Source organism: Hyphomicrobium sp. MC1 (genome assembly GCF_000253295.1).
Lineage (GTDB): Bacteria > Pseudomonadota > Alphaproteobacteria > Rhizobiales > Hyphomicrobiaceae > Hyphomicrobium_B.
Map to the genome: position 1 here is coordinate 2,036,452 of NC_015717.1, position 113,194 is coordinate 2,149,645.

The following is a 113,194-nucleotide window of genomic DNA, read 5'->3' on the forward strand; positions in this document are numbered from 1 at the left end:
GCTGTTCAGCCTGCCGCATGAGCGCTTCGCCTTTAGCGTCTTTGAAATCGATGATGTTGGTCATCTCTAATTCCTTGCAATCAATATCAATGGGCATCACTTACGGGCTCAGCCTTGCGTCTTAGGATGAATGTTCGCGGCGCTTGGACCAGCTTAAGACGCACCCGAAGCTGCCTTCCGTCTTTGCTGCTGCCGTGACTTTCGTAAGTTTCACGTTCGCGGATGATGTTGGAAGACTTCCGCACGACGCTGCGAACAGCGTTTAAGCGGCTTCTGGTCAAAGGCTGATCGGGATACACGCGCGCGGCCAACTCCTCGATTGTCATCGGCGCGCTCGATTGTTGAAGAATGGCAGCGATTGCCCGCTGCACTTTGCCTTGTCCTTTGCTCATTAGGCGGCACCATCGTCATCGTGATCTTTGCAGCGAGCCTCTATCTCTCGCCAGGGAGAGCTATAGCGTCGTGCGAGATCGAGAATGCTGGCTCCCGGATGCTCGGTTTGTTGTCGATAAATTTCGGCGAGTTGAGCGCCCGATATTCCTGCCTTTTCCGTAAGTTCGGAAACCGAGCGCAGCTGATAAATCGGGTTCCTTTCATCGATGGTCATTAACAATCTCCATATTGATTGGGCGTAATATCAATCTAATCAGTTGACTATCGAGTGTCGATAGTCGGAATATCGAGATTGCAAATATCGTTAAGCGAGGAGTGGGTGGCCGTGTCTTATCCTAGTGACAGGCTCAAGAAGGTGCTTCTGCGTATCCCTGAGGATATGCACGCGGCGCTTGAGAAATCGCGCAAAGATAGCGGGCGCTCATCGTTGACAGCGGAAGTACTTGCTAGACTTGCGAGCACGTTTCCGGACGAAGAAAACTGGCAAGCGATTGCTCAAAATTCACCGGCGATGCAGCTTGAAAAACGCGTGCACTCGCTGGAAACGAGAGTGTCTGAACTTGAAGCCGTCTTGTCTCCCCAGCATTTGGAGAACATGCCCGAAAGGCCGAGCGCTTCGACGCTCATGGTGGAACAAATTCGAAAACGCTTGAAGACTTGATGGGCCGCTGAGAAACCACCCTCGTTGCTTACCGTCGGTCGAACAAAGAAAACAAAACCCCGCGATTGCAGTCGCGGGGTTTGATATCACACGCCGCGTAACCGGCGCTGAAAGCAGTTTGCACGATTGCTATTTAGCAGTTCCGACTCGCGGCCACAACAAGAGTGGACGCAATGTCGTTAGTCGCATCTGGTTACAATCTTGAAGACCCTGCCGAGTTTAAAGCGTGGTGTGTGCACTATCCAAAAGCAGCGAAACTATTGGCGTCAATCATCCGAAGCTGGCAGCGCTCTAAGGCGAAACTTCGGGATGATCCACACACATGGGCAGCATACCCGCTTCGAACGTGGTGTAAATGGACTGGCCTCAAACTGCGAACCTTGGAGCGGTATCTCGCATTTTTGGAGGTTCACGGCCTCATTCGGCGCGAACGTGGGCCGTTCGCCGGAAACACACTTCATGTGTTCATCCGTCCCACAAGGCGTGCGTTGGCGCATCATCAGTTGAATAAAGCGAGCAAACCGAACGCGAGCATTACATCGCCCAAGCCTCACGATGTCAGCAATGTGGTCGATTACGTTGCTATATGGCAGAACGCCATGATCAAAAATGGGCACCTAAAATACTGTGTTCTTACGAAGACGGAGCGCCATCTGCTTAAAGAAGCGGTCGCCAGCATGCCGCCTGAACACATCACCGGTATTATAGAAACAGGGCTTCAACACTGGACGTGGTTTGTGAAGTACATCGAAACGCACACAGAAGAATTCAATCTCGCGTCCACGCCCTCCACCAAATCCTTTGCGAAGCACGTCAACCACTTCACAAGCTGCTATTTGGCCGAATTGGAGGTAGTGCAAAAGCCTAAACTCAAGCCCAGGCCGACCGTACTGAAGCAAGCACCCAAGCCCGAATACACCGACGAATACCTTGACGCGTTGGAGGATGGATAAACACGCTTATTTTGCCAAGCATTCCGCCATTTAGGGACCAATTGGCAACATCTTCGGCGGTAGGTGTGGCGGGCTAATTGGCGGAATGGATGGCGGACTCTAATCACTTCTCTTCTCTTCACTCACTTCTCGGTTCTCAAAGGTTACGCTCACATAAGTTCGCGGTCCCCTTTGTTATTACTCAAGTGAAGTGCTCGCTTACGCTCGCGTCGTGATCCGGGAGAGTAGAATAGGTACAGAGGTTCTTATCCGGGATAAGAGTCACGTAGAAGAAGTCCCCGCGTAAGTTATGCCCATTGGAATTGATTGCAAAACTCACGACGGACGTTTGCGGTTAGTAACCAACCGTCTCCATAATTTCTACGTTGATAGCCAACGCACCTTTGTAACCGATAGTGGTCATATTCTTTCGCGCCCGACGCATAACCAGGCTCTCGGCCTCTTTGACTGAGTCGGCCTTCACCATGCAGTTGAATTTGCCTCGTGACTCCGTTCCGAAATCGTGGGTCTCGGTCACGGTGTATGTTGCGTAGTAGAAGTTCATTGTTGTTCCCCGTTTGCAGGCCGGACCTCCCGGCGTTGAAGTAGGTCGTATTTTTATTCGGAAGGATCGTCCAGACCGAGCGCGATCCGCTGTTCGGAGCGCTTTCGGGGGTGGGTCGCAGACGAACCACCTAAACAGTCTATTGTTGCCCTCCGGCTCTTTGTGCGCAAATTGGATAGCCACGGAACAACAGAAGTTCGTGGCTTGTGGGCATACTTCAGAAAATCTTCGGCGCATCCGAACGCCGCGCGATAGACACCAACGCGGATTGGTCCGACCTCGTTGTCGGCACCACTACGTCTGCCGGAGTCTTTGTCGGTCCTAATTCGGCAACGCGTTCAACCGTTGTCCGGTCATGCGTCACGCTCATCAGCGGCGTTCTGGCTACGCTCCCCCTTGAGCTATTCGAAATTGCCGCCAACGACGAACGTCGAGTCAGCAAAGACCATCCTGCAACGCTGCTTACGTCGAAATTCGCGAACGGCTGGACACCTGCCGCGAAGCTCATCGAGCAAGTGACCGTCGATGCCTTGCTCACCGGGGCTGGTTTCATCTTCATCAACCGCGTCGGCGGCGTGCCGCGTGAACTGATCCGGCTCACACCGGGCATGGTGCAGGTCAACCAAGACCCCTTCACTCTCGAACCTCAGTACCGGATTACCGGGCAGAAGCCGCGAGACCTCGCCCGTACTGACATCATCCACATTCAGTGCCCGGCCTCGATCAGCGTCAAAGGCGACTCGCCGGTCAATCAGTGCCGCGAAGCCATCGGCATTGCTCTTACGATTGAAGGCCACGTCGGCCGTTTGTTCGGCAATGGAGGCCGTCCGTCTGGCGTCCTGAAATTCCCGAACAAGCTCGGGGCCGACACGGCATCTCGCATCAAGGTAAGCTGGCAGTCGGCACATGGCGGCGAAAATAGCGGCAACACTGCTGTGCTCGAAGAAGGCGGCGAGTTTCAGCCGCTGGCGTTCTCGTCAACCGATGCTCAAACCTTGGAGCTTTGGGAGCGCTCGGCACTTGAAATCTGCCGTATTTTCGGCGTTCCGCCGTCTCTCGTTTTCGAATTAGGAAGGGCGACTTGGGGCAATGCGTCAGCGATGGCTGATGCATTCCTCCGGTTCTGCCTTTCCCGTTGGTTGCAGGTCTGGACTTCCGAACTCGCCCTGAAGCTTCTATCGCCGGGCGAACAGTCCAACCACTACTTCGCGTTCGACACGGATCAGCTTCTAGCCGCTAATCTTGCGGCGCGTGCCGACGCCTATCAGAAGCTCATCGCGTCGCGCGTCTTGTCGCCGAACGAGTGCCGGAGGCGCGAAGACCTGCCGCCTTACGACGGCGGGGACTCCTACGAAAACCCCAATACGACATCGGTAACGATCCATGGAGGCACGTCACCCGTCTCGCGTGGCAATCCGGCGGGAGGTGCAGATGGCGAGTGATGCCACCACCTTCCGCACCTTCTTTGGCGACCGAGAACGCGTCCTGAAGTTGAACCCGAACCTCGCCATGGAATTGGAACGGGCGACCGGCACCGGCATCAGCACTCTCAGCAAGAGAGTCTTCGGCGCGCAATTTTACTACCGCGACCTAACCGAGACGATCCGGCTTGGCCTGATTGGCGGCGGCGAGACACCGGAACGCGCGGCCGAACTGATCCGAACCTACGTCACCGACCGCCCATTAAGCGAAGTCGTCCCGCTCGCGGCGGGCGTGCTTAGCGCGCTGATGCTCGGCTCCAAACCCGACGAGGCAACGCCCGATGACGCATAAGTTATGCCCATTGAAATCAATTGCACGCCTAGAAAAACGCGAGTCGCCGACCGCAGCGCGCAAGCCGACCGAACGGCGCGACCTTGAAACACGCTTTCTTGCCACAACGGACCAAGGAGTCTTCGAAGGTCACGCCAGTATCTTTGGCGTTCAAGATAGCTACGGCGATGTGATCAAGCGCGGGGCCTTCAAGGCGTGTCTGAAGGCATTCGAGTCTGCTGGCCGGATGCCGTTGATGCTTTACAGCCACGACCCGTCGCGGCCTGTCGGCGTTTGGGAACAGATCGCCGAAGACGAAAAAGGGCTTCACGTCCAAGGTCGTTTGCTTCGCGACATCCCCGACGGTGACCTCGCCTACAAGCTCCTGATGGGCAAAGCCCTTGACGGTCTCTCGATAGGCTTTCGCGTTGTCGATGCGAGCCGGGACACGTCTGGCGTCCGCACCATCAGTCAAATCGACCTCGTTGAAATTTCGCTCGTGTCTCTGCCCGCCATGCCGGGTGCACGCATCGAACAGGTCCGTTCTTCCGCACGAACACCATCCGGTCACGCGACTGCCGTGGCTGACCTCATCACCGCCTGCAAGGCGGCATCGCAGTCATTCAACAACCCGAGGAAGTGAAACAATGCTTCGCGACTATGAAATCCGGTCGGAGCCGCCGATTGAAACTCGGCAGGAAGGCGACGACCAAAACCAGATCGCGGCGGCCACGGCTGCCGTGAATGAGCTTCGCACTGCACAGCAGACGTTCAACACGAATATCGAAGCCCGCATCACGGACGAACTTCGCGGCGTTACTGACCGTCTGACGGCCATCGAAACCCGCGCCAATCGTCCCGGTACTCAGCAGGCTTCCGAACAGCAGGCCGAACAGGTCCGCGCCGCCCTTGCGAGCTACATGCGTACCGGCAACGACGCTGAGCTTCGCTCGGCAGCGGCGACCGACAACAACCCCGACGGCGGTTACTTCGTTCTGCCGAACATCGACACGACCATTCGCAATTTGCTTGTTGACATCTCTCCGATGCGGGGGCTGGCGGAAGTCGTCACCATCGGCAGCGGGAACACGTATCAGCGTCCATACGGCACGAATAACCGGGGCGCTCAGAAGGTCGTCGAACGTGATGACCGTCCGCAAGACACCGCACGGCCCGGCGTCATCTGGCGCAATTACGGCGTTGGCGAATACTACGCTGCACCGATGTCTACCCGGCAGCTTCTTGACGATGCTTCAACCGACATCGCGGGGTGGCTGATTAACAACGCCACGTTGGACTTTGCCCTTTCTGAAGGCGAAGACTTCCTCAATGGCGACGGCGCAAATGGTTTTGCCAGAGGCCTTCTGACCTACGGCACGACGGCGCAGAAAGACTTCACCCGTGCGGACGGCAAGCATCAGCACATCGCAGCCGGGGCCACAAACCCGACCGACGATCAGCTTAACAAAGCTCTCGTCACGTTGATGATGACCTTGCGTAAGCCGTATCGCGGCAACGCTCGCTGGCTGTTCAACACCACGACGGCTATCCGCATCCGGCAGCTTCAGGACGCCAACAAGCGTTTCCTGTGGGCACCGACCGGCAACTTGCTTGAAGGCGAGCAGAGCAACTTGCTCGGCTTTCCCGTCGAGATCGATGAGAACATGCCCGACATTGGCGACGGCGCAACACCGATTGCGTTCGGCGACTTTAAGCTGGGGTATCTCGTTCTTGATCGCTCAGGCATCCGGCTCAACCGAGACGAGATTTCTCAAAAAGGCCGCGTGATATTCGATGTCTACAAGCGCACGGGCGGCGGCGTAGGCGACTTCAACGCAATCAAGTTTCTAAAAATCAGCAACTCGTAATCGGAGGCAGCACCCTCATGCCTAATAAAGACACATATCACGAGAGCGCCGTTGCTGCCTCGCTGGCACCGCAGGTCTTCACTGCGACGACCAACGGCAGCGGCATCAGCGTTCTCGGCTTTAAGAGCGCGCTTCTCATCGTCAACACCGGAGCAATCGCGGGTGACGGCGACTTCACTGCGAGCGTCCAGGAGTCGGATGATGACTCTGCTTACACCGACGTGGCGGCAACCGACTTGCTCGGCACGCTTCCCGAAACTCTCGATGGAAGCGCCAGCTATCGCGTCGGCTACATCGGCAAGCGCAAGTTTGCTCGCGCCGTCATCACCAAAAATTCGGGCACTAGCATCGCGGCGAACGCTTCGTTCGTCTTGCAGGGTCCGGCAATCGCGCCGCTCGCGTAACGCGGCAGGAAGGATCACAATCCAATGTCTGAAAGTTTTCTCCAAACTACGGCCAAGTCGAAACTCTACATCGGCCCGGCCAACAATCTCATCAATACGCTTGATGAGTTCGAAGCGATCACGGAATGGACGGAAGTCACCGGCCTCATCGACCTCGGCAAGTGGGGTTACGAAGGCAACGAGATCACGCAAGGCTTCATTGATGACGCCTACGTGCATCGTCTGAAGGGCAATCTCGATAACGGCAAGATTGACCTCGTTGTCGGCCGTAATCCCTTCGATGCCGGTCAAAACATCCTGCGCGATGCGGTGCAGAGCAATTGGAACAAGTATCCCGTCAAAGTGGTCTTGAACGACCAGCCGACGGACACCGGCACGCCGTCGGTCTTTTATTTCAAAGGCGTTCCGCTCTCGGCGCAGAACGACTTCGGCGAAGTCAACAACGTCGTCAAAACCACGTTCTCTATCGGCGTTGACGGTCAATTGTTCGAAGTTCCGGCTGACGTAACGATTGTGTTCGATCCGGCTGGCGCTGCGCTGACGGCGGCTGTCCAGGGCGATCCCTACTCCGAAACCATCGCAGTCTCAGGCGGCGTCGGTGCGCCGAGCTTTGCCCTCAAGGACGGCGATGCACTCCCTGCTGGTCTCAGCCTTGCAGCATCGACGGGCGTCATTTCCGGAACCCCGACGGCAACCGGCGTTTCGACCTTCACGGTGAAGGTGACTTACGACGGCTTCGGCGAAGATGAACACGATTACGGCATCACCGTTACGGCGTCGTAAGGGCGGATCATGAAAAGTTTGGCAAAGAGCATCGAAATTGAGCTTGGCGCGGAGGTTCTCCTGCTTCGCCCCAGCTTGCGCCATGCTCTCAGCCTTGAGTGCCGTCCTGGAGGTGGCTTTCCAGGGCTCCTTTCTGACCTTCAGGACGGCTCTCTCAACGCAGCAGTTGAAGTCATCAAACCGCACTATTGCCCGCGACATCTCCCGTCGTTGGTTTTCGACAAGCTCAACGAGTTGCAGTCTCCACTCACCCAATACGTGATTGCATTAACCGGCATCGATCCCGATACGAAGCCAAGCGAAGGCGGCAAAACCCTCAGCTTCCGCGAGCATCTTCTGAACCTCTACAAAATCGGGACCGGCTGGCTTGGTTGGACTCCCGATGTGACCTTGGATGCCACGCCATCAGAAATCATGCTCGCCTATGACGGCCGCATCGAATTGCTCAAAGCCGTCTTCGGCACAAGTGATGCTGAAACCGCCGAGCCCGACGGCAAAGAGCTAGACGCAAAACTGAAGGCAGCTTTCGGGACATTCAAAACGATCAAAGCAAAGCCAAAGCACAAGCGCGGGCGGGCTTCGGCATGATCATAAATCCACACCCCAACATTCCGCATCCGATAGCTGGACCGTTTTCTAATGCGTTCCAAGTGCCGGTGCTCGATCTGATGTCCGGCATCGACATTGAACTTCCCTTCGTTAGCTCCGCCCTACAGGTTGTCGGTAGCGGGATGCTTACCCTCAAATTCCTAGGCGGCTCTCCCGGCTCTGAAGCCGGTCCTGAAGTTTTGACCTCTCTAGTTGGCGACGGCAGCGCACTTATTCCGTTTCGGGTGACGAAGTTCATCACATCGTATGTGCCAGACGGCGCGTTCGTATACGCCGACGTTGAAGACCCTGTTGCGTTTGTTCAGCAAGGTTTGCTTTTCAGTTCGATCATTAGTCTTTGGTGACACCATGAACCAACCAGTATGGGCATCAATCATCGAAGACATGATGAAAGAAGCGGGAATTTCGCAGCGTGAACTCGCAAAGCGTTCCGGCGTTTGCCGCACGGCGCTTCGTCGAATGCTGATGGGCGGAGACCCTGCGATGTCCGTGCTCGAAAGAGTATTGGACTGCCTCGGTTACGACATCGACGCAATCCCACGTCCAGACCCAGTGTCATTGCAATCAATTGAAAACGGGGCTGAACGATGCCCGTAAAACCACCCTATATCGCAAGCTGCGGCTGCATCATTCACGATGGCAAGCCTTGTGTGCATCAACGCAAGCGCGCGGCCGAACGCAAATCGCGTTTCGATACAAAACGGCCGTCGGCGGCAGCACGCGGCTACGACGGCAAATGGCAGAAAGCCCGCGCCGCCTACCTGAAGGCACACCCGATCTGTGCTCGTTGCAATGAACCCGCGACGGTCGTCGATCACATCGTTGCGCACAAGGGCAGCGAATTTCTGTTCTGGCATCAAGCCAATTGGATGCAGCTATGCCAGCACCATCACAACTCCTGGAAGCAGTCTCAGGAGAAACGCCGTGCCTGAGACAGCGGAACAAATGGCGGCACGGCTTGGCGTCAGTGTCTTCGCGGCTAGAAGCTACTTAGAAGATAAGGTTCGCATCGAGCGAGAGCATCAAAGGACATCGTGCAAAGGCGCTCAGGCTGTAGCAGCTTTGAAGGGCTCGCGCGTCAAGCCCCCCGCAAAGCGTAGGCCTCGCGGCGGCAGCAAATGCCGCCTGTTTTACGAATACAAAGGCCAAACCCTACCGCTAGCCAGATGGGCCGAACGCTATGGGATCAAGTACATGACCCTTAGAAGGCGCATTGCATGTGGCGCGACTATTGAGACGGCACTCACGACGCCGCTGATGAAAGGTCGGAGGCGTGTCGATGCCTAAAGCAAAACTCTACTCTCATGCCGGGAGGACACAAACCGCAGCGCAGTGGGCGAATGAACTCGGCATCCTCGTTACAGCGTTTCGCAACCGTATCTATCGCGATCCCTCGACCGCATTCTCAAAGACGAAGCTCGCTCGCGGCAAGCCTCGTGCATTTGTGAAGTCCCCGACGCACTACACATGCAATGGCGAAACGCACACCATTAGTGAGTGGGCAAAGCTCACCGGGCTTAGCGTATGCACAGTTAGAGAGCGCATTAAGAAGGGCACGCCACTTGATAGGCCGAAAGGCTGGAAACCGTCCCAAGACCATAAGCCGATGCGTCCATTCAAACGGCCGTACTTCAGTTTGAGCAATGGCGGCTTCCTCAAAGCACCGCCGACACCCGTCGCCCTTAACACCGTCGCCATCGAAGACCGGGGGGTAGGTCAAAACTTTTCGACGCGCCCAAAGACCGGCCGCCCCAGTGACGCGCGTGATTTTCAACCCAAAAGCAACAGCGCGAGTGACAGATGAGCACCATTTCACTTGAAGACGTGAAGGCGCACATGAACGTCACCATCGATGATGATGATGCGCTGATCCAATCGAAGATCGACGCCGCTGAAGAATGGGTCGGCAACTACACCGGCAAAGCTCTCAGCCGCTATGAAAGCGACACGCCGTCGGCTTCCGTTCCTGAGAGTCTTAAGGAAGCTGTCCGGCAGCTTGTCGCGTGGCTCTACCAGAACCGGGAAGCATCCATCGCGACGCAGAACATCACCATCATCTTGGAGTCATCGCCGGGGCTGTTCGACCTCATGCGCCCACATCGAGAATGGGTGTTCTGATGGCCGACGACATTGCCAGTCTCAAGAAAAAGATCGCGGCAATCCCGCCGTCAGTCCGGGCGGCAGCAGTCGCTGCCTTAGACAAGGACGCCGACGAACTCGTTTCGTCGATGAGGGCGCTTTCTCCCGTCCGGTCCGGCAAGCTTCGCGAGAGCATCCACAAGGAGCCCGGCTCAACTGAACTGCAAGTCAAAGTCGTTGCAGGCGGTCAACTCACGACGAAGGAAGTCCGAGAGGGCTCCGGGAAACCCTACGATTACGCGAAGGGTGTTGAGTGGGGCACGCATGAGATGGCCGCCGAGCCATACTTCTTCCCCGCATACCGGCTGCTGAAAAAGCGTCTTCGTAGCCGTGTGAAGCGCGCTATCACGAAAGCAGCGAAGGAGGCTTGGCGTGCTTGAGCCCTCGCTTGACCTGCAAAAGGCATTGCGGCTTCGCTTGATCGCGACAGCCGCCGTCACAAATCTTGTTCCTGCGACTTCGATACTCGATACGAACGCACGGCCGGAGCAAATGCCCTGCATCCGCATCGGCACCGGACAAGCCTTGCAGGATGATGGCATCGCTCGCAATCGCTGGCATGTTTATATGGACTTGCACATCTTCGCGAATGAAGTCGGCCTCGCAGCCGTCAAAGAGATCGCCGGGGCCATCAGTCAAGCGCTCCGCAATCGCTTTTTCGAGCTTGATAGCCATTACTGCGGCGACGTTTACACCTCCGGCGCTCGTTACATGCGCGATCCCGACGGCGTTCATTCGCACGCCATCGTCAGCATTGAAGCCCGACTCATCGAGGTGGCGGCATGACAGTGCAAGCGGGCAAACTCGATCATGTTCTGGAAATCCAACGCGTCACCACGACTGTTAGCGACGTCGGGCAGCCCGTCGATGACTGGGCGACGATTGCGACCGTTCGAGCTGAACGTCTTCGCGCATCCTTCGATGAACGTCAGAAGGATTGGGGCGACAGCAGCCAAGCCACGGTGACTTGGTGCATCCGTTGGATCGACGATCTTCGGTTGGGCGACCGCATTCTGCTTAATGGTATTCCGCACGACATCAAGGGGATTGAGCCGGTTGGACGGCGCAAGGAATTGCTCGTCACCACGCTCTATATGAAATGAAGAAGCCGACGAAGACCAAGAAACCGAAGAACCCCTTCCCCGACATCCCCGATCCATTGGGCTACGGACAGCGGGCGGTCGATTATCTTCGTACGCTTAAGCATCCCAAATCGCCGCTCAAGGACAAGGCTTTTCAGCTTGATCCTTGGCAGGAAGAAATCGTCCGCAAGATTTATGGCCCGCGTGACGCCGACGGCCGACGCATTGTCCGAAATGTCATCATGCTGCTGCCGCGCGGCAACCGGAAGACCAGCCTAGGCGCAGCCTTGACGTTGCTTCACACCGACGGACCCGAAGCTGTCTCCGGCGGCGAAGTCATCCTCGCAGCCGGTGATCAGAAGCAAGCCAAGATCGCCTTTCGAGAGATAGAAGGCATCATTCGCGCGGGCGACAAGGGTCTTTGGAAGAAAGGATACGCGGGCAAGCAGGCAGGCCAAGACACGCATCTAATTCGCCTTAAGGAATACCGAAATCAAATTCAGTTCCCCAACGAAAGCTTCGTTGAGGCGATTAGCTCCGATGCCGGTACGCAGCACGGGCGCACGCCGACCTTCGCACTCGTTGACGAAATTCATGCTTGGAAGAAGGCCGATCTTTGGGAAGTCATCCGCACCGGCTTGGTCAAGGTGCCGGGCAGTCTATGTGTCGTCATTACGACGGCTGGACGCGGGCAAGAGAATGTCGCCTATAAGGTGATCAACTATGCCCGCAAGGTCGCGCGAGGCGAGATTGACGATCCGCATACGCTGCCAATCTTGTTCGAGACTTCGCCCGATGCCGATTGGCAAGACGAAAACGTGTGGCACGCCGCCAATCCCGGCCTGAAGCACGGTTATCCCGATCTTCCCGGACTTCGCCAGCTTGCCCGTGAAGCTGCGCAGCGTCCGGCAGACCGCGAAGCATTCCGGCAGTTGCATCTCAATGTCTGGCTCGGTCATTCGTCCGATCCGTTCGTTGAAATGTCGATTTGGGACGAAGGCAATTCGCCAGTCGATCTATCAAAGCTCCGAAATGAGCCCTGTTGGCTTGCGGTCGATCTTTCGAGCACGAGCGACTTGACCGTCATTGTCGCCGTCTGGCGCGACGGCGAAGGCTATATCGCGCATCCATGGTTTTTCTGTCCGCGAGACAACATTCAGCGGAAAGCGGACATCGACGGTGTTCCATATCCTCTTTGGGCCGATGAGGGTTTTATCGAGCCGACGGCCGGAAACACCATCGACTTCAACCACGTCGAAGACACCATCCGGCGCATCTGCCGTGACTTCGATGTGCACGAGATCGCCTTCGATCCGCACATGGCTCACAACATGATGCAGAGCCTCTTGGACGACGGCTTGCCTTGCGTCGCCTTCCGTCAAGGCTGGGTCAGCATGGCTCCGGCCGTCAAAGAGCTTGAGCGAGCAATTCTAGCACGACAGCTTCAGCACGGCGGCCATCCCGTTCTTCGGCATCACATCGATTGTGTCGCCGTCCATGCCGATAGCGCGGGCAACCGGCTGTTTCACAAAGGCCGGAGCCGAGACCGCATCGACGGCGCGGTTGCACTCGCCATGGCCGTCGCGCGCGCCAGCGCCGGCTCTGACTCTCGCTCCGTTTATGATGACGTATCCGCAAGACCGGAAGGCTTGCTTGTGTTCTAGGTGATGACCGATGGCAGACGACGAAGCACGCCTCTTAGTCTCGCTCGAAGCGCGGCTCAATCAGTTTGAAAAGGCTTTCAATCGCGCCAGTCAGGTCGCGGATCGAAGCTGGCAACGTGTCGAACGGCGGACGAAAGAAGCCGGAAATCGGCTCGAACAGTCTTTGATGGCATCGACCGCCAACATCAATGCGATGCTCGGCAGCATCGGCGTCGGCCTTTCTGTCCGAGAAATTACGCAGATCGTGGATCGCTGGACCCGCTTCACGAACCAGCTTCGCGTGGCCGGTAAGGAAGGCGATGCACTGATCGCCACTCAGGACAAGCTGTTCAACATTGCGCAGAAGTATGGCGTCTCGCTTGAAGCCATCGGCACCCTGTATGGTCGCAATGCGGCAGCGGCGAAGGAACTTGGCCTCACGCAATCGGATCAGCTTAAGATCGTCGAGGCGACAAGCGCCGCATTAAAGGTCAGCGGGCAGTCATCGGAGCAAGCGGCCGGAGCGCTGTTGCAGCTTTCTCAGATGCTCGGCGGCACGGTTGTTCAGTCTCAGGAATACAATTCCCTCTTGGACGGCGCGCGGCCGTTGTTGCAGGCGGTCGCCAACGGGTCCGACAAATGGAAGGGTTCCGTCGCCGCTCTCACGCAGGACGTTAAAGCGGGAACCGTCAGCGTCGAAGAATTTGTGCAGGCCATGCTGAAGGGCTCTGGCGGCGTCATCGACCAAGCCGCCAAAGCGAATGTGACGTTCTCGAACTCGCTGACGGTTCTGAGCAACGCGCTTGATCGCTATTTGGGGCGCTTGGCAGAGTCGGACTCGATCACGTCGAAGTTTGGCGACGGCATCACGTTCATTGCCGAGCACATTTCATCCTTCGGTGATGGTGCAGCGGCGGCGGCTGCCATCTTGCTCAGTCAGTATGTCCCGTCGCTCGCTCGTGCGGCAATCGCTCAGACTGCGATGCTCGCGACCAATCCCTTCGCGTTGCTCGCCATTGCAGTCGGCGGAGCGGCTATAGCAATAAACGAGTTTGGTGACGAAATCATTCCCATACAGGGCGAACTCGCAAACCTGAAGGATTACGGCGGCGCGGCTTGGGATGAACTCAAGGACGGAGCGAAGATCGCCGCAAGAGCCATTGGCGACGCCTTCAACGACGCCGTACAGTTTATCGCTCAGGCGTTATCCGGTTCCAATGTCTCGATGGCGGACCTTGGGGAATTTGCCAAGCTGACGGCCAACGTCGTCATAAATTCTTTCCATCTGATCTACGACACAACGCTGGCGACCTTCACAAAGCTGCCGTCCGCCGTTGCCGAACTCATCGTCAATGCCGTCAACGGCATGATCGCCCGTGTTGAGCAAGCGCTGAACTTCGTCATCAGCGGCGTTGATGCAGCGGTCGAAGCCATCAATTCAGTCGGCGGAAAGGTCGGCGTCGAATTTAGCACCATCGGCAACGTTGATCTTGGCCGTATCAAGAACAACTTTGCGGGTGCCGGTAAAGCGGCAGGTGAAGCGTATATTCAGGCGCTTCGTGATGCTGGCAAAGATCGCGTCGGCGCAGCGATAGAATACCTGCACAAACGCGCCCTTGAACGAGCCCGCATCCGCATTGCCGAAGCCAACAAGCCGAAAGCAGAGGAAGACGACGCCCCCGGCTCCCCGACCAACCGGCCTGCCGCCAAGGTGCAACTCAACGAGTTTGAAAGGGCCGTCCGGCGCGTTCAAGAAAACATTGCGACCATGCGCGCGGAAACCCAAGCACGCATGAACGCCACGGGCTCGGTCGAAGAACAAGAAGCCGCCGTTGAGCGTGCGAGGGTGCAGCAAGAGCTATTGAATGCAGCACAACGGGCGGGCGTCGAAATCAACGACGACGTAAAGAGCAAGATCGCCTCCCTTGCCGATGCCTACAAGCTTGCCAGCGAACAGGCAAAAGAGCTTGCGAAGTCTCAGCAAGAAGCCGCCCAGCGCGCCAACGAACTTGAAAGCGCAGGCGAAGACGCCATGAAAGGCTTCGTCAAAGACCTGGCGCATGGCAAGTCGGCATCCGAGGCATTGCGTTCGGCGCTCGCGAAGCTCGGCGACAAGATGCTCGATCTGGCGTTGGACCAGATGTTCAATGGCGTCTTCAAGGGCGTCGGCAGCGCATTCTTCCCGGCGAACAGCGGCAACCAGAACATTCTCGGCGGCGGCAGCCTTGCCTCGTTGTTTGGCGGCTCATCCGGCTCGATGAATGTTCAAGCTGGCGTCGTGAACGTCGGCGGGGCCTCGCTTCCGAGTCAATTGTCGCCCGGTGCCGGATCAGTACCTTCCCCCGCAACGGTGTCTGCACCGACATCCGTGACGACCGGATCGCTGCCGCCGCAGACGCCCGAACCGTTGCAATCAATTGCAAAATCAGCGCCGACGCAGGCCGTCACTGAAACCGCCACGAAAGCTGCCGAGACGGCATTGCCGAATTTCGCGGCATCGCCAGCATTCAAGGCGGCAACCGAAGCGACGGCCGAAAAAGTTGTGCCAACAATCGCAAAGCAGCCCGACTTTGCGTCGAAGTTCGATCAGTCGAAGGTTTTTGGCCAAACAGGCCACGGGCAGAGCTTGACGAAGGTCTATGCTCCCGACGGCACGACGGCCATGGTTGATCAAAAGTACGCAGATCGCTTCCAAGGCTTGATCGGCGACCTACATCAGCGCGGCTACACGAACTTCAAGCTCAATGAAGGCGGCGGCTTCGTTGACCGCAACATGCGCGGCACTAACAAACTTTCCGAGCACGCCAAGGGCGACGCTCTCGACATCAATCCGCGCAATAATCCGTTTTTGACGCATAAGACAGACTTGCCACCCGACATTTCCGACATGGCAAAGGCGCGCGGCCTCAAATGGGGCGGCGATTGGAAGACACGCACCGACCCGATGCACTTTCAGGTCGATAAGTCCGTGAGCAACGAGCAAATCGCGGCGCTTCAGCAACAACAGCAAGCCGAGAGACTTCTGCAACAGCAGACGGTGCAAGCCAACGCGGCTCTGAAGACAATGCCGCCGTCATTGCAAGGCATGCAGACTGGCACTCAGGGCCTCGATGGCACATTGTCGTCGATGACTTCGACGCTTGCTCAAGGGCAGCCTGCCGCCAGCGGCTTTGCCTCGTCGATCCAATCCGTGCTCGCAAGCCTGAGCGCCAAGCCCGGAGGTGCAGGCGGCGGCATCGGTTTTCTCGGCGGTTTACTCGGCTTTGCCGACGGCGGCCATGTTCGCGGACCCGGCACCTCTACTTCGGACAGTATCCCCGCGATGCTGAGCGACGGCGAATTTGTCGTGAATAGCAAGGCAGCGTCGAAGCACGGCAAGCTTCTGGCGATGATCAACGACGGCAAGGTGCCGAAGTTCGCGACAGGCGGTCCGGTCGCGTTCGGCTACAACAACAGCCCGAGCTATACGACCAACATCAACGTCACTGCGCACGGCGGCGGCAACGGATTAGCCGACCAGATTGCTCAGAAGGTTGCTCGTGCCAGCAAGTCCAGCCAACCGCCGCCTGACACATTCCGCATGAGCGAGGCGCAACGGCTTACAAGGGCGGGCATCGCCACGAGGCACGCAGCGCAGAGGAATGGCTGATCGAAAAATTTCTTGACTTCAATCGACTCAGTTATGATTGCCGCCGACTTTTTGGAGCAGTCATAATGGAAGATTTTTCTAATCCGTTGACTATCGCAATTCTTACAATGATTGCGAGTGGCTTGGTCTTTGTAGCGTACAATCACCCTAAGCAATTTGCTGTTTTCTTCTGGAGTTATTTTGCGCTCTACACCGTTGCAATCGTAGCCGTCTTCATTCTCCAACGCTATGACGCAATCATCTTGTCGAGAATAAATCATTCCTGGCTGAGCGAGGCGGAGAAGGCTCAGGTGATTAGAATTGTTAAAGGACCACCCCCGGACAGAGAGGACAAGTTTTGGGCGGCCCTCATTGAGTATGGCAGCGTTTATATCGGCCTCTTAGGTTGTTTGCCGGTGCTCGGCTTGACCGCCGATAACAAGACTAACGGAAATCGGCAGAGAAGGGATTATTGAAATTTGCGCCGCTTAAAGGCGAGTACATCGCTGGGGGTGAGTTTGAACCATTCGCCGTTCGCACGCTTATCTGCAAATCGACGATGCCAGTAAGCCTCTATGCCAGCCGGATCGTCCGTTGTGATGGCGTGAACCAATATTGTTGCGTCTGGTAACGCAACTCGGATTTCTCTTATTCGTCGCTCGATCTCATCGCTCCGACCAATTTTGTAGTTCGAGCCGGATTGCAGCAGGTATACTGAACCCAGAACTTCTCTGGAACGATCCGGCTTTTCTGGGATCGATGCCGGGAGCATGAGAGCAACATCGGAATACCCAGACCGTTCATTCGTCCAAATGCGTAGCGCTTCGATCAATTCCGTTTTTGGTGAGAAGGCATTTTGTATGGTGCTTGGCGACGGGAAGTCCGGATGCGTACGGCGATATAATCGTAGTTCGCCTTCGGTCGGCAGTTTCCCAAAATGGCGGCAAGCGAGCGCCACCAAGTTTAGCATGGTATCGCGATCAAATTTGCCTTGTCGTTCGTTGGGCTGGAACCCAGCTTCCGCTACAGCATCGCCCCAACGGGCCCAATAGACTCCGTACCAGTCTCCAAGGCGAATGCCGGTTTCAGCCTCGAATGATTGCCGCCCTGGGGGCGTTCCATCGTTGGCTTTTGTCAGTCGCTGAATTTCCGAGATTATTCGTTCGCGCATAGCCAACGCTGTAAATGCGACAATCCATGCTCGCAAGCACTTGGCGCTCGCGACTGCTAAATTTTGGCGAATTGGTGTCAAGTTTTGCTGACAGCCACCTGCCGACTCACCTACGGTAAAGGCTGGGGCACTGCCTTCAAAGTGATCTTTCTGTTCAACCGCTCTGGGCGGGATGACGCGACGCTACAGGGCGTCGGTAACAGAGGACCACTAAAATGAAGATCGTATTGTCCCGACTGAGGGAAAAAAGTGTTCATGTGCGGGCCTATACCCGCTTTAGGTTCGGACGGACTGAGAATGTTTGTTCACACTGGCGGAGTTGGCCACAGCAGCTTCTGCTGCCGCTGTGACCATTTTTTCTCTTTGTTCCACTAACTAGGCTGACGGTCTAATCGCCATCATCCTAGCGGCGGTCGGTGTTAGCGCGCCGGCCGCCATTTAGTTCTCATCATGCAACATCATCGGCGCACCTATCGGCACTCCCGCTGACGACTGCAATCCAATTCTGCCGTTAGGACTTGGAAACGCTCAAGCTCACAATCGAACTGATTTGCGTTTAAGAGCGGTTAATCCCGCTGCTATCCCGTTTCATCGCTTCCCCCTAGACGATGGTCGGTTGTTTCCGACTCAAGTTCTTGTAGCAAAGAATGCTACCGAAACTTGCTCGCTACAACCCCTTCGATAGTGCGGCAAGACGCTTGCACAAAACGTGCGACTGCGCATTCGCGTACCGGCTAGCCAATCGGAAAAATCCCCTTTGAGTCTCGATGCCGGGTTATGTGCTGCTAGCCAAAATAAGCTGCTGAAAACTCATTAAGAGGGCAGAACTGGCGGGCCCACCACATTTTTTGCGCGCAGCCGTCACACCGCCCCTGCGCGTGATGGTTTCGGTTCGAGGTTCTCCTCTCACCTCGACCAATTACGCGTCTGCTGAATTTCCCTTCTGATGCATCTGTCAGCACCCCCATCGACGGAGCGCGCGGATGATCGCACGGCTCCGTCGTTTAAGTGGTGGAGAGCTGACGTTGTGCGTCAGTAGTCGATGACGCCGTCCAAAGCGTAGTGCTTGATGGTCTTGCGATTCTTGATCAGCTCATCGATCGACGGCTCGCTCTTCAGGGCGCGTTCGATCGCCAGCTTCATAGCCTTGTAGTTCGTATTGTAGAGATCTTTCTTGTCGAGTTCGGCGTGCTCGGCGCAGCGCGGGTCCAGCCAGATCGTCACGACGATGCAGATCTCATCGACGATCGCCTTCGGAATAATTCCCTCAGCGACACTATCGACGACCGCATCAGCGATCGCGGCCTGCACGACACCGCCGAGCAGTTCGACATACTCGCCGGAGGCGATTGTCACCTTCGTCGTCATCATGGTGGCCGGACGCGCCATTTGGTTGAGATCGCGTATTGCGAAAAACCGGGTGTGGCCGACGCTCTGACCCATCATGCTGGCGAATGCATGCCCCACCGGGCCGTTGACCGAACCGATCAGCACCTCGGGCATAGCATCAGTGTACTGACCCGGAGCTGCGAGTACAGTCGCCTCACCGGCCTTGAAAATAATATCGCTCATGCAGTCCTCTCTTGATGGTTCCATTTCAGCCTGCGATCGGTGGACTGGATCAGCCTCAGACGATGCGCCCGGTCACCGCTTTCTTAGCTTGCAACCAACCGGCCGCCACGAAGAAAATCGAACAATAGAGTTGCGCCGCACCGACACCTCATGGTGTCACGCTCAGTTCAGCGCGGGCGGCAGATGCTGAGCGGCCGTGGTTTCAATTGGTCTGCACGGCTGGCGATTAATCTGATCGTTAATTTAAAACAATCATCACTTCGAATTGGAATACGGCGGAATAATCGCCGATCTTTCTGACAGCGCAGGTGTCATCTCTCACGGTTGGTGCTCACTCCAATGGCCATTTTGGGACTTTTCGACATGCCCCGTTCCAGCAACGCAGTTTTGGGCCTCGTAGCGGTGCTCATCGCTCTATCGACATCGCAGATGTGCCGCGCCGACAGCGCGGCGCCTGCGCCAACCAAGGACCATCAAACGCCTTGGGTCGTACCGGACATCGACAAGCTGCCGGATAATGATTGGGGCCGCACCGTACGTTATGGTCGCGATCTCATCGCCAAAACATCCTCGCTAATCGGCCCCGAAGTCAAAGATCCGGCGCACCGTTTCGCCGGCAACAACCTCAATTGCCAAAGCTGCCATATCAATGCCGGCACTAAGCAGTTCGGATTGGCACTGGTCGGCGTTTATGCCGATTTTCCGAATTATCGAAAGCGGTCGGGCAGCGTCGGCTCGATGGAAGATCGCATTCAAGGCTGTATGCAGCGCAGCATGAACGGCAAAGCTCTTCCCGAGGACGGACCGGAAATGATCGCCATGCTCTCCTATCTGAGGTTTTTGTCAGATGGCATTCCGGTTGGCGCAAAAACGTTCGGGCGCGGCACCGGCGCTATGCCCGAACTCAATCGCGCCGCCGATCCCGTCCGCGGCAAGACGATCTACGCGAACATGTGCGCCGCTTGTCACGGCGCCGACGGCCTGGGCCAGCGCGTCGGCAAAGTCGGCGATGCAAAGGGCTATATCTTCCCGCCGCTCTGGGGGCCTGACAGCTACAACGACGGCGCCGGCATGGACAGGCTGATCGACGCCGCCAACTTCATTCACAACAATATGCCGGCGGGTACGACGTGGAAAAATCCAACGCTGAAGCCTGAGGATGCGTGGGACGTCGCCGCCTACATCGACACGCAACCTCGGCCGCAAAAAGCGCATCTCGGTCGCGACTTCCCGAACCGGCTGCAGAAGCCTATCGACACGCCATATGGGCCTTATGCGGACGATCTGCCGGAGAGCGAGCACAAGCTTGGGCCGTTCGGGCCGATCATCGACGCCGACAAAAAGCTCAAGGACGACGCGAAGCACTAGCTCCCCCAGCCCTTCGGCGCGTTCGCGCTCCGAGTGGCCTCACATGAAGACCCGGAGTTGAAAATGACCATGACCGGCAGACGACAGGCGTTACAGGCATTCGGCCTGGCGCTAGCTGCGGCCTCAGTCGGAGGCTTCACACGCGAAGCCGACGCCGCTGCAGCCCATGACATTCCAGCGGGCGCGTCGGCTCTCGCAGACCTCACCGACAGGCTCGCCAAAACACCGCGCCGCCGTGACTTCAAAACCGTGCCGATGATTCTCGATCATTCCGATCAATGGGATGACGAGGCTCTGAAGGAAGTCCTCGCCTACAAGCCCGTCACCAAGCAGGCCTGGGACGTGACGGACATCGCAGGCCCTTGGCTCAATGTGATGCGCAATTCCATCAATGCGCAGATCTGGTCATTCAAGCATCCGGATTTTCTGGTCGTTTCAGCAACGCACGGCTCGGCGCATTACGCGCTCTACGATCAGGCGATGTGGGACAAATATCAGTTTGCGAAGATCGTCGGCAAAGGCTTCGAGAAGAATACACTGATCGTCGATAAGCCTGCAGCGTCCGCCAATCCTGCCGACTATGAAAGCCCGACGGGCGTGTTCTCCCCGCTGAACAACTCGATCCCGGCCCTGCAAAGGCGCGGCGCCGTTTTCATGTCGTGCCACAACGCCATCTGGGAGCAGGCGACCAAGCTGCACGAAAAAGGCGTCAATCCCGACAAGCTTGAAGTCGATGCGCTCGCAGCCGAGCTAACGAACCATCTGATCCCCGGCGTGGTTCTGATTCCCGGCGCCGTCGCGACACTTCCTGAACTGCAGCAGGCGGGGTTCCACTATGCGCGCTAATTCCATCGTTAAAGCGGTTTTCGGCGCGGCCATCGCCGGAACAGTGACTCTGGGAGCAATTTCAGCACAGAGCGCCGAGCAAAACGCGCCGAATATTTTCCCGCCTTGGCAGCACGGCTTCAACAACGACGCGACCGACCGCGGCTTCGAATTCACCGTACCGCAGGTCGATAACCTTGCTGATTTCCACGGCAGCGTCACCGATCCCAAGCTCGTGCTCTACGTCGGCGGCAACTACTTCTTCGCCATGGCGCCACTGGTGGATGAGTTCGAGAAAGCGCATCCGGAATTCAAAGGCCGGATCTATTGGGAGACGCTGCCGCCGGGGCTTCTCGTGCATCAAATCAAGGCGCACGGCGTCGTAACCTCGGGAAACATGACGTGGACTGCAAAACCGGATGCGTATTTCGCCGGACTTGTTGCCGTCAAGCGGCTCGTCGATGACGGCACGCTGGCGGGTCCTCCGGTTCCTTACGTCAAGAACACGCTGACGATCATGGTCCCCAAGGACAATCCTGGACACGTCTCTGGGCTTGCGGATCTCGGCCGGGCCGGCCTGCGTATTGCAATGCCGAACCCGGAATTCGAGGGCGTGGCGCGGCAGATCAAGGCGTCTCTGAAAAAAGCTGGCGGCGAGGCGCTCGAAAAGGAAGTCTACGAAACGAAGGTCGCCGACGGCGGCACGATTTTAACGCACATCCATCACCGGCAGACGCCACTGTTCCTGATGCAGGGTCACGTCGATGCCGGAGTGACGTGGCTGTCGGAAGCGATGTTCCAGGAGCAGGTCGGAAACCCGATTACGAACGTCGTCATTCCGGCGGATCAGAACACAACTGCGACTTACGCCGGAGCGATGGTCAAGGGCGCCGCCCACCCGGAAGCGGCCAAGATGTGGCTCGACTTTATCCACTCACCTTCAGCACTGAAGATTTTCGAAAAGTACGGCTTCACGCCTGCTTGAGCGGAGGCATTGAGCGTCAGGACATTGAAGGCAGTGCGCTTAAAACCGCGCACTGCCTTTGACGCTGATGCTGCTGAGGCTCGTATCTTCGGCGTAATGGCCGTCGTACTGCAGGCTCAGCGTTGCGCCGTGCATATTGATGAGATCAACGCCAGCGCTCACATCCGCAAAGAGTGTATCGAGCTTGGTGGCCGTCGTGAAGCCAGCAACGTCTGGCGCGTCGGCAAAATTGGCGCTGAGAAGAAACTGATCCGTGTCCTGCCACGTCAGACCGGCCCTTACGAACGGACGGATCGTTACGAAATCGTGGACGTTCTTCTCGCTGCCGAATTCGATGCCCGGCGACACGCTGACAACCGTATCGCTTTTTCCAGCAACCGCCAGCGCCGCTCCGCTGCCGTCATTTTCCGTGAAGCCATTGAGCGAGACATTGGTGATCGCTGCATCGACCAGCGGCTTCACATAATAGTTGTCGTGTTGGAAAGAATAGCCAGCGTGCAACTGGCCCGACACGTAGTTGATATCGTTTTTGGAATGCGCCGCGCTGCTGAAGTCACCGAACAGCATGGTACGGTCGGTGTCATAAGTGCTCCAGCCGCCCGTAACGCCCGCTGCAAACAGCCACTGGCCAGGATTGTATTTGATGATGCCGCCGACGTTGGCGCGGTCGCCTTCGCTCGTTGCGACACCGCTCGAAAGGGAAACGCTATCGTAGCCGGCAGCGAAACCGAGCCGCCAATCCGGCGCGAGTGCAATCTGACCGCCTGCAGAGAACGAGCCCGTCGTCGCATGCGCGCCGATGTCTTCGGATGTGCGGTCGAAATCGGAGAAGCGCGCACGGGCACGGACCCACAGACACTGGCCTTCGCGCGCGATTGACACGCCCTGCTGCCCGGCGACCTTGCAGCTCATCAGATCGTTGGCGAACTGCTGGCTGCCGTAGAGCGTTTCGATCAGGCCGTAGTTATAGATCTCAGGCGACAATTGATTGAGGGCGACGGCCAGCGATTGCTGATCCGGCGCGCTCGCCAATGCATCGGTAACCGCCGGAACTGCACCCGCTTCCATCGCCGAATTGATAGAGGTGACGATGGCGGTCTGATTGCGGTTGAGGGATGCGAAAGACAGCGCATCCGGTCCGAGGTAGATCAGACTCACATCGTCGATGGCGAATTCGTAACCACTAATGGCTACAGCGTCGAACAACACCTGAACTGAACCGGCATTCAGTTTCACCACTGACGTCGCGCTTTCCATCGTCGTGTTGGTGATGTCCGATTTTGTGAAGACCGTAATACCGTCAACCTTGGCTGTCAGTGCCCACGTCTGGCCCGCCTGGACCGCATAATAGAACTGGAACTGGTATTTGCCGCTTTTGGTCAGGGAGACATCCTGCGTGAGGACGCCGCCACCGCTCCAAGGATTGGCGAAATAGCTGCCGCTGTGAGCCCGGATACCATCCTGGCCGTCAGGCCAAATATCGACGAGGCCGCTTTCGACCACCCATGGAGAAGGAACCATATACGGTGGAGACGCGAGGTCTTCGAAGCCTGGGTTTTGGATGAGGTTCTGCGCAGAAGCAGTCGCGGGCAGCATTGCCAGCGTGAGGAAGGGCACAACTGCGGCAGCGGGGAGTGACAGGGACCGCGGCAGGCGCGGCGTCCGAGAGAAAGAGGCGCCACTTGTCCGATCTGCCATCTGCGTCATCATTCCAATTTCGGTATTCCAATTGTCGGGCGCATCGACGTCCAGACGCTCCTGACCTATGTTCAGTTAGCCGATTCGGCACATTGCTCTAAGGCTCGGTGCGGGAGACTGTGGATTATTGAGTCTTTGGTGCATGTTCGCCACGCAAGCCCATAGAAGATTTGGATAAATACAATCCGCCCACGCCCATTTGATACCTCAACAAATCGGCCGTATTTGCCTTCCAGAAGCGGCTCCGAAACGTCGGCGATGGCTCGCGCGTTTCGGTTTGGGCAAACAGCGGCAATCCGCTTTAAGGAGACGGCACCCGCCGCCTGATGGACACGCAATCCTCGCAAACCGAACCGCAAACGCTTTGGCGCCATTCGCCGCTGCAGTACTTCCTGTGGGGGCGCGGTTTTTCGAAATTCGCTTCGCAGATTTTGACCGTTGCGGTCGGCTGGCAGGTCTATGCGCTGACGAGCAGCGCATTCGACCTCGGCATGGTCGGCCTCGTGCAGTTCCTGCCGACGGCCATTCTGGTGTTCGTGGCCGGGCACGCTTCCGACCGGTACGACCGCAAGCGCGTCATTCAGCTTTGCCAGATCGTCGAGGCGACGGCGGCGGTTTTTCTGGCTTGGGGCAGCTACCAGGGCTGGATTACGGTGCCGCAGATCTTCGTGGCTGTCGCCGTGTTCGGCGTCGCGGGCGCATTCGAAAGTCCAGCGACGGCGGCGCTGCTTCCGGGCGTTGCGCCGAACGGCTTACTGCAGAAGGCGACGGCGCTCTCGACCGGCGTTTTTCAGTTCGCGGCGATCAGCGGCCCCGCAATCGGCGGCCTCGCCTATGGCATTTCGCCTGCCGTGCCTTACGTCATCATGACCGTGTTCTGGATTGTTGCGTCAGTGCTTAATGGCGCCATCGTACTCGACCGGCCGGTCGCGCCGCGCGAATCGCCGACCGCCGGCGCGCTGTTTGCTGGGGCGCATTTCGTCAGAAACAATCCGGCGATCCTTGGCACGATCTCGCTCGATCTCTTCGCGGTGTTACTGGGCGGCGCGTCGGCATTGCTGCCGATTTATGCGCGCGACATCCTGCACACCGGACCGTGGGGCCTCGGCATGCTGCGCGGTGCGCAGGCCGTCGGCGCATTAATGATGACCGGCATTCTGGCGCACTATGCGATTACAAAGCACGTCGGTATGCGCATGTTCCAAGCTGTGATCGTGTTCGGGATTGCGACCGTCGTGTTCGCGCTTTCGAAGGAGGTTTGGCTATCGGTTCTCGCCCTCGCCGTGATGGGTGCGGCCGATACGATCAGCGTCGTCATTCGCGTGTCGCTGGTGCAGCTGGCAACACCCGACGACATGCGCGGGCGCGTGGGTGCGGTAAACTTCCTGTTCATCAACGCCTCGAACCAGCTGGGTGAATTCGAGAGCGGAATGACGGCGGCTTTGCTCGGCGCGGTCCCCGCGGCCGTTCTCGGCGGGCTCGGTACGATTGCGGTGGCGCTGGTCTGGATGAAGCTCTTTCCCGTGCTGCGCAACCTGCAGCGCCTGGAATGACGGTCAATCAGTTTTCGAGACAATCACGCGAGATCTGGTCGATGGTGCGAACACCCGCAAGCGCCATCGTGACATCGAGTTCCTTGGCGATGAGATCAATAGCTTTGGTCACACCTGTTTCGCCTGCCGCGCAAAGCCCATAAAGATAGCTGCGGCCCAGCCAACATGCGCGAGCACCAAGAGCGAGGGCGCGGAACACGTCCTGGCCGGAGCGAATGCCGCCATCGAAATGCACTTCCACGTCGTCGCCGACGGCATCGATGATGCGCGGCAACATCGAGATCGACGAGGCCGCGCCATCGAGCTGGCGGCCACCGTGGTTGGAAACGACGATCGCCGACGCACCGCTTTTGACGGCCATCCGCGCATCGTCGGCGTCCATGATGCTTTTGATGATGAGCTTGCCGGGCCATTGCTCACGAATCCAGGCGACGTCGTCCCACGACAGCGCTTGGTCGAACTGGCTGTTGATCCAGTCCATGTAGGAGAGAAGATTTTCGGTGCCGGGAATGCGCCCGGCGACGTTGCCGAAGGTCTTGCGCTTGCCCATCAGCACGTTCGCGATCCAGGCGGGTTTCGACGCGATGCGACCAATCGTGCTGAGCTTGATGCGTGGTGGAACGGTCATGCCGCTGCGCACGTCGCGATGACGTTGGCCGAGCACCTGAAGATCGACCGTCAAAACCAATGCGCTGCAATTCGCCTTACGCGCACGCGCAATGAGATCGGCGACGAAGCCGCGATCCTTCATGAAGTAGAGCTGAAACCAGAACGGCTTCGACACGGCTTCGGCCACGTCTTCAATGGAGCAGATCGAGAGCGTGCTCAGCGTGTAGGGAATACCAGCCTTCTCGGCGGCCCGTGCCGCAGCGATCTCGCCGTCACGATAGGCCATGCCGCTGAGGCCAACCGGCCCCAACACGAGCGGCAAAGGCTGCGTCTCACCGAGCACCGTCTGGATTTGATTGCGATTGGCAGCGCCCGCCAAGACGCGCTGGCGGATCTTGATGTTCTGAAGATCGCGAAGATTAGCGGCGAGCGTCGTTTCGGAATACGAGCCCGATTCGTAATAACCCATGAAGTCGCTCGGAACGCGCTGGTGCGCCAAGCGCCGGAGATCGTCGATGCAGGCAACCGATCGCAAAATCGCGGAACCAGACCGGAGCACGTCAGCAACTCACGAGGAATAGCGGCGTCAGCATTCGGCTTCGCTGACGGAGATGACGACGCCGGAATGTACCGACTTAAGCTGACGGACATCATCAAGCGCTTCCGCCCAGACATTGCAGGGTCCGGCTAAACGGATTTCACCGCGTGTCCGCGATAGCGGCGTTGGACCGAAGCCGATAGAAATTGCGTCGCCTTCCGGCCAAAAAACAATGTCACCGGCTTTGACGGTGACACGGGCATCAGGCTCGGCTGCTGAACTGACCGGAGCGTCGAAATAGATTTCGCCGCCCCAAGTCCGCGCCGCAGACTCGATGGGCAGTGCGGCCCATATCCGTTCGGCGGTGGGCGTGTCGAGCAGCCTTGCGCGAATGGCAACACTCCCGGCCCGGATCACGATCTTTCGCATACCGCACAAATCCCGATCAGCGCTTCGCGACCGGGACGAGAATACGGCCGCAATGGGGAAGTCTCTCATCGAGAACCGTCGCCATCAAGCTTTTTACGGGTCTCGAAAGCGAACATAATGTCCTGCGCGCATGAAAATCGCGCAGGATTTGCCGTTTGCGCAGCGCAATGTGGTTATTGCGATTGCGAAAGACGGCCGCGCCTGACGTCATTTGGCAACGGCCGAATTGCAATGCGATCACTTCGGCGCGGGTCCGAACACCAGCGAGGTGTTCAAGCCGCCGAACGCGAGCGAGTTCGACATCGTATAGCCGAGCTTCATTTCGCGGCCGACGTTCGGGATATAGTCGAGATCGCAGCCTTCGCCGGGCTCATCGAGACCAATAGTCGGCGGCGCCCAGTTTTCGCGCATCGCCATGATCGTCGCGACGGCTTCGATACCGCCGCCCGCACCGAGCGGATGGCCGTGCATCGACTTCGTCGACGAAATGGCGAGCTTGTAGGCGTAATCGCCGAAGACGTTCTTGATCGCCTTCGTCTCGTTGAGATCGTTGTCGGCGGTCGCTGTGCCGTGCGCGTTCAGATAGTCAATCTGCTCGGGCGTGATGCCGGCATCTGCGAGCGCATCCTTCATGGCAACGCTCGGGCCTTCGACGGTCGGCTTCACCATGTCCTGGCTGTCGGACGCCATGCCATAGCCGCAGAGTTCGGCGAGGATCGTCGCGCCGCGGGCCTGGGCATGTTCGAGGCTTTCGAGCACGAGAACGCCCGCGCCATCGGCGAGAACCGTACCGTTACGCTTCTTCGCGAACGGGAAGCAGCCTTCGGGGGAGAGCACGTGCAGCGCCTGCCAGGCTTTCATCGTGCCGTAGTTGATGACGGATTCCGATGCTCCGACGAGTGCGACGTCGACCATGCCGTCACGAATGTAATCGCGACCGATGCCGATCGCGTGCGTCGCCGTCGAGCAGGCCGAGCAGGTTGCGAATGTCGGACCTTTGACGCCGAATTCGATGCCAACGTGGGCCGCAGCCGACGAACCGATGATACGCAGAAGCGTCAGCGGATGCGTTGCGCGCTTGTTATGAATGAAGAGATCGCGATAGGCGGTCTCAAACGTCGTCAGACCGCCGGCGCCCGAACCGATGATGCACGCCGCGCGATACGGATCGACGAGCGGCATTTCGAGGCCTGCCATCTTCACGGCTTCATCCGCAGCAGCGGCGGCGAACCAGGAATAGCGGTCAGCGAGGGTGATGATCCGGTCGCGCTTGAAGTGCTTCAGGCGCTGCTTGGGATCGAATCCTTTGATCTGAGCGGCGATCAGAATTTTGAGATCGTCGACTGGAAAGCCTTCCAGTTCACTGACACCCGATTTGCCGGCCTTAATGCCAGCCCAGAAATCGGGAACGTTCTGCCCGATCGGAGTTACGACTCCGAGACCCGTGACGACGACACGGCGTCCCGGCTTACTATTCGACATCATCAATCTTTCTTGCCTAGCGAATGCGCGGAAACCCCCGGTAGGGGGTTCCGGCCTTCACATATTTAATTTCGACAGAAGATCGCTCGCGGCCATCAAGCCTTGGCTGCGGAAGCCTGCTTTTCGGCAATCAACGACTTCACGCGATCAACGACTGAGCCGACAGTCTTGAACGCTTCGACTTCTTCATTGGCGTTGTATGGGATCTCAATCCCGAAGCCATCTTCAATGTCGAAAACGATCATAGCAAGATCAAGTGACTCGATCTTGAGATCTGTAAGCTGGGTGTCGAGCGAGATATCGTCGCGCGGCTCCTTCATATGCTTCTTGAGGATTTCAATAACCTTAGTCGCGACTTCGTCCATCGGCCTCTCCCACCCTCGCAATCCCTGCGACGGGCCAGTTTTGCTTGGCATCTACTAAATCAAGAGCCCTTGATCAGCAAGCGGGGGGGTCACTTATCCTTAAACAACCGCGAAGTCTAGGTACGGACCGTCGCGCTTGCCCCCTCGTCGCCGACCTCGACCGCTCGCTGCCTCATCGACAGGTGTTTACATGAGCGATCAAGCGCTAGCGTTGGCCGCCGAAAATTGTCTAATATTCGCGCGTCCCTTGCTGGTTACTGCACGGTTTAAGACATCTTCAGCGAAGGTCAACGCGATCCGGATAAAATAAAATCGAGTGACCGGACAGACCATGACAGCAGAAGCCACCTCACCTGTGTCCCAGATGTCGCCCCGGTGGGTCGATCATTACCCGGCAGGCATCGATTGGCGCATGCCAATCCCCAAGGGGACCGTGCCCGGACTGCTGGACGAGGCTGCTGCCCGCTATCCGCAAAACCCCGCTATCGGCTTTCTGGGCCGCTCCACGTCCTATTCGGATCTAGCGGCCGAGGTCGACCGTGTGGCTGCCGGCTTGCAACGGATCGGAGTAAAACGGGGCACCAAAGTCGGGCTTTTTCTGCCAAATACCCCGACTTTTATTGTGTATTATTTTGGGATACTCAAAGCGGGTGGAACCGTCGTCAACTTCAATCCTCTTTATACTGTCGAAGAGCTGACGTTCCAGGCCAGGGACAGCGAGACGGAGATCATGGTTACCCATGATCTGGCTCTGCTGTTCACCAAGATCGAGGCTTTGCTGCAGGCGAGCGTCATTTCGCGCGCCGTCGTCGTGCCGTTCGCCAGCGTGCTTTCGCCGCTGAAATCTGTGCTGTTCCGGATTTTCAAGCGCAAGGACATCGCCAACGTCACACGCTCGCCAAGTGCGGCGCGGGTGGTCGATGGCCTCGAGCTGGCCGCGACGCGAACTCCGTTTTCGTCGGTTGCCATCGATCCCGACAATGATATCGCCGTTCTGCAGTACACCGGCGGCACGACCGGCACGCCCAAGGGCGCCATGCTCACGCACGCCAACATCGTCGCCAATACGAAGCAGGTCGTGGCCTGGGGCACGGTCCTGAAGCCCGGCGAGGAGTGCGTGCTGGGCGCCCTGCCGCTGTTTCACGTGTTCGCCATGACGGTCGTCATGACGGTCGGCATCGAGCTGGCAGCGAAAATCGTGCTCATTCCCCGCTTCCAGCTGATCGAGACGCTGAAGCTGATCAACAGCGAAAAGCCGACGATGATGCCAGTCGTGCCGACGATTCTGACGGCGATGCTCAATTTCGAGCACATCAAATCGTACAATCTTTCGTCGCTCAAATTCTGCCTTTCGGGCGGCGCACCGCTGCCGCTTGAGACGAAACTCAAATTCGAGGCGATGGCGGCCGGCTCGACAAAGGTCGTGGAAGGCTACGGGCTTTCCGAGACGTCGCCGGTCCTGACGGCCAATCCGCTGGACGGCGAGCCGGTTTCGGGCTCCATCGGCATGCCGCTTCCAGGCACCATGATTTCGCTGCGAAGTCTGGATGACCCGACGAAAGAGGTTGCGCAGGGCGAGCGCGGCGAACTTTGCGCCAAAGGGCCGCAGGTCATGAAGGGCTACTGGAAGCGCCCGGAGGAAACCGCGAAGCAGTTCGTCGGCGACTTTTTGCGAACCGGCGACGTCGCGGTGATGGACGAGAACGGCTATTTCGCCATCGTCGACCGCATCAAGGATCTCATCATCTGCTCGGGCTTCAACGTTTATCCGCGGCGCGTGGAGGAGGCGATTTATGCGCACCCGGCCGTCGAAGAAGTGACCGTCATCGGCGTTCCCGACCCCTACCGCGGCGAAGCGCCGAAGGCGTTCGTCAAATTGAAGGCCGGTATGACGGCGACGGCACCGGAGATGCTCGAATTCCTGAAAGCCAAAATCTCGAAGATCGAAATGCCAGCGGCTATTGAGTTCCGCGACAGCCTGCCGAAGACCATGATCGGCAAGCTGTCCAAGAAAGAGTTGACCGCCGAGGAAGCCCAGCGCGGCAAATCGGCATGACGGTCAAAACCGCTCCGCTCGCGCGCCCCGAAGCGCCCCAACGCGAGAAGCCGCGCGATGCCACGGCCTATTCGATTTCGGCGCTGGCGAAGGAATTCGGAATCACGACGCGCACCATCCGCTTTTACGAGAGCCGCGGCTTGATCTCACCGCAGCGGATCGGCACGACGCGGAAATATTCCAAGCGCGACCGGGCGCGGCTTATTCTTATCCTGCGCGGTCGAAACCTCGGGTTCACTGTTGAAGACGTCAGCGAATATCTGTCGCTTTACGATTCCGATCCTGCGCAATTGGCGCAGACGCGATTGCTGCTCGACAAGGTGACGGCCGCGATCGACGATCTTGAGACAAAACGGCGCGACATCGAGCGGTCGCTGGCCGATCTCAACGAAATCCGCGCGCGTTGCGATGCGCACCTGAAAGCGCGCGAGCGTTAGATTCTCGTTGTCGCGGGTGGCCTGGTTTAGGCCGATGATGCATTCCGACGCTCGTGCGGATGCCCGATGGATTGGTTGCGGAGCTACCGAGCCCGCGGCGCTAGCGATAAAGGTCCGCACGGGTTGGCGGGAGCATGGGCGTGCGTTTCGCTGACTTCGACGCGAGCGTCTGGAACAGCCGCAGCGTGCCGCGCGAAAACGCGAGGCTGACGCCTGCGAGATACGCGACCCAGATACGATACTTCTCTTCACCCACGTACTGAATCGCCTGGTCCTTGTTTTCCGTCAGGCGCTCGCACCAGAGCTGGCACGTGCGCGCGTAATGCAGCCGCCAGCCTTCGACGTCGTGCACTTCGAAGCCCGCGCGCTCCATGGCGGAGATCGAGTGGCCGATGTCGTCCAGTTCGCCGCCGGGAAAGATGTATTTGGCGATGGCCTTCTTCTCCGGTCGCATGCGACCTTTGAAGAAGCCCGGCTTGTGCTTCGGCGCACGGCGCGAAATGGCATGATTGAGGAACAGGCCGTCGTCGCTCAAAAGCGAGCGCACCTTCTGCATATACGTCGGGATGTTCTTAAGTCCGATATGCTCGTACATGCCGATGGAGGCGATCTTGTCGAACTTGCCGGTCAGCTTCGAATAGTCCGACAGTTCGAACGTCACGCGGTCGGCAATGCCGAGACGCTTGGCCTTGTCACGTGCGAACGCAAGCTGCTCTTCCGAAAGCGTCACGCCATGTGCGGTGACGCCGAAGTTCTGCACGGCATGACACAGCAGGCCACCCCAGCCCGCGCCGATGTCGAGCATTCTGTCGCCGGGCTTCAGACGCAGCTTCCGGCAGATCATCTCCAGCTTGTCGTGCTGGGCCTGTGCGATGTCGTTCGACCAATCCGTATAGTAGGCGCACGAGTAGACCATCTCGGGATCGAGAAAGAGCGCGTAGAAATCGTTCGACAGGTCGTAGTGAAATTGAATGTAGGCCTTGTTGTCGGCGGTCTTGCGGTTCTTGCCGGTAATTTCGCCCTCAAAGCCGTGTGCGTCACGTGCCTCCGATGGTTTCGCGAACAGGAACGGCGAGAGTTTCAGTGCGAGGCTCGCGATCTCGCCGGGCTTCAGCTTCACGCCCTTGCGGCCGTCCTGTAGGCCCTTGCCGAAATCGACGAGCGTGCCGCCGGAAAAGTCGATGCCCTTCTCGACGTATTGGCGAATGATGGAATCGAGCGATGGGCGGCGCAGGATCGCGCCGATCACGCCAGGGTCGCGGATCGAGATTTCGAAGTTCGATTGCGGCGCTTTGCTGAGCGGCAGGCGCGTGCCGTCCCACAGCCGCACCCAGCCATCGACGTCCAGACGCTCCGCCAGACTGCGAACGAGCGCGCGCGCCGCTTCGAGTTGCCTATCGTCTTTCGCGCCCATACGTCCCTTCCCTCGCCGCCAGTAACCGCGAGGGACATAGCGCATCGGGGCGCGAGAGTCTTCCCGACTCGTCCTGTTCAGGGCCTCAGGCGGCCTGAGCCTCGATGGTCATTGGGGATTCCATGATCGCCGTCACGCCCATGCCGCCAGCCGTGCAGACCGAAATGAGCCCGCGGCCGCCTTTGGTCGACAACAGCTTAGCGAGGTTGGCCACGATCCGGGCGCCGGTCGCGGCGAACGGGTGGCCAAATGCGAGCGACGAACCTTTGACGTTGAGCTTCGAGCGGTCGATCGAGCCGAGCGGCGCGTCCTTGCCCATATGCTGCTTGCAGTAAACGGGATCTTCCCACGCCTTCAGCGTGCACAGCACCTGCGCGGCGAAGGCTTCGTGCAGTTCGTAGAAGTCGAAATCTTGAAGTGTGAGGCCTGCCCGGTCGAGCATCTTCGAGACCGCAATGGTCGGCGCCATGAGCAGGCCGTCGCCGCCGACGAAATTATTCGCGACATGCTGCCCGTAGGTGATGTAGGCCTGGATCGGCAGATTGCGCGCTTTCGCCCATTCTTCGGACGCGAGCAGAACGCTTGCCGCGCCGTCTGTCAGCGGTGTCGAGTTACCGGCCGTCAGCGTGCCGCGATCCGATTTCTCGAAGGCGTTTTTCAGCGATGCGAGCTTTTCGAGTGTGATGTCCGGGCGCAGGTTATTGTCGCGATAGACGCCCGCGAAGGGAATGACGAGGTCATCCATGTAGCCTTCGTCGTAGGCGGCGGCGCCCTTCCGGTGGCTTTCGAACGCGAGCTGATCCTGGTCGGCGCGCGGAATATGCCATTCCTGCGCCATCAGTTCGCAATGCTGACCCATCGACAAGCCCGTACGGGGCTCGGAGACGGCGGGTGGCTGCGGCGCAAGCTCGGCAGGCGCCAGGCCTTTGAAGGCCTTGAGCTTGTCCATTGCCGACTTACCCTGCTGGGCTTCGATGAGGCGTTTGGAAAATTTCTTCGTGAAGACGATCGGTGCGTCCGACGTCGTGTCGGAGCCGACGGAAATAGCGCTTTCGATTTCGCCGGTTGCGATCTTGGCCGCCGACATCAGCGCCGATTGCAGCGACGTTCCGCACGCCTGGATCAGCGTGACGCCAGGTGTCGAAGGAGCGAGCTTAGTCGAGAGCACCGCTTCGCGCGCGAGGTTGAAATCCTTCGAGTGCGTGACGACCGCGCCGCCGACGACTTCGTCGATGTGCTGGCCCTTGAGGCCATAGCGGTCGACCAATCCGTTCAATGCGCCCGCCATCATGTCGAGGTTCGACTGGTCGGCGTAAAACGTGTTCGAACGGCAGAACGGAATGCGAGTACCGCCGATCACCGCAACGCGCCGAAGTTCTCTTGCCATCAGTGTCTCCGTCAATCCCCCTCCCCTCGACGGGGAGGGGTTAGAGGTGGGGTGATAATTTTCGCGATGAATGAGGTATCGCGGTTCGTCGGGTACCCCCACCCCAGCCCCCCTCCCCGCAAGTGGGAGGGGTCAAGTGGGGAAATTCGTTACTCAGCAGCGGCGGCTTGCGTCGCGGGCGACGGGCTTTTTGCGGCGAGGTTTTTCTTGTAGTGCAGCGGGCCGCCGCGGAAGGGCGCGAAGCCGGTGCCGAAAATCATGCCGGCATCGACGAGATCGGCGCTTTCGACCACGCCCTCGTCAAGCGACTTCTGGGCTTCGTCGATCATCGGCGCGACGAGTTCGCGGCCCAACGCGTCGAGTTCGGCTTTGGTGTATTTCTTGTCGGATTTGACGGGTTTGCCGTCCTTCCAGACGTAGAAGCCCTCGCCCGTTTTTTTGCCGAGACGGCCGGACGCCACGAGGCGATCGAGGCGCGAGCCTTCGCTCGACTGGCCAAGAATTTTCGCGACATGGGCGCAGATATCGAGGCCGACGTTATCGGCCAACTCAATCGGTCCCATCGGCATGCCGAAGGTGCGTGCGGCTTCGTCGATCTTCTCCTTGTCCTCGCCCTGCTCCAGTCGCGTCATCGCGGCGAACATGTACGGCGTCAGCACCTTGTTGACGAGGAAGCCCGGCACGTCTTTCGTTATCAGCGGGAACTTGTCGATGGCTGTGACGAAGGCTGCGCCCTTCTTCACTTCATCGTCGCGCGTATTCGTTCCGCGCACGACTTCGACCAGCGGCATTTGCGCGACAGGCGAGAAGAAGTGCAGGCCGATGAGGCGGCCGGGATCTTTGAGAGGCGCGGCGATGTCTTCGAGCTTCAGCGACGACGTGTTCGTTGCGAGCACGGCGCCCGGCTTGATCCTGGTTTGGAGATCGGCAAACAGCTTCTGCTTGATGTCGAGCCGCTCGATGATGGCTTCGATGATCACGTCGGCGTGGGCGACGCCCTTGCCTTCCGGATCGGCAATAAGGCGAGCCTTGGCGGCGTCGCGCGTCGCCTTGGTCTTGAACTTCTTTGCAAACAGCTTGCCCTGCGCCTTGATACCCTTTTCGAGCTGATCCGGCGAAATATCCTGCAGCGTCACTTCCATGCCGGAAGCGACGCAAACGCCTGCAATGTCTGCGCCCATCGTGCCCGCGCCGATAACGTGGACGCGGCTCGGACGCCACTTCAGGCCGCGCGGGGCCTGGCCTTTCAGAAGTTCGGTCAGGCGGAAGACACGGCGAAGGTTTTTCGATGTGTCCGACATCATCAGCGGCGCGAAGGCTTTCGTTTCTTCGCGCTTCATGGTCTGGAGGTCGCCGCCGTATTTTTCGAACAGGTCGATCAGGCGGAACGGCGCGGGATAGTGATCCTCGCGGACTTTCTTTGCCGTCTCCTGACGCATCTTGCCGGCGAGGAAGCCGCGCGCCGGCCATTTCGCCAGCAGCGCCTTCGCAGCGCCCGCGGATTTCGACTTACGGTTTTGAAGAACGGCCTTGCGTGCCGCCCAGTGCAATTCACCGGGGCTGCCAACAAGCTGATCGAGGAAGCCCTGCGCCTTCGCGACGGTCGCGCGGATCATGCCGCCCGTCAGCATCGCCTGCATCGCGGCCATCGGGCCGGCTTGCTTGATCGACCGCGCCGTGCCGTTGAAGCCGGGGAAGATGCCGAGCTTCACTTCAGGGAAGCCGACGCGAGTTGCATCATCGCGGGTGGCGATGCGGTAGTGGCAGGCGAGGATCAGTTCCAGGCCGCCGCCGACGCAAACGCCGTGGATCGCGGCGACAACTGGGACAGGCAGCTTCTCGATGCGCTCAAACAGTTCGTTGACGGGCTTCAACGCCGAGATCACGTCCTGCTCGCTGGTGAAGGTTTCGAACTCGCGGATGTCGGCGCCGACGACGAAGCCGCGATCCTTGCCCGACATGATGACGAGGCCGCGGATTTTCTTGGACACGGCATCGGCTTCAGCCCGCGTGATGATCGTCGCCAGTTCTTCGATCGGACGGCGGCCGAGCGAATTCATGCTTTCGCCTTCGCGATCGAAAATGGCCCAGGCAATGTCCTCGCCGTCGCCCCAGTAACGCCAGTCCTTGAGATCGAGAATGCTCGGCTCAGCCGCAAATTCCGTCATCGTTCGTCCCCTCAACACAAATAGGATGCGGTAGCGGTCATTCCGCTGCCAGGCTCTCGGCGCCACGAACGTTGTGGCCGAGCGTCACGTAATTCGGTTTTACTTCCGCCGGATCGAAATGATCGACCGCGATGACACGCGCGACAAGCCGTTCGACCTCGCGAAGCTGTTCGGCTTCCGTCTCGGTGATCACAGTCTTGGCGACCGCTTCGGCAAACCAGTCGTTGCCATGATAGCGGCGCACGACGCCGTCGCGGATGGCTTTTTCGAGCTTTTTCTCGATAGGCTCGGCGGCGATCACCTTTTCCAGTGTCACTTCCAGGATACCGGTGGGGTCGTTGACGTCCTTCGAGACGTAGATATCGCGCGTCAGGCGATCGCGGACTTCGCCCGGCTGCAGGGCATGGCGCGCAACCCGATGCCCCAGCGTATCGGAGGCGGGCTTACGACGGCGGCCGAGCGGGAAGACGACAGCGCGCATCAGCGGCCGCGCCCAGCGAACCGGGAAATTGTCGATCACGCCGCTCATGGCTTCCTGGAAGCGATGGAGCGCATTTTCGGCGGCCAGCTGGACGACCAACTCGTCACCTTCCGGACGGCCGTCGTCTTCGTAGCGCTTCAAAGTGGCGGACAGCAGGTAAAGCTCGGAGAGCGCGTCGGCCATGCGGCCGGTGATCTTCTGCTTGATCTTCAGACCGCCGCCCAGAAGCGCGACCGTCAGATCCGCGACGAAGGCATAGGAGCGGCTGGCGCGGCCAAGCTGGCGATACCAGTCGGACATGCGCAGCGCGTGATCCGGCGCCTTTACGAAAGCGCCGCCGGTGACGTTGTGCACGAACGCGCCCGTCGCGTTCGATAGCGAAAAGGCGATGTGATTGTTGAAGGCGTTTTCGAAATCGTCGAGCCCACGTTTCTTGTCGGGGTTCTGGGCCGCCTGCACTTCCTTATAGAGATACGGGTGCGAGCGCAGCGCGCCTTGCGCAAAGGTGATGAGCGTACGCGTGAGAATGTTCGCGCCTTCGACGGTGATGCCGACCGGCACCATCTGGTATGCCGATTGCAGATAGTTCGCGGGGCCGTCGCAGATACCGCGGCCACCGTGAATATCCATCGCGTCGTTGACGGCGCGGCGGAGCTTCTCCGTCGTCTGATATTTCATCATCGCGGAGATGACCGACGGCTTCTCGCCGCGTGAGACCATCGCGGCCGTCATGGCGCGACCGGCCTCATTGACGTAAGCCGTCTCGATCATGCGGACGAGCGCTTCCTCGATGCCTTCCATGCGCGAAACAGGAAGCCCAAACTGCTTGCGGATACGGGCATAAGCCGACGTCACGCGCAGCATCATCTTGGCGCCGGCGGTGCCCGACGACGGCAGCGAAATGGCGCGTCCGGCCGACAGGCATTCCATCAGCATACGCCAGCCGTTGCCAGCCATCTTGTCGCCGCCGATGACCCAATCCATCGGGATGAAAACATCGTTGCCCCAGTTGGGGCCGTTCGGGAACGCCGCGCCGGACGGCAGATGGCGGCGGCCAATGTTGATGCCGGGATGATCGGCTGGGATCAGCGCCAGCGTGATGCCGACGTCCTCGCCCTTGCCGAGCAGGTTGTCCTTGTCGAACAGTCGGAATGCGAGACCGACGAGCGTCGCCTTGGGTCCGAGCGTGATGTAGCGCTTGTCCCACGACAGGCGGATGCCGAGTGTCTCCTGGCCTTTGTGAGTGCCGCGCGTGACGTAGCCCACGTCGCGCATGGTGGCGGCATCGGAGCCGGACGTCGGTCCAGTCAGCGAGAAGCACGGCACTTCTTCGCCCTTGGCGAGACGCGGCAAATAATAGTGCTTCTGTTCGTCGGTACCGTATTTTTCGATCAGCTCGCCCGGTCCGAGCGAGTTCGGAACCATGACGATCGTTACGACATCGGGAGAGCGCGACGCGATCTTGCCGAGGATCAGCGATTGCGCCTGCGCCGAGAAGCCGAGGCCGCCGTGCTCTTTCGAGATCAGCATGCCGAGGAAGCCGTTTTTCTTCACAAAGTCCCAGATCTCGTCCGGCACGTCGTGCAACGCGTGGCGCACCTGCCAGTCGTCGATCATGCGGCAGAGGTCTTCGGTCGGGCCGTTGAGGAAAGCGCGCTCTTCGGGCGTTAGCTCGATCGACGGCACGGATTTGAGCTTGTCCCAGTCGGGGGTGCCGGAAAAAAGTTCGGCGTCGAAGCCGACGGTTCCTGCTTCGAGGGCCTGCGCTTCGGTGTCGGAGACGCGCGGCAGAATTTTTCGGATCTGGGCGAAGACCGGCGCGATGATGAGGCTGCGGCGCACGGCCGGGATCGACAGCACGGCCAGCGCCACGAACGGCAGCCACGCGATCCAAGAGACGAGACCGATATGGCCGTCCGTCGCCAGCAGCGTCCAGGCGCCGACGGCGGCCGCCCAGCCCCACAGGGGCGCCCGTACCATTCCCAGCGCCAGAACAGCGGCAAAAGCCACCAGGATCAGAACAATGGGTGCCATTTCCGTGCCTCCCGAACAGGGCTGCCGCTAGGCGATCAGTCTCAGCGCGCCCTATCATCCGTTGACGTATACGTCAACTTGGGTTGCCCGCCGCCAGATGTCCAGCGCGAAGGCTTCCAGGGTCTATTCTGAGCCTAATTAATCACGTTTGTACGGCAGTCGCTAATCTTGCAGATACATAGGCCTTCCCTTCGGCCCGGCCAGATGCTGCGCGATAAAGCTTAAGGATTGCGGAAGTTGGGAAGCGTCACCTGCTGGGACGGTTCATCGAACAGGTCTTCGACGATGGTTTGATACCAGTCGGCGCTTTCCTCGTTCACCTGGCGGCGGAGTTCGGCGTTGTCGTCCGGCTTCGAGATGAAGCCGTCCTTGATCTCCAGGTATGCTTTTCCGTCTTTGGTTGCAGGCACATAGTCGCCGCCGATCTTGGCGCTGTTATCGGGCGCGAGCATTGACCAGCAGGTGTTGCGGTAGCGGCCTGGCGTACGCGGCTTGCCCTGCAGGTCGGCGATCATGTCGTTGACGACGACGCCCGCCTGGCTAACGGCGGAATAGGCTGATTTTGGCATTTCGTTCGCAATTGCAGCATCGCCGAGCACGTAGACATCTTTCGCCTTGGTCGACGTGAAATTCTCCGGATTGACCGGGCACCAGTCGCCCTCGGTCAAGCCGGCGCTCGCAGCGATGGCGCCCGCCTTCTGCGGCGGGATGATATTGGCGAGCGCGGCGCGTTCGGTCCGCCCGGCTTTCGTGGTGACGACGCCTGTCTTCGCATCGACCTTGATGACCGAGAAATCGTCAATCTCGTTGGTCAGATTGATCTCGACGATGTCCTTGTAATACTCGTTGAAGGCTTCCTCGAACACGGCTTGCTTGGAATAGGTTTTCTTGGCATCGAAAAGCACGAGCCGAGCTTTCGGCTTCTTCGTTTTCAGGAAATGCGCGATCATGCAGGCGCGCTCATAAGGCCCCGGCGGACAGCGGTAAGGGTTCTGCGGCACGGCCATGACGACGAGGCCGCCGTCAGGCAGCGCGAGCAGCTTTTCCTTCAGAAGCCACGTCTGCGGGCCGCCCTGCCACGCGTGGGGCATGATTTTGGCGGCTTCCGGCGAATAGCCTTCGATAGCATCCCATTTGAAATCGATGCCCGGCGCGACGACGAGGCGGTCATACGTCAGCGTCGGGCCCTTGGCGAGCGTCACCTTTTTCGCCGTCGTGTCGATGCCCGTCGCGGTGTCGGTCAGAACCGTGATGCCGCGCTTTTTCACGCCCTCATAATCGTGCGTGATGGATTTGAAAGTGCGGAAGCCGCCGAGATACAGGTTCGAATAGAAACAGGTTGTATATTTTACCTTCGGCTCGATCAGCGTGATATCGAGCGTGGCGTCGGCCGATTTGAGGCGATTGGCGACCGCCGCGCCGCCAGGTCCACCGCCGATGACGACGATCTTCGCAGAACCTGCCGCCAACGCGGGACGCGGCAGCTCGGTCAAGGCGGCAACACCGACGCCCGCCGCCAATGCATTGAATTCACGGCGTGTAATACCGGTCATTCCCCGCCCCCAGACTTAATCCGTGTCTTGGCCCGATGCTGGTGCGCTGTCATGCGCCCTCTTTTCGTTCTTAACGGCCGTTTTGACCGAGCTTTGCCACGGGCAGCCGCGCATGTCAGGAAAATAAATCGTAAGGTTGCGCGACCGGTCGGCGAACGCCATTCCTATATATAAAACAGCAATCGCTGCGATGTGAGGCAGGCTCGCGTGCATGACCGGATCGACATTGCCGTCCTGAGCCGCCGGACGTTCCTCATCGCCGGCGTGGCGGCGGCTGGTCTGGCGCCGTTCATCGCGCGCGCGAATGCCGACGCCAGCGCGTCAGACGCATTCGTGCCTAGCCAGGACTTCAAGGACGATTTCGCGCGCATCGTTGGCAATGCGAAGCCAATCGACGGCAAGATCAGCGTCGATCTTCCCGAGACGGCGGACAACGGCAATTTCGTGCCGATTACCATTGTGGTCGACAGCCCGATGACGGAAGCCGATCACGTCAAAGCCATTCACATTCTTTCGACCGCGAACCCGCATGCGCATGTCGCGACGTTCCGTCTGTCGCCAGTAAATGCCGTCGCGCTTGTGCAGAGCCGCATGCGGCTTGCGAAGACGCAGGAGGTGATCGTGCTGGCTGAGCTTTCGAGCGGTGACATGCTGGTGTCGACGACGCGCGTAAAAGTGCTTATCGGCGGCTGCGGGATTTAGGGGAGCGATCGGATGGCTGCCACAGGTCCCCGCATCAAGCTGCCCGATACCATCAAGGCCGGTGATGTCATTGAGGTGAAGACGCTCATCCGCCATATCATGGAAACGGGCAACCGACACGACAAGAACGGCAAGCCGATCCCGCGCGATATCATCAATACGTTCATTGCGAAATTCGACGGCCAACAGGTTTTCCGCGCCGAGTTCGGGCCGGGCATTTCGGCCAATCCGTATCTGGCGTTTCAATTGCGCGTTCCCGGTCCCGGCACGATCGAGATCACCTGGATCGACGACGAAGGCGTTGCGGTCTCGGCGACCGCGCCGGTGACGCTTTCTTGACTGGTGCCCGGCGACCCGCCTGCCGCGCGCGGCCGCCGGGGGTACTGAAATCTTCCGTCATGCCGACGAAGGTCGGCACCCCAGTCGAGCCTCCCCATCCGGCATGCTGCGGTCTGTCTGGATCCCGGCCTTCGCCGGATGACGGTGGGGCTTTTTGCTCACCCGTCATCTGATAAGACGCCCAGTGTGCTCGGGCCTGTTCCGAAGACGACAATCACAAAAGTCGTTCAATTCTTTTTTGCGATGCCCTGTCGGAATGGACGGCAGCCGTTCGTCTTGAAGTGGACGGCGACCGGAAAAAGGCCTTCAGTCGGGGCCACAAAGCGGATCGCCGGACAACGAGAACGGGAGGCGACATGACGAGCGTTCGATTGCTGGTTGGCACGCGGAAAGGGGCATTCGTTCTGACGGCCGATGGCGCGCGCAAGAATTGGGACGTCAGCGGGCCACATTTCGCGGGCTGGGAAATCTACCATCTCAAAGGCTCGCCTGCCGATCCGAACCGCATCTATGCGTCGCAATCGAGCGGCTGGTTCGGACAGCAAATCCAGCGATCCGACGACGGCGGCAAGACGTGGGAAGCCGTCGATAATTCGTTCGCCTACAACGGCGTTCCCGGCACGCACCAATGGTATGACGGGACACCGCATCCGTGGGAGTTCAAGCGGGTCTGGCACATCGAGCCGTCACTCTCCGACCCCGACACGGTTTATGCCGGCGTCGAGGATGCGGCTCTGTTTCAGTCGAAGGATGGCGGCAAATCGTGGGCGGAGCTTTCCGGCCTGCGCGGCCACGGCTCGGGTCCGCATTGGCAGCCCGGTGCGGGCGGCATGTGCCTGCATACCATTCTGCTCGATCCGAAAGATCCGCAGCGCATGTTCATCGCCATCTCGGCGGCGGGCGCGTTTCGAACCGATGACGGCGGCGCGACGTGGCGGCCGATCAATCGAGGCTTGAAATCGGAATTCATGCCCGATCCGACAGCGGAAGTCGGACATTGCGTCCATCGCATCGCCATGCATCCGTCGCGGCCCGAAGTGCTCTATATGCAGAAGCATTGGGACGTGATGCGTTCCGATGATGCGGGCAATTCGTGGCGCGAGGTCAGCGGCAACCTGCCAACTGATTTCGGTTTCGTCATCGATGTTCACGCGCACGAACCCGAGACGATCTACGTGGTGCCTATCAAGAGCGACGCGGAACATTTTCCGGTCGATGGCCAGTTGCAGGTCTGGCGGAGCCGTAAGGGCGGCAATGACTGGGAAGCGCTGACCAACGGTCTGCCGCAGTCCAATTGCTACGTGAACGTGCTGCGCGACGCGATGTGCGTCGATGGGCTTGATCAGTGCGGCGTCTATTTCGGAACGACGGGCGGACAAGTTTACGGTTCTGCCGACGCCGGCGATACGTGGAGCGCCATCGTGCGCGATCTGCCGCCAGTGCTTTCGGTCGAGGTGCAAACGCTAACATGATCCGTGTCGTCCTGCCGTCGCATCTCAAGAAGCACGCCAGCATCAACGGTGAAGTCACGGTTGACGTCGACGCGCCGGTGACGCAGCGGTCGCTGCTCGATGCCTTGGAGAAAACGTATCCGGTGCTGCGCGGTACAATCCGCGATCAGGGCACGCAAAAACGGCGGCCGTTCCTGCGCTTCTTCGCGTGTCAGCGCGATCTCTCGCACGACGCGCCGGATACGCCGCTGCCCGACGACGTCGTGCGCGGCACGCAGCCGTTCCTCATCGTCGGCGCGATTGCGGGGGGATAAGCTTTTTGTCGGTGCGCCGCCTCCCCGCCGGGAGCTGACCGCCGGGCACGGCCGAGTTGCTTCGTTCTTAGCTGACAACCGTCGCCGCGTCGCGACCTCGACACATTCGCGCGGCATGGCGGGGGCGTTCGCAGATGAATTAGGATTCCCCCATGCGCAGAGCACTCCGTATCGTCATCATCACTATCGTGGCGTTCGTTATTTTCTTCGGTCAGCGCTGGTATAGTTACGTAACGAACAAGACGAGCCCGTATGATGAGACGGGCATTCAGATCAACAGCGCACTCCCCACGCCGATCCGCAAATGGGGTTGCGATAAGCTGCACGCGAACTTTCCCAACGCCCTGCCACCCGCGGGATGCCAGGCGGAAGACGGCAAGAGCTGGATGTAGCCTTGTCGCGCGCGCTTTAGGCAGACCGGCAATTCCAAAACATCGCGCCTCGTTTGACTCCGCCGCGCTCAAAGACAAACATACTGTCTTTCCGTTGAATCGCGTCTCGGATTGCGAATCTTAAGCGCCTTGCGATCCCGGCCGCCAACCCGAGGCCGCACGTCATGGCTCCTCCGCGCCCGTCTAAAACCCATATCGGCAAGCACAAACTTCACCCCGAAACATTGATGCTTGGCTACGGTTACGACCCGCTTCTGTCGGAAGGCGCGGTCAAGCCGCCGGTGTTCCTGACCTCGACGTTCGTGTTCAAATCGGCGGAAGAAGGCCGCGATTTCTTTCATTACGTTGCGGGGCGAAAGCAGCCGCCAAAAGGGACGTCGGCGGGCCTCGTCTATTCGCGCTTCAATCATCCCAACAGCGAGATCGTGGAGGAACGCCTCGCGGTCTATGAGGAAGCGGACGCGTGTATCTTGTTCTCGTCGGGAATGTCCGCCATCTCGACCACGGTGCTGACCTTTGCGCGGCCCGGCGACGTGATCGTCCACTCGCAGCCGCTCTATGGTGGGACAGAAACGCTTCTGTCGCGGACGCTTGAACCCTTGGGCATTCGTGCGGTCGGCTTTGCCAATGGCGTGGACGAAGAAAGCGTGCGCGCGGCCGTTGCGCTTGCGCAAACGAAGGGGCGCATTGCGCTCTTCCTGATCGAGACGCCGTCAAATCCGCTGAATACGCTGGTCGATATCGCACTCGTCAAGCGCATTGCGGAGGAAACGTCAAAGCAGCAAGGGCATCGCGCCATTCTCATTTGCGACAACACGCTCCTGGGACCACTATTTCAAAGGCCCTTGGCGCTCGGAGCGGACCTGTCGATCTACTCTCTGACGAAGTACGTCGGTGGCCATTCCGATCTCATTGCCGGAGCCGTATTGGGAAGCACGGACCTAACCCGCCCCGTAAAACTTTTGCGCGGCGCGATCGGAACGCAACTCGATCCGCATTCCTGCTGGATGCTTGGCCGTTCGCTCGAAACGCTGGAACTTCGCATGGAGCGTTCCAACAAAAATGCGACGGCCGTCGCCAAGTTTCTGCGCGATCATCCGGCGGTTACCGAAGTCCACTATCTGGCTTTCCTCGAACCCCGAACGAAGCAGCATCGCGTCTTCAAAACACAATGCAAAGCCGCAGGCTCGACATTCTCATTCGACATTGCCGGCGGCGAGCGCCAGGCCTTTCAGTTTTTGAATCGGCTGGAAATTTTCAAGCTCGCGGTCAGCTTGGGCGGCACGGAATCGCTGGCGTGCCATCCCGCTTCGACGACCCACTCAGGCGTTCCGGCCGACGTTCGCGCAGCCATCGGCGTCTCTGAAGGAACGATCCGGCTTTCAATCGGGATTGAGCATCCTGACGATCTCATTGCCGATCTCACGCAAGCGCTTTCGTCAGTCTAGGTGACAGCGCTTGCAGTGAAGGCCGTCATCCTGCAGCGGCATTGTCGCGCAGGAGTTTGTAGTTGATGCTATCGAGCAGTGCTTCGAAGCTGGCGTCGATGATGTTGGGCGAGACGCCGACGGTGGTCCAGCGCTCGCCGGTTTCCATGTCTAGGCTTTCGACGAGAACGCGCGTGACGGACGCCGTGCCACCGTCACGCGTCTGCGTCAGGATGCGAACCTTGTAATCGACAAGCTCGACGTTCTCGATGTGCTTCTGATAGCGACCCAGGTCGTTGCGCAGCGCCTTGTCGAGCGCGTTCACCGGACCATTCCCCTCGCCGACCGACACCAGCGCTGCGTCGTCGCCTGCAATCGAAACGGTGACCACAGCCTGCGAAACGGTGCCGTTGCCGTTGCGGGCTTTGGAGCGCTCTTCCTTGCGCTCGACCGTTACGCGGAAATTGTCGACCGAGAAATAGCGAGGCACGGTCGCGAGCGCGCGCCGGGCTAGAAGCTCGAACGAGGCTTCGGCGGCCTCATAGGAATAGCCCTGATCCTCGCGCGCCTTCACCTCGTCCAGCAGCGCCTGCACGCGCGTGTCGTCCTTATCGGAGGGCAGGCCGAGGCGTTCAAGCGCCGACGTCAACGACGAGCGCCCGCCTTGCTTCGAGACGAGGATGCGCCGTTCGTTGCCGACGCTCTCGGGCGGAACATGCTCATAGGTCTCTGGTGCTTTCAGAAGCGCAGACGCGTGAATGCCGGCCTTGGTCGCGAAGGCGCTTTCGCCGACATAGGGCGCATGGCGGTTCGGCGCTTCGTTCAAAAGCTCGTCGAGAACACGGCTCGCATGCGTCAGCGTGCGCAGCTTCTCCGGCGTGACGCCGGTTTCGAAGTATTCTGCGAACTCGCTTTTCAGAAGCAACGTCGGAATGATCGACGTCAAGTTGGCATTGCCGCAGCGCTCGCCGAGGCCGTTCAACGTGCCCTGGATCTGACGGCAGCCTGCGCGGACCGCCATCAGCGTGTTGGCGACGGCGTTTTCCGTATCGTTATGCGTGTGGATGCCAAGATGCGAACCCGGCACGTGCTTGGCGACATCGGCGACGATGCGTTCGATCTCATGCGGGAGCGTGCCGCCGTTGGTATCGCACAGCACGACCCAGCGCGCACCGGCATCGTACGCGGTTTTGGCGACGGCGATGGCGTAGTCGCTGTTCGACTTGTAGCCGTCGAAAAAATGCTCGCAGTCGATCATGGCTTCGCGCTGCGTCTCGACGACGGCGCGCACCGATTGATCGACGGCTTCGAGATTTTCCTCGTTCGTGATGCCGAGCGCGACGCGGACCTGATAGTCCGACGATTTGGCGACGAGGCAGATGCTGTCAGCTGCCGACTGCAAGACTGCCTGGAAGCCCGGATCGTTCGAGACCGACCGCCCTGCCCGCTTCGTCATGCCGAACGCGGTGAAGCGCGCTGACTTGAAATTCGGACGGGATGCGAACAGGTCCGTATCTGTTGTGTTGGCGCCGGGATAGCCGCCTTCGATATAATCGATGCCGAGGTCATCGAGCACGCGCATCAGCCGGCGCTTGTCTTCGAGCGAGAAGTCGACGCCCGTCGTCTGCGCGCCGTCACGCAGCGTCGTATCGAAAAGATAAAGGCGTTCCTTGCTCATGACGGTTCGGTCGTTTTCTTCGTTTGGCTCTCGGCGAGCCGCTTTATCATGGTCGTGTTGGAAAGCCACTGATCGTCGCGCGGAACAGAATTGCGCTGCGTCGCGACGTAGCCTCGGCTTTCAAAGAACGGCACGGCCGTGTCGCTTGCGTCGACCGTGACAGCCTCGGTGCCCCTGGCACCTGCGATCTTCTCCAGCGCATCGGCCAGCGCGGTGCCGACCCCCTCGCCTGCGTAGTCGGGATGCACGTAGAGCATGTCGATGGTTTTATTGTCCTTAAGGGACCCGAAACCCAGATATTCACCGTCGAGCTGCACGACGAGCGTCAAGGCTGCCGCCAAGTGGGCACGGAATTCGGCAGCGTCTTCCGCGCTTGCGGCCCAAGCGAGCCTCTGATCTTCGTCATAGTCATCGACCGTCAGCTCGTCGATGGACTGGGCGAAAAGATCGCGCAGCGCCATCGCGTCGGCGGGCAGAAAGGGGCGGAGCGGATATTCGTTGGACATGGCTGCGTCTGAGGGTAAACGTCTGGGCTAAACAAACCGGCGCGGACCGGCGTTAACCGGCCTTCTCTGGTGTCGCCAGGGCTTATGGGATGCTGCGATGGGCCTACCCCCATGCGGGGGCCGATGCAAGCCCCCTGTTGACCTCCTTCGGTGCCATATTTTTCGCTCCTCCCTGAGCCATTACCCTCAGAATAACTAAAAATCGCCGCCGCAATTCCTTTGACGTTGCCCAATCCCTGTCCGAAACTGCCAGTACGGATTAACCGTGCACACAGCGGACCTTTGAACAGACCGACGAATGTCGCTGAACTTCGCAACGGCAAAAGCCATCATCGATGAGGCGCACCGCGCCTGGAGCGCCGGCGATATCGAGGGTGTCCTCCGCACCTATGCCGATGATATATGGTTTCAGCGCAATGCAGTCGACAGCACATCTCCTCCTCTGGTCATCCAGGGCAGGGACGCCATGGGCGTTTTCCTGAGAGACATCAACGCGAAGGCAACCGGCATGGCGGTGGTGGACGCTTTTCAATTTCACGCCGGTATAGGACGAGCGCGCGTCTCCTATTTCCTGAAAGATAGAGAAACGGGACAATGCCACTCCGGCACATATCGTCAGATCGTGATGTTTCGCGGCATGCAGATCTCGCGGATGGAGCAGTTTCATGACGCTGCCCGCCTCACGGCATTTTTCCGGCTGATTGACGGCGTGCCGCAACACGAAGGCCGCTCGTAGATCGCCGTCGGTCGCCGGCGAAAGGCAGGCAAGCTTTGCGGCTCAACCGCCTGCCGAACGGATCAAAGACTTTACCCGCTCGGCGTCTTCGGGTGTCGCGGGGTTGTATACGATCATTCCAAGATCAGGGCGGCAATCGACGGCAAATGCCGAATATTCGAAAGTGACGGTGCCGAGAACCGGATGCCGGAGCTTCTTCATTCCGCCCCCGTAGTTGCGGACATCGTTGTCGCGCCACAGCCGTGCGAAATCCGGGCTCGACTGGCAAAGCTCATCGACCAGTGCGCTCACGCGCGCAGTCGCGCCTATCCGCGCCACGTCCGCCCTGAAAACGCCCACGATGAACCGCGCAACGCTCTCCCAATCGTACTGCACCGAGCGAACGTGAGGATCGCCAAAGACGACGCGCAAGATGTTGCGCTTCTCCGGCGGTAGCTTGCCATAGTCGGTCAGGACGGTTGCGAACGCGCGGTTCCAAGCAACGACATCCCACATCGCGTTTTTGATCATCGCGGGACTGAGCTCGAAAGCGTCGACCACACGCTGCAGGCGCGGCGTGATGCTTTCGTCTTCCTTGATATGCACCTCCGGCGGGCGGCCAAGACCCAGAATGAACAGATGCTCGCGCTCGGCATCCGTCAGCATCAGCGCACGCGCGATACGGTCGAGCACGTCGGCGGATGGCGCACCGCCGCGCCCCTGCTCCAGCCACGTGTACCAAGTGGCGCTGACGTTGGCGCGCTGTGCCACCTCCTCGCGCCTGAGTCCTGGCGTGCGCCTGCGTACCAGCGGCAAGCCGAACGATGCGGGATCGAGCTTCGTCCGGCGATCTCTCAGGTAAGCGCCGAGCGCGCTTTCTTTGGTGTCCGACAAACTCATCGTATTAGTGATTATACCCGTATAAACTCACGTCTTTACCAGCATAGACGCTAGCACGAGATAGCCTCCGACGTAACTGAGGAGGATATCATGCGTGTTTTTGTGACCGGCGCGACGGGCTTTATCGGCTCCGCTGTCGTCGATGAATTGCTTGGCGCCGGACACCAGGTGCTGGGCTTGGCACGCTCCGACACGGGTGCGGCGGCCCTGACGGCGGCGGGCGCCAACGTGCACCGTGGCGACCTGCAAGATCTCGATAGCCTTAAAGACGGTGCTCGCGAGACCGATGGGACAATCCACTGCGCATTCATCCACGATTTCGCGAAATTCGCCGAGAATGGACAGATCGACAAGCGCGCCATCGAAGCGATGGGGGACGCACTCGAAGGCACGAACAAGCCTTTCATCGTCACATCGGGAACGGGACTCGTCGCACCAGGAACGGTCGTCACCGAGGACATGCGGTCCACCAATCCGCATGTTCCCCGCGTCTCGGAGCAGGTCGGGCTGGCTTATGCATCGCGCGGCGTGCGTGCGATGGCAATCCGCCTTCCACAAGTGCATGGCAAGAAAGGCAAGGCCGGTCTGATTTCTTATCTCGTTGAAGCCGCGCGCAAGAAAGGCGTGGCTGCTTATGCCGGCGATGGCAGCGAACGCTGGGCGGCGGCGCACGTTTTGGATGTGGCCCGCGTCTATAAGCTTGCGTTGGAGAAAGGGATGGCGGACGGCGTCTATCATGCCGTCGGCGAGGAAGGCGTGCCGATGTCCCAAACGACGGAGATTATCGCGCACGCCGTCGGCGTCCCCGTGGTCTCGATCAAAAAAGAGGAAGCTGGCGAATATTTCGGTCCGCTCGCGATGTTCGCCGGTCTCGACATGCCGGCATCCAGTGCTTTGACTCAGCAGCGGCTCGGGTGGACGCCCAAAGAGATCGGGCTCATCGCCGACATTGGCCAACCGGGGTATTTCACAGGCTGAGAAAGTTTCTCTTTGTCGTCGGGCGTGCTGAAGACACGCCCCTCGGCCACTCAGCGGGGCCGGTCCGCAAAGCCTTATTCGCCCTTCTGGATCAGCGACAATCGTCGGCCCAATTCGGAGCGACCGTTCGGCTCATCTTCAATTAAGCGCCGCGGGCTTCGAACGGTGCTAACAGTCGTTGTTTCGTTACCTGAAGAGCCTGTTTCAACTTCCGCCGAGTGTTGCGAAGCCGCCTTTTCCGGTACGCTCGAGCCCCCCCGACCGCATGCGAGGTCCCATCCTCAGACGTTCTTTCCGCCATGCGCGTGATCGTAGCGACCAAAGCCTGGATCAGCTCTGCCTCTTGTAGGGCCGTGAAGCTATTTGGCTCGGGATCTGCTGGAACGTTCTCGGGAAACCATTTGCGTGACAGCCGACCGTCGAAATATCGCTTATCGAGTTCTTGCGTAACCTCGCTGAACCTCGCTTTGATCGCGTCAGATTCGTGTTTGCTCAACAGCCGCCCAAGCGGCTCGCCTTCAGGGATAAATTCCGTGACCAGGCCTCGAATGCATTGGGCACGCCGCCAACCGTCTGCGCACTCGCCGAACTTCGGCAGGGCCTCATTAATGTGGCGGAGAACTTCGAGGCGCTGCAAATCGAGTGAGATATTGCGGTCGTCATCGAGCAGCGGATCTCTGATCTCCACGCCGAGTTGCTCGCAGAAATCCCGCCGAATATCGCCGTCTGCCATTTGAGTGCGGTCGTACTCTCGCACGATCAAGTTGCTTCTGCCGAACGCTTCCGCCCATAAATCGAGTGTCTGCAAATGGTTGAAGAAACGAGCCTTAGGCAAAATCTGATCGGCGCTGAATCTGTGATGACTCCCGTTCCGAATGCTCTCGGACCATGACGCCAAAGCCAGCTCCGACGGCTCGCGAGCGTAAAAAACAATCTTGATGTCATCTGTCGGTAGTGCGTCGCGCAGCTTTTGAAGCTGACACAGCCGCGTGATACGCGATGAGAAATGCTCGCACGATAGGATAAGATTGCCGTCCGCCGCGCGTGCGCTTTGCGTTAGATGCGCCAATACCGACGGTAGCATGGGTTGCCGCTTCGCAGAGACGAACTCGACCTCACCGTCAATGAGAGCGCCAGCAACGGGAAAATGCGCATCGTGCTCGAAGCAGATGTCATTTGACGCACAAGGGTAATAGAAGCCCGCTTGTTTCAAAAGCTCGGCATTCCGTGTCAAAAAACGCTGCAGTGTCGTGGAGCCGGTCTTCTCTCCACCGATATGCAAGAAAGCGCGTTTGATCATCGGGCCCCCCAACCATTCAAGGCTGAGGCAGCGAGAGAGCTATGTCAAATGGCCTATGCCTGCCATCCACATTTGGTGGTCAACTCATAGCAACCGTGCATGATCGGCCCGAAGCTATTGACAGTCATCGCGATAGCCAATGTCGATGATTTGATTCGGGTGCAGTCACCTACCGAGCAACTTCCCAGGTGGTTTCGATCTCGCCGGTGTCCTTGTTTTTCACGTCTTTCAGCGTGATGCCCATCGCCGCGAGTTCATCGCGGATACGGTCCGATTCCTTGAAGTCCTTACGCTTGCGGGCTTCGAGGCGCGCCACGATCAGCGGCTCGATGGTCGCCGCGACGGCCTGGGCGCTTTCTGCTGCGCGCACGTCAGCGGCCTTCAAAGATGCCCCGTCGAAACCCAAGAGCCCCAGCGCAGCGCCGAGCCCCTTTACATCATTGGCGGCGGCCAGCCCGTGCAGTTCTGCAATGGCCTTCGGCGTGTTGAGATCGTCTTCGAGCGCTTCCAGAACGGCAGCCGGAATTGCATCGCGATTGCCGGTGTCGATGCCGTCGAGCGCGAACCAACCGGTGAGAATTTTCTGGCTCTCTTCCATGCCCTTCTTCGTCCAGTCGATCGGCTGGCGATAGTGGGTGCGCAGCATATTGAGCCGCAACACTTCGCCCGGCCAGCCGTCATTCAACAGCTCGCGAATGGTGATGAAGTTGCCGAGGCTTTTCGACATCTTCTCGCCTTCGACCTGTAGAAAGCCGTTGTGCATCCAGACGTTCGCCATTACCGGCGTGCCGTGTGCGCATCGCGACTGTGCGATTTCGTTTTCGTGGTGCGGGAACGTCAGGTCGATGCCGCCGCCGTGGATGTCGAATACAGGCCCGAGCAACGCGCCCGACATCGCCGAGCATTCGATATGCCAGCCTGGGCGCCCCGGCGTTTTGATACCGGCGGGCGACGGCCATGCCGGTTCGCCGGGCTTCGACGGCTTCCAGAGCACAAAGTCCATCGGCCCTTTCTTGTAGGGCGCGACCTCGACGCGGGCGCCGGCCTCCATCTCGTCGAGCGAACGGTTCGAGAGGCGGCCGTAGTCCGGCATCGAGGCGACATCGAACAGCACATGATCTTCGGCGACGTAGGCGTGGCCGTTCTTCACCAGTGTCTCGATGATCGAGACCATGTCCTCGCCGCCTTCGGGACGGCGGATGTATTCGGTCGCGCGCGGTTCGTACGTCGGCGGCAAAACGCCGAGTGCGTCGATATCCTTGTGAAACTGATCTTCCGTCGCCTGTGTGACTTTGCGGATTGCCTCATTCAGCGGCAGGTCGGGATAGTCGCGCGCAGCGCGGGCGTTGATCTTGTCGTCGACGTCGGTGATGTTGCGGACGTAGGTCACGTGACCCGGCCCGAAGATATAACGGAGCAGCCGGAACAGCAGGTCGAACACGATGACCGGACGGGCATTGCCGATGTGGGCATAGTCGTAGACCGTCGGGCCGCAGACGTACATACGGACGTTATTTGGATCAATCGGCTCAAAGGCGGCCTTCTGCCGGGTCAACGTGTTGTAAAGTTTCAGCGCCAAAGCCGGACCTCGTCCATCGTCATTCATGATTTCCGCAGTATGCCATAGCTGCACGGCGCGGGGATAAGTCTGCCGCCGGGCCTTATCCGCTCCTTTCCACATCCGTCAAGCTGCTGAAACCGCTTGTAAAACGTGGAATGTCTCAATTGCTCCCAATTGACCCGCTAGCAAATCGCTGCTTAGGGTCCGGAATGCGTGATTTTTGAGCGCCTTCGAGCGTTGCGCGCGCATACCGTCTAGGGGACGTTGGGAGCAGGCGTGAGCCAAGGAAGTCCAATCAACACGACCGTTCGCCGGCTGGCGCTTGCACTTGCCGCCGCGGCAATTGCCTTGCTTTTCGTCTCGGAGGTGGCCTCGGCGCAAAGCTGGTGGCCGTTCGGCGGCGGCGGTGACGACCGTCAGGACGGCGGCGACCGTCCGCCCGTACCGCAGGAGCCTGTCTACCGGGAACCTCCGCCGGCCCCCATGCCTCCGCCGCAAGGGCAGCCTCCTGCCGCGTATCCGTCGGCTCCGCCGCAACCCGGCTATCCGGCCGCCCCGCCCCAGGCCGGCGTTCCCGTGCAGCCCAGCGCGCCGCCGCAATCGTCTGCATCGAGCTATCGCAACCCGATCTGTCTGCAGCTTGAGCAGCGGCTTGTGCAGGAGAACAAGAAAAACGGCCAGTCGCAGGCCGATCTGCCTCGCATCGAAGGCGAAATTCGCCAGCTCGAAACCACCGTCGACCAGACGCAAGCGCGGCTCGATCGTGGCTGCTACGAATACTTCCTGTTCACGAAGTCGCTGAAGAACATCCCGCAGTGTAAGGACCTTGCCCGGCAGGTCGACAATTCGAAGCGGCGGCTCTCCGATCTCGATGCGCAGCGGCAGGATATCCTCGGCTCGTCGGGCCGGTCGTATCAGGACGACATCATCCGCGAACTTGCGCGCAACAACTGCGGCGCAAATTACTCTGCGATGGCCCGGCGCGAAGACGGCAACACCGGCGGCATGTGGGAAGACGAAGAGTCAAGCGGCGGCAATACCTGGAATCCGCGCGCTGCGAACGGTGCGCAGACCTATCGTACGCTGTGCGTCCGTCTATGCGACGGCTTCTATTTCCCGGTGAGCTTCTCGACGCTGCCCAGCCATTTCGATCATGACGCGGACGTCTGCTCGTCGCACTGCGCGGCGCCGTCGGAGCTGTTCTATTATCCCAATCCCGGCGGGACCGTCGAGCAAGCGGTCGCAATGAAAGATCAGGAGCCGTACACGAAGCTCAAGTTCGCGTTCCGGTATCGCAAGGAATACGTCAACGGCTGCTCGTGCAAGGCGGCTGACTATACCCCTGCCGATGGCGACAAGAGGGTTGAAGGCGCCCTGCAGACTCTTCAAGGACAGCACCGGGCCGATGCCGCCGCGCCGCAACAGCCGATGACGACCGGCGCGACATCCGTGCAAACGGAAACGCTACCCGACGCAACCGCCCAACCGCAGACGCAGCCGCAAACCGCTCCGTCCATCGGCGCCGGCGGCTGGCAGACTGAAGCCCAGCCGCAGCAGTAACTTTCGTCATCCTCGGCCGAGCGCGGCCGTAGCCGCGTCGAGAGTCGGGGATGACGATGGCGATCCGCTAAGCTCTCTTACCTTCCAGGCGGGCAAGGACGCGGTCGCGGCCCATCAGCGGCAGCAGGAACTTCAGCTCGGGTCCGGCTTCACGTGCCGTCAGCGCGAGGCGCAGGGGGTGAAAGAGCGCTTTGCCCTTTGCGCCGGTTTTGGCTTTGATCGCGCCGGTCCATTCCGACCAAGTCGCTTCGCTCCACGGCTCAGGCGGCAGCAGCGACGCGCCCGCGACGGTCACTTTCGAATCCTCGATGATCGGATCGATGTCTCCCGCCACAACCGTCCACCAGTCCTGCGTATCGGCGAAGAGTTCGAGGTTGCCGCGCACGGCGTTCCAGAAGTCTTCGCGACCTTCGATGCCGAGCGCGCGCAAGCGATCCGCAACGTCGGCGTAGTCGAGCATGTGCAGCAGCTTGCTGTTGAGCGTCTTCAGTTCGGCGACGTCGAAGCGTCCTGGCGCGGTCGAGATTTTTGCGAAGTCAAGTTTGGCGGCCAGCTCATCGCGCGACTTGAATGGCTCGATCGCATCAGAGGTGCCGACGAGCGCGGCGTGACAGAGCACCGCCATCGGCTCCAGCCCATCGTCGCGGAAGCTTTGCACGGACAGTGCGCCGAGACGTTTCGACAGCGCCTGCCCATCCGCACCGATGAGCAACGAGTGATGGCCGAATTCCGGCGGGGTTGCGCCCATCGCCTCGAAGATCGCCATCTGCACGCCGGTATTCGTCACATGATCTTCGCCGCGCACGATGTGCGTGATGCCGAACGCCACGTCATCGACGACGCTGGTAAAGGTGTAGAGATACGTGCCGTCCTCACGGATCAGCACCGGGTCGGATAGCGAACCAAGATCGACCGTCTGGTCGCCGCGGATCAAGTCGTTCCACGACACGAGCGTGGGCTGCGGCGCGAGACCGCGCTCCTCTTCCGTGTTCGGAAGTCGGAAGCGCCAATGCGGTTTGTCGCCACGACCGATGCGGGTTGCGATTTCGTCGTCGGACAACTTCAACGCTGCACGGTCGTAGATCGGCGGCTTGTGCATCGCGAGCTGGCGCTTGCGGCGGCGGTCCAATTCTTCTTCCGTTTCGAAGCATGGATAGAGCGCGCCACTGGCTTTCAGAGCTTCAGCTGCTTCGTCGTACAGGCCCGTGCGATCCTGCTGTCGCGCGAACTCGTCCCAGTTGAGGCCGAGCCATTTAAGATCATCACAGATCGCTTCCGCATATTCCTGTGTCGAGCGCACGGTGTCGGTATCGTCGAGCCGGAGCAGAAATGTGCCGCCGTACTTTCTGGCGAGAAGCCAATTGAGCACCGCCGTCCGGATGTTGCCGATATGGATGCGGCCCGTGGGGCTCGGAGCAAAGCGGACGCGTGGTTTCATGAAAAGCTCGATTGATGATCGGATTTGCGCGCAACCTAGCGTGCGCACCGTCGAACGCAAGTTCTGTTCGTCGTCCTCGTAAGGCGGCGGCGAGGCGCTTGATTCTTGCCGTCATCCCGGCGCAGGCCGGGATCCAGACAATTTCGACATTGAGCGATTGTCTGGGGTGCCGACCTCCGTCGGCATGACGGAGCGATGGTTTGGCGTCAGGCGCCTTTGGCAACTATTGGAGGTTTTGGGACTGGAGGCGCTTTCTGGTCCGCCTGCATCACATCCTCACGAAATTTGTTCGTGATCGGATAACGGCGATCGCGGCCGAAGTTACGCGAGGAAATCTTGACGCCGGGCGCGGCTTGGCGGCGCTTGTACTCGGCTAGATACAGCAGCCGCTCGATCTTCTTCACCGTCTCGACCGAATGGCCGCGCGCGACGACGTCTGCGAGCGGCATTTCCTTTTCGACGAGGCAATTCAGAATGTCGTCCAGTTCTGCATAAGGCGGCAGCGAATCCTGATCGGTCTGGTTGGCGCGAAGCTCCGCCGTCGGTGCTTTCGTCAAGATGCGCTCTGGGATGACGATGCCCGCCGGTCCTTTCGCTTCTTCCGGCACGTGTGCGTTGCGCCAGTGCGCCAGCTCGTAGACCTCTGTCTTGTAGAGGTCTTTAATCGGATTGAAGCCGCCGTTCATGTCGCCGTAAAGCGTGGCGTAGCCGACGGACATCTCGCTCTTGTTGCCGGTGGTCACGACCATGCCGCCGAACTTGTTCGACACCGCCATCAGGATCGTGCCGCGCACGCGGCTTTGCAGATTTTCTTCGGTGATGTCGGCGTTGGTCCCTGTGAAGAGATCCTTCAGGCTCCAGGTCAAACCGGCGACGGTGGGCTCGATCGAAACTTTGTCGTAGCGAATGCCGAGCGCATTGGCGCAGGCGGCGGCGTCTTCGAGGCTCTCGTCGGAGGTGTACTTCGACGGCAGCATCACGGCGTGAACGCGCTCCGGTCCCAGCGCATCAACGGCTATCGCCGCGACAAGCGCGGAGTCGATGCCGCCAGACAGACCGAGCACGACGCTCGGAAAGCCGTTCTTCTCGACATAATCTTTGAGACCCAGAACGCAGGCGTGGTAAGCGGCGGCTTTGCCTTCGGTGAGCTTCGCGACCTTATCCTTCCGGCAGACCCAGCCCGACGGCGTGCGGGTCCATTCCGTTACGGACACGTCTTCGCGCCAAGCCGGAAGCTGCACGGCAAGGCTGCGGTCGGCATTCAACACGAACGACGCGCCGTCGAACACCAGCTCATCTTGGCCGCCGACCTGATTGAGATAGACGAGCGGCAGGTTGCTTTCGGTGACGCGCGCGACGGCGACATTCATGCGGGCGTCGGGCTTCGGCCAATCGAACGGCGAGCCGTTCGGCGAAACGAGAATTTCTGCGCCCGTCTCGGTCAGCGTCTCGACGACTTCGGTGCTCCAGATGTCTTCGCAGATGGGCACACCGATGCGTACGCCGCGGACATTCAGCGGACCGGGTTGTGGTCCCGGTGCGAACACGCGCTTTTCGTCGAAGACGCCGTAGTTGGGCAGATCGACCTTCAGCGTCGTCGCCTGGATGCGGCCGCCATCGAGCAGCGCGACGGCGTTATGCACCTTTCGGCCTTCGGCCCAGATCGTTCCAATCAGGATGGCGGGTCCATCGGCGCAGGCGGCTGCCAACCATTCGAGCTTGGCTTTCGTCGCCTGCTGAAAGGCGGGTTTCAGAACGAGGTCTTCCGGTGGGTAGCCGTTGAGAAACAGCTCAGAGAAGACGACGACGTCCGCGCCCAGCTCCTTGGCGCGGGCGTGTGCGCGGGCGGCGCGTTCGGCGTTGCCTTGCAAATCCCCGACGACGGGGTCGAGCTGAGCGAGGGCGATCTTAAGCGAAGCGGGTGATGTCATGCCCGCTATTTAGGGCGCGGCGCGACCCAGGTCCAGAACCCCGAAGCCGCTGGCTTAATCGCCGTCTTCTTCGCAGGCGACGGGGAACTCCACGTCTGGGTCCCAGCACATGCCGCCGCCGTCGTTGACGGCGCTGAACGTCGCCGGGCGGCGGTCGGCCGCGATGGCTGCGGTTGCGGATGTCAAAACCGCCAACGCGGCAAAGATATGCAATCCCATGTGAGCAGGCCCTCGACATGAAAACAGCGGCCCTGCCAAGCGGGGCCGCTGTTCAGCATACACACAAACGTCACAAACAAAAGGCCCCGCCGTTAGGCGATGAGCGACTTCGGCTCCAGGTGCGTGTCCGCGTTCCGCTCTTTCTTCAATTGCTCTGCAACGAGGAAAGCCAGCTCTAAGGCCTGGTCGGCATTGAGGCGCGGGTCGCAATGGGTGTGATAGCGGTCCGACAAATCCTGCTCGGAAATCGCCGTCGCGCCACCGGTGCATTCGGTCACGTTCTGGCCGGTCATCTCGACGTGGATGCCGCCCGCGTGCGTACCTTCCGCGCGATGGACCTCGAAGAACGACAGGCTCTCCTTCAGGATGCGGTCGAACGGCCGCGTCTTGTAGCCGGTGACGGCCGAGATTGTGTTGCCGTGCATCGGATCGCACGACCAGACGACCGAGCGGCCCGCCTTCTTCACGGCGCGGATCAGCTTAGGCAGGTGTGTTTCGACCTTGTCGTAGCCGAAGCGGCAGATCAACGTCAGGCGGCCCGGTTCGTCCTTCGGGTTCAGAAGGTCGATCAGGCGCAGCAGGCCGTCCGCATCCATCGACGGGCCGCATTTGAGGCCGATCGGGTTTTTGATGCCGCGGCAGTATTCGACGTGGGCGTGATCCGGCTGGCGCGTGCGGTCGCCGATCCAGATCATGTGGCCGCTCGTGGCGTACCAGTCGCCGCTGGTCGAATCCTTGCGCGTCAATGCCTCTTCGTAGCCTAGAAGCAGCGCCTCATGGCTGGTGTAGAAGCTCGTCGTGCGCAGCTGCGAGGTGTTGTCGGACGTGATTCCGCAGGCGCGCATGAACTGCAGCGTTTCGGCGATGCGATCCGCCAGCTCCTGATAACGGTGGCCCTGCGGGCTATCCTTGACGAAGCCCATGTTCCACTGGTGCACGCGTTCGAGATCGGCATAACCGCCGGTCGCGAAGGCGCGGATCAGGTTCAGCGTCGCCGCCGACTGACGATAGGCTTCGAGCTGGCGATGCGGATCGGGGATGCGCGCTTCGGCCGTGAACTCGGTGCCGTTGATGATGTCGCCGCGATAGCTCGGCAGCTCTTGGCCGTTCTTCTTCTCGGTCGGCGAGGAGCGCGGCTTGGCGAACTGCCCGGCGATGCGGCCGACTTTCGTCACGGGCTCACCGCCCGCGTACGTCAGCACGACGGCCATCTGCAGGAAGACGCGGAAGAAGTCGCGGATGTTGTCGGCGCGATGCTCAACGAAGCTCTCGGCGCAGTCGCCGCCCTGGAGCAGGAAACCACGGCCACCGGCAATTGCAGCAAGCTGCTTCTTCAGCTCACGGGCTTCACCGGCAAAAACGAGCGGCGGGAAGGACGCCAGACGTGCTTCCACGTCGGCGAGGGCCTGGGCGTCCGGGTATTCCGGAACCTGCATGATGGGTTTGCCGCGCCAGGTATCTGGCGACCATTTTTCGGCTTGGGCGTTGGACGCCATCGTCAACTCCTGAAAAGCAGCTATCGGGCCCCGCCCGGAGGCGGTGCCTTCCCCTGCTCTGTGGCATATTATCTCGGGGCGCTTATAGGTGATATCGCCGCCCCGCGCCAGCCCACCTTGGACGGCGTTCCTTGCGATTAAAGCCCGGCTCCCATGCCGCCATCGACGGCCAGTTCCGATCCCGTGCAATATAGGCTGTCGTCGGAGGCAAAAAAGACCGCCGCGCCCGTCATATCCTCCGGGCGGCCGAGGCGGCCCATGGGGGTCTTGTCGATCAGGGCCTGTTTGACGGGCGGCAGCTTCAGCAGGCGGTCCGTAATGGCGGTTTCGACGTAGCCTGGCGCGATCGCGTTAACGCGGATGTTGAACGGCGCGTACTCGACCGCCAGCCCCTTCGTCAGCGCCGTGACGGCACCCTTAGTGGCGGTATAGGCCGCAAGCGGGCGCAGACCGCGGTTCGCCATGATCGACGAGATGTTGATCAGCGACGCGGACTTCGACTTTCGAAGCAGCGGCAGCGCATCACGCGAAATTCTGAGGATGGCGTCGAGGTTCACCTCGCGCAGCTTCGTCCAATCGGAATCGGAGAGCTGGCGGACTTCGCCACGAACGAGGATGCCGGCGTTGTTGACGACGACGTCGACGTAGCCGTGCGCGTTCTCGATGTTGCGGAACAGTGCGGTGATATCCTGGCCTTTCGAGACGTCGACGGCCATCGCCGTCGCGGCGCCGCCGTTGCCCTTGATATCGCGAACGGTTTGCTCGGCGGTCTCGCCGTTGATGTCGGTCACCCAGACGTGCGCTCCTTCGGCAGCGAAGCGATGCGCGATCGCCGCGCCGATGCCGCCGCCGGAGCCCGTTACCATTGCGATCTTTCCGCTGAGCCGCGCCATGTGAACCTCACGTCGTCGATTGGGGGGCCGAACCCATACGGCGGTGCACTCCCCCGATCAAGCCGCCGCTTCGCCAGGGGCCATCCATTTCTCGCGCAAAGTCACAAGTTCTTCTGCGGCCGATGGATGCAAGGCCATGGTTTGATCGAAATCGGATTTTTTTGCGCCCAGGCGCACGGCAATGGCGGCCGTCTGCACGATCTCGGCCGCATCGGGACCCAGGATGTGGACGCCCACGACGCGATCCGTCGCCGCTTCGACGACGAGCTTCATAAGCGTGCGCTCGTCGCGGCCACCAAGGATCGCCTTCATCGTGCGGAAGGCGCCTTTGTAAACATGGACGTCTCCATACTGGCTTTTCGCTTCCTGCTCGGTGAAACCGACAGTACCGATCTCAGGCGTTGTAAAGACCGCGGTGGGGATCGTCGTATAATCGACGAGCGTCGGCTTGTCGCCGAAGACGCTATCGGCGAAGGCGTGGCCTTCGCGAATGGCGACGGGCGTCAAGTTCACGCGATTGGTGACATCGCCGACGGCATAGATCGACGGCACCGTCGTCTGTGAATGGTTGTCGACGACGATTGCGTTCTCGGGGTCCATCTGGACACCGATGGCTTCTAGGCCCAGCCCCCGTGCGTTCGGCGAACGGCCAATCGCGAACAGGATCTGGTCGGCTTCGAGCGTCTCGCCGCCTGTGATCGTGCCTACGAGCCCCGACGCCGTTTTTTCAATCTTGGTGAAGACCTTTTCGTTGATGATGCGGATGCCGCGCGCTTTCATCGTCTCGACGAGGCCGTCACGCAGATCGTCGTCGAAACCGCGCAGGATTTTCTCGCCGCGATAGATCAGCGTGACGTCAGAGCTGAGCCCGTGAAAAATCGATGCAAACTCTGTCGCGATATAGCCGCCGCCAGCGATGACGATGCGGCGCGGAAATTCCTTCAAGTTGAAGACTTCGTTCGAGGTGATGACGTGCTCGATGCCGGGAAGCTTGCGATCGACGTTCGGGTGGCCGCCCGTCGCGATCAATATTGTCTTCGCCGTGATCGTCCGGCCGGACGCTGACAGGCGCACCTGGTTGGGCGACAGGCACATCGCACGTTCGGGAAAAATCTCGACCTTGTATTTGTCGAGCGTCGTACGATACGCGGCTTCGAGACGCGAAATTTCCTTGTCCTTGGCGGCAATCAGCGACGGCCAGTCGAATGTCCTCTCAGGCAGCGTCCAGCCGAAGCCTGCCGCGTCCTTGAATTCGTCGCTAAAGCGGCTGGCATAGACGAGCAGCTTTTTTGGAACACACCCGCGGATCACGCAGGTGCCCCCGACGCGGAATTCCTCGGCAATGGCGACTCGTGCGCCGTGGCTCGACGCAATACGGGCGGCTCTCACGCCGCCCGAACCTGCGCCAATGACGAAAAGGTCGTATTCGAAATCTGACATCGCTTGGCTATGCAGGCTTACTTCTGATCGGTGGGGATGGGCGGCGTCTGCCCGGCTTTGATTTCGTCGGCGATCTTGGCGCTGTATTTCATACCGATCTCCGCGCCCTTCTTCATCAGTTCAGGCGTCTTGGCGATAAACTTTGCACCCGGCCCCGAACGATAAAAGTCGGCAACCGTTTTCATTTCTTCAGCCGTGAACGTCTCGGCGTAGAGATTGGCAAAGTCGGTGATCATCTGGTCTTTATATTCGAGCAGCTTTTTCATGCTCGAATCGAATTGCGCCGAGAGCTTTTTGCCGGCTTCGGAATTGTCGGCGTTGGCGCCTTTGGCGAAGCCGCGCGACATGGCTTCGACCATGCCGTCCATCTGCTTCGTCACGCCGGTGACTTCAAGCAGATCGCGGGCGGCGGCGACGCGGGCCGGATCGGGTGGCGTTGCGGGCGAGTCTTCAGCCAGCGCCGCGGTCGAACAACAGACGAAAAACAGTGCAATTATTCGCAGCCAGCGGCCCATTTTTATTCATCCTCTTCGAAATCGATTTCAATTGCCGAAATGACTTCTACACCCATTGGTCCGGCAATAATGCCGACATCGGCAATGCCAAGGAAAAGACCGTTCTCGACGACGCCGGGAACGAGCTTCAAAGCGTCGTCCAGCGCCTCGGGATCGTCAATCGAACCGAACGCGCAATCGAGAATATGGTTGCCATTGTCGGTTACGAATGCCTTGCCATCCGTACCACGGCGCAACTTGATCTCGCCGTCTAGCCCCAGATCGTCGGCAAGCTTGGCGATCAGACTTTCAGTTGCCGCCAGTCCGAACGGCACGACCTCGACCGGCAGAGGAAACTTGCCGAGCACCTCGACGAGCTTGCTGTTGTCGGCAATGATGATGACTTGGTTCGAAGCCACCGCGACGATCTTTTCCCGGAGGAGCGCGCCGCCGCCGCCCTTGATGAGGCGCAGGTCTTCATCGAGTTCGTCGGCGCCATCGACGGTGAGGTCGAGCGCCGGTGTCTCATCAAGCGTCGTCAACGGAATATCGAGCGCTGCGGCTTGGGCGCGCGTCGCTTCCGACGTCGGAACGCAAACGACCTTGAGGCCGCTTCTCACGCGTGCGCCCAACAGCTCGACGAACTTCGCAGCCGTCGAACCGGTGCCCAGACCGAGCTTCATTCCGTCTTCGACATAGCCGAGCGCCTGCTCGGCCGCCTGCCTCTTCCAATCGTCAGTGCTCATCTTGCCCCCAAAGACCAAAATCGGCTGCTGCTCGCCGGGCCGTGCGCCTTGTCTAGGCTGGCGGTGCGGCGCTTTCAAGCCACGCAAATCTACCAGACATTCGTGACGCCGTGACAGAGCGGACCGAGACGACTACGGTCCAGCGTCGACGGTGGCGTGCGGAATGCGCGCCGCCGACGCCAACCAATGAAAATACGAGGAGATTTCATGCAGGGTTGGACGATCGTCTTCGATCTGGACGGCACCTTGATCGACACGGCGCCGGATCTGGCCGAAGCGACGAATCACGTGCTCTCGACGCTCGGCCTTGAGCGGATCAACGAAATGGAAATTCGCCCCTTCGTCGGCCACGGCGCGCTGGCGATGATCGACGGCGCGGTGAAGGCGCACGGGCGAAAACTTCCCGAACGCGAACTGCACGATCTATTCGAGGTTTTCCTGACCTATTATTCGGCCCACATTGCAGATCGCAGTGTCCCCTACCCGCACATCGTCGCAGCGCTCGACGGGCTGAAAGCCGAAGGCGCGACGCTTGCGGTCTGTACCAACAAGATGGAAGCGCAGGCGCGCGCCGTTCTCGAAGCGCTGAAGCTCGACGGTTATTTCTCGGCTCTAACCGGGCGCGACAGTCTCGGCGCCTACAAGCCCGATCCTCGGCATCTGACCGGCACGATCGCATTGGCCGGCGGACAACCGGGCAAGAGCATCATGATCGGCGATAGCGAAACCGACATCCGGACGGCGAAGGCGGCACAGGTGCCGGTCGTGGCGGTGAGCTTCGGCTACAGCATCGATCCGGTGCTGTCGTTCGGGCCTGACGTCATCATCAACGATTACCGCGAACTGCGTGGGGCGATCGGCAAGCTCGCGGGGATGCCGGTCAGTTCATAACGGCTAGTAGGTTAGAACGCGGCAATCGTCCGACATGATCTCTTCGATGAAATGCGCGGCGCCAATGACGCCGCTGCATTCGGCGATCAGGTCGTCCTTGCGCATGGCGCAGCTATCGAGGCCGGTTGAGAAGCAATGGAAGCGGACGCCTGATGCGTGTGCCTCCTTGATGAAGTCATAGACTGACCGGCACTCGGCCGCCTTGACGTGCACGGCTTCGGCGACGCCGTTGCGCAGAACTTCGGCGGCGCCGCCCGTGCAGACGACCTCGACCTGATAGCCCATCGACGCTGCGACGGAGGCTTGAAAGATCGGCGGGCAGATGGACTCGTCACTGTGCGGACTGGCGTTGGCCAATACGATGATAAGCTTGCGCGTCACGGCTGGCGTCCTGCTCGGAGACACTGCCGCCGAGACTAGGCTGCGACCGGCGTCGGCCGCAACCTTTAACGCGTGTTCAAGCCATCAAACGTCGTGACCGCTAATATAACGGCGGTAAACGAGGATCGTGGCCGGGAGGAACACAAGGTCGGCAACCAGCGACGCAATCAGCGTCACGCCGCAGACGAGGCCGAACAGCCGCAGCGACGGCAGGTCGGAGAAGATCGTCACGCCGAGGCCGAAGGCCAGCACGATCGTCGTCAGGATGATGGCCGGGCCGACCAGAACGCGCGCTCGACGAATGGCAAGCTCGGGCGGGACGCCGGGCTGCTCTTCCATGCGCAGTCGGTTCAGGAAGTGGATCAGCGCATCGACGCCCAGTCCGAAGACCACGATCAGCGCGACGACGGAAGAGAATTCCAAGCCGCCGCCCATGAAGTAGAGCATCGCACCAGCCGTCACGACCGGGAACAGACCGGGCAGCAAGCTGATGAACCCGACGAACACCGAACGGAAGGCAAGCGCCAGCAATACGGCTGCAACGAGCACGCAGAGCGGAATGCTTTCATCAAGCTGCGAGATCATGCGGTAGCTGTTGCGTGCCGCAAGCGCGGGCAAGCCCGTTACCGAGATCTGATATTCGGGATACGCCTTGCGGATCGGATCGAGCGCCTTATCGACCGAATGGACCAGCGGTAGAATCTTGCTGGCGTCAACGTCCGGCAGGCGGCCCGTCACGAGCACGGCTTTCTCGTCCTTGGCGATGAAGCGGCGGACGAGGTGCTCCGGCAGAAGGCCGACGTATTTCTTGATCGTCTCGACGTTGTCCTGGCCGCTTTCGCGCAGCCAGCGACGCAGGCTTTCGAGTGACCAGACGTTGCCGAGGCCCGCGGCTTTCTCAAGCGCCTCGTGAGTCTCTTCGATCACCTTCAGCGTCTTGGGATCGTAGAGGCTGGCGCCGTTCTTCCACTGGATCATGACGTGGAACGGGTTGGCGCCGGTGAGCTTGGAATCGATGCGGCCGGTCGCGGCAATAGCCTGCTCTCGGTCGGGCACCTGATCGGCGAGGCGATAGCGCGGTTCGAGCGCGAGATGCAGCGAGGCAAAGTAGGCAAACAGCGCAAAGGCGATGGCCGTGTAGACGACCGAATGCTTGACGACGCGATCGACAATGCCGCCGACGAAAATGCCGAGCGCGTCCATAAGGCCGTCGGCAGGCGTGTGGTCCTTGGCGAGCGTCTTCTCGTTGCGCACGAACAGCAGCGCCAGGATCGGCAGCACGACGATGACGGCGCAGAACGAGATGCAGACTGCCATAGCGCCTGCTTCGCCGAACGTGCGGATGAGGCCCGACTCCGAGAACAATAATGCCAGGAACGACAGCAACGCCGCGCCATGCGCCAGCACGCACGCGGGACCGACAACGAGGATCGCAAAGCGAACGGCCTGAAGCTTGGTATCGCCTTCGCGCAGCCGGATGCGGAATGCTGACACCATCTGCATACTGTCGGCAAAGCCCATCACCATGATGAGCGGCGTCATGACGTTCAGGAACAGATTGAGCTTGAACCCGAGCCAGCCGAGCAGACCCAGCGACCAGGCCACCGCAATGACCGGCGGCAGCGCGGCAACGAGCATCAGCGATACGCGGCGGAAGAAGATCGCTGCGATCGCGGCGCCGAAGAGAAGGCCGAGGCCGTTATAGACGATCTGGTCACGCTCGACGGCGTTGCGGATCTCAAGCTGCATGACCGGCGCGCCGGCGAGCTTCACCGACAGCCCGACAGGATTAAGATCATCCTTTGCGGTCTTCTCGATTTCGCCGATGACGGCTTTCGCGGATTTCTCTTCGACGACCTTGCGGTCGAGCGCCAGCACCATCAGCGCGAGCTGACCATCGTTCGACAGAAACTTGCCTTTGACGATGTCGTTGGTTTTCAGGGCGTCGACGATTTTACCGAACGCGACCGGATCGTCGGGCAGGTCGTCGGGCACGATCGGCGGCGGGTATCCGCTCGCGTCGGGTTTGCCGCGCGCAGACAGCATCGACACGATGCCGCTGACGCCGTCAATGAGTTGCAGATCGGCGGCGGCGTTACCAAAGGCCGTCAGCCCTTCTTTCGTCAGCAGCCTCTTGCCTTCGACGACGACCAGAACGTCGTATTCGCTCGATGGGAAGCGCTTGTCGATCTCTTCGTAGATCTTGAATTCGGGGGTGTTGGTGCGGAACAGCTCCGACAGGCTGTCGTCGACCCTGAGGCGGGAAATGCCGGCCGCCGCGGCAGCCGTTAGAATGAGAACGATGATTGCCGATATGATCGGCGCCCTGATGCCCAGTAGGCCAATCTTATTCAGGCCCAAAGAAATCAGGTTCGGGCGTTCCGGCTCCGCTGACTGCAAAAAATATCCTCCCCAGCGACTTCGATTTGAGAAGTCGCCACCAGCGCCCCCCGGCGTCGTTCGTCTTTGCCGGGAGACATGGCACTATGACGGTGTTCGACGCAAGGTCCACTTGGCCTCACGTCCCAAGGGAAATGCCCGAAATTCAAGGGTGCAATGCGATACTTGGCAACTTTGGCGAGAGAGAAGCGATGCACCCACGCAGCGAATCATGGCGGTACGTCGAGTTTCTCTTGCAACGGCCCGGCAGTGTATGTGACAGCGTCGGCGCCGCCGAACGATCCGGCGAGATCGGCGTTCCTAGCCTTGAGGTTTTACATGCCCGCGACATTCCCGTTCGTTCGCCTTGCTGCTGCTCTGCTCGCGGCTTTGGCGCTGTCATTGGTCATGGCGTCCGAAGCACTCGCGAAGACGGCGACGGTCGGCCCGGTCTCAGTCGAGGTGGCTGACGACTTCAAGAATGTGGCGGGCCAAGTACCGGCAATCCATCAGTACGCGTCGGGCATTACCGTCGAGGCGTCGCCGTTGCCGCCCGAAGCGCTGCACGAATTCAAGGGGCCTGCGTTCCTCGATTATCTGAAAAGTCTCGGCTTCACGGATCCGGCCTATGTCGAGGGCGGCGGCTTGAAGCGGACCGACGCGTATACGTTTGTCACTGCCGATGCCAAGGGCGCGCAAGGGCCGGAGACACGGTTCCTGCTTGTCATTGGTGGCGAGGGCCGCGCCGCGATCGTCACGGCTTATGCACCCAAGAGCGCATTGGCCGACGGTCACGCCAGCCGTGCTACGATCGAGGCCATCCTCGCCAGCGCCACGGTGACGCCTGCTCCTGCCACCAAGCCGTGATGCGCCGTCCGCGGCTTTCCGGCCCAGATCGCGGCCCGTTTGCGGCTTGACAGCGCGATCCGCCGCCTCGCATAAGGGCCGTTCCCAAATCGGGCGGTTAGCTCAGCGGTAGAGCACACGCTTCACACGCGTGGGGTCATAGGTTCAATCCCTATACCGCCCACCATCCCACTGAAATCATTGAATTTCCCCCGTCGAGCGCGTTAACAATGTGTTGTCAAACGTGTTGACACCGGCGGCTTTTCGAGCCGTTTTTGCCTCATGGCGCGCCGCTCGCAAACGCATTTAACCAAGCACGGAAACGGGTACCGATATTACCGATCGGTGCCCCGCGAATTGCGCCAAGTTGTAGGTAAGACTGCCTGGTCAAAGTATCTCGGCGTCACCCTCAGCTGGTCCGATGCGCTGAAGGCCGCGCGCGACCTCTCCCTCCAATGCGACGCAACAGTTGCGCGGCTGAAGCGCCTATCACCAGATGAACGGAATGAAATTGCCGCCGGAGGAGGCCTTCAAAAGCTTAAGCATCTGCAAGCGTTTGATAAACAGTTGATTGCAGGTCTGAAAGCTATGGGTGAATCGCCGACGTCCGGGCCAGCGTTTGAAGGCGTATCAGAAGAAATTCCGATGCCTGAGGAGCTGGAAGAGGATTGGGAATTCACCCGCTTCAAGCTCGTGAAGAGTGCCAATGCGATCGAGAGCGAAACCTTGTCTCGAGCAAGGTTGCTTGGGAGCGCGGAATTTGAAGGGCGAGGCCTACAATCCCTCGTCGACCTTTCTGAAAAGACGAAGCCGCAAGGCACGAAAAGCCTCGATCGCTCGCGTCTTTACGTCCGACGCCTCACGACGTTTTTGGGGGCGGATTGCGATCCGGCCGATATCTCGCAGCAAGATGCAGCGCGGTGGCGGGATCACATGAGCGAGACCGGTGTGAGCGGTGTCAATCAGTCTCAGCACCTCGCGAAGCTCTCCGCTTTGTACGCCGTTGCTATTTCCGAGGGCCGCTTAGCGACAAACCCGTTCGCTGGAATAAAGGCGCGGTTCACCAAGGACGAAAAGAAGCTCTCGAAGAAGAAACGTGCCTTCGGCGACGAGGAATTGCGATCGTTTTTGATCGCGTCGGAAAAGAAAGGAGAGCCGTTTCATACGATCATCCGCTGTCTTGCGGTCACGGGCGCGAGGTCCTCGGAAATCTGCGGTCTGAGAGTCTGCGATCTGCGCTGGCATCAGGGCAACTGCTATCTTGATATCAACGACGAAGTTCGCGATCTGAAAAACGCGGCGTCGAGACGGCTCATTCCTCTGCCCGGCTCGTTCTCAAACGTTCTACGGGGGCTGGCAGATGGCCGGGATGGAACAGAGCCGCTATTTCCCGGCCTGCCCCGGCGCCAACAGGGACCGGCCCATCAACTTCAGATCGAAGCCTCAAAAATAATCAGGGAGCACGTGAGCAAGGACCCGCGAGTCACTTTGCATTCACTCCGCCACACGTGGCGACAACGTGCCGAGAGCCTCGGCATCTCCCCAGCTGTTCGACGCGCCATCCTTGGTCATGCGCTAGGTAAGGACGTGCACGACACTGCTTATGGCGATCGACCTCAGTTCAATTTGCTCGTGGATGCCGTCGAGAAGGTCGCGCAATCTTATGGATTAGCCGACTAGTACGACGAGAACGTCGCCTCCATGGCATTCTTTACATTTGGTAGCCCGGCCCAGCACAAAAACTGCTGACTTCTCGCCCGCTCTATAGGATGAAGCTTTGCCGAGAAAGCGGACGTCGGCGGACTAGCCGCTCGCAAGGATCAAGTTTAGGGCGCGCATGTTCACAATTCACTTCAATGCGGACGTACCAAAATAAAGGCCGTGCGCGACCGAGGTGATACTTGTAGGAAATAGCGGAATTTTCGCAGCTAGTCTGGTGCGGTTTCGAGGTGAGTAGACCAAGCCCATTTTGATTGTGGGGATTGCAGACGGCTGATGAGTAAAAATTGTGCAAACGACTTGAATATTTGGAAACTGATTTGATTGCGGAGTCTCGGTCGGTTATGTATGTCTTTGTGACAAAATCATAATATTCGGCTCGCCGCCCAAATTGGCGGCCGAGTGGCGTCCAATAAATTTCGGGTTCTCTCCGGACCCAATGGCGTTGCGCTTCCACTCACCAAGCTGCGGCGGGCTGCATTTCGCGGGGGAAACGCGTGAGAAATCCAAAAAAGGATTCAAAACGGCCGGTCGCATCTGCAGCGCGGGCTGCCCCGGGAGGCAATAGCAACAAAATGGCTACCAATTCAGTTCGCTCGGAGGAACGTCCATTGACGGTCGAGCTTCAGATCGGAAAGCGGTTACGGCAGGCTCGAAGGGCTAATAATTTAAGCCTCAAGGAGCTGGCTGACGAGGTTGGTTGCTCAGAAAGCCTTCTTTCAAAAATCGAGAACGAAAAAGCTCGCCCTTCCCTACAAATGCTCCACAAGATCGTGGAAAAGCTGGGGCTGACCATAGGTGGCCTATTCGCCCAGAGATCTGCTCCCGACGATATCGTCACTCGGAAAGGGGAGCGATCGGTGATCCGGATGGATTCCGCGACAGGCGGCGCAGTCCGGTTGGAGTGCATCGTCCCCGAAGACGGTGGAGAGTTCATATACGGATCAATCCACGTCGTAGAGCCAAACGGCGGTAGCAAGGGAACGATCACGCACCAAGGCGAAGAAGTGGGATACGTGCTTGAGGGAACGCTCGAGCTCACCGTCGATAGTAAGGTCTACAATCTCTCCGAAGGAGATTCGTTTTTCTTCAAATCGAACCTGCCCCATAGCTACAAGAACAACGGCACGGTGCAGGCACGCATCCTCTGGGTCAACAGCCCGCCGACGTTCTAAAACCTACCGATATCTCCAGCAATATACGCTGCTTAATGCATTGCAGCGCCTCCATCGACGCTGATGCATTGCCCCGTGATAAACGTTGCTCCATCACTGAGCAGGAAGCAAACCGCTCTGGCAACTTCCTCTGGCCGCCCGATGCGTCCAAGAGGGTTTGACAACTCCAACGCTTGCTTTTCCGGCGACAGCTTTGAAAACTCGAGCAGCGGCGTGTCGATCGGACCTGGCGCGACGGCGTTGACGAGAATGTCGGGCGCTAACTCTCGAGCCCATGACCGTGTCAAGGCGACGACTGCAGCTTTCGTCGCGCAATAGCCAGACGCACCCGCTCGTCCAAGATATGCAAGCTCCGATGCGATATTCACGATGCGCCCCTTATCGCCCAAATGCTTCAACGCCTCTCGCGCGACGATGATCGTCCCACGAACGTTGACCTCCATCATCTCGTTGAAAGCGGCAGTATTAAATGCTTCTAGGCGGCTCGAGCGCCCGATACCTGCAGAATTGACGATAGCGTCAAGCCCTCCCAGGCGGTTCGCTGCCTCGGTCATCGTTGTGACGATCGCATCTTCGTTGCGGAGATCCACTTCGAGAATAGGAAAGGGGGCGCCCACAGGCGTTTTGTCAAAGCCGATGACGTTGCCACCTGCGTTGCTCAGTTCAATCGCGGTCGCATAGCCGATGCCGCTAGCGGCGCCCGCGACCACGACCCGAAGTTTTTCACGAAAGAGCATTTGCCGCGCCGTCATTTAGGGTTGGGCTGTAACAGTTATGTCCAGTAATCGTCAGTCGACGTTGTCAGTCACATCAGTGAGACGAACAACAGGGGGCAGCGGCTCCTCTTCCTCAGTATTTTTCTGCTCATGGGCGTGAATGAAGCCTTCCAATCGTTCGTGAGCGCTCCGCAACGCCGGAGCATCCAAGTCGCGCCCGCCGGGAAGCGCAGGCACGTCGAGAAGCTCGATGACCTCTCCGGGGCTAGCCTTAAGAACGAGGATGCGATCAGCCAAGAGAAGCGCCTCGTCGAGATCATGGGTAATGAAAACGATGGTGACGTCGATCTTGCGCCAGATATCGATGAGGTAGGACTGCATTTTGGCGCGCGTCCGTGCATCCAAGGCCGAGAAGGGCTCATCCATTAGGAGGACGCGGGGCTGGATTGCCAGCGCGCGCGCGATTGCCACGCGCTGCTTCATGCCGCCAGACAACTGATGCGGGTATGACTGCGCATAAGCTTTGAGACCGACAAGATCCAACCACTGCAGCGCATCACGTTCAGCTTCGTCTCTCTCCTTATCCGCCATGCGAAGACCAAACATCACGTTGCCAAGAACGGTAAGCCAGGGAAACAAAGTGTAACCCTGGAAAACCATCGCGCGATCAGGTCCCGGACTATGGACAGGCTCGCCCGCGACTTTGATCTCTCCACCGTTAGCAATCTCGAGGCCGGCAATCGTGCGAATGAGCGTCGACTTTCCGCAACCTGACGGACCCACGACACACAAGAATTCGCGGCGATGCGTGACGAAGTTGATATTGTTGAGGATGACGCGCTCTCCGTCGCCAGCGGGAACCGTCTTGACGAGGTTCTTGACTTCAAGCATCGGCGGACGTGCCCTAAGGCGCTGAAGCCGGGCAGCTACGTCTTCATCGATGAATTGAAGTGGCGTTGAGTTCATGCGTTTGTCCTCCGCCACGGAAATAACCAGCGGCCAAGCCGGGCGAGCAGAAGATCACTGCCAAAGCCGACGACGCCAAGAATGAGGATTGCTGCGTAGACGTTATCGAAATGCTGATAACGCGCCTGCTGCGTGATGAAAAAAGTGATGCCCGAAGAGGTGCCAACCAACTCGGCGACAATGAGATATGTCCACGCCCAGCCGAGAAGAATACGCAAATCCCCATAGAGATCCGGCAGTACCGCAGGTACGACGACGTAACGAAGAAGACGTGATCGCCGAGCTCCGAGTGTTTGCGCTGCCTCAAGCAACGCGTAATCGACGCGACGTGTCGTACTGGCGATGATCAATACTTGTTGGAAGAAAGTGCCGATTACGACGATTGCTATCTTTGGCCCATCATAAATTCCGAGGACGGCAACTGCGAGCGCGCCAAAGGCGGGCGCCGGTAAATAGCGGAAGAATTCGACAAAAGGTTCCGTCAGACGTCCGATTGTGGCGTATGCGCCGCATAGGATACCGAGCGGAACGCCCAAGGCAGATGAAATAAGGAATGCCCAGAAAATTATCTGCACCGAGTGCCAGAACGCAACGAGCAGAGATTGATGTTCCGTGTTCGACGGAAAGACGGCGTTCCAAAATGCCTTGGCTACTTCGTCCGGCGCTGGCAGGTAAACTGGATTGGCCGGGCGCCCCTCAGGAGGTGCCCGACCGGCTTTGACTGCCGACGCGAACTCGTCGGCGAAAACATCTTTCGGAGCTCTCATTCCGACATCGAAGTACGACACGCTGCCAGGATTGGTGATTTCAATCAGCGGGTGCCAGACGAACGGCACATAGGAGACGAGACACCACAAGACTATTGGGATGACGAAAGACAGGAATCCCAAAACCGTGCGCGCGCGCGGCGTTGGCGGACGGCCAACCGCAAACCATGAAGCTGCGGCGAGCCGCCTCGCTGATGATGGTACCCAGGACTGAAGAGCTACGTCAGCCATGGCTATTATTTTGCCTGCGCGATGGAGGGATCGATATAGGACGAGATGTCCTGTTTGGTTTTGTAGACTCCGTATTTCACGTTGAAGGAGTCTGCATTTTCGGAGGATCCGTACAGCGAATCCAGGCCGTCTCCCTTATTGAAGACTTTTGCACCCTCGGCGACGGTGAGAAGCTTCGTGCCGTCAAGGAACTTCTTGTACGCTTCCGGCGCCACAGCAACGCGCGCGGACATGATTTTTAACGCGTCCGGCTGTGTCTTCGGATCGTTGACGTACGCGACAACGCGGTCCCACACTTTCAAAACCTTCGCCCAGTCGGCTTTCCGAGACGCAAAGCTCTCGGGCCTGACCGTTACGACGTCGTAGATAAGGCCAGGAGCGTCTGCAGATGTGTAGGCCGGATGGGCTCCTGGAACGCCATGCATCGCGGCTCCTGAAATCGGCTCCCAGGCTCCAATCGCTGAGACGTCAGACGAAGCGAGAACTTGAGGCGTTTCATTTGTTTTTGTGTTGACGATATCTACGTCTTTGTCAGTCAGTCCGGCTTTTTTTAAACCGTATGCAAGCAGGAGATGTTCAACGAGCCCGGTTTCCAGTCCGACTTTCTTGCCTTTCAGGTCGGCAATCGATTTGATGTCGTGCTTACCGACGATCATGTCGTTGCCGTTGGAGTAATCGGTCACCATGAACATGATGCCCTTGGCGCCGTTGGCACCCATACCTAGCGTATCACCGTTGGTGAGGTTGATCGCATCGAGCTTGCCAGCGGCGTAAGCGTCCATTGCTGCCGAGTAATCAAACCACTCGAACTTTATGTTCACGCCCGCCTCTTTGAACCAACCCCTGTCGATGGCGATCTGCCAAGCAACGTATCCAGGCCAGTCAGCATAGCTGATGCGAAGCGGTGGTGCTTCGTCAGCGGATGCCAGGATGGGAGAGATGGCTAAGGTAGATGAGGCAAGCAGAGCCAACGCGGCGCCGCGAAGCAAAGCCCCTATTGTGCGCATAATAATCTCCTCTTACATGGTTCGACGACTGACAAAAGCGCTGCGGATAAACTAAATTGTTCAGCCAGCGCCGAGCTGAATCTGTGGACACCTGTGGTCTCGAAGCGGCGTGGCGGCGATGGCCAAGCCGCTGACGGCCGGCGGTGCCATTACGCGAGGTCTCTTCAGTGGAACGGACCATCGCGCTCATGTCGATTGTCTCGATTTTCCAGTCGCGCGAGCATTCGCTGCCACCTGTTCCAGCTCATTCAAACGCGAACTTGGTGAGACTGGATTTGCCTGCCAATCCTCGATGATCCGCCGGTAGATCGTGACCGCGTCGGGGATTTTATCAACGAAACAAAATTCATCGGTCTGGTGCGCTTGCGCTGTTTCTCCAGGACCGAGAATGAGGACTGGCGGATTTCCGAGTGCTGGAGCCAGAACGCTTGCGTCAGTGAAGAATGGGACACCTGAGGGCTGCGATAAATCTGCGGTGTCAATCATCCGACAGATCGAGCGCAACCATGGATTATCAGCCTCCGTCCAAACGCTTTCGAGGTCGACGACGGGTTCAAGCTTATCGAGTTCCGGCGCAAGATAACTCGAGAAATGCTCCCTCACATCGTGATGCTGCATGCCGGGGATCGTTCGCACATCGATCCAAATCTCGGAATGGTCTGGAACGGAATTGACATTGGAGCCGCTATTCATCCGCCCGACATTCAGGGTGGGTTTGCCGAGCCCCGCGTGAGGTTTTCGATTGAAATCGAAGTCCTGCAGCTTCGAGAGCAGTTTTATGCTGCGGAAAATCGCGTTGACGCCCAACTCCGGCATTGAGCCGTGGGCCGTCTGTCCAAAGCTACTTGCGACAAGCCACAGTGCGCCCTTGTGGCCGGAACGTGGTGCGTTCCCCGTCGGCTCTCCAACGACAATCGCACCGATGGGACCGAGATCGACATGCGTCGTCAGATGCGCTGCACCCTCGCATCCCGTTTCTTCCCCTGACGTCAGGATCAGGACGATTCCAGGGCCTTCGTCCAAAACATCACGCGAGCCGATCGCCGCCGCCACCATAGCGGCAACTCCGGATTTCATATCGCTGGCGCCTCTACCGAACAGTCGCTCGCCAACAATTTCCGCGCCGAAGGGATCAACCTTCCAAGGGATGCTTCCGAGCGGGACGGTATCCAAGTGCCCGGTAAAGCAAATCGGCATTTCCCCTTCATTCGCGCCGATATGCTTGCCGCGTCTTGCAATTATATTGGCACGATTGTTTCCAAATTCGCGGCACTCGACTTGAAAGCCGTTATCAATGAGAATTTTTTTGAGATGGGCTAGCGCAATTAATTCGTTCCCCGGCGGATTGACCGTATTGAAGCGAATTAGCTCTCTGGTGAGCTCGATTGCGTCGGGCACTCAAATCTCCAGACTGGAATAACATTCCAGAACATTTCAGATGCGCGCGAACTTACGGGGACGCGACCCTCTGAAAACCTCGATAATACTAGAATTACGCGCCAAACATCGCGTGTCAAGGCTCTTGAATTTGGTGCAATTTTTGGCGCTCAGGTGCCTAAACTTCAGCCATCGCCACTCGGCAAGGGTCGGATAAATCAATAAATCAGCGGAATAGAAAATATTCTTTTTAATGGTCTTGAACGAAAAGATATCAAAAACACGGAGGTCGGTTAGTTTTAAAAATGAGCGTCAATATGCCCACGGTCCATTCTTGAGAATATTGTTTTTACGCGGCGCCTCTCACAGGCGCACTCCGCCAGAAAAGCGAGGCAGATAAACCTTGGGCTTGCGGGAACATGTTCAATCGGAAGATTTCCGGCGCAAGCGTACGATGACATCTACGCGAGCTATTTCCATCCCATCCGGTAGAGAGTCGACGCCGTTGATATCCACGGTGCTACCAGGAATGTCGACGACTCGATTCTCGTCCTCGAGAAAGAAATGGTGATGTTCGCTGACGTTGGTATCGAACCATGCCCTTGAGCCATCGACGGCGAGCTCGCGCAGTAGACCGGCTTCGGTGAATTGATTGAGCGCGTTGTAAATAGTGGCCAACGATACCCCGATTTCGGAGTTTTTTGCTTCTTCATAAAGCGTTTCCGCCGTCACATGACGATGGCCGTTGGCATAAAGAAGACGACCCAGAAAAACGCGCTGACGCGTCGGCCGCAATCCAGCCCTGCGAAGCATGCCGCTGACGTCGCGTGTCGCGCAGAAAGCAGGCCGCAACGTACAATTCGCGGTCATTCTTTCGCTCTGGTTGGGCAAGGTGGACGATACGGTGTTGATCAGTTCGGGCATCATCGCCTCCAGTTTTAAAGCACTCATCGTCGCGATGACCTTTTTATTGCGATTAAGAGTCACAATGCGTTTTCGATCGGCATGGACATCCGCGCCACGTCTTTGAGCGGAATGGAACTGTCCGCGAGCTTTTCCGGAGGCAGCTTCAATTTTTTATCGACAATAGTGCGCCCCTGAACGAAGTCTTTCGTGGCGTTGATGCAATCCATTGCAACGACGCGTCTGCGGTTAAGGTAGATTGCAGTGAATGAACGTTTCTCTCGATCCCCGCGAATAACGACCGCGTCGTGGAGCTTCGAGAGGCCTATCGATTGAATCTTCAAGTCATATTGGTTCGACCAGAACCACGGTACAGCGTCGTAGATCGCTTCCTTGCCCATGATTGCGCGTGCCGCGACGTCGGCTTGATCGTTGGCATTCTGGATGGATTCGATTCGTATTACGGCCCCGCCAAGATGCGACTGCGCGCATTCGGTGCAATCACCGACGGCGTAGATGTTTGGTAGAGTTGTCCTGCAGGAAGCGTCGACCAAGACACCGTTTGCTCCTGTTGCGCCCGCGCGCAAAAGAGGGGCTGCGGCCACATCGATGCCAATGGCAACGATAATTAGATCTCCGGCGATACGCTCGCCATCGGCAAGTTCAACGCCATTCGCTCGGCCAGCGTCACCCACAATGCGAAGCACACTACTGGATAGCCGGAAGTCGACGCCGCGCGCGCGATGTTCCGCCTCTAGAAAGCGTGAGACGTCCTCGGCGGTCATGCGTGCGAGCACGCGGTCCGCCGCTTCGATAACGACGACCTCTTTTCCAAGAGTATTGAGGGTCGCTGCAGCCTCAAGGCCGAGATAGCCACCGCCAATGACGATTATCCGGCGCGCGACCTGCAATTCGCGCCTGAGGCCGTCGACGTCGGCGCGCGATCTGATGGTATATGAGCCGCAGAAGCTATTGCCTGGGCAGGTAAGTTTGCGTGCGCGTCCACCGGTGGCCCAAACGAGGCGCCTATAAACGAATTTCTCTCCGTCCCTTCCCCTGACCTCACTTTCTTCGGCGTCAACTGATACCACTTCGACCCCAAGATGAAGCGAGATGTCCTGCTCCTTCCAAAATTCGGACCGTCGAAGAAGAAGCGCATCGAATGGCCGTTCTCCCGACAGGTAATCCTTTGATAAAGCAGGACGCTCGTAAGGCAGTTCTAGCTCATTCCCGATCAATCCGATCGTGCCAGTGTATCCGTGTTGCCTAAGGGAAATCGCCGTTTGCGCGCCTGCTTGTCCTGCGCCGACAATCAATACGTCATAGTATCGAATCTTCATGAGCCGGCCTTTCCGAGCTTCGCCGCGAGCGCAGATGCCACCATGTCCAAGTAAACTCGCCGATGGATGAAATTTTCTGCGTCCGTATCGGGGAGAGCTTCGATTCTCAGCTTTACGAACCAGCCTTCGCCTTCCGGCGAGCTCCCGATCAGTCCCGGCGTTTTATCTAAGATGGAATTGAGTTCCACGACTTCACCTTCGATGAGGGAATGGTACTTCTCGACGGTGTTTGCCGTCTCGATCACCGCGATGACGTCACCTTTCTTTATCCGAGTTCCTAGATCGTGGGTTTCAAAGGATATGATCTCGCCCAGGGCCTGAGCCGCGTAATCGCTAATCCCCGTGCAAGCGATGTTGCCGTCAAATCTCAACCATTGATGTGTTTGCGTGAAATAGATCATCCCGGGAACCGCTTGAGAGCCCCATTTTCTCGAAATGTAATTCTGTCTGGCCGAGGCCGTCCGTAGCGCTTCGTCGTCATCCTCTGATCCACGCTGGCGTCGTTGGGCGCCGTACAGGCCGTCCGGCGATAACGCCACCGCTTCCTGCGCTGCGTACATCTGCTCTTCGTGAAACCGAATTCCTGCTCGCGCGATCGAACGCGCGCAGCGAGGCTTCAAGGTGCTCGGTGTTGATGTCGCGGACAATAAAGACGATGCGAGAGCGATGATCATCGCTCGGCCAGGATTCCATATGAACCGGCGTATGGACAAGGTGTTGCGCACTTTGGAAAAGCGTCGGGCCGGGAAGGCCGTCGACGGCGAGCAAACCTTTTACGCGCAAGATCTGTGCGCCGTGACGATGCAGCAACATGGTCATCCAGACGCCAAAAGCCGTCCAATCAAGCGGCTTCTCAAGCGATAGGCTAAAGGAAGCGATATTGCCGTGACGATGGGCCGATCGGTTCGCGACTGCAAGATCTTCAGTGTCGTACTGAGTGGACGCTTCGGAGCCGATCGGTGCGGCGTTGAAGAACTTGGTGAGAGGTGAGCTTAGCAGGTTGGCCAGATCAATACTTGCCCACGGGTTCAGCGCGCAAATCGCACTCTGCAAGTCTTCGAGCGACTTTTCGCCTGTAAGATCGGACTTTGAAATCACTATATGATCAGCGCTCGTGACTTGCGCTGCGGCTTCGCCATAGCCTTTAAGCGTGTCCAGACCAAGCACACCATCGACGACCGTCAGAACCCGCGGCTTGGTTAGACGTTCCTGCGCCAAGGGATTGGCACGTAGCGTCATCAAAAGTGGAACGGGCTCAGCGATGCCTGTGGTTTCGATCACAATGCGCTTGAATGCAGGAATGGAACCACTGTCGCGAGCTTCAAAGAGTTCGCGGAGTGAGGTCTCGATATCTTCACGGATTGTGCAGCAGATACAGCCCCCCGGCATAACGACGGTGCTCTCGGTGCTGAACGAGATCAGATCGTGATCGAGACCAACCTTGCCATATTCGTTGATGATGACTGCCGTATCGCGGAACGCCTCGTCACGGAGAATGCCCGATAGGAGAGTGGTTTTACCGCTGCCCAGAAAGCCGGTGAGTAGATAGACCGCAACCCGCTCCGTCATTGGCGGTCTCCTTGCGCTTCAAGCGCATTCAGGCGTGCGATCAATTCTGGGTCGAGAGGATCGCACGGTAGATCGGAAAGGCGATCGGCGTCGGCCCAAATGCCACTGAGCGTGTACATATTTGCGCTATGCCCAGCTGCATTCGAAAGCACGTAAGAATTGCCGCCCCAATCGGCAATCGCCAGCCCATATCGTCCGAGGACGGCGTTGACCAGAGCAACACGGCGACTGCGCTCCTCGCGGACGGTCACCGGATTTCCGGCCCGGGCGAACGCGTCCTGACCGGCCGCGTCCGTCCAGTTTCGGCTAGCGCCCAGAGCTGCGCAAAGGCTGCACAATGGATCAGCCTCCTGGCGCGTAATTCTCAGCGAGCTCAGGCAGGCGCCCCTTGTAGAAGGGAAGCTCGTCAACCCGAGGCTTGTACTTGCCTTCGGCGATCAGGCCTTTGACATAGAGCGCTACTTCTTCGCCCGTCGCGATCCAGACGTCACCCTTCTCGAGCATCTTTTCCATCATCTGCTTGACCATCATCAAGCGGGCGACTTGACCGGAGCAGAAAGGATGGAAGCAGTTCAGCCAAATGCCGCCGTGCTCGTACATGGCGTAGAATTCTGCCATGTACACGTCCATCGCATATTGCGGTGACGCAATCGGCATCATGAAGTCGAGGTCATGGTTGTGTACAAACTGCGGCCAGTCATCCAGCTGCCATCGCGACGGTAATTCGATCAGCTCGGTGCCGTTCTGACGGATGAGATAGGGGTTGTCGTCACCCATAAGAGAAGTGTCCCAAAGAAATCCTTCGTTCGCGAGAATTTCAGTCGAATGCTTCGAGTAGCGATACCAAGGTGAGCGATAGCCGACCGGCTTCTTGCCGGAAATCTTGGTGATCGCGTCGGTGCCTTTCTTGGTCCAGAAATACTCCTGCTCGCGTGTCAGCAGGTTCGGGTATTCATGAAGATAGCCGTGAAGGGCAACCTCGTGGCCGTTCTTGACCATCAGCTCGATCGCTTCGGGATACTGCTCCGCGCACCAACCCGGAACGAAGAATGTGTGCTTGACGCCGAGATCTTTGCAGAGATCGATAATGCGGGGCACGCCGATCTGAGGACCATATCGAAGCATCGAAGTCGTCGAGAGACGTGTGTCAGCGTCGTTGGGATGCGCCAGATGAATGATGCTGTCCGCATCCATATCCCAAGTGAACACAACCGCGCAGCGGGCGCCATTTGGCCACGTGACGGTATTCTTGATCATCTTTTGGTTCCCCTATTACGATGGACGCGGATTGTTTAGCGGACGGCAACGGCATCGAGCTGAATGCGTTGTCCCGGAAATGGTAGATTCTTTGTGCGGGTGATCGTGACGACTGGCCCGGCGTCCGGAACGTAGTCTTTGATCGCGCTTGTGAGTGTCTTGATATCCGACTCGGGTGAAGTGCTTTCCTCATCCGGCACATAGAAGAGGGTTAGCTTGACAAGGTTTTCATAGCCGAGATCTGCGGCTCTCAGAGTGACGTTCAGCCGATCCAACGTAGCTTCTGATTGAGCAACGAGCGACGCCCCTCCTGGAGCGCCGAGCCCTCCGACATAGATCTCTTTATCGGCAGCCAGTGCGACAGGATGATCGTCGAAACGCATCCATGTCATCGCTCCTGGTGGAACGATTTCTTGTTTACGGCCCTTTACTGAAATGCCGTCAATTTCCAGCATCAAGCCTTCATAGAGGAGGTCCACTCCAAAGGCCGTAATTGCTGGCAAAGTGCCAGGAATCGTTTCGCTAATGACACCAAGAATCGTATCGAGCGTCGCTCGACCTTCCTCGGGCGACGATCCAGCCTGATAGCAAATTCTCAGCGTCGCGAGATCGTCCCACCCATGTCCGCCTTCGGCCAAAACGTGGCGGATGAATTCGAGCGTGATCCGCGCTTGTTCAGCAACGTCGCCGAGGGCAACGGCTTTTCCCTCCATGTCGGCTGCAAGCTGTCCGCCGAGGTAGATCGTGTCGCCTACGCGCCATCCTTGTGAGAAAGGCGTCGGAATGCTCCAATCCCAAGTGTGCTTGGGCATGAGCCGTTGGCGATCGCCGCTTATCGTTGCCACGCCATCGACACCGATCAAATGTTCAGCTGTCGGAACGCCTACGACCCTGACGGCAGTGGCAGCGGGGCCCGGATCGGAGAGATAACGCAAGCGTACCTCAGTCATCTTCTCCCAGAAGGTCGTAACATCTTTGCCGCCTCCGCCTTGGTAGACATAGTATGTGCGCAGATTCACTAGATCCGACATGTTGCTGTCGACATTATCGAGAGCAGCAATCATTCCTTTGAACGCGCCTGCAGTCTGCGTCCCGATATCGCCAATCGGTGCAGACTGACACCCAACGTATATCTTGCCGTCGATTGCGATAGATGTTGGAAACCCATGCGGCCCGATTGGGCCGATGATACGCCGAGTGTCTCCGCTCGCATCGCGCATCGAAAGAAGATTCGTGGGGGCGTTCATGATGCTTTGATCCGTGTCGTTGAGCCCGTAAAGGGCTCCAGCCAGTTTTACAGAGCTATTGCCGGTCTAAAGCGAAAGGCTGAGTTCTTTTCTGAAAGACGCAGCCGCTGCTTTCGCCGCTTGAGCGAGTTCGTCGCCTTTCGAGAATCCAGCGCAGTAGGCCTCGATGGCTTTGTCGCCTAGCGGTACCCACTTCTTGAGCCAGCCTTCGATGGCATCGCGATTAGCTTCGACCTCGAGACTTTGCTTCACGAGCGCAGCAGTCCAACGTCGTGATCGCTGACCGTCACGTAGTTGGTTGTCGCAAAGAAGCGCCGTCAGCGTATCGCCTTCGCTCCGTGCGCGGTCCTTCAGAGATTGTGTAAATCCGAAATCGATGGCACGAAGCGCGACGACGTCGAGAGCAACAAAGCTTTCGCCCCAATCGAATGTCGCTAGAACGTTTTCGAAAAGTTCTCGGAAGCCCTGCCATTCTGCGGCGTCTTCCCAGATCTTCCGTTCATTGGCGCCAAAGCCCTTCGCCGGATAGGCGTTAGCGAGTTCTCGTGTGCGATACGCGATACGCGATAGCCAGCGAAAGCAATCCGCCTCTTGGAAAACGGCGCAATTGGTGATCGTGCTCGCTGGCGCCATCTGAACGAGGTAGGCGGACGACATCTGCGCAGCGGCGAGCAGATAACGCGCAGGCGTATACATGTTTGCGAGTTTATCAATCCAGTCGGCAGAAAGTCCTTTGTCGTGATCGTCATTGTTATGAGCATTCAAGAGGCCATCAACGTACTGCTCTTGTGCGTCTTGCATCGTGCAATAGGCGCGATAGGTGACCTCGTCGGGATCGCGAAATGAATCCCAATCCGGATGTTGGAGCGGGCTGCCGAAGACGTGCTTCTTATACCACTCGTTCATTCGGAGATTGGGAGACTGCTCGTAGGGCGCCTCCGGATTGCGCGTGCGGTAATGGAGCTTGTAGCTGACGACCTCATACTCGCTGGGCCGTTTGCGGCTGCCCATCAAGGCGCTCCAGGTTTTCAGTCCTGGTCTGTGATGCGTTTCGGTAGCCATACCCTCGGACCCTTTTCAGTGACGTTTGTTTGAGACGAAGCGCACCTGGTCGCTATCCGTCCGTATGAAACCTGCAAATCCCGGCATGTTTCTCTCAAGTTCGCCTATTGAGAATTTTCGACCCAAGATCTCGGACATCGTTTTGAACGTTATGATGCATTCGCCCCTGGCCTCGATGCGAACGTACGCGGCGGTCTCTTCAGTCCTTTTTTCGCGGTCAGGATTGTCGATCTCGACAGCCTCCTTCACGGCATCAGACATCTCCCCTCGCGAGATAATTGGGCCAACAAAATCATTCGCGTTGGCGTCTTCGGCTTTCATACGGAAAGGTCCTTTCCTATTTTGTCATGATGGTGAGTGCAGTCGCATGCTGCGATCAGGCCACCATTTCGAGATCGACGAGGATGTCGCCGTTCTCCACTTTGATTGGATAGACCTTCAGTTTGCACCCCGTAGGATTGACGCCTTCGCCCGATCCAATGTCGAACTGCCAGAGGTGCATCGAGCAGGTGAGAATGTTGCCCTCTAGCGCTCCCTCAACCAAGGGATACTCCTGGTGCGGGCAGATAGCGTCGAAGGCCCGTAAAACGCCGCCGTCTCCATTCACGATCAATACTTGCTTGCCACCGATCGGGAACGCTTGCATTTCGCCTTCCCAAACGTCGTCGATGGAACACACGCGCTGAAATGCCATCGCTTCTACCTTCAGCTGGAATGGACGATGTCGAGCGCTTCCATTTTGACGAAGCCGGCGTCTGCGACTTTCATATTGCCATCAAGAACCGACGCGTCGCCGTGCCTGCGAACCTTGAGCGTAGCGCCTTCGGGCAGCGGCCTGACGACAATGCCGACGAGAGTATCCCTAGCTTTCGCGGCGACTTGATCGATTGTGGACTGAGGATCGACAAGCAACAGCTTCATGCCGTAGTCGCCCTGGAAATTGATCACGAGAGGAAACTGATCTGACATTTTCTCGGCTCTTCATCATTTCAGATTAAGACGGTCGCCGCGACCCTGACCGCGGCGACCCTCGCGACATTCATTCCGCCGCTTGTTTGCGGTAGCCATTCGCCCAAGCGTAGTTGTCTCCGCAAACTCCGCGGTCACCCGCCGGCATGTTCATGTATTCGAAGGCACCTTCCGGACCGGCGGGCATCATCCCGGCAACGAAGCGGTCGATAAAGCTGAGGTGGCCTTTGTAACGCTCTGGCTCGAGTTCAAAGATCCATTTGTCGACGGGAGATCCGAAATGATACCGGCGGCCGTCGAGATCGATGTGCTCCGCCTTGACCTTCCAGTTCTTCCCCGGAACGCCCGTCAATTCGAGCCCAGTCATGTTGCAGAACATAGGCAGGAATTGTGGCTCGGTGCGATCGGTTCGGCCGCTCAAGACGTTTTCAATAATAACGTCCCACGTTTGCCCGAACGTGTCGTTCCAGCCCGGATATTTTTGCTCAAGCCAATCGCGCTCGCGAGGTGATACGCCAGCGACGGCATCCCACCATTGCGTTGCGCGGTAGAGGTAAATCCCGAGTTGTTGAGCGTGGTGATAGGTATTGATGTCGGGAAGGAAGTGATTGTCCCAATACCAAGGCTTATCCAATCCAAGCGCATTCAAGTTTCGCAGGAACTGAGTGCAAACGAAATTTTCTACGAACTCTTTGAAGGAGTGCTCACGGCGATCGAGCGGTGTGTAATAGTCGATCGAAACGCCAGAAAGCGCCGAGAACTGCTTCCATACTCGCCAGAACGAAATGTCGATGAGTCGTTGCGCTTCTTCCTTGCGCCCCGCCTTCAACATGATCTCGATGAGCGGCTCGCCGATCTGTGAGTGACGTGCCTCGTCGGATTGTACCGTCTGCAGCATCGCGGAAAAGCTGTAATCGCCGTACTTTTTTGCGTCGGCGGACAGCGCGATAAATTGCAGGTTCGTGAATCCCTGCTCAAAGGAAAAGTTCGTCATGATCGCGGAGCTGACGGCGTCTCGCGTGTGCTCGACGTCGTCAAAGCAATGACGCTCGCTGATGACCACCCAGTTGTCGGTATTGGGGGCTTTGTGTGCCCAATCAAACGCTCGATGCTCGCCGATGAATTCGTAGCCGAAAAACATCTGAATTTGTGAATGGCGGGTTTCGTCCAAGCTACCGAACGTCGCCATGTTGCGCATGCCCGGAGCTTTTCCGAAGCGCGTCATTCTCGCAAAGGCCGAAACCGAGCCATATTCGACAAACGGAATTGAGCCAAAATGAAATTGGAGCATCGATTTCCATCCGGGCTCGGCCTTCCGGTAGAATTCGCTACGAGATGTTGCCGATTTGACCGAATAGGCACCTACTTCTTTTTCGCGCTGTGTTTGAACGTAGTCGCGATAAGTAACTTTGTAGGGTTCGTCGAATTCCTCCCAGAATTCCATTCCAATTCCATAGGTGTCGCTGAATTGCGGAGGATACAATTGATCGACGTCGATGTATTTTGGCGTCCAGTTTGTCTGTCTCGCAAGATCGTACCAGTCGCGCGTCGCCAGCATTCCCATAGAAGTCTCCTTCGTTGCGCCCACGACCCGATGCATCTTGCGGAGCATCTTTGGCCGACAACCGAAACACAGTCGCGACGGGTAAAAGTGCCATCAAACTTCCGGCACTCATGCGCAGCCGAAACGTGCAAATGCAGCTGGCGTCCCTCTGCGCAGTCGCTCGCTTCAATTCTGCAACCAGCGATTTAAAGGGGATCGCCCATCGCATGAGTTCATACTCACTCGGGCTTGCTAGCGCAGTCAAGTAGCTTGAATGAAATTACAAAAAAATTCCATTTCCGCTGGATTGTTGGTCAGAGTGCTTCGCTTTTGCGCAGTAGTTTGCACACTTTTCGTACCTGGAAAGATGTGTACTTGAATTGAATTCAAAGGGCGGCGCATTCGTGGCGCCGCCCCTTATCAGCTATCGTTTTTCTAATCTTTGGAGAACGCGTTCGATGCCTTTGGCGCAGTCTTGCGCGAAGGCGTTGACGGCTGCGCGTGCGGCTTCGACGGTCGTGCCAGGCGTTGGCTCGAAGTCACCTTTGTAGAGGAAGATTGCGGTGTGTTTGTCTTTTTCACAGACTTTCACCGTGCCGATGTAGCCAACGTCATAGGCTGATGAAAACCCTTTGCTATCGGTGATTAAATATGAAAGCTGGCGAGCGGCATCATCGAACGACAGCATTCTTTCCCACAGGATGGAGCCGTCTTTATTAGTCAAAACGCGAACGCGGCCACCGTCTTCCAGCGTGCTCGTTACGCATCCGCTGCTTATTGCGGGCAAGAGGTTGAAACCTCCCACCAATGTCCAGACTTTTTCAGCCGCAAACGGAATAATCACGCTTACTTCCACGTCCATGATCGCGCCTTTCATTGCAAGTGGTTCAAGGTCCTTGAATTTGGAGTATTTCTATCTCGCAGAATTCCTGTCAAGAAGCTGGAAGAGCGCGGGGATGAGACTGCGAACTCTCGAAGTGGTGTTATGAGCTAAATCCTCTTTGAGTATTCGCATCGAGACTGGTCCTATCGAACTCGCTGGACGCATGATCCCTCCGCGTCGATGACGTTGTTCCAAGCGGTTACTAGGTGGATCAAGCGGCCATCCGCTAGAAGAAAATGGGGCGGTCGGTTCGCTTCGAGACTGATCAGCCTCGACAGGCCATTGACGAGTACATGCGTCTGACGGAGCGCAAGCCGGGCCAGTTTCTCTTCGCCGGCCGTGGCGACAGAGGTGGGCTGACAACGCGGCAGTACGTGCGGCTGATACTGGAGTAGATCGCCGGCATCGGGTCTCGATCCGGCAAAATTTGGCACGCATTCGCTGCGGCGGACAAAGGCAGTGCTCATCTATCGGCGAATAGGAATTCTCCGGGCCCAACTCCTGCTTGGGCATTCCAATACCGAAAGCAGGGTCAGATACTTCGGTATCGAGTTCGACGACGCGATAGAAACCGCTGGGAAGATCGATATCTGATCGACTGACGCACTACCTCCGATACCGGACGTGGTCGGCGGCGTTCCCTGCGTCGCTGATCAAGCAGAACGCGACGGCAGCTTTTGGGACGAAGCGAACGTCCTATAACTTCCGCGAAGCCGAGAAGGCTGGCATTTTCAGTGTGCACGAACCGGTGGACCAAGCTTTTCGAATGAATGTCTGGTATTCAACCTCGTGCGGACCATCCGGGATTGTCAGCCACCGTCATTCGGCACGTTTTTTTGTGGTAGCCGAGGCGCCGGTTTATACGACGGGGAATTGGCGATATTTCATAATTGCTGAGCGGTCGCCATAGGTTCCGTACGCTGCCGTTCTTTCGTACGATCTAAGATTCGCTGGGGGAATATCACAATGATCGAGAATCCGGTTCCGTGGCCCAACGGTGCTCGCTGTGCCGTTGCGTTGACGTTTGACATCGATTCCGAAAGTCCGCTGCATCTCGAATATCGCGATCGTGTTCCCGACCTCGTCGCGACGACGTCGTGGATGCGTTATGACGAAATCGCCGTTCCGCGTATTCTGCGCCTGTACCGCGATCTCGATTTGAAGCAGACGTTCTTTTATCCGGCGTGGTGCATGAAAACATATCCGCATCTCGTCGAGCAAATACTTGCCGGCGGTCACGAAATTGGACATCACGGGTATATTCACGAGAATTACAATCAGATTCCGCGCGAAGAGCAGGAAGCCTTCTTCGTACGCGCGCTTGAGACGATGATTAGCATCACGGGAGAGAAGCCCCGCGGCTTTCGTGCGCCGATCTATAATTTCTCGCGATACACCGCGGAGATGCTCGTTCGCCACGGCTTCGATTATGATGCATCGCTGATGACCGACGACATCCCGCATTTTGTGGACGCCGAGGGCGGCTCCTTCGTCGAAATACCATCCCATTGGACGCTAGACGATTGGCCGCAGTACGTGCACGCGCCGGATTTCGGATATCAGATGACGATACGCTCGCCGGACGAGGCATGCGCAGTCTATATGGCCGATTTCGAAGCGGCCTATCGCTATGGCGGCCTCTGGGTCGGCGTGTGGCATCCGTGGGTCAGCGCGCGGCCCGCCCGTCTCGATGCCATCGCGCGCATGGTTGAAACGATGCAGAAACGCGGAAATGTCTGGTTTGCGCGTCTTGATGAAATCGCGGCTCACATTCGGAAAGTAACCGCGGAAGGCCGCTATCAACCCAGACGCATTCGTCTTCCCTACTACGAGCAAGGCCTTCCGGACAGCGAGCTTCCTCGCAAGTAGAAGACACAAATGTCTCAGCGAATGATGTGACCGCCGTCGATCACGAGATCGCTGCCAGTCACGTACTTTGACTCATTCGATGCGAGATAAAGAATACCATCGGCGATATCGCTGGCTTCGCCAATTCCCAACGGACAGATACGACCCCATTCACTTTCGACGGTGCTGGTGTCCGCCAACCCGCGGTCCGCCGAGACAGCAACGATCTCGCGCTCGAGCATCGGCGTCATCACGACGCCCGGGTGAACCGCATTGACCCGTATGTTGTATTTGCGGTCTGCACAGTAGAGCGCAGCCGCCTTCGTGAAATGCCGCGATGCGGCTTTGGAAGCGCAATAGGCCGCGTTCAATCCATCGGCCACCATCGAATACGTCGAAGAGACATTCACGATCGAGCCCCCGCGCCTCTTCATTATCTCGATCGCCATGCGGGTTCCGATAAATGTGCCTTCCGCGTTGACGCCGAACACATGGCGCCAGTCATTAAGCGTCGTCTCCTCGAGTCCGCGCGTGAGCTGGATGCCGGCGTTATTGACGAGAATATCGAGCTCGCCGAAGAACCGCTGAGCCATATCGATAACGGTGCGCCAATCGTCCTCGCTCGCGACGTCATGTTGTTGAAAATAGACGGCGCCAGACTTGGCGAGTTCTTCCGCCGCTGCTTTTCCTCCGACGGCATCGCAATCCGTGATGAGTAATGACGCTCCTTCGCGAGCAAATAATTTTGCCGTTGCAAGACCAATTCCGGCCGCAGCACCCGTAACGATCGCGACCTTGCCATCTAGTCGTTTCAAACGCCCGTCTCCCCTCAACCGATGAAACTACCGCGATCAACGCCGATGCATTGGCCCGTGATATCGGCCGCAGACTCCGATGCCAGAAAAAGATAAGTCGGCGCGATTGCAGTCGTTGGCATGACCCCCGCAATCGGCTGGCCGCGCAGATAGTCGGCGACGAGTGCTTGCACCGGAACGCCCGTTGCGGCTGCCTCGTCTCTTACGGTCCACATGGCCCCCTCCGTATCGACCCAGCCGGGACAAACCGCGTTGACGGTTATTCCGTCGCGACCCAATTCCATCGCGAGCGATCGCATAAACCCAATTATGGCGTGCTTCGATGCGGCATATCCCGAATATCCGGCAGCACCCGTGCGCCCCCAGATCGATGCTGTCATGATGATGCGGCCACCACGCGGAATGCGCGGAAGCGCTTCTCGCGTGACGTAATATGTGCCCATCACATTGACGTCGATGACCCGTCGGAACTCGCTATCGACCTTCTCGCCGGAAACTGAAATTGGCGTCGCCGGTTGATACCCCGCGTTGTTGATCACGACATCGAAACGCTCGATACCGGCAAGCGAAGTTCGCACCTGCTCTTGATCGGAGATGTCGCATTTCAGTGCACGAACGGGCCTTTTGTAACGCTTCTCGAGGCCCACGCCCGCGTCGTAAATGAGGTCGTTCTCCGCAAGAATCGCGACATCCGCTTGCGACTGTGCGAAGGCTTCAGCAATCGCTAGGCCGATCCCTTGGCTTGCTCCGGTAATCAGGACCGTCTTTCCCTCGAACGCGAATTTGACCATTCGTCAGCCCCTGTAGCGCGTCAGTTTGAATGCAATGACGCTCAAGCTGAGCGTCAAGATGAGAACGAGCGTGCCGAGTGCGTTGATGCTCGGATCGAGGGACGTGCGCAACATTCCCCAGATCAACGTCGGCAAAGTCATGCCGCCTCCGATCGTCATAAAGGTGATGACGAAATCATCGAGCGAGATCGCCATCGCAAGAAGCGTCGCGCCGATCAAGCTCGGGGCGATCAGAGGTAAGGTGACCGTGTGAAAAATCTGGAATGACGAGGCGCCGAGATCGCGCGCGCTATCGAAGAGCGACCGATCGAATGACGTGAGCCGCGCGTAAATAACTAAGATGACGAACGGTTGAGTGAAGACGAGATGGCTTGGAATGACCGTTCCCAGGCCCAATGGGATCCGACTGGCTGAGAATGCTGTCGCCAGCGCGAGAGCAAGAACCAACGGCGGCAGCATGACCGGAAGAGATATCAGCTGAACGCCGATCTGGGACAATTTCTGGCCGAGACCGACAAAGCCGAATGCAGCGGCCGTTCCGAGAACAGCAGAGAGAATACCAACGCACAACGTCACGATTGCGCTGTTTTGAAGAGCACTCCAGAAATCGCCGTTGGAAAAAAGCTCGCGATACCATTTCAGTGTCGGCTCACCGAAGGGAAGCGTCGCATGAGGATTCTCGCCGAATGAAAACGCCACAACCAGAACCAGCGGCGCCACGAGAAACGCCACCGACAGACTGCCGAATGCGAGCCAACAGGCCGAGCGAAGCGTCATGTCGAGCATGCCTTCAGAAGGCGGCGATAGGTCAACGAGAAAACTCCAACCGCCAATAAGGTCGCAAGCATCGTGGCAAATGCGAGAGCAGCGCCGACAGGCGCATTCATTCGGTTTATAAACTGGCTCTGAATGAAGTTTCCGACCATGAAGGTTTCGGGGCCGCCCACCAGCTGTGGTGTGACGTAATCACCGGCACTGACGAAGAACGACAGCGCAAAGGCAGTCAGGATTCCGCGATCGCACTGAGGCAGAATAACGTCGATCAAAATTCTTCCAGGCCGCGCACCGAGATCGCGCGCGGCTTCGATGGGTGCGTCACCAACCCCGCGAAGTGCGGCGTTGATCGGAAGGAGTGCATAGGGAAGCAAAAAATGGACAAGCGTTACAACGACCGCGACGGGACTATAAAGCAGCCAGTAAATAGGTTCGGATATGAGCCCAACGTTCAAGAGGGCCTGGTTGATGATGCCATCGGAACCCAGCAATCCCTTCCATGCATAAATCTTGACGAGATAGCCGCCGAACAGCGTCGTCAGAGCAATAAAAAGCAGCACATTCCCGAAGCGACCCGCACGAAATCGGATCATATAAGCCATTGCAAAGGCAAACACCGTGGTGATCACACCGACAAGCGCGGCGAGAAGCACCGTGAAGATGATCGCATGGCGATATTCGCCCGCCGCGAGCGCGTAATTATCGAAGCTCGCATCGGTCACGATTTTATAAAGACGGACGCGCCAAAAGCTCACGATGAAGAGATAAGCGATCGGCGCAAAAAAGAATCCAACCCATACGAGGGCGGACGGTGAGATGGCGGCCATACTGCGAGCGCGAGTGTTGATCATGGCTCATCCAGAATATGGCAGTCGTCTCGCGACCAGGACACGAGCACGCGCGTCCCGCGTTCTATCGAACCGACTTCGCACTCGGTGCGGGATCTATGAACGACTAGCGTATCGCCAGTCTCCGCAACAACAACGAGCTTGGCGTGATCGCCCATGAAGACCGCATCTATAATCTCTCCGGATAGCGAGACATCGTTCTCCACGCGCATTTCGACCAAACGTATATCATTGGGCCTGACCATCATCGTCACCTGAGCGTCACGACCCGGAGACGGAAGATTATTGTCCGCTAGCCGGCAAATTCCGGATCGGCGCTCCAAGGCGAAAATATTGCTCTCGCCCACGAATCCCGCAACGAAGGCACTCCGCGGGCGTCGATAAATATCCTCTGGCGTTCCTTCCTGCACGACCCGGCCAGCATTCATCACAGCGATGCGATTAGCAAGCGCGATCGCCTCGCTCTGGTCGTGCGTCACGCAGATGAAGGTTCCGCCAATTTCGCGATGAAGGTTGCGCAATTCGGTTTGCATCGATTTTCGCAGCTGTAGATCAAGCGCTGCCAGAGGCTCGTCTAACAGAAGCACGCTCGGCTTCATGACGAGGGCGCGCGCCAGCGCAACGCGCTGTTGCTGTCCGCCGGAGAGAGCATCCGGGAGACGATCGGAAAGAGCTGAGATATGCATCATCTCGAGCATCGCTCCGACATTATGATCGCGCTGCTGAGCCGGGTATTTCGCGATCTTTAGTCCGTACGCCACATTCTCGCGGACCGTCATGTGCGGAAATAGTCCGTACCCTTGAAACACCATGTTGGTGTGTCTTTGCTCTGGACCAAGGGCGGTCGCATCCCGACCACCAATCTCAACTCTTCCGCTGTCGGGACGAAGAAAGCCGCCGATGATGCGAAGAAGAGTAGTCTTGCCGCAACCAGAAGGACCGAGAAGCGCCAGGAAATCACCCCGTGCAACGGAGAGATCGAGCGGATGAAGCGCGATATGGACACCGAAGGCCTTTGTGATTCCCGTTAGCCGGAGCAGAGGCGCTTCCTGGCTCGCGGCTGACATCAACTCTTGAGGACCTTCTCCCATGCTTCCTGATAATCATCCCAGATTGCCAAGTCGCCTTTGCTCTCGAGCGGATACATCGGAACGACCATCGTCTTGTTGATGAGATAGTCGTCAAGATGATCGTAATCGTAAATGGCCTTGTTGGCTGCGTCCGCGGCCTTCATCGCTTCATCCGTGACGACCGGCATCGAGTTCGCCGTGGCGCCAGCGAGCTGCCCCTGCTGACTTAACGCGTTGTTGATGAAGCGATATGCCTCTTCGGCGTGAGGCGCGCCTTTGCCAATGGCATAACCTTCGATGAAGCCCATGCACTTTTCTTTGGGATAGGCAATCTTGATATTTGCGGCTGCGCCGACCCATGTGGGAACCGGCTCCCACCCCTGACTTATCACAACTTCTTTGCTCGACAGGAGCTGAGTTAGGTCACCATAGCTTGGCGCGATCGTGCGTAAATGATTGCGCTTCAGGTCGATTAGAAGTTCGGTGGTTTTTGTAAGTTCCGCCTTCGTCATCCGGTTCGGTTGCTCGACGCCTGCGACCCGCGCCCAAGCGAAGATGTTGCCAACGTAATCGGCCGTGATCGCGCATTTGCCTTTGTACTCTGGCTTGAGCATGTCCTTCCACGACGTCGGGGTCGCGGCGAGATCCGCATTGTAGAGCATGCAGATCGATCCGTAGGTCATCGGAACTGCATACCAATGATCCTTGAACTTCATATTCGGCTCGCAGTAACGCAGGATCGTGGCGTTGATCTTGGAAAAATTCGGCACTTTCGCGAGGTCGAGCGGCTCGAGCAGTCCTTGATCAGCGAGAAAACCATCGTGGATGAAGTAGGGTGTGCAGATATCCAATTGACTTGCGCCGAGACGCAGCTTCGCGACAACCTCGTCAGCGCTAGATATAAAAGTCTTTTGCAGCGTCAAGCCGTCGGACTTGCCAAAATCTCCAGCGGTGAGAAACGAGTCGTATCCCTCCCAACCCAGATAGTTGAGCGATGTACCGGCGGCCGCACCCCGGCTTGGCATGCCTGTCGCTCCCATGACGCTGAGAGCAGCCGCACCCTTTAATATCTGGCGGCGATTGAGAGAAACATACTGCAGAACGCGCGTTACACCCTCAGGCCTTGCACTATCCGATTTCATCGGTTCCCCTCATCAACGAAACTTGCGCTCTGGGTTTCGAATCGAATGCTCTACCTTTCGACGAGCGGCTCAGTCCGGCAGCCTTCGGAGTTCGTGACACGAGCAATGGACTCCTCCGCCTCCGAGCGCGAACATGTCGTAGTCAACGGCGAATACCTCAAAGCCTTCCTCCCTGAGCCGAGCGTTGACATTGAGGTTGTGCGCCATCGATAGCACGCGCTTGTTTCCCAGGCTGACGAGGTTGCCTCCAAGTTGGACGCAATCAGCATAGTTGACTATAATCGACCGAATCCCGTGCTTTTCCTTGATGAAGTCGAGCGCATACGGCGGCAGAGCATCTTCGCAGATGAGGGCGACGCCCTTTTCGAGCATCACCACAACGGCGTCCATGTGGACGAACTGATGTGGGATCGGGACAATGAAGGCTTCCCATCCTTTATCTTTCATCCAGCCGGCGACTTGCACGGCCCCTTCCTTCGTGGAACGGCTGCCGGAATAACCAAGGAGCGCCACTCCGGGCTTCAAGATGACAAAGTCTCCGCCTTCGAAATGTCCGGCGGTTACCCATTTCCAAATCGGAATCCCTGCATTGCGATAGAATTCTGAGACCACCGCATAGTCGCGGCGACGTGGCGGCGTCTGGATGCTGGCGACAACGGCGCCCCATGGCGTCATGAAACTTGAATCGCGCGTGAACACACTAGCTTTCAGACCTTCGTCCGCTTCGACGAAGTGACAGCGAATGCCGTTTGCTTCGTAGACGTCGACCATCTCGCGGTGCTGACGCATCGCCTTCTGTTTGTCGAAGCTGTAGCCCATGCGCTCCTGATTTTCCTGCGCGACATCGGAAATGGCGTTGAGCTTGGTCCATTCGAAATAGTCGGGCTTTCCGAGCAGAACGTCAGTGAGAACTCCGGTTTGAGCCGAGATCCCCCACTTAGGTTGGGTGTCTTCGGCGGCGTTGTCCTCTTTTTCTTTCGTCAGCGTCCCGTTCAATGGTCGTCTCCCGGCATTCGTTCGCTCACTCGCCTGCGTTAAGAACAAGGTAAATGCAAATAGCCTTGCCGCAATTGAGAAAAATATCCGCTAAGTGTAAGCTGAATTTACACTGTGATTTTTGCGAGCGGAATATGCAGGCGGGGATGTCGATTGCTCAGAGAGTAGGCAGATGAGGAGGTCACGTTTGCCGCTTCACGCGTTCCGGGCATTTGAGGCCGCAGCGGAATTCAAGAGCCTCACGTTAGCAGCGGACGAGCTTGGCGTGACGCATGCTGCGATCAGCCATCATATAAGGGGGCTCGAAGAGCAGCTCGGTATGCGCCTCTTCGACCGAAGCACACGTCCGATGAAGTTAACCGATGCGGGCGACCGTCTTCTCGAAGCCGTCCAGACAGGCTTCGATCGAATTTCTGGAGCAATAGCAGAACTCAAAGGCCATCAGTTCGAGGGAAACCTCGTTATCGTTAGCGTCCCCGGACTGGGCGCGAATTGGCTCGCCGAGCTTCTCGGTGAGTTCATTCTGATGTTCCCGCGAGTGAAGATCAGGATGATGACGAACCCTTGGCACCAGCCGAATTCCATCGAAGATGCGGACATCGCCATTACCTACGGAAGCGCAGAGCAAGCGGGCAGACGCGTAACCCTTTTAGGACAGTCCAGGTTCTTTCCCGTTTGCAGCCCGAGACTTTCCATCGCACACCAAAAGAATGTCCGCCCCAAGGACTTGTTGGAATACACGATCATCCATGAACACAATACCGATACGTGGACCCGGTGGTTCATCAATTCCGGAATCGTGCCGTCCAATCTCATGCGAGGTATCTATTTCGACGGCGCACACTTGACGCTTCAAGCAGCGCGCGCAGGAGCGGGCATCGCCATGGGCGATGTCCCGACAGTTGGAGGTGACCTCAGAGACGGCAGGCTGGTTCGGCTGACGGATCAATCAGTTCCGATGTCCCATCCTTACTATGTTACAACACCGCCCATGGAGCGCCTCAAGCCGGCCGCGAAGGCGTTTGAGGTATTTATCGTCGAACGTTTCAAGAAGTTTGAAATTGGCGATGCATGAAAAACATGAAATTCGAGGATACCCTCAGAATTCACCCCGAGAGGGCACCGACCTGAGCGCGAGCGCTTTTGGGCTGACACCGGCGGAAGCGCGGGTTGTGCACGCTTTGGTCGATGAACCGGATGCCAAGAAGATCGCCGAGCGTTTCGACGTGAGCCTTGTCACCATTCGCAATCAAATTGCGCGCATGTTGCAGAAGACCGGAACCACAAAGCAAAGCGAGCTCATCAAGCTTGTCCTCAGCAACGACCTGCCCATTCTCTGACATCGACGTGCCGACTGTCACCTGAACATGGCCCCGTTGGCATGTCGGCGACCTGCGTCACCCCCCAACTTCATAATTTTCGCCATCCTGGTCGCGACAGTGGGCAACCTATCGAAGCCGCCGGGAGGGTATACCCGGCTTGGGTCCCCTCCCCCCGCCTGCTCTGAGCGGCCGCGCGTGTCTCCTCGCGCCAAGCCGGTGTGACCGCTAGATCTCGATCTTCGCAGCGAGCGCTAGCGCTTCGTCCGTGCCAACACCGAGGTAGGCTGCGGTATGGGCCAAGCTCGCGTGGCCGAGCAGCGTGCGCACGCCTTCGATATCTTTGGTCTCACGATAAAGAATGGACGCTTTGGTGCGACGCGTGCTGTGACCTGAGAACGTCGAGTGGTCGGTGTAGCCGGCGAGGTCGGCGAAGTACTTGACGAGCGTGCGAAACGTCGTCGGTGTGATCGCTGCACCGCTGCGTCCCGCCGCGCGGTCGTGGCGCTGAAACAGGTAGGCAGACGCCGGCAACCCGTGCGCCGCGATATGACGGCTCAACGCGGATCGCGCAGCCTCCGACAGATGGACCGGGACAGCCCGACGTGTCTTGCGCTGCTGCGTCGAGAACGATGCCACAACAGCACCGGAGATATCGGTGACGTCGGCGACGGTCATGTGAACGAGGTCGGACGCCCGCAGCATCGTTGAAATTGCCATTTCGAAGAGGGCGAGGTCGCGGGTCGAGCCTTTTGCCGAGAGTTTGCTGCGAATGACGGCAACATCGGCTTTTGAAAATGGCCGCATCTGACCGCGAGCTTTCGTTTTCTGTTTTTCCATAACGCAATACACCTTCAAAAACGAAACCTCGGCGAAAACGCCCGCCGATATTGAAGATATAGGTTGCGAAAAAGCCGAAAACAGAAGCTTCTCCCAGCAATGATGTGAGATGGTTAGTGCGCCCCTTACGAGCGTTGTCACGTGAGATCGCCGCGGGCGCGGCCGGCATCAGCGAAGAGAAAGAGAGCTATTATTATATTTCTCGCTTCTCAAATTTAGAGAAAAGGCAATCTCCCTAAACAATGGAATATTTGCTCTGAACACTTGATATCGTTGTCTAAATTTGCTCGGTAGGTTGCCGGAAGTGCGCATTAAAGGCGAGGGGCTGACGCCCCTCGCGCAAGAGCTACAAGAGCTACATCTTTTCGAAGCTGTATTCTCCCGCACCATTTCGCTTCGCCTTCGTGAGTGCCACTGTTGTCCCATCGGGCAGAGCATGAACGGCTTGGGCGCACATCGAAGCCAGCCATCGTCCGACAGAAATCTGCAGTCCTTCGCTACTGCGTGTGCGATCACGACGCTCCCGCGGAAGAATGTCGAATTTCAAGCGATTGCCATCTCCTGTCGCAAGGTGGCTGCTAGCATCAGCAGCGGAGAATGGGTTTTCGCTGTTTATACGAAACAGATGCAGCAGCGCCTCTCGATGGACTTGTCGTTCATCATTGCGGCTTGCGAGATAGGCTTCGCGGTTTAACGCAAATCCTTCGACACCGGCCACCTCCAGAATGCCGCCAATCACCCGACTGTAGTCGGGAAAACGCGGTTGTACGCGCCCGTCGTAAACATAGCCCTTCGCCTTCTCTTGGAGCCACGCGGCGATGAGAATATGAAGCGCCCAGACGAGTTCGAGCTTGTTGGCCTCGAGCCATTCGCCATAAAGCTTGCCCAGCGCATGCAATTTGTAATAGGTGGCCGGGCGTTCGTTTGCCGGATTGTCCAATGCAGCGTCCATGCGTATAGGAAGGACGCGTTCCATAAGCTCTTGCGACAGTGAGCCGGTATTGCAGGCAAAGACGTATGTAGCGTTGATTGGAACTTCGACATCCTCCGATTTTCCGAGCTTACGACCCTCCCAGTACCCGCCAGAAATGGCCGCTGCTAGGGCTGCGTCATCGACGTGATGATTGATGTTGTCAGCAGCAATGATCGCCTTGCCGGCGGCAAGTTTGGTGGTGATCTGCTTTCCTCGCTCCGCCTCATCGAGGCCGAGCGCAAAAACGCTGGCCCGGCGCCCTTCGATAACGTGAAACAAAAGATCGAGCAGAAATCCCGCGCCCGTCCCCGGCTTTGGCTTATCGATAAAATGGATCGGCGTCGGGCCACGGATAAGGTTGCGCGCAATCGGCGTCAGCAGCATTGCAAGGGCGTGCGCGCGTGATGATCGCCCTCGCTTTAAATTGGGCGCTGGAAAACCATCATCATCTGTCTCGCCGTCGACGCGCACGGGCAACGGATCGACACCGACGAAGTTATCGGAAAAGGGAAAATCACGGATCGCCAACATCAACAGGGCGACGGCGTCCGCGACATGCGCTGGCAAGATTTCGTCTGGAATGGCGCGGAACTTTCCCCAAGGAATGAGGTAGCTTTTGGTGAAGCCATCATATCCGCGTTCTGTGCGTAGTTTGCCGTTGGTGTCAAAAAGCGGGACATGGACGATGCTTTGGCAGTTTGGAACCAGCAATTCGGGATTGCCGTAAATACCTCGGATCAATGACTGCGGTGGAGGTATTGAATATTTGCCGCGCGTTTTGCAGCGGTGCATACAGCGAACATGCTTGCCGATTTCGTGGATCCACTTTGCCTCAGAGCTTAAAGTTTCGAGATTGGGATCCTCGCGACCTGATGGTATCCGGACGTAACCTTGTTGGAAGGGACTATAAAAAATGCGCGGGTTCTTGCCATTTCCCGCCTCGAGCAACTGCGTTGCTTTGGCGAGCGCAGAATCGAAGTCCTGGCCCGGGAAGACTTCGTCTGGATTTTCTTCGAACTCAGTGAACTCAGCCTCAAGGGCGCGCACAGTCCGCTGAGCCTTTCGTTCGTCCCTCACCATTTTTGCGATTCTTGTTTCGCTTTTTCCCCAAACCTGAACAAGCGCAGCGATCGCTCGTTCACTATCGACACCGGCGGGAAGACGCGCGATCATGTTAACGGCGGTGAATGCCAAGCCGTCTTTTTTCCCGCGTTCGGCGGCGTCGACCGCCGATATCGCCTCATCGACTTGGTTGTAATCGGGCACCAAGGTCGCGACGGCATCGTCAAATCGGCTTTCACCCTCATCGTCCAAGAATTCCCGCAAATCTTCGAAGTCGAGCCTTTCGCGCTCTAGGATGGCGAACACGAAATCTCCGGGGGTGCGCTCATGACAGCCATCATGCAGGCAATGAAGCGTCGCCGTTTGATGCTGCGCCGCCGCCGGACTAAAGGCAACAGCCGGCGTCTTGCCTGACCCCTCGCCGTCGGGATGACCATGTTCCTCATCAAAGGGGCAGAAAAATTCGACTTTTTCTGCGGTCCTTTCCTTTGCTGTCCGGTCGTGGCGACTGACAAAACTGGCAGCGTCGAAGTTTTGGCGCACAGCTCTCCAGATCACATCGAACTGCTGTCTCTTGGCGCTGACGACACGTGATTTCGATCTGAGATTGGCGCGCCGCGTCGGAACAGGAGAGAGCTTTTGGACGACTTCGTCAAAGTCGATCGGATTGCCATCGATGAATTTGCCCAATGCCCAGGATTTGGCGTCCGGATTGTCTTTAGGATAAGCGGGACAATAGAAAATTCGCGACAGGTTCTTGCAGCTGCGATCCCAATTGTCCCCGCACAACCCTTGCGCCAGCGCGGCGTAGCCTTCCTGATAGAGTTTCGCTCTCTGCTGGCCTTCCGGATCGTGGAGATGATCGCGAATTTTGAAGGGCTTATTGAAGAATAAAACGACGCGAAAGCGCGGCCATTCCGGTCGATGGCTAAAGGTCGTGTAATAATATCCTTGATACCCTGTCTTCGCAAACCAAGCCTCGATATCTTCCGCCCCAATGGGGCGTCCGCGGCATTGCTTCGTCTCCTTGTCCGTGTTGTCGATGTCGATCTGCAACAACGAGATTGAAGAAACGAATTCATCCAATCTTCCAGATTTGTACGTCTCTCCGTTCGGCTTTTTTTGGCCTTCGAAGCGGATCAGCTCTGCACCGATGATCGCTGCGCCGTCTTTCTCCCCCTGAGGCCTGTGACACATTCTGCCCGCCACAAATTCTTTAATCCCCTCACAGACCTTATTGCTCGTGTCGGTATCGCGGGACGACATGAAATGATGATAGGTGACGTTATTCGCGCGCTTCACCTTTGGCAGGTCATTGCGCACACGGCTTGTATCCGCAGGAATATACGGCGTGGTACCCGGAAATTGCGGATCGAAGAGTTGGTCGATTGACATGATTGCCCCCAAACGCAAAACTATGAGCCGCACCCACCCGGTGCCCGCCCAAAAAGATTTCCCCTCCGTCGACTGCATATGCAGTTCGCGGTTGCTACGCGACTCGTAGCTTGTCTACTGGAATTCCCGTTGTCCGTCGGGCGCGGGCCGTCTTACCTCAGGCTGGTTGCCAATTGGCTCTTCATCGGGCCTAGGGGCGCTTCCTGTATCGACGCCGCCTTTACGCCGGATCTCCCGGCCCCGCCCAGATCTTAATCGAAATTTCTATGTCTGCTTTGAAATTCTTAAGCGTTTTATTTGATATCTCAATCTCTCACGAAATTGGATCTCATATGCGGCCGCAAGCGGTCAAGTTAAATCCGAATTTATTTCATTAAATCATTTGGTTGGCCAGTTTCGATCCAATTCGGGTATATGGGATCGACGAGTCAATATTTCAAGTCGACGCCTTCTCCCCGCCCGAAAAAAAAGAGATTGGTCGGAATACTTATATTAATTTTTGGCAGCTCACGGCCCCGCTGCCGCACTTTTCCTTCGCCCACATGACATTTAATGGACGCACGCATTCTATTTCTCCTTTGGCTGTCGCAGTGCTCGTCCCGAGTTCGGCCGAGATCTGAATAATTTTCCAAACAGGACGTTTTGCCTCCAATCCTTTTCGTGCCGGCGCGATGATGAGGATCCTACACCGACCGAACGGCCATTACTGGTGATCGTATCACTAGAAATTAACAGAGGTTCTCCTATCCCGGCGGCGATGAAGCCACGCTTGAGGCGAATCTCGGAACTTATATCAGCCTAGGTTCGGGCTCGATCTCGTCGAGATACTCGAGAATAGCCAGCGACTGCAAAATGCGATGGCCATCGTGAACGAGAGTAGGAACGACATGCTCTTTATTCACTTCGGTGTAAGCAGGATCGAACTGACGACCGGAAAGAATATCAACGTCGATCTCCTCGAAAGGGAGATTCTTGAGCACTAGCGCGACCCGAACGCGAAACGCCGCATTCGCGCCAGAAGCCATAAAGCTGATAGTCATGAGAAATGCTCCGTTGCCGGTCGCCGTTCTAACCGAGCCTGCGCAACGGTCCCTGGTGTTGTGATTAGTGCCATAAGCCGTGGCTGCACTCTTGAACATCAAGAGCGATGTCAGTCAGTTTCTCTCAGCAGCGCTTTCATGTGCTGCCTTTGGCTACATCCACTAGCCATCGTCGGATCGCGGCATGTTTGTTCGTTGAGGCCTGTTATGAGCTCAGCTCCAGGTCGTGAACACGCTTGCGGCGAGCTATTTCCAGACCTGCAGCGTCTTTCTTCCGTGGCGCGCTAATTTGCGCCACTCGAGCAACGAAAACACTGCCGCGAGTGCCGCCACGCTTAATCCAACCTCGACGGGATAAAGCCATCCGGCCTGCATAGAGGCGTATGGCAGAATGGCAACTGCAATGGCCGGAGGAGCATAAAGATCGACTATCGTCATTGAGATAAGCGCGACAATCATCGACAGCGCCGCCGCAAGCGCCGATACGCCAAAGACGTAGAAAACCGCATAGCCGGATGCAGAGCAAAAAGCAAAAAGGCCGATAAGCGCGAACGGCCTCCCGATCCAAGGGCAAGCCTCGGATCGCACGATGGACTCAAAAGCAAGGACCGCGAGGGGCGGAAACAGCAAAAGCGGCTGGCATAGCGCATAAGCGACGGTCGCGACAAATGCCATAAGGCAAAGATAGATAAGGAGGCGGTCTGGACGCCACCAATCATTAACGCGCCTGCGGCTGAGTTCGTCGGACCGCGTTACGCCTGCAAAACGCATAACGAGAGCCACGCCTGCAAGGGCAGCACATGAAGCTAAGATGCATACCGGATAAATCCAATCGGAGATTCCAAGAACGAGTGGCAAGACACCCGCGGACAAAGCAGGAAAAACTCGCGATCGCATCGCCGCTACCACGCCCAGCGAGACCATAACGACAAGCAAAACCTGAAGTGGTCCCCACCCAAGATAGCGCATTATCAGCATGCCGATCGCGCCGGTCACCGTCGGCGTCGCGATGAGCCGAGAAAGATCGCTCGCCCAAGGGTGATTGGGGCGCGCTATCGTGCCATAAGCCAGCGCGCCAAGTTCAGGAAAGAGAAGAAGCTTAAGGCCTGCATATTCACCTACGGCTGCCATCGCTGTAACGAAAAGCACTGCGGCGACGTTTGTTTTCCAATCGGTCAGCAGCTGCAGACAACCATTCGGCGTCATAGCTTTATTCTCAAATTAAGCAGCTACCGGATTCACGAAGCGCTTAGACAGTGCGTGATAGACTCCTTCGCGATTGACTATCCGCGCGCATGCATCCGCGATGATTGCAGTCGCCATAAGCGCCACCAACATTCTAGGGTTTCCGGACATTTCCGAGACGATAACGAATGCCGTAATTGGCGCCCTTACGACTCCTGTAAAGTAGGCAACCATACCCAAGAGAACGATCGAACCCGTCGCAGTCGTGTGGAACAAATGGGTAATGATCGCGCCTATTCCCGCCCCCACCGAAAGGGACGGCGAAAAGATGCCGCCCGGGACGCCGCTAATAGCCGATAGCGCGGTCGCTAGCAGCTTCAGGGGGGCGTATTCCCATGGCACATTGCTCGGGTTTGACAGCGCTGCACGTGCTTGTTCATAGCCCGTACCGTAGACGCCTCCGTCGACTGCTGAGCTGCATATCGCAACACATGCGCCGCAAATCCCCGCGACAACCACTGGACGCTTTGCCACCAGGGCTGCAATGCGGGACGGCAGAACGTCGGGGAAAGCCATCAAAATACGACTAAAGCCCGCCCCGGTAAAACCTCCTACGACGGCGCAAATCGGAACAGCCATCCAAAGGATCGCTGTAGGCGCGACTTCGCTCGTCTGCCCGAAGTATGTATAGTCGCCAAGTAACATTTGCGCGGTCATGCCAGCGACAATCACCGCGCCGATGATGAGGCCGCTCGCACGTGCCTCGAAACTTCGACTCATCTCTTCGATTGCAAATACGACGCCAGCCAGCGGCGTATTGAACGCAGCCGCAACGCCGGCAGCAGACCCGGCGAGAATAAGATCGGACTGACGCTGAGGTGTGAATTTGCCGACCATGAACATAATCGATGCGCCGACCTGCACCGTTGGGCCCTCTCGTCCAGTCGAGGCTCCAACAAAAAGTCCAAGCAAGGTGAACAGGACTTTTCCTAGTGCGACGCGAAAGCCGACGAGCCTTGACCGATATTCGAAACGCGTCATCGTTCGCGCAGCGATCGCCTGGGGAATTCCGGACCCCTGGGTATTTGGGAAAAAGCGGGTTGTGAAATAGACGATAGCGGCAAAGCCTAGAGGCGTCATCAGAAGCGGAGCCCAATGCCACTTGTCGGAAAAACTATGAAACGTTGCTTGAGCGTAATCGGCAGCAATTGCTAGGCCGGCTGCCGTTAAACCAACGATCAGGCCGCCAGCAACGAACGTTACTCGCCGCTGAAAGCGTCGCGATAAAATGAAAGCACGCCTCTTGCGGCGCCGTGTCATAAAAATGGACATCAATCGCGCTTTTTGATGAGTCTCAAAGACCAGGCATTTCACTTACGGCGGTTTTCATCAGCATCGATTTAGACGAGAGATCAGTTCCAGTTTACGCCCAAAAGCGAGGGCTTCACCTTCAGTCTCGAAGCCGCCGCGTGATTTGACGACTTCGCCGGCTCGTCCGACATTCTCGACCCAATGTGCCACCCATCTTCCATCGCTACCGCAGGTCGAAGTCACCGCCGTTGGACGAAAAGCACACTCTGTCTTAGAGGTCGCGTCAGTATGCTCGTCGTTCATTATGAACCCTCCACTTAGACCGATGCGCTCACCATCGAAGACGCTGCGCGCGAAAGCGCTCGCTCTGCGGAATTGACTGTGTTGACGAGAAGCATGGTGACGGTCATCGGACCCACACCTCCGGGAACCGGAGTCAGGAACGAAGCCCTCTTGCTCACTCCTTCAAAATCGCAATCGCCAACAAGTTTACCGTTCGCCAGGCGGTTAATGCCGACATCAATGACGACAGCTCCACTCTTCACCATCGGTCCTAGAATGAGGTTTGGATGCCCAGCGGCGACGACGAGAACGTCCGCAAGAATTGTGTACTGCGCCAGATCTGTCGTCCGCGCATGACAGATCGAAACGGTGGCCTCGCGTTGCATCAGCATGAGAGCCATCGGTTTGCCGACAATATTGCTCGCCCCCACGACAACAGCGTTCTTGCCCGCAACCTCGATACCTTCATGTTCAAGTAGCTTCATCACACCGTAAGGCGTGCACGGAGGGAAGACGGTATTGCCGACAACGAGACCACCTACGTTGTAGAGATGGAAGCCGTCGACATCTTTTTCCGCGTCGATGGCGCCTAGCACGCGCTCTATGCTGAAGCTTTTCGGCAGCGGAAGTTGAACAAGAATTCCGTCAACGACAGGATTGGCACACAGGCCTGCAATCGTTCGAACAACCTCGTCCTCGCCTACTGTTGCGGGAAACATGATCCGCTCGGAGCGAATGCCGACGTCATGACAAGCTCTTATCTTGTTGCGGACATAGACGGTCGACGCCGGATTGTCCCCGACCATAACTACTGCGAGGCCCGGCGCCCGCCCATAACGCTTCTCCAGAGATTCAACCCGCCTCTTGCAATCGAGGCGGACCGCCTGAGCAACGTTCTTACCGTCAATGATCTTTGCAGTCATAGTACGGTCAGTCCTTCAGAGTTTCGTTGATGAGTTCGCATCGCATTTCCTCATCAATCCGGGAAAACAACAGTCTTGCGACCATTGAGAAATACGCGATCGTCAAGGTGGTAACGAATTGCTCGCGCCAGGACGCGCCGTTCGATGTCCCGGCCTTTGCGGATAAGGCTATCGGGCGAATCCAGATGCGAAATTCGTTCAACGTCTTGTTCGATAATCGGCCCCTCATCGAGATCGGCAGTCACGTAGTGCGCCGTCGCACCCATTACCTTGACACCATAAGAGTGGGCCTGGTGATATGGCTTAGCGCCTTTAAATCCCGGCAAGAATGAGTGATGGATGTTGATTGCGCGCCCCGACAGCTTGGCGGAAAGATCAGTAGAAAAAACCTGCATATAGCGCGCGAGGACAACCAAATCTGTTTGGGTGCTGTCTATAATTTCGATCAGCTTTTTCTCTTGTTCGGCCTTCGTCTCTTTCGTTATCGGGAGATGATGAAACGGTATGTTGTTAAAATCGGCCTTCGCGTAGGCATCAACCGGGTGGTTCGATACGATGGCAGTGATAGTCATCGGAAGTTCGCCGATACGCCAGCGATAAAGTATATCGGACAGGCAGTGATCGAACAGCGAGACGAGAATAAGAACGCGTGCAGGCTGCTCGCTGTCTCGGATAGACCACGTCATATCCAGCCCGATAATCCCTCTGGCAAAGTCTTCTCGAAGCCTGTCGAGATCGATCTGTCTTCCGGATGATCCAAAAAGCACCCGCATGAAAAACCTGCCGGTGTCACCATCCTGGTATTGATGCGATTCGTAGGTTTTTAGATCTTGGCTGGAGAAGAAGTTTGCGATGAACGGGGCAATAGCGTTGCTGTGCGGACAGGAAAATTTCAGGATATAGCGTTTGTTCGTCATGAAGCTGTTCTCGAAGGTTGATGAGCGCTGATTTGGCGTAAGCCCGGCCCAGATACGTTGAAGAAATGCTATGGGGCGCATGCCCGACGCTCGCTAGTGCGCACCGCTGGACGCTGCGATCCAATTGAGCGTCTTTTCCCATCCGCCAAACGGGAAGAAATGCAGATCTATCCCTTTAAGGGCGTAAGCCTCCGTGCCGATACGAAGTTGGGAAATGACATCGCCAGGATCTTGGTCACGCATGGCCTTGAGGATTGAACCGCCTTGGCGACTTAGCCCTTTGAGCGATGCGCCGACGCCGCAAAGCATTGCAAACTTGATGAGCTTGGGTAGCGACGTGACCCCGGCGACCCCGAACCTAATCGGGACGTCGATTCCTGCTTTCCGTAGACCGGCCCCCCAGGCGGCCATTGCAGCGCCATCGAAGGCGAATTGCGTCACGATTTCGGGAACCAGCGAAAGCTCACGCGCAACGTTGATCTTCTCCAACAACGTCGGCACCAGGATCTCTGGGGGTATGGATGGATGGCCTTCGGGATGTCCAGCGAAGAAAATGCGTTTAATACCTGTTCGTGGAACAATGGAGTGCGAGAGTAACTCCATGGCGCTATGCATCGGCGGCACGCTATCCGAAGAGTTGCCACCGATCATCAAGACCGTTGTAACCCCAGCGTCGCTCAGCGCCGAGAGATGATTTGCATATTCGTCTCGTGATGTGAAATTGCGCGCCCCAAGATGACAGACGGGTTCGTATCCCATCGCTTTAATGCGGGCGGCCGCGCCGGCCTGCGCCGCAAGTGACTTGCCGCCGATATGAGTAAGAAAAACGAACGAACCCGGCTTCAGATTGGCCGCTGTCGGATGAAACGTTGCAACGTGCTCAGGAAGAAGTTCGATTGAGATATTGCCCATAAGTGGCTTTTCGCTTGCTAGCGAAGATCCGTCTTCATTGGGCTGAGTGCCGGCGAGCGAAGTCGTTAATCGAGTCATGATGTGATGGGCTCTTGGGTTGGAAGAAACACAGAATTAATTGGAGGTATCTGCGTGGAATCGAATTCGCGTACTGGACTTCCGCTCAGCCATGTGGAGCAGCAAAGGGGTGCGCCCATCCAGTAGATGAGATCCTCGGGATGCTCCGCGTCCCAGATCGCAAAGTCGGCATTGGCCCCTGGCGTCAATTCACCCACAACACCCGAAAGCCCGAGAGCCTTCGCCGCTCCAACGGTTATTCCTTGGATCGCTTCCAGAGGTGAGAGCCCAAAGAGCGCACAACTCAGATGTGCTGCCGTAAGAAGATTTGTTGTCGGGGCCGTACCCGGATTGCAACCCGTCGAGATTGCAATCGGCACTCCGGCCTCGCGCAGTTTATCGACGGGCGGCCGCTGCTTTGCACCGAGTTCAAGATGGGCGATTGGCAACAGGATTGCTGTCGTTCGCGCAGACGCAAGGGCTTCGATAGCGACGTCATCGGTGTAATTGAGGTGCGCTGCGGCCTTCGCGTAGAACGCTGGAGCCAGGGCAGCACCAGCGCTATCGCTCAGGTGGTCTGCGGAAATGCGTGTGGGAATTTTGCGCTTATATGCCGCCTCTAGTAAGGTGCTCGCGTCATCAAGAGAAAACCCGATCGTTTCCTCGCAATACGCTTCGACAAAATCGCATAGCTTTCCCGCATGTGCTTGAGGAATAAGCTCCGAGCAGATGAGTTCAATGAAATCCTCGGGTTCAATCTGTGAAGGATAGACATGACCGGCCAGCAGAGTTGCCTTAACACGCGCGAGTCCTGCCTCGTCGAGACGACGGGCGACGCGCAGCATCTTGAGTTCGTTGTCGACGTCAAGGCCATACCCCGACTTGGTCTCGATCGTCGTGACGCCACCCGAGACAAACCAGCGGAGACGACGCAGTGCGGATGAATAGAGTTCGTCTTCTGAAGCAGCGCGCGTTGCTTCGACAGTTGCGAAGATTCCGTGCCCTTCCCAGACAAGATCCGAGTAATTACGGCCGGATGCCAACTCGGCAAATTCCGTTCGGCGATCCCCGGAAAAAATGAGATGCGTGTGGCATTCAACGAGACCCGGAGTGATGAGGCGACCGCCCGCCGACCACGTTGGCAAATGGCGCAGGTTGGACGGAAGTTCGTCTTTGGAGCCGAGCCAAATAATCTTTCCTTCCCCAACGACGGCAGCACCGTCGCGCAAAAAACCGTATCCGGTATCGTCGGCCTCACGTTCGCGCATCGTAGAAAATGTTGCGTCGATTATGACCCGCGGACCTTCGGGCATGGCTTCTTTAAGCATGGCGCTTTGTCTCCCTGATCTTGAGGGCGGCGGCGCACTCGCCGTCGCATGCCAGGTTCCCTAAATGTCGTCGAAATCGATTAGAATGTGCCTGCTCGCTGGTCGCGCCAGACACGCAAGTAGCAGCCCTTCGTCGAGATCATCCTGCCGCAGGGTTTTCAGAACACCGGAGCGAACACTCGCGGACCCCTTTTTAATTTTCGCGATGCAAGAGGAGCATGTGCCCTCCTGACAGGAGAACGGAACGGGAGCTTCTCCGCGTATCAAGGCCGCAAGTATCGTCTCGTCAGGCTCCGGAACGACGCGCGTTTCTTCGCCTCCGACATTTGCAACTATCTCTTCGCATATAGCGCTAGGTTCACCGACCTCTTCCGTACCAGCGACAAATAGGGGTGGCTCATCCGCGTCGTCCTCGAGGACGAGATCGAAGCTTTCTCGGCGAATAGCTGATGCATCGACGCCGTGAGACAGGAAAAAAGCCTCAGCGGCGTCCATGAATGATTCAGGCCCGCAGAGATAAACGATGAGCGGGAGATGAGAAGCGTTGCCGTCCCAAAGATCCTGACGAGAAAGTAAGTATGCGCTGTCAAGTCGACCGCGAGGTCCATCCCAAGTGGGGCCCGGCCGCGACAGCACATGTTCTAGCGCGCAAGTCCGGAATATATTTGGAAGCTCGTCTACGTCTTTTCGAAGGATGATATCGTCCAGTGCCCTGCTGCCGTAGGCGAGGGTGATACGATGACCAACACCATCTGCCAGTAGTTTCTGCGCGATAGGCAGGATCGGGGCGATGCCACTCCCGGCGGCGAGCAGAAGCACGCGATGAGCACGATCCAGTGGCCTGAAAAATCGACCGCGCGGCGCTGCGACTTCAATCCTGTCACCTTCGTTGACTCGGTCAACCAACCACGACGACATCCGGCCGCCCGGAATTTTTTTAACCGTTATGCGGATGCCTCGCGAATCGTCGGGCGCTGAGCTGAGGGAATATTGCCGTGTGACTTCCTCGCCGTTTATTTCGGCACTTACGGCTATGAATTGCCCGGGACGGTGAGCGAAAGCGCTCCGCAAATCCGTCGGCACGCTGAGCCATAGACTTGCACAGTCGTCGGTCTCTCGTTGCTTGCGTTCAACACGCAAGGAGTAAGTAGACATCGATAACCTCGGTTTCGAGAACGGCTAATCTTGATCGGCGATACCGTTCGCCTTGCGAATTTCTTCTCGGAAGGGATTTGGCTTGGTCAAATGGATGGCGCAGCGGCAGTGATAGGAATGACCACATCCCTTCCCTTGCCGCTGCGCCTCGCCCGCTACATCCCGGGAGCTACCGGACCGGTTGGCAGTGCTGGCACGCGAACGGAGGATATTCACGGCAAACACCGGACCTAACGTCATGCTACCTCCGCACCCGACACAAATGAGTTCGAGTTTTTTTGCGAGTTCGTAGTTGACGAGCACATCGCGGCACTCGTCACACTTATCGCAGCGGAACTGATAAAGCGGCATAACCATCTCTCCCGAGCTTCACCCGAGCGTGTTTTAAGCAGCGGCCTGAAGGTGGTCTTTCACGAGAGACACAGCAGCATTGGCATCAAGACCGTATTTGACGCCCATCTTGTCCGCGACGCCCTTATTTGCAGCGGCGCCACCGCACATCAGAAGGTACTTGTCGCCCTTCCCCGCCTTATCGAGTAGCTCTTTCACTTTCTCTACGTAGACGGTCGAAGAATTTGTCATCACCGACATGCCGATGGCGACAGCATTTTCCTTCTCGGCACTCTCGATGAACTGCTCAGGCTTTACGTTCTTGCCCAGGTCAATGACTTTAAACCCGTTGGCCTTCAGCATCAGACAAACGAGATTTTTGCCGATATCTTGGGTATTGCCACGCACAAGACCAACAACGACGGTGCCAGTCGGGCCGCCGTCACCGCCGGCCTGCTCGAGCAGCGGGGTTAGGATCGGCATCGCCTTATCCATAGTCTTTGCGGCCTTGAGCATGTCGGTGACGAAACGCTCATTGCGCTCGTACATGTCGCCAACGACCTTCATGCCGAGAGACAATCCGTCAAAGACGATGTCCTGCGCGGTCATTCCACGCTCAAGACCTTTCTTCACCCACTCGATAGCCTTATCGCCGTCATATTCCATGATGGCTTCGACGAGTTTCTCGTTGACTTCTTGCTGAGGGGTTAGCTCCTTGTGATGCGTCTTTGCTTCGGCGACATCGGTATCACCTGCGGTCGACGGCGCACGCTTGCCTGGATGCTTTGGGTGGCCTGCCAGGTAGACGTTTGACAAGTCTCCCAGCGCAGCAACATCCATCGGATATTTGATGGACGCGCATGTCTCAATCATCGCCTTCAAATTCTCGTCGGGAATCGTCCAGTCGATATCGCATCCCGGCATGACGATGAGGCCACCGTTATAGCCGACCTCGGCGGCAAGCTTTTTAACTTCGTTGGCGACGTCCGTCGTCGATCCGTGCATCAACGTGGAGAATGGCGACAGCGTCCCCATCAACGATATTTGACCGCCGATCGCACGTTTGGCGTGATCCATTCCGGGATACATATCGCCGTTGAAATTGAAGCACCCATTGTTGGCGATGTCGCGCCAGATCGGCTGAGTGAACGTGCAGGTGTGTGTGAAGCCGATGCCTCCGATTTCCTTGATGTAGGCAAAAAGACGCTTCTGATACGGCAGCCCGAACTCGCGATAGGTGTCCGGCGGCAGAATGTCCGAGGAATTGAAGGGATCGAGAATGTTGCAGACGTCAATTCCGGCTTCGAACATCATTCGGCAGACGTTCTTGACGATATCGAGTGCAAGCTCCGTCACTTCCTTCGCGTAATCAGGATCATCGCTGATGTAGCTCAGGAACTCGCTCGATCCGGTCATCAGCTGCGCCGTCGTAATCGGACCGCCGACTGGTGTCGGCATGGCGTGCGTGTCCTTTACGCCTTGCGCGATCATCGTTCGCGCTTCCTTTTGGATCTGAAGAACGCGCTCGGATGGCTTAAAGCCTTCGCGAAGATACTTTTCTTTATAGCGATAGAACGCCTCTTTCGTCGGCGTCGGATGTTTTACGAGCGAGGGCTGAGCGTACGGAAGATAATCGAGTTCGCACCCCTCAACGCATTCCACGGGCGTAAAAAGATCCGTTCCCGGAATGATGACGTCCCCGCCGAATTTCTTCAGCGCCTTGATCTTGGCATGAGCCGACGCTTCGCCATCGCGCAAGGCTTGATCAACGGTGATGCCGCCCTCACGAATGCCGCGTGTCATCAGGAGCGGCACACACGGAACCTGGTCCGGCAATGTTTGCATCGTAACCGCCGCAAACAGGCGCTCGCGCGAAGTCATTTTGGGAACTTGAGTCATGCCTTCCTCCTTGTTTTGCTTTTTTCAGTGCGTGAGACAGCAAGTAATGGGGCAGGAAACGGCGTCACGGTCGGATCATCCGATGGACATCCCGTCAGATCGATGGATGCTGGCCGTTTACCCGCGAGATCGGGAACGAGCGCTTCGTTTGCCCGAGCGACGGCATGCTCGAGGATGCTGCGGACCGGTCCTAGGCGGGCGAGATCGCTCACATCGTCCGGCGTGAGATGGCGCAAAAACTCGGCGCCAATCCGAGCTGCCTCGATGTCTTCGGCAACAGAAATATTGTCCATCGGCGCGGCAATGACCGGCGCACAGTCTGCAATCTCAGTGGCGAGAATAGCAACAGACGCCATATTTTGGCTTTGCACGGAACGCCCGAGAGCGATGAGATCGTTGCTGCCATGGATGATAATTTCGCGCGGGATATCGCGTCGAATCTCTCCACTCACCATTCCGCGTGCAGCTCCGTCGAAATTGAAAATATCAATTCCGAGATCACAGATATCCCGCACTATGGGACGGATAGCGCCGCAAGAATGAAAGCAGAGCGCTGCGGGGGTTAGTTTACGAAGGCGTGAAAACAAGGTGCGCATCCGTGGACGCACGAAATTGCGAAAATCAATTTCGGACACGAACATGCTTTGCTGAAAGCCAAGGTCGTCGCCATAAATGAGAACGTCCGGTTGGCGCGGCAGGTGCGAGAGTAGGTGTTCATACGCCGATACGATTGTCTCGAGTGACCAATCGAGAAGGGCCGAAATGCTCCGCCAATTGCTTGTCATGTCGTCAAGACACACCCAGCTATTACGGAGACCGAAACACATGTCGAGTAGTCCGGGACACGGGGCATCAGCGACCAAAACAAGGTCGTCAACGTCGGGCTCCGGGATCTGTATTCGGCTTGGCCAAACCGGGCGTGAATATCTGGCGATTTCAGCCAGCGTGGCGTGCTCAAGCGGGTGCCGCGAAGGCGTGGGCGTACCATCAACGACCAGCCATTCGATGCCGAATGGATCAACAAACGTATCATCCACGACATGCGGACGGTCGAAAAGTAATCCCGTTCGGACACAGTCAGAACCCAACGCCGTGCAATCCATTCCATTCAGCGGCAGCGTCTCCATCACGGGATGACCGACCCATTGGACAGCCAGCGATGGGCGAGCGATCACGCGAATACCGGTGAGCGAGGACGTTCCGATATCGACCAGAATCGGGGCTGCTATCTCGCGGCCCCTATCCCTAAGCGCGTGAAACTCAGCACGGACACTCACTGAGTTGCTCCAAGTTTGAACATCCTGAGAAGAGCGTGCCCCTCCGGCAGGGTGTGCCCGTCAAGTTCCTGCGCAGCGAAGCCGTAGAAGACTTCAGCGGAGCCCGAGACGTGAGCGGCCATCGTCGCCTTTTCGATAATTCCGTAATGGAGGAAGTCTCCACCCGCAGCACGACAGGCAACAAGCGCCGTTGCCAGCGAGAGGTTGACCCATTCGCGCCCAAGATCGCGAAGCCCCGTCCACTGCGGAAAGCAATTAGAGAAGGCACAGCCGGCTGGATAACCAAATCGACGTCGAACCGCCTCTATTCCTCTTATCGAGATGCCGACCGAAGGTGGATCCATTGCACCAAGATCGACGAGCGGTGCTTCGACTTTGATCTCGTTGAGCATCGGCCTGAAAACACGCTCGAT

General features: G+C 58.0%; 111 protein-coding genes and 1 tRNA gene (2 of these 112 running past the window's edge). 43 read left to right on the forward strand and 69 right to left on the reverse strand.

Features of this window, described 5'->3' with window-relative positions:
- Together HYPMC_RS09910 and HYPMC_RS09920 are read right to left on the reverse strand one after the other, a co-directional pair.
- Positions 1–64: the start of a hypothetical protein gene (locus tag HYPMC_RS09910; protein WP_157135423.1), read on the reverse strand. Its footprint begins 323 nt before the window's first position; 64 of the gene's 387 nt are visible here — the first part of the coding sequence; its start codon is at positions 62–64; its stop codon lies off the left edge, out of view.
- A 327-nt stretch (positions 65–391) separates the two neighbouring features.
- Positions 392–607 carry a hypothetical protein gene (locus HYPMC_RS09920; RefSeq protein WP_013947779.1) on the reverse strand — a complete coding sequence of 72 codons (216 nt, stop codon included), beginning with the start codon at positions 605–607 and terminating at the stop codon, positions 392–394.
- A gap of 105 nt (positions 608–712) precedes the next feature.
- Between HYPMC_RS09920 and HYPMC_RS09925 the strand changes: the two genes are divergently transcribed.
- Complete coding sequence (locus HYPMC_RS09925) at positions 713–1,054, forward strand: TraY domain-containing protein (protein ID WP_013947780.1); 342 nt, start codon at positions 713–715, stop codon at positions 1,052–1,054.
- Positions 1,055–1,227: 173 nt separating this feature from the next.
- Entirely contained in the window at positions 1,228–2,007 is a 780-nt protein-coding gene (locus tag HYPMC_RS09930; RefSeq protein WP_013947781.1) for a hypothetical protein, read from the forward strand.
- Between the two features lie 334 nt (positions 2,008–2,341).
- On the opposite strand, the gene HYPMC_RS09935 is transcribed toward HYPMC_RS09930, so the two are convergent.
- On the reverse strand, positions 2,342–2,551 hold the full coding sequence (locus HYPMC_RS09935) for a hypothetical protein (RefSeq protein WP_013947782.1): 210 nt from the start codon (positions 2,549–2,551) through the stop codon (positions 2,342–2,344).
- A gap of 206 nt (positions 2,552–2,757) precedes the next feature.
- On the opposite strand from HYPMC_RS09935, the gene HYPMC_RS09940 reads away from it, so the two are divergent.
- From HYPMC_RS09940 to HYPMC_RS10035, 18 genes are all read left to right on the forward strand, one after another.
- A complete protein-coding gene (locus HYPMC_RS09940; protein WP_013947783.1) occupies positions 2,758–3,993 on the forward strand; it encodes a phage portal protein in 1,236 nt (411 codons plus the stop codon).
- Complete coding sequence (locus HYPMC_RS09945; protein ID WP_041300005.1) at positions 3,983–4,324, forward strand: gene transfer agent family protein; 342 nt, start codon at positions 3,983–3,985, stop codon at positions 4,322–4,324. The genes HYPMC_RS09940 and HYPMC_RS09945 overlap by 11 nt, the downstream gene beginning before the upstream one ends.
- Complete coding sequence (locus tag HYPMC_RS09950) at positions 4,314–4,946, forward strand: HK97 family phage prohead protease (protein ID WP_013947785.1); 633 nt, start codon at positions 4,314–4,316, stop codon at positions 4,944–4,946. Before HYPMC_RS09945 ends, HYPMC_RS09950 begins: the two co-directional genes overlap by 11 nt.
- A gap of 4 nt (positions 4,947–4,950) precedes the next feature.
- Positions 4,951–6,171: a phage major capsid protein gene (locus HYPMC_RS09960; protein ID WP_013947786.1), complete on the forward strand. Its 1,221-nt coding sequence runs from the start codon at positions 4,951–4,953 to the stop codon at positions 6,169–6,171.
- Positions 6,172–6,188: 17 nt separating this feature from the next.
- Positions 6,189–6,575, forward strand: a complete 387-nt coding sequence (locus tag HYPMC_RS09965; RefSeq protein ID WP_013947787.1) for a hypothetical protein — start codon at positions 6,189–6,191, stop codon at positions 6,573–6,575.
- A gap of 24 nt (positions 6,576–6,599) precedes the next feature.
- A complete protein-coding gene (locus tag HYPMC_RS09970) occupies positions 6,600–7,358 on the forward strand; it encodes an Ig domain-containing protein (protein WP_013947788.1) in 759 nt (252 codons plus the stop codon).
- Between the two features lie 9 nt (positions 7,359–7,367).
- Positions 7,368–7,946, forward strand: a complete 579-nt coding sequence (locus HYPMC_RS09975) for a hypothetical protein (protein ID WP_013947789.1) — start codon at positions 7,368–7,370, stop codon at positions 7,944–7,946.
- Entirely contained in the window at positions 7,943–8,311 is a 369-nt protein-coding gene (locus HYPMC_RS24200) for a hypothetical protein (RefSeq protein WP_013947790.1), read from the forward strand. Before HYPMC_RS09975 ends, HYPMC_RS24200 begins: the two co-directional genes overlap by 4 nt.
- A 43-nt stretch (positions 8,312–8,354) precedes the next feature.
- The gene (locus HYPMC_RS25035) at positions 8,355–8,564 is read left to right on the forward strand and encodes a helix-turn-helix domain-containing protein (protein ID WP_371199594.1); all 210 of its coding nucleotides are present in this window, start codon (positions 8,355–8,357) and stop codon (positions 8,562–8,564) included.
- Positions 8,555–8,899 carry an HNH endonuclease gene (locus HYPMC_RS09990; protein ID WP_013947792.1) on the forward strand — a complete coding sequence of 115 codons (345 nt, stop codon included), beginning with the start codon at positions 8,555–8,557 and terminating at the stop codon, positions 8,897–8,899. Before HYPMC_RS25035 ends, HYPMC_RS09990 begins: the two co-directional genes overlap by 10 nt.
- Positions 8,900–9,246: 347 nt before the next feature.
- Positions 9,247–9,771 carry a hypothetical protein gene (locus HYPMC_RS10000; protein ID WP_013947794.1) on the forward strand — a complete coding sequence of 175 codons (525 nt, stop codon included), beginning with the start codon at positions 9,247–9,249 and terminating at the stop codon, positions 9,769–9,771.
- A complete protein-coding gene (locus tag HYPMC_RS10005; protein ID WP_013947795.1) occupies positions 9,768–10,085 on the forward strand; it encodes a head-tail connector protein in 318 nt (105 codons plus the stop codon). The genes HYPMC_RS10000 and HYPMC_RS10005 overlap by 4 nt, the downstream gene beginning before the upstream one ends.
- The gene (locus tag HYPMC_RS10010; protein WP_013947796.1) at positions 10,085–10,486 is read left to right on the forward strand and encodes an HK97-gp10 family putative phage morphogenesis protein; all 402 of its coding nucleotides are present in this window, start codon (positions 10,085–10,087) and stop codon (positions 10,484–10,486) included. The genes HYPMC_RS10005 and HYPMC_RS10010 overlap by 1 nt, the downstream gene beginning before the upstream one ends.
- On the forward strand, positions 10,479–10,892 hold the full coding sequence (locus HYPMC_RS10015; RefSeq protein ID WP_013947797.1) for a DUF3168 domain-containing protein: 414 nt from the start codon (positions 10,479–10,481) through the stop codon (positions 10,890–10,892). The genes HYPMC_RS10010 and HYPMC_RS10015 overlap by 8 nt, the downstream gene beginning before the upstream one ends.
- Positions 10,889–11,209 (forward strand): head-tail adaptor protein, encoded by a 321-nt coding sequence (locus HYPMC_RS10020; RefSeq protein WP_013947798.1) that lies wholly within the window; start codon positions 10,889–10,891, stop codon positions 11,207–11,209. The genes HYPMC_RS10015 and HYPMC_RS10020 overlap by 4 nt, the downstream gene beginning before the upstream one ends.
- Positions 11,206–12,852, forward strand: coding sequence for a terminase large subunit (locus tag HYPMC_RS10025; RefSeq protein WP_013947799.1), 1,647 nt, complete (start codon positions 11,206–11,208; stop codon positions 12,850–12,852). Before HYPMC_RS10020 ends, HYPMC_RS10025 begins: the two co-directional genes overlap by 4 nt.
- 10 nt (positions 12,853–12,862) lie before the next feature.
- Complete coding sequence (locus HYPMC_RS10030; RefSeq protein ID WP_013947800.1) at positions 12,863–16,480, forward strand: tape measure protein; 3,618 nt, start codon at positions 12,863–12,865, stop codon at positions 16,478–16,480.
- 65 nt (positions 16,481–16,545) lie between these two features.
- Positions 16,546–16,935, forward strand: a complete 390-nt coding sequence (locus HYPMC_RS10035) for a hypothetical protein (RefSeq protein ID WP_013947801.1) — start codon at positions 16,546–16,548, stop codon at positions 16,933–16,935.
- Here the strand turns inward: HYPMC_RS10035 and HYPMC_RS10040 are convergent.
- Together HYPMC_RS10040 and fae are read right to left on the reverse strand one after the other, a co-directional pair.
- Positions 16,929–17,711, reverse strand: a complete 783-nt coding sequence (locus HYPMC_RS10040; protein WP_244421015.1) for a GIY-YIG nuclease family protein — start codon at positions 17,709–17,711, stop codon at positions 16,929–16,931. The genes HYPMC_RS10035 and HYPMC_RS10040 overlap by 7 nt on opposite strands.
- Before the next feature lie 951 nt (positions 17,712–18,662).
- Positions 18,663–19,202 (reverse strand): formaldehyde-activating enzyme, encoded by a 540-nt coding sequence (fae, locus tag HYPMC_RS10045; RefSeq protein WP_013947803.1) that lies wholly within the window; start codon positions 19,200–19,202, stop codon positions 18,663–18,665.
- Positions 19,203–19,565: 363 nt separating this feature from the next.
- Here fae and HYPMC_RS10050 point away from each other — a divergent pair, with 363 nt between their 5' ends.
- The 3 genes from HYPMC_RS10050 to HYPMC_RS10060 all read left to right on the forward strand — a co-directional run bounded on the left by HYPMC_RS10050 (position 19,566) and on the right by HYPMC_RS10060 (position 22,380).
- A complete protein-coding gene (locus HYPMC_RS10050; protein ID WP_371199584.1) occupies positions 19,566–20,570 on the forward strand; it encodes a c-type cytochrome in 1,005 nt (334 codons plus the stop codon).
- Positions 20,571–20,639: 69 nt separating this feature from the next.
- Positions 20,640–21,416 carry a transcriptional initiation protein Tat gene (locus tag HYPMC_RS10055; protein WP_244421016.1) on the forward strand — a complete coding sequence of 259 codons (777 nt, stop codon included), beginning with the start codon at positions 20,640–20,642 and terminating at the stop codon, positions 21,414–21,416.
- On the forward strand, positions 21,406–22,380 hold the full coding sequence (locus tag HYPMC_RS10060; protein WP_013947806.1) for a substrate-binding domain-containing protein: 975 nt from the start codon (positions 21,406–21,408) through the stop codon (positions 22,378–22,380). Before HYPMC_RS10055 ends, HYPMC_RS10060 begins: the two co-directional genes overlap by 11 nt.
- A gap of 39 nt (positions 22,381–22,419) precedes the next feature.
- On the opposite strand, the gene HYPMC_RS10065 is transcribed toward HYPMC_RS10060, so the two are convergent.
- Positions 22,420–24,078 (reverse strand): autotransporter domain-containing protein, encoded by a 1,659-nt coding sequence (locus tag HYPMC_RS10065; protein WP_157135424.1) that lies wholly within the window; start codon positions 24,076–24,078, stop codon positions 22,420–22,422.
- 326 nt (positions 24,079–24,404) lie between these two features.
- On the opposite strand from HYPMC_RS10065, the gene HYPMC_RS10070 reads away from it, so the two are divergent.
- Complete coding sequence (locus tag HYPMC_RS10070; protein WP_013947808.1) at positions 24,405–25,631, forward strand: MFS transporter; 1,227 nt, start codon at positions 24,405–24,407, stop codon at positions 25,629–25,631.
- 7 nt (positions 25,632–25,638) lie between these two features.
- On the opposite strand, the gene HYPMC_RS10075 is transcribed toward HYPMC_RS10070, so the two are convergent.
- The 4 genes from HYPMC_RS10075 to HYPMC_RS10095 all read right to left on the reverse strand — a co-directional run bounded on the left by HYPMC_RS10075 (position 25,639) and on the right by HYPMC_RS10095 (position 29,054).
- Positions 25,639–26,775, reverse strand: coding sequence for an alpha-hydroxy acid oxidase (locus tag HYPMC_RS10075; RefSeq protein WP_024275889.1), 1,137 nt, complete (start codon positions 26,773–26,775; stop codon positions 25,639–25,641).
- Positions 26,776–26,826: 51 nt separating this feature from the next.
- Positions 26,827–27,207, reverse strand: a complete 381-nt coding sequence (locus HYPMC_RS10080) for a cyclophilin-like fold protein (RefSeq protein WP_013947810.1) — start codon at positions 27,205–27,207, stop codon at positions 26,827–26,829.
- A gap of 237 nt (positions 27,208–27,444) precedes the next feature.
- On the reverse strand, positions 27,445–28,692 hold the full coding sequence (locus HYPMC_RS10090; RefSeq protein ID WP_013947812.1) for a beta-ketoacyl synthase: 1,248 nt from the start codon (positions 28,690–28,692) through the stop codon (positions 27,445–27,447).
- A gap of 92 nt (positions 28,693–28,784) precedes the next feature.
- On the reverse strand, positions 28,785–29,054 hold the full coding sequence (locus tag HYPMC_RS10095; RefSeq protein WP_013947813.1) for an acyl carrier protein: 270 nt from the start codon (positions 29,052–29,054) through the stop codon (positions 28,785–28,787).
- 331 nt (positions 29,055–29,385) lie between these two features.
- On the opposite strand from HYPMC_RS10095, the gene HYPMC_RS10100 reads away from it, so the two are divergent.
- Both HYPMC_RS10100 and HYPMC_RS10105 read left to right on the forward strand, forming a co-directional pair.
- Positions 29,386–31,110, forward strand: a complete 1,725-nt coding sequence (locus HYPMC_RS10100) for a long-chain fatty acid--CoA ligase (RefSeq protein ID WP_013947814.1) — start codon at positions 29,386–29,388, stop codon at positions 31,108–31,110.
- On the forward strand, positions 31,107–31,547 hold the full coding sequence (locus HYPMC_RS10105; RefSeq protein ID WP_013947815.1) for a MerR family DNA-binding transcriptional regulator: 441 nt from the start codon (positions 31,107–31,109) through the stop codon (positions 31,545–31,547). Before HYPMC_RS10100 ends, HYPMC_RS10105 begins: the two co-directional genes overlap by 4 nt.
- Positions 31,548–31,647: 100 nt before the next feature.
- Here the strand turns inward: HYPMC_RS10105 and HYPMC_RS10110 are convergent, their stop codons facing one another.
- From HYPMC_RS10110 to HYPMC_RS10130, 5 genes are all read right to left on the reverse strand, one after another.
- Positions 31,648–32,961 (reverse strand): cyclopropane-fatty-acyl-phospholipid synthase family protein, encoded by a 1,314-nt coding sequence (locus tag HYPMC_RS10110; protein WP_013947816.1) that lies wholly within the window; start codon positions 32,959–32,961, stop codon positions 31,648–31,650.
- A gap of 85 nt (positions 32,962–33,046) precedes the next feature.
- Positions 33,047–34,348 (reverse strand): acetyl-CoA C-acetyltransferase, encoded by a 1,302-nt coding sequence (locus HYPMC_RS10115; RefSeq protein ID WP_024275892.1) that lies wholly within the window; start codon positions 34,346–34,348, stop codon positions 33,047–33,049.
- A gap of 149 nt (positions 34,349–34,497) precedes the next feature.
- Complete coding sequence (locus HYPMC_RS10120; protein WP_013947818.1) at positions 34,498–36,516, reverse strand: 3-hydroxyacyl-CoA dehydrogenase NAD-binding domain-containing protein; 2,019 nt, start codon at positions 36,514–36,516, stop codon at positions 34,498–34,500.
- Positions 36,517–36,553: 37 nt separating this feature from the next.
- The gene (locus HYPMC_RS10125) at positions 36,554–39,031 is read right to left on the reverse strand and encodes an acyl-CoA dehydrogenase (RefSeq protein WP_013947819.1); all 2,478 of its coding nucleotides are present in this window, start codon (positions 39,029–39,031) and stop codon (positions 36,554–36,556) included.
- Between the two features lie 221 nt (positions 39,032–39,252).
- Positions 39,253–40,584 carry an FAD/NAD(P)-binding oxidoreductase gene (locus HYPMC_RS10130; protein WP_013947820.1) on the reverse strand — a complete coding sequence of 444 codons (1,332 nt, stop codon included), beginning with the start codon at positions 40,582–40,584 and terminating at the stop codon, positions 39,253–39,255.
- Between the two features lie 207 nt (positions 40,585–40,791).
- Here HYPMC_RS10130 and HYPMC_RS10135 point away from each other — a divergent pair, with 207 nt between their 5' ends.
- The 6 genes from HYPMC_RS10135 to HYPMC_RS10160 all read left to right on the forward strand — a co-directional run bounded on the left by HYPMC_RS10135 (position 40,792) and on the right by HYPMC_RS10160 (position 45,230).
- A complete protein-coding gene (locus HYPMC_RS10135; RefSeq protein ID WP_013947822.1) occupies positions 40,792–41,286 on the forward strand; it encodes a thiosulfate oxidation carrier protein SoxY in 495 nt (164 codons plus the stop codon).
- 12 nt (positions 41,287–41,298) lie between these two features.
- Complete coding sequence (soxZ, locus tag HYPMC_RS10140) at positions 41,299–41,625, forward strand: thiosulfate oxidation carrier complex protein SoxZ (RefSeq protein ID WP_013947823.1); 327 nt, start codon at positions 41,299–41,301, stop codon at positions 41,623–41,625.
- Positions 41,626–41,981: 356 nt separating this feature from the next.
- A complete protein-coding gene (locus HYPMC_RS10145) occupies positions 41,982–43,097 on the forward strand; it encodes a hypothetical protein (RefSeq protein ID WP_013947824.1) in 1,116 nt (371 codons plus the stop codon).
- A complete protein-coding gene (locus tag HYPMC_RS10150; protein ID WP_013947825.1) occupies positions 43,094–43,390 on the forward strand; it encodes a MoaD/ThiS family protein in 297 nt (98 codons plus the stop codon). Before HYPMC_RS10145 ends, HYPMC_RS10150 begins: the two co-directional genes overlap by 4 nt.
- 152 nt (positions 43,391–43,542) lie before the next feature.
- A complete protein-coding gene (locus HYPMC_RS10155) occupies positions 43,543–43,782 on the forward strand; it encodes a hypothetical protein (RefSeq protein WP_013947826.1) in 240 nt (79 codons plus the stop codon).
- A 164-nt stretch (positions 43,783–43,946) separates the two neighbouring features.
- The gene (locus HYPMC_RS10160; protein WP_013947827.1) at positions 43,947–45,230 is read left to right on the forward strand and encodes a cystathionine gamma-synthase family protein; all 1,284 of its coding nucleotides are present in this window, start codon (positions 43,947–43,949) and stop codon (positions 45,228–45,230) included.
- 25 nt (positions 45,231–45,255) lie between these two features.
- On the opposite strand, the gene cimA is transcribed toward HYPMC_RS10160, so the two are convergent.
- Positions 45,256–46,887, reverse strand: coding sequence for a citramalate synthase (gene cimA, locus HYPMC_RS10165; RefSeq protein WP_013947828.1), 1,632 nt, complete (start codon positions 46,885–46,887; stop codon positions 45,256–45,258).
- Entirely contained in the window at positions 46,884–47,393 is a 510-nt protein-coding gene (locus HYPMC_RS10170; RefSeq protein ID WP_013947829.1) for a GNAT family N-acetyltransferase, read from the reverse strand. The genes cimA and HYPMC_RS10170 overlap by 4 nt, the downstream gene beginning before the upstream one ends.
- Positions 47,394–47,691: 298 nt before the next feature.
- On the opposite strand from HYPMC_RS10170, the gene HYPMC_RS10175 reads away from it, so the two are divergent.
- Positions 47,692–48,129 (forward strand): nuclear transport factor 2 family protein, encoded by a 438-nt coding sequence (locus tag HYPMC_RS10175; RefSeq protein WP_013947830.1) that lies wholly within the window; start codon positions 47,692–47,694, stop codon positions 48,127–48,129.
- Positions 48,130–48,171: 42 nt separating this feature from the next.
- Here the strand turns inward: HYPMC_RS10175 and HYPMC_RS10180 are convergent, their stop codons facing one another.
- Positions 48,172–49,008: a helix-turn-helix transcriptional regulator gene (locus tag HYPMC_RS10180; protein ID WP_013947831.1), complete on the reverse strand. Its 837-nt coding sequence runs from the start codon at positions 49,006–49,008 to the stop codon at positions 48,172–48,174.
- Positions 49,009–49,098: 90 nt separating this feature from the next.
- Between HYPMC_RS10180 and HYPMC_RS10185 the strand changes: the two genes are divergently transcribed.
- Positions 49,099–49,986 carry an SDR family oxidoreductase gene (locus HYPMC_RS10185; protein WP_013947832.1) on the forward strand — a complete coding sequence of 296 codons (888 nt, stop codon included), beginning with the start codon at positions 49,099–49,101 and terminating at the stop codon, positions 49,984–49,986.
- A 142-nt stretch (positions 49,987–50,128) separates the two neighbouring features.
- Here HYPMC_RS10185 and HYPMC_RS10190 read toward each other — a convergent pair whose 3' ends face one another.
- A complete protein-coding gene (locus HYPMC_RS10190) occupies positions 50,129–51,286 on the reverse strand; it encodes a hypothetical protein (protein WP_013947833.1) in 1,158 nt (385 codons plus the stop codon).
- A gap of 169 nt (positions 51,287–51,455) precedes the next feature.
- Positions 51,456–52,865: a cysteine--tRNA ligase gene (cysS, locus tag HYPMC_RS10195; protein WP_024275898.1), complete on the reverse strand. Its 1,410-nt coding sequence runs from the start codon at positions 52,863–52,865 to the stop codon at positions 51,456–51,458.
- Between the two features lie 258 nt (positions 52,866–53,123).
- On the opposite strand from cysS, the gene HYPMC_RS10200 reads away from it, so the two are divergent.
- Entirely contained in the window at positions 53,124–54,407 is a 1,284-nt protein-coding gene (locus HYPMC_RS10200) for a DUF2865 domain-containing protein (RefSeq protein WP_013947835.1), read from the forward strand.
- A gap of 67 nt (positions 54,408–54,474) precedes the next feature.
- Here the strand turns inward: HYPMC_RS10200 and gltX are convergent, their stop codons facing one another.
- The 8 genes from gltX to rpiA form a co-directional block, all read right to left on the reverse strand.
- Positions 54,475–55,845 carry a glutamate--tRNA ligase gene (gene gltX / locus HYPMC_RS10205; RefSeq protein WP_013947836.1) on the reverse strand — a complete coding sequence of 457 codons (1,371 nt, stop codon included), beginning with the start codon at positions 55,843–55,845 and terminating at the stop codon, positions 54,475–54,477.
- 206 nt (positions 55,846–56,051) lie between these two features.
- A complete protein-coding gene (locus tag HYPMC_RS10210; protein WP_013947837.1) occupies positions 56,052–57,776 on the reverse strand; it encodes an NAD+ synthase in 1,725 nt (574 codons plus the stop codon).
- 54 nt (positions 57,777–57,830) lie between these two features.
- The gene (locus tag HYPMC_RS24205; protein WP_155831225.1) at positions 57,831–57,995 is read right to left on the reverse strand and encodes a hypothetical protein; all 165 of its coding nucleotides are present in this window, start codon (positions 57,993–57,995) and stop codon (positions 57,831–57,833) included.
- A gap of 92 nt (positions 57,996–58,087) precedes the next feature.
- A complete protein-coding gene (locus tag HYPMC_RS10215; protein WP_013947838.1) occupies positions 58,088–59,491 on the reverse strand; it encodes a class II 3-deoxy-7-phosphoheptulonate synthase in 1,404 nt (467 codons plus the stop codon).
- A 137-nt stretch (positions 59,492–59,628) separates the two neighbouring features.
- Complete coding sequence (locus HYPMC_RS10220) at positions 59,629–60,384, reverse strand: SDR family NAD(P)-dependent oxidoreductase (RefSeq protein ID WP_013947839.1); 756 nt, start codon at positions 60,382–60,384, stop codon at positions 59,629–59,631.
- A 57-nt stretch (positions 60,385–60,441) separates the two neighbouring features.
- Entirely contained in the window at positions 60,442–61,824 is a 1,383-nt protein-coding gene (gor, locus tag HYPMC_RS10225; RefSeq protein WP_013947840.1) for a glutathione-disulfide reductase, read from the reverse strand.
- 17 nt (positions 61,825–61,841) lie between these two features.
- Positions 61,842–62,339, reverse strand: a complete 498-nt coding sequence (locus tag HYPMC_RS10230; protein WP_013947841.1) for a DUF2059 domain-containing protein — start codon at positions 62,337–62,339, stop codon at positions 61,842–61,844.
- Between the two features lie 2 nt (positions 62,340–62,341).
- Positions 62,342–63,064 (reverse strand): ribose-5-phosphate isomerase RpiA, encoded by a 723-nt coding sequence (gene rpiA / locus HYPMC_RS10235; protein WP_013947842.1) that lies wholly within the window; start codon positions 63,062–63,064, stop codon positions 62,342–62,344.
- 207 nt (positions 63,065–63,271) lie between these two features.
- On the opposite strand from rpiA, the gene HYPMC_RS10240 reads away from it, so the two are divergent.
- Entirely contained in the window at positions 63,272–63,955 is a 684-nt protein-coding gene (locus HYPMC_RS10240) for an HAD family hydrolase (protein ID WP_013947843.1), read from the forward strand.
- Between the two features lie 3 nt (positions 63,956–63,958).
- Here HYPMC_RS10240 and HYPMC_RS10245 read toward each other — a convergent pair whose 3' ends face one another.
- Positions 63,959–64,336, reverse strand: coding sequence for a DsrE family protein (locus HYPMC_RS10245; protein WP_013947844.1), 378 nt, complete (start codon positions 64,334–64,336; stop codon positions 63,959–63,961).
- Positions 64,337–64,420: 84 nt separating this feature from the next.
- Positions 64,421–66,736 (reverse strand): RND family transporter, encoded by a 2,316-nt coding sequence (locus HYPMC_RS10250; protein WP_013947845.1) that lies wholly within the window; start codon positions 66,734–66,736, stop codon positions 64,421–64,423.
- A 318-nt stretch (positions 66,737–67,054) separates the two neighbouring features.
- Between HYPMC_RS10250 and HYPMC_RS10255 the strand changes: the two genes are divergently transcribed.
- From HYPMC_RS10255 to HYPMC_RS10270, 4 genes are all read left to right on the forward strand, one after another.
- Positions 67,055–67,582, forward strand: coding sequence for a hypothetical protein (locus tag HYPMC_RS10255; RefSeq protein ID WP_013947846.1), 528 nt, complete (start codon positions 67,055–67,057; stop codon positions 67,580–67,582).
- 91 nt (positions 67,583–67,673) lie between these two features.
- A tRNA-Val gene (locus HYPMC_RS10260) sits at positions 67,674–67,748 on the forward strand.
- 170 nt (positions 67,749–67,918) lie between these two features.
- Positions 67,919–69,241, forward strand: a complete 1,323-nt coding sequence (locus HYPMC_RS10265; protein ID WP_157135425.1) for a tyrosine-type recombinase/integrase — start codon at positions 67,919–67,921, stop codon at positions 69,239–69,241.
- 650 nt (positions 69,242–69,891) lie between these two features.
- On the forward strand, positions 69,892–70,455 hold the full coding sequence (locus HYPMC_RS10270) for a cupin domain-containing protein (RefSeq protein ID WP_013947849.1): 564 nt from the start codon (positions 69,892–69,894) through the stop codon (positions 70,453–70,455).
- 32 nt (positions 70,456–70,487) lie between these two features.
- On the opposite strand, the gene HYPMC_RS10275 is transcribed toward HYPMC_RS10270, so the two are convergent.
- The 18 genes from HYPMC_RS10275 to HYPMC_RS23225 all read right to left on the reverse strand — a co-directional run bounded on the left by HYPMC_RS10275 (position 70,488) and on the right by HYPMC_RS23225 (position 86,271).
- Positions 70,488–71,192, reverse strand: coding sequence for an SDR family NAD(P)-dependent oxidoreductase (locus HYPMC_RS10275; protein WP_013947850.1), 705 nt, complete (start codon positions 71,190–71,192; stop codon positions 70,488–70,490).
- Between the two features lie 51 nt (positions 71,193–71,243).
- Positions 71,244–72,137, reverse strand: a complete 894-nt coding sequence (locus HYPMC_RS10280) for an ABC transporter ATP-binding protein (RefSeq protein WP_041300027.1) — start codon at positions 72,135–72,137, stop codon at positions 71,244–71,246.
- A complete protein-coding gene (locus HYPMC_RS10285) occupies positions 72,134–73,135 on the reverse strand; it encodes an ABC transporter permease (RefSeq protein WP_013947852.1) in 1,002 nt (333 codons plus the stop codon). The genes HYPMC_RS10280 and HYPMC_RS10285 overlap by 4 nt, the downstream gene beginning before the upstream one ends.
- A 5-nt stretch (positions 73,136–73,140) precedes the next feature.
- The gene (locus HYPMC_RS10290) at positions 73,141–74,142 is read right to left on the reverse strand and encodes an ABC transporter substrate-binding protein (protein ID WP_013947853.1); all 1,002 of its coding nucleotides are present in this window, start codon (positions 74,140–74,142) and stop codon (positions 73,141–73,143) included.
- 186 nt (positions 74,143–74,328) lie between these two features.
- Positions 74,329–75,540 (reverse strand): M20 family metallopeptidase, encoded by a 1,212-nt coding sequence (locus HYPMC_RS10295; RefSeq protein ID WP_013947854.1) that lies wholly within the window; start codon positions 75,538–75,540, stop codon positions 74,329–74,331.
- Positions 75,541–75,942: 402 nt separating this feature from the next.
- A complete protein-coding gene (gene irrA / locus HYPMC_RS10300; RefSeq protein WP_041300860.1) occupies positions 75,943–76,389 on the reverse strand; it encodes an iron response transcriptional regulator IrrA in 447 nt (148 codons plus the stop codon).
- A gap of 113 nt (positions 76,390–76,502) precedes the next feature.
- Complete coding sequence (locus HYPMC_RS10305) at positions 76,503–77,762, reverse strand: NAD(P)/FAD-dependent oxidoreductase (RefSeq protein ID WP_013947856.1); 1,260 nt, start codon at positions 77,760–77,762, stop codon at positions 76,503–76,505.
- Entirely contained in the window at positions 77,759–78,322 is a 564-nt protein-coding gene (locus tag HYPMC_RS23705; protein WP_157135426.1) for a glycine cleavage system protein H, read from the reverse strand. The genes HYPMC_RS10305 and HYPMC_RS23705 overlap by 4 nt, the downstream gene beginning before the upstream one ends.
- Positions 78,240–79,331, reverse strand: a complete 1,092-nt coding sequence (locus HYPMC_RS10315) for a GTP-binding protein (protein ID WP_013947858.1) — start codon at positions 79,329–79,331, stop codon at positions 78,240–78,242. Before HYPMC_RS10315 ends, HYPMC_RS23705 begins: the two co-directional genes overlap by 83 nt.
- Positions 79,328–79,582 carry a hypothetical protein gene (locus HYPMC_RS10320; RefSeq protein ID WP_157135427.1) on the reverse strand — a complete coding sequence of 85 codons (255 nt, stop codon included), beginning with the start codon at positions 79,580–79,582 and terminating at the stop codon, positions 79,328–79,330. Before HYPMC_RS10320 ends, HYPMC_RS10315 begins: the two co-directional genes overlap by 4 nt.
- A gap of 91 nt (positions 79,583–79,673) precedes the next feature.
- Complete coding sequence (locus HYPMC_RS10325) at positions 79,674–80,588, reverse strand: polysaccharide deacetylase (RefSeq protein ID WP_013947860.1); 915 nt, start codon at positions 80,586–80,588, stop codon at positions 79,674–79,676.
- 35 nt (positions 80,589–80,623) lie between these two features.
- Positions 80,624–81,835, reverse strand: coding sequence for a RidA family protein (locus HYPMC_RS23220; RefSeq protein WP_013947861.1), 1,212 nt, complete (start codon positions 81,833–81,835; stop codon positions 80,624–80,626).
- Positions 81,836–81,901: 66 nt separating this feature from the next.
- On the reverse strand, positions 81,902–82,897 hold the full coding sequence (locus HYPMC_RS10335; protein ID WP_041300031.1) for a toluene monooxygenase: 996 nt from the start codon (positions 82,895–82,897) through the stop codon (positions 81,902–81,904).
- A gap of 15 nt (positions 82,898–82,912) precedes the next feature.
- Positions 82,913–83,218 carry an MmoB/DmpM family protein gene (locus tag HYPMC_RS10340; RefSeq protein WP_013947863.1) on the reverse strand — a complete coding sequence of 102 codons (306 nt, stop codon included), beginning with the start codon at positions 83,216–83,218 and terminating at the stop codon, positions 82,913–82,915.
- A 55-nt stretch (positions 83,219–83,273) separates the two neighbouring features.
- A complete protein-coding gene (locus HYPMC_RS10345) occupies positions 83,274–83,591 on the reverse strand; it encodes a Rieske 2Fe-2S domain-containing protein (protein ID WP_013947864.1) in 318 nt (105 codons plus the stop codon).
- Between the two features lie 11 nt (positions 83,592–83,602).
- Complete coding sequence (locus HYPMC_RS10350) at positions 83,603–83,866, reverse strand: toluene-4-monooxygenase system B family protein (RefSeq protein WP_013947865.1); 264 nt, start codon at positions 83,864–83,866, stop codon at positions 83,603–83,605.
- A gap of 70 nt (positions 83,867–83,936) precedes the next feature.
- A complete protein-coding gene (locus tag HYPMC_RS10355) occupies positions 83,937–85,430 on the reverse strand; it encodes a Toluene-4-monooxygenase system protein A (protein WP_013947866.1) in 1,494 nt (497 codons plus the stop codon).
- 403 nt (positions 85,431–85,833) lie between these two features.
- Positions 85,834–86,271 carry an SRPBCC family protein gene (locus tag HYPMC_RS23225; protein ID WP_157135428.1) on the reverse strand — a complete coding sequence of 146 codons (438 nt, stop codon included), beginning with the start codon at positions 86,269–86,271 and terminating at the stop codon, positions 85,834–85,836.
- 987 nt (positions 86,272–87,258) lie between these two features.
- On the opposite strand from HYPMC_RS23225, the gene HYPMC_RS10375 reads away from it, so the two are divergent.
- Positions 87,259–88,161 carry a polysaccharide deacetylase gene (locus HYPMC_RS10375; RefSeq protein ID WP_013947870.1) on the forward strand — a complete coding sequence of 301 codons (903 nt, stop codon included), beginning with the start codon at positions 87,259–87,261 and terminating at the stop codon, positions 88,159–88,161.
- Between the two features lie 14 nt (positions 88,162–88,175).
- On the opposite strand, the gene HYPMC_RS10380 is transcribed toward HYPMC_RS10375, so the two are convergent.
- The 7 genes from HYPMC_RS10380 to HYPMC_RS10410 form a co-directional block, all read right to left on the reverse strand.
- On the reverse strand, positions 88,176–88,955 hold the full coding sequence (locus tag HYPMC_RS10380) for a glucose 1-dehydrogenase (protein ID WP_041300037.1): 780 nt from the start codon (positions 88,953–88,955) through the stop codon (positions 88,176–88,178).
- 14 nt (positions 88,956–88,969) lie between these two features.
- Positions 88,970–89,746 carry an SDR family NAD(P)-dependent oxidoreductase gene (locus HYPMC_RS10385; protein ID WP_013947872.1) on the reverse strand — a complete coding sequence of 259 codons (777 nt, stop codon included), beginning with the start codon at positions 89,744–89,746 and terminating at the stop codon, positions 88,970–88,972.
- A gap of 3 nt (positions 89,747–89,749) precedes the next feature.
- Positions 89,750–90,523: an ABC transporter permease gene (locus tag HYPMC_RS10390; protein WP_157135429.1), complete on the reverse strand. Its 774-nt coding sequence runs from the start codon at positions 90,521–90,523 to the stop codon at positions 89,750–89,752.
- On the reverse strand, positions 90,520–91,371 hold the full coding sequence (locus tag HYPMC_RS10395; protein ID WP_013947874.1) for an ABC transporter permease: 852 nt from the start codon (positions 91,369–91,371) through the stop codon (positions 90,520–90,522). Before HYPMC_RS10395 ends, HYPMC_RS10390 begins: the two co-directional genes overlap by 4 nt.
- A complete protein-coding gene (locus tag HYPMC_RS10400; RefSeq protein WP_013947875.1) occupies positions 91,368–92,435 on the reverse strand; it encodes an ABC transporter ATP-binding protein in 1,068 nt (355 codons plus the stop codon). The genes HYPMC_RS10395 and HYPMC_RS10400 overlap by 4 nt, the downstream gene beginning before the upstream one ends.
- The gene (locus tag HYPMC_RS10405) at positions 92,435–93,580 is read right to left on the reverse strand and encodes a PotD/PotF family extracellular solute-binding protein (protein WP_013947876.1); all 1,146 of its coding nucleotides are present in this window, start codon (positions 93,578–93,580) and stop codon (positions 92,435–92,437) included. Before HYPMC_RS10405 ends, HYPMC_RS10400 begins: the two co-directional genes overlap by 1 nt.
- Before the next feature lie 69 nt (positions 93,581–93,649).
- Positions 93,650–94,576 carry a dimethylarginine dimethylaminohydrolase family protein gene (locus HYPMC_RS10410; RefSeq protein WP_013947877.1) on the reverse strand — a complete coding sequence of 309 codons (927 nt, stop codon included), beginning with the start codon at positions 94,574–94,576 and terminating at the stop codon, positions 93,650–93,652.
- A 187-nt stretch (positions 94,577–94,763) separates the two neighbouring features.
- On the opposite strand from HYPMC_RS10410, the gene HYPMC_RS10415 reads away from it, so the two are divergent.
- Together HYPMC_RS10415 and HYPMC_RS10420 are read left to right on the forward strand one after the other, a co-directional pair.
- A complete protein-coding gene (locus tag HYPMC_RS10415; protein WP_041300040.1) occupies positions 94,764–95,651 on the forward strand; it encodes a LysR substrate-binding domain-containing protein in 888 nt (295 codons plus the stop codon).
- Complete coding sequence (locus HYPMC_RS10420; protein ID WP_013947879.1) at positions 95,644–95,916, forward strand: LuxR C-terminal-related transcriptional regulator; 273 nt, start codon at positions 95,644–95,646, stop codon at positions 95,914–95,916. Before HYPMC_RS10415 ends, HYPMC_RS10420 begins: the two co-directional genes overlap by 8 nt.
- A 207-nt stretch (positions 95,917–96,123) precedes the next feature.
- Here HYPMC_RS10420 and HYPMC_RS10425 read toward each other — a convergent pair whose 3' ends face one another.
- From HYPMC_RS10425 to HYPMC_RS10495, 14 genes are all read right to left on the reverse strand, one after another.
- Positions 96,124–96,735, reverse strand: a complete 612-nt coding sequence (locus HYPMC_RS10425) for a tyrosine-type recombinase/integrase (RefSeq protein ID WP_013947880.1) — start codon at positions 96,733–96,735, stop codon at positions 96,124–96,126.
- A gap of 355 nt (positions 96,736–97,090) precedes the next feature.
- Positions 97,091–100,165: a hypothetical protein gene (locus HYPMC_RS10430; protein ID WP_013947881.1), complete on the reverse strand. Its 3,075-nt coding sequence runs from the start codon at positions 100,163–100,165 to the stop codon at positions 97,091–97,093.
- Positions 100,166–100,953: 788 nt separating this feature from the next.
- The gene (locus tag HYPMC_RS10440; RefSeq protein WP_013947883.1) at positions 100,954–101,205 is read right to left on the reverse strand and encodes a glutathione S-transferase N-terminal domain-containing protein; all 252 of its coding nucleotides are present in this window, start codon (positions 101,203–101,205) and stop codon (positions 100,954–100,956) included.
- A 246-nt stretch (positions 101,206–101,451) separates the two neighbouring features.
- On the reverse strand, positions 101,452–102,411 hold the full coding sequence (locus HYPMC_RS10445; protein WP_013947884.1) for an HPP family protein: 960 nt from the start codon (positions 102,409–102,411) through the stop codon (positions 101,452–101,454).
- A 15-nt stretch (positions 102,412–102,426) separates the two neighbouring features.
- On the reverse strand, positions 102,427–103,722 hold the full coding sequence (locus tag HYPMC_RS10450) for a chloride channel protein (protein WP_013947885.1): 1,296 nt from the start codon (positions 103,720–103,722) through the stop codon (positions 102,427–102,429).
- 296 nt (positions 103,723–104,018) lie between these two features.
- Positions 104,019–104,906, reverse strand: coding sequence for a bifunctional methylenetetrahydrofolate dehydrogenase/methenyltetrahydrofolate cyclohydrolase FolD (folD, locus tag HYPMC_RS10455; RefSeq protein WP_013947887.1), 888 nt, complete (start codon positions 104,904–104,906; stop codon positions 104,019–104,021).
- Positions 104,907–104,959: 53 nt separating this feature from the next.
- Positions 104,960–105,823, reverse strand: coding sequence for a formyltetrahydrofolate deformylase (gene purU, locus HYPMC_RS10460; protein ID WP_041300873.1), 864 nt, complete (start codon positions 105,821–105,823; stop codon positions 104,960–104,962).
- 93 nt (positions 105,824–105,916) lie between these two features.
- Positions 105,917–106,735 (reverse strand): methylenetetrahydrofolate reductase, encoded by an 819-nt coding sequence (locus HYPMC_RS23230; RefSeq protein WP_157135430.1) that lies wholly within the window; start codon positions 106,733–106,735, stop codon positions 105,917–105,919.
- Between the two features lie 74 nt (positions 106,736–106,809).
- Entirely contained in the window at positions 106,810–108,120 is a 1,311-nt protein-coding gene (hutI, locus tag HYPMC_RS10470; RefSeq protein WP_013947890.1) for an imidazolonepropionase, read from the reverse strand.
- A 60-nt stretch (positions 108,121–108,180) separates the two neighbouring features.
- Positions 108,181–109,275 carry a ferredoxin--NADP reductase gene (locus HYPMC_RS24885; protein WP_013947891.1) on the reverse strand — a complete coding sequence of 365 codons (1,095 nt, stop codon included), beginning with the start codon at positions 109,273–109,275 and terminating at the stop codon, positions 108,181–108,183.
- Positions 109,276–109,299: 24 nt separating this feature from the next.
- A complete protein-coding gene (locus HYPMC_RS24210) occupies positions 109,300–109,626 on the reverse strand; it encodes a zinc ribbon domain-containing protein (RefSeq protein WP_013947892.1) in 327 nt (108 codons plus the stop codon).
- Between the two features lie 33 nt (positions 109,627–109,659).
- Entirely contained in the window at positions 109,660–111,504 is a 1,845-nt protein-coding gene (locus tag HYPMC_RS10485) for an MtaA/CmuA family methyltransferase (protein ID WP_013947893.1), read from the reverse strand.
- Positions 111,501–112,631 (reverse strand): uroporphyrinogen decarboxylase family protein, encoded by a 1,131-nt coding sequence (locus tag HYPMC_RS10490; RefSeq protein WP_197535968.1) that lies wholly within the window; start codon positions 112,629–112,631, stop codon positions 111,501–111,503. The genes HYPMC_RS10485 and HYPMC_RS10490 overlap by 4 nt, the downstream gene beginning before the upstream one ends.
- A 146-nt stretch (positions 112,632–112,777) precedes the next feature.
- Positions 112,778–113,194: the 3' portion of a tetrahydromethanopterin S-methyltransferase subunit H gene (locus HYPMC_RS10495; protein WP_013947895.1), read on the reverse strand. 519 nt of this gene lie beyond the right edge of the window; 417 of the gene's 936 nt are visible here — the last part of the coding sequence; its start codon lies beyond the right edge, outside the window; it ends in the stop codon at positions 112,778–112,780.

Excerpts from the sequence above, each read along its gene's own strand:
- HYPMC_RS10240 (WP_013947843.1), top strand. The coding sequence starts at position 63,272 with ATGCAGGGTTGGACGATCGTCTTCGATCTGGACGGCACCTTGATCGAC.
- HYPMC_RS10440 (WP_013947883.1), bottom strand. The coding sequence starts at position 101,205 with ATGACTATCAGCTTTATGGCTTCTGGCGCGAATGCGGCGTTTCGCGTT.
- HYPMC_RS10190 (WP_013947833.1), bottom strand. The coding sequence starts at position 51,286 with ATGATCAAACGCGCTTTCTTGCATATCGGTGGAGAGAAGACCGGCTCC.
- HYPMC_RS10280 (WP_041300027.1), bottom strand. The coding sequence starts at position 72,137 with ATGAACTCAACGCCACTTCAATTCATCGATGAAGACGTAGCTGCCCGG.
- HYPMC_RS10060 (WP_013947806.1), top strand. The coding sequence starts at position 21,406 with ATGCGCGCTAATTCCATCGTTAAAGCGGTTTTCGGCGCGGCCATCGCC.
- HYPMC_RS24210 (WP_013947892.1), bottom strand. The coding sequence starts at position 109,626 with ATGCCGCTTTATCAGTTCCGCTGCGATAAGTGTGACGAGTGCCGCGAT.
- HYPMC_RS10210 (WP_013947837.1), bottom strand. The coding sequence starts at position 57,776 with ATGACATCACCCGCTTCGCTTAAGATCGCCCTCGCTCAGCTCGACCCC.
- HYPMC_RS09990 (WP_013947792.1), top strand. The coding sequence starts at position 8,555 with ATGCCCGTAAAACCACCCTATATCGCAAGCTGCGGCTGCATCATTCAC.
- HYPMC_RS10160 (WP_013947827.1), top strand. The coding sequence starts at position 43,947 with ATGGCTCCTCCGCGCCCGTCTAAAACCCATATCGGCAAGCACAAACTT.
- HYPMC_RS10115 (WP_024275892.1), bottom strand. The coding sequence starts at position 34,348 with ATGGCAAGAGAACTTCGGCGCGTTGCGGTGATCGGCGGTACTCGCATT.
- HYPMC_RS10220 (WP_013947839.1), bottom strand. The coding sequence starts at position 60,384 with ATGGCGCGGCTCAGCGGAAAGATCGCAATGGTAACGGGCTCCGGCGGC.
- HYPMC_RS24200 (WP_013947790.1), top strand. The coding sequence starts at position 7,943 with ATGATCATAAATCCACACCCCAACATTCCGCATCCGATAGCTGGACCG.
- HYPMC_RS10490 (WP_197535968.1), bottom strand. The coding sequence starts at position 112,631 with ATGGAGACGCTGCCGCTGAATGGAATGGATTGCACGGCGTTGGGTTCT.
- folD (WP_013947887.1), bottom strand. The coding sequence starts at position 104,906 with ATGACTGCAAAGATCATTGACGGTAAGAACGTTGCTCAGGCGGTCCGC.
- HYPMC_RS10390 (WP_157135429.1), bottom strand. The coding sequence starts at position 90,523 with ATGACGCTTCGCTCGGCCTGTTGGCTCGCATTCGGCAGTCTGTCGGTG.
- HYPMC_RS10425 (WP_013947880.1), bottom strand. The coding sequence starts at position 96,735 with ATGGAAAAACAGAAAACGAAAGCTCGCGGTCAGATGCGGCCATTTTCA.
- HYPMC_RS09945 (WP_041300005.1), top strand. The coding sequence starts at position 3,983 with ATGGCGAGTGATGCCACCACCTTCCGCACCTTCTTTGGCGACCGAGAA.
- HYPMC_RS10100 (WP_013947814.1), top strand. The coding sequence starts at position 29,386 with ATGACAGCAGAAGCCACCTCACCTGTGTCCCAGATGTCGCCCCGGTGG.
- HYPMC_RS10215 (WP_013947838.1), bottom strand. The coding sequence starts at position 59,491 with ATGGCGTCCAACGCCCAAGCCGAAAAATGGTCGCCAGATACCTGGCGC.
- HYPMC_RS10285 (WP_013947852.1), bottom strand. The coding sequence starts at position 73,135 with ATGGCTGACGTAGCTCTTCAGTCCTGGGTACCATCATCAGCGAGGCGG.
- gltX (WP_013947836.1), bottom strand. The coding sequence starts at position 55,845 with ATGAAACCACGCGTCCGCTTTGCTCCGAGCCCCACGGGCCGCATCCAT.
- HYPMC_RS10020 (WP_013947798.1), top strand. The coding sequence starts at position 10,889 with ATGACAGTGCAAGCGGGCAAACTCGATCATGTTCTGGAAATCCAACGC.
- HYPMC_RS09920 (WP_013947779.1), bottom strand. The coding sequence starts at position 607 with ATGACCATCGATGAAAGGAACCCGATTTATCAGCTGCGCTCGGTTTCC.
- HYPMC_RS10090 (WP_013947812.1), bottom strand. The coding sequence starts at position 28,692 with ATGATGTCGAATAGTAAGCCGGGACGCCGTGTCGTCGTCACGGGTCTC.
- HYPMC_RS10255 (WP_013947846.1), top strand. The coding sequence starts at position 67,055 with ATGCCCGCGACATTCCCGTTCGTTCGCCTTGCTGCTGCTCTGCTCGCG.
- HYPMC_RS10450 (WP_013947885.1), bottom strand. The coding sequence starts at position 103,722 with ATGTCCATTTTTATGACACGGCGCCGCAAGAGGCGTGCTTTCATTTTA.
- rpiA (WP_013947842.1), bottom strand. The coding sequence starts at position 63,064 with ATGAGCACTGACGATTGGAAGAGGCAGGCGGCCGAGCAGGCGCTCGGC.
- HYPMC_RS10325 (WP_013947860.1), bottom strand. The coding sequence starts at position 80,588 with ATGATCAAGAATACCGTCACGTGGCCAAATGGCGCCCGCTGCGCGGTT.
- HYPMC_RS23230 (WP_157135430.1), bottom strand. The coding sequence starts at position 106,735 with ATGGGCAATATCTCAATCGAACTTCTTCCTGAGCACGTTGCAACGTTT.
- HYPMC_RS23705 (WP_157135426.1), bottom strand. The coding sequence starts at position 78,322 with ATGTACGCAGCGCAGGAAGCGGTGGCGTTATCGCCGGACGGCCTGTAC.
- HYPMC_RS10125 (WP_013947819.1), bottom strand. The coding sequence starts at position 39,031 with ATGGCACCCATTGTTCTGATCCTGGTGGCTTTTGCCGCTGTTCTGGCG.
- HYPMC_RS10355 (WP_013947866.1), bottom strand. The coding sequence starts at position 85,430 with ATGGGAATGCTGGCGACGCGCGACTGGTACGATCTTGCGAGACAGACA.
- HYPMC_RS10150 (WP_013947825.1), top strand. The coding sequence starts at position 43,094 with ATGATCCGTGTCGTCCTGCCGTCGCATCTCAAGAAGCACGCCAGCATC.
- HYPMC_RS10170 (WP_013947829.1), bottom strand. The coding sequence starts at position 47,393 with ATGTCCAACGAATATCCGCTCCGCCCCTTTCTGCCCGCCGACGCGATG.
- HYPMC_RS10430 (WP_013947881.1), bottom strand. The coding sequence starts at position 100,165 with ATGTCAATCGACCAACTCTTCGATCCGCAATTTCCGGGTACCACGCCG.
- HYPMC_RS10175 (WP_013947830.1), top strand. The coding sequence starts at position 47,692 with ATGTCGCTGAACTTCGCAACGGCAAAAGCCATCATCGATGAGGCGCAC.
- HYPMC_RS10385 (WP_013947872.1), bottom strand. The coding sequence starts at position 89,746 with ATGGTCAAATTCGCGTTCGAGGGAAAGACGGTCCTGATTACCGGAGCA.
- HYPMC_RS10485 (WP_013947893.1), bottom strand. The coding sequence starts at position 111,504 with ATGACTCAAGTTCCCAAAATGACTTCGCGCGAGCGCCTGTTTGCGGCG.
- HYPMC_RS10405 (WP_013947876.1), bottom strand. The coding sequence starts at position 93,580 with ATGAAATCGGATAGTGCAAGGCCTGAGGGTGTAACGCGCGTTCTGCAG.
- HYPMC_RS23225 (WP_157135428.1), bottom strand. The coding sequence starts at position 86,271 with ATGGACGTGGAAGTAAGCGTGATTATTCCGTTTGCGGCTGAAAAAGTC.
- HYPMC_RS10010 (WP_013947796.1), top strand. The coding sequence starts at position 10,085 with ATGGCCGACGACATTGCCAGTCTCAAGAAAAAGATCGCGGCAATCCCG.
- HYPMC_RS09950 (WP_013947785.1), top strand. The coding sequence starts at position 4,314 with ATGACGCATAAGTTATGCCCATTGAAATCAATTGCACGCCTAGAAAAA.
- HYPMC_RS10155 (WP_013947826.1), top strand. The coding sequence starts at position 43,543 with ATGCGCAGAGCACTCCGTATCGTCATCATCACTATCGTGGCGTTCGTT.
- HYPMC_RS10055 (WP_244421016.1), top strand. The coding sequence starts at position 20,640 with ATGACCGGCAGACGACAGGCGTTACAGGCATTCGGCCTGGCGCTAGCT.
- HYPMC_RS10050 (WP_371199584.1), top strand. The coding sequence starts at position 19,566 with ATGCCCCGTTCCAGCAACGCAGTTTTGGGCCTCGTAGCGGTGCTCATC.
- HYPMC_RS10230 (WP_013947841.1), bottom strand. The coding sequence starts at position 62,339 with ATGGGCCGCTGGCTGCGAATAATTGCACTGTTTTTCGTCTGTTGTTCG.
- soxZ (WP_013947823.1), top strand. The coding sequence starts at position 41,299 with ATGGCTGCCACAGGTCCCCGCATCAAGCTGCCCGATACCATCAAGGCC.
- HYPMC_RS09960 (WP_013947786.1), top strand. The coding sequence starts at position 4,951 with ATGCTTCGCGACTATGAAATCCGGTCGGAGCCGCCGATTGAAACTCGG.
- purU (WP_041300873.1), bottom strand. The coding sequence starts at position 105,823 with ATGACGAACAAACGCTATATCCTGAAATTTTCCTGTCCGCACAGCAAC.
- HYPMC_RS10445 (WP_013947884.1), bottom strand. The coding sequence starts at position 102,411 with ATGACGCCGAATGGTTGTCTGCAGCTGCTGACCGATTGGAAAACAAAC.
- fae (WP_013947803.1), bottom strand. The coding sequence starts at position 19,202 with ATGAGCGATATTATTTTCAAGGCCGGTGAGGCGACTGTACTCGCAGCT.
- HYPMC_RS10335 (WP_041300031.1), bottom strand. The coding sequence starts at position 82,897 with ATGGCTACCGAAACGCATCACAGACCAGGACTGAAAACCTGGAGCGCC.
- HYPMC_RS10130 (WP_013947820.1), bottom strand. The coding sequence starts at position 40,584 with ATGACCGGTATTACACGCCGTGAATTCAATGCATTGGCGGCGGGCGTC.
- HYPMC_RS10420 (WP_013947879.1), top strand. The coding sequence starts at position 95,644 with ATGCATGAAAAACATGAAATTCGAGGATACCCTCAGAATTCACCCCGA.
- HYPMC_RS10105 (WP_013947815.1), top strand. The coding sequence starts at position 31,107 with ATGACGGTCAAAACCGCTCCGCTCGCGCGCCCCGAAGCGCCCCAACGC.
- HYPMC_RS09935 (WP_013947782.1), bottom strand. The coding sequence starts at position 2,551 with ATGAACTTCTACTACGCAACATACACCGTGACCGAGACCCACGATTTC.
- HYPMC_RS10080 (WP_013947810.1), bottom strand. The coding sequence starts at position 27,207 with ATGCGAAAGATCGTGATCCGGGCCGGGAGTGTTGCCATTCGCGCAAGG.
- HYPMC_RS10290 (WP_013947853.1), bottom strand. The coding sequence starts at position 74,142 with ATGCGCACAATAGGGGCTTTGCTTCGCGGCGCCGCGTTGGCTCTGCTT.
- HYPMC_RS10095 (WP_013947813.1), bottom strand. The coding sequence starts at position 29,054 with ATGGACGAAGTCGCGACTAAGGTTATTGAAATCCTCAAGAAGCATATG.
- HYPMC_RS23220 (WP_013947861.1), bottom strand. The coding sequence starts at position 81,835 with ATGAACGCCCCCACGAATCTTCTTTCGATGCGCGATGCGAGCGGAGAC.
- gor (WP_013947840.1), bottom strand. The coding sequence starts at position 61,824 with ATGTCAGATTTCGAATACGACCTTTTCGTCATTGGCGCAGGTTCGGGC.
- cimA (WP_013947828.1), bottom strand. The coding sequence starts at position 46,887 with ATGAGCAAGGAACGCCTTTATCTTTTCGATACGACGCTGCGTGACGGC.
- HYPMC_RS10000 (WP_013947794.1), top strand. The coding sequence starts at position 9,247 with ATGCCTAAAGCAAAACTCTACTCTCATGCCGGGAGGACACAAACCGCA.
- HYPMC_RS10005 (WP_013947795.1), top strand. The coding sequence starts at position 9,768 with ATGAGCACCATTTCACTTGAAGACGTGAAGGCGCACATGAACGTCACC.
- HYPMC_RS10035 (WP_013947801.1), top strand. The coding sequence starts at position 16,546 with ATGGAAGATTTTTCTAATCCGTTGACTATCGCAATTCTTACAATGATT.
- HYPMC_RS10145 (WP_013947824.1), top strand. The coding sequence starts at position 41,982 with ATGACGAGCGTTCGATTGCTGGTTGGCACGCGGAAAGGGGCATTCGTT.
- HYPMC_RS10275 (WP_013947850.1), bottom strand. The coding sequence starts at position 71,192 with ATGCTCTTTCGTGAAAAACTTCGGGTCGTGGTCGCGGGCGCCGCTAGC.
- irrA (WP_041300860.1), bottom strand. The coding sequence starts at position 76,389 with ATGACCGCGAATTGTACGTTGCGGCCTGCTTTCTGCGCGACACGCGAC.
- HYPMC_RS10110 (WP_013947816.1), bottom strand. The coding sequence starts at position 32,961 with ATGGGCGCGAAAGACGATAGGCAACTCGAAGCGGCGCGCGCGCTCGTT.
- HYPMC_RS10185 (WP_013947832.1), top strand. The coding sequence starts at position 49,099 with ATGCGTGTTTTTGTGACCGGCGCGACGGGCTTTATCGGCTCCGCTGTC.
- HYPMC_RS09970 (WP_013947788.1), top strand. The coding sequence starts at position 6,600 with ATGTCTGAAAGTTTTCTCCAAACTACGGCCAAGTCGAAACTCTACATC.
- HYPMC_RS24205 (WP_155831225.1), bottom strand. The coding sequence starts at position 57,995 with ATGGGATTGCATATCTTTGCCGCGTTGGCGGTTTTGACATCCGCAACC.
- hutI (WP_013947890.1), bottom strand. The coding sequence starts at position 108,120 with ATGCTTAAAGAAGCCATGCCCGAAGGTCCGCGGGTCATAATCGACGCA.
- HYPMC_RS10305 (WP_013947856.1), bottom strand. The coding sequence starts at position 77,762 with ATGAAGATTCGATACTATGACGTATTGATTGTCGGCGCAGGACAAGCA.
- HYPMC_RS25035 (WP_371199594.1), top strand. The coding sequence starts at position 8,355 with ATGAAAGAAGCGGGAATTTCGCAGCGTGAACTCGCAAAGCGTTCCGGC.
- HYPMC_RS10025 (WP_013947799.1), top strand. The coding sequence starts at position 11,206 with ATGAAGAAGCCGACGAAGACCAAGAAACCGAAGAACCCCTTCCCCGAC.
- HYPMC_RS10065 (WP_157135424.1), bottom strand. The coding sequence starts at position 24,078 with ATGGCAGATCGGACAAGTGGCGCCTCTTTCTCTCGGACGCCGCGCCTG.
- HYPMC_RS09965 (WP_013947787.1), top strand. The coding sequence starts at position 6,189 with ATGCCTAATAAAGACACATATCACGAGAGCGCCGTTGCTGCCTCGCTG.
- HYPMC_RS10340 (WP_013947863.1), bottom strand. The coding sequence starts at position 83,218 with ATGAAAGCCGAAGACGCCAACGCGAATGATTTTGTTGGCCCAATTATC.
- HYPMC_RS10180 (WP_013947831.1), bottom strand. The coding sequence starts at position 49,008 with ATGAGTTTGTCGGACACCAAAGAAAGCGCGCTCGGCGCTTACCTGAGA.
- HYPMC_RS09975 (WP_013947789.1), top strand. The coding sequence starts at position 7,368 with ATGAAAAGTTTGGCAAAGAGCATCGAAATTGAGCTTGGCGCGGAGGTT.
- HYPMC_RS24885 (WP_013947891.1), bottom strand. The coding sequence starts at position 109,275 with ATGTCTACTTACTCCTTGCGTGTTGAACGCAAGCAACGAGAGACCGAC.
- HYPMC_RS10070 (WP_013947808.1), top strand. The coding sequence starts at position 24,405 with ATGGACACGCAATCCTCGCAAACCGAACCGCAAACGCTTTGGCGCCAT.
- HYPMC_RS10395 (WP_013947874.1), bottom strand. The coding sequence starts at position 91,371 with ATGATCAACACTCGCGCTCGCAGTATGGCCGCCATCTCACCGTCCGCC.
- HYPMC_RS09930 (WP_013947781.1), top strand. The coding sequence starts at position 1,228 with ATGTCGTTAGTCGCATCTGGTTACAATCTTGAAGACCCTGCCGAGTTT.
- HYPMC_RS10345 (WP_013947864.1), bottom strand. The coding sequence starts at position 83,591 with ATGGCATTTCAGCGCGTGTGTTCCATCGACGACGTTTGGGAAGGCGAA.
- HYPMC_RS10400 (WP_013947875.1), bottom strand. The coding sequence starts at position 92,435 with ATGTCAGCCGCGAGCCAGGAAGCGCCTCTGCTCCGGCTAACGGGAATC.
- HYPMC_RS10315 (WP_013947858.1), bottom strand. The coding sequence starts at position 79,331 with ATGACGGAGCGGGTTGCGGTCTATCTACTCACCGGCTTTCTGGGCAGC.
- HYPMC_RS10350 (WP_013947865.1), bottom strand. The coding sequence starts at position 83,866 with ATGTCAGATCAGTTTCCTCTCGTGATCAATTTCCAGGGCGACTACGGC.
- HYPMC_RS10120 (WP_013947818.1), bottom strand. The coding sequence starts at position 36,516 with ATGACGGAATTTGCGGCTGAGCCGAGCATTCTCGATCTCAAGGACTGG.
- HYPMC_RS10375 (WP_013947870.1), top strand. The coding sequence starts at position 87,259 with ATGATCGAGAATCCGGTTCCGTGGCCCAACGGTGCTCGCTGTGCCGTT.
- HYPMC_RS10030 (WP_013947800.1), top strand. The coding sequence starts at position 12,863 with ATGGCAGACGACGAAGCACGCCTCTTAGTCTCGCTCGAAGCGCGGCTC.